Annotated in this window: 78 protein-coding genes (1 of these 78 cut by a window edge); 36 read left to right on the top strand and 42 right to left on the bottom strand. The window is 64.1% G+C overall.

Going from position 1 to position 109300, the window contains the following annotated elements:
• From Pla111_RS09635 to Pla111_RS09660, 6 genes are all read left to right on the top strand, one after another.
• Positions 1 to 333, top strand: partial view of a DNA gyrase subunit B gene (locus Pla111_RS09635; protein ID WP_146573718.1) — the 3' portion only. 2157 nt of this gene lie to the left of the window's left edge; only the last 333 of its 2490 coding nucleotides appear in the window; the start codon falls outside the window, past its left edge; the stop codon is at positions 331 to 333.
• Positions 334 to 458: 125 nt separating this feature from the next.
• Positions 459 to 1496 carry a formylglycine-generating enzyme family protein gene (locus Pla111_RS09640; RefSeq protein WP_197524904.1) on the top strand — a complete coding sequence of 346 codons (1038 nt, stop codon included), beginning with the start codon at positions 459 to 461 and terminating at the stop codon, positions 1494 to 1496.
• A gap of 145 nt (positions 1497 to 1641) precedes the next feature.
• Positions 1642 to 2979 (top strand): TolC family protein, encoded by a 1338-nt coding sequence (locus Pla111_RS09645; RefSeq protein WP_146573720.1) that lies wholly within the window; start codon positions 1642 to 1644, stop codon positions 2977 to 2979.
• A 105-nt stretch (positions 2980 to 3084) separates the two neighbouring features.
• A complete protein-coding gene (locus Pla111_RS09650) occupies positions 3085 to 3474 on the top strand; it encodes a hypothetical protein (RefSeq protein WP_146573722.1) in 390 nt (129 codons plus the stop codon).
• Between the two features lie 134 nt (positions 3475 to 3608).
• Positions 3609 to 5150 (top strand): efflux RND transporter periplasmic adaptor subunit, encoded by a 1542-nt coding sequence (locus Pla111_RS09655; protein WP_146573724.1) that lies wholly within the window; start codon positions 3609 to 3611, stop codon positions 5148 to 5150.
• A 97-nt stretch (positions 5151 to 5247) separates the two neighbouring features.
• Entirely contained in the window at positions 5248 to 8388 is a 3141-nt protein-coding gene (locus Pla111_RS09660) for an efflux RND transporter permease subunit (protein WP_146573726.1), read from the top strand.
• A gap of 4 nt (positions 8389 to 8392) precedes the next feature.
• Here the strand turns inward: Pla111_RS09660 and Pla111_RS09665 are convergent, their stop codons facing one another.
• The 9 genes from Pla111_RS09665 to Pla111_RS09705 form a co-directional block, all read right to left on the bottom strand.
• Positions 8393 to 10609, bottom strand: a complete 2217-nt coding sequence (locus Pla111_RS09665; RefSeq protein ID WP_146573728.1) for a polysaccharide lyase 6 family protein — start codon at positions 10607 to 10609, stop codon at positions 8393 to 8395.
• A gap of 3 nt (positions 10610 to 10612) precedes the next feature.
• Positions 10613 to 12199, bottom strand: coding sequence for a sialate O-acetylesterase (locus Pla111_RS09670; RefSeq protein WP_231930893.1), 1587 nt, complete (start codon positions 12197 to 12199; stop codon positions 10613 to 10615).
• On the bottom strand, positions 12196 to 13383 hold the full coding sequence (locus Pla111_RS09675) for an alginate lyase family protein (protein WP_197524905.1): 1188 nt from the start codon (positions 13381 to 13383) through the stop codon (positions 12196 to 12198). The genes Pla111_RS09670 and Pla111_RS09675 overlap by 4 nt, the downstream gene beginning before the upstream one ends.
• A gap of 116 nt (positions 13384 to 13499) precedes the next feature.
• Complete coding sequence (locus Pla111_RS09680) at positions 13500 to 14924, bottom strand: mandelate racemase/muconate lactonizing enzyme family protein (protein ID WP_146573732.1); 1425 nt, start codon at positions 14922 to 14924, stop codon at positions 13500 to 13502.
• A gap of 55 nt (positions 14925 to 14979) precedes the next feature.
• Complete coding sequence (locus Pla111_RS09685; RefSeq protein ID WP_146573734.1) at positions 14980 to 16353, bottom strand: Gfo/Idh/MocA family protein; 1374 nt, start codon at positions 16351 to 16353, stop codon at positions 14980 to 14982.
• A 65-nt stretch (positions 16354 to 16418) separates the two neighbouring features.
• A complete protein-coding gene (locus tag Pla111_RS09690) occupies positions 16419 to 16745 on the bottom strand; it encodes a hypothetical protein (protein WP_146573736.1) in 327 nt (108 codons plus the stop codon).
• Between the two features lie 152 nt (positions 16746 to 16897).
• Complete coding sequence (locus Pla111_RS09695; protein WP_146573738.1) at positions 16898 to 17935, bottom strand: DUF1559 domain-containing protein; 1038 nt, start codon at positions 17933 to 17935, stop codon at positions 16898 to 16900.
• 79 nt (positions 17936 to 18014) lie between these two features.
• Positions 18015 to 18911, bottom strand: a complete 897-nt coding sequence (locus Pla111_RS09700) for a PEP-CTERM sorting domain-containing protein (protein WP_146573739.1) — start codon at positions 18909 to 18911, stop codon at positions 18015 to 18017.
• 75 nt (positions 18912 to 18986) lie between these two features.
• Complete coding sequence (locus tag Pla111_RS09705; RefSeq protein ID WP_146573741.1) at positions 18987 to 20225, bottom strand: hypothetical protein; 1239 nt, start codon at positions 20223 to 20225, stop codon at positions 18987 to 18989.
• Between the two features lie 836 nt (positions 20226 to 21061).
• On the opposite strand from Pla111_RS09705, the gene Pla111_RS09710 reads away from it, so the two are divergent.
• From Pla111_RS09710 to Pla111_RS09730, 6 genes are all read left to right on the top strand, one after another.
• Positions 21062 to 21658 carry a sigma-70 family RNA polymerase sigma factor gene (locus Pla111_RS09710; RefSeq protein WP_146573743.1) on the top strand — a complete coding sequence of 199 codons (597 nt, stop codon included), beginning with the start codon at positions 21062 to 21064 and terminating at the stop codon, positions 21656 to 21658.
• On the top strand, positions 21655 to 23142 hold the full coding sequence (locus tag Pla111_RS09715; RefSeq protein ID WP_146573745.1) for a FecR domain-containing protein: 1488 nt from the start codon (positions 21655 to 21657) through the stop codon (positions 23140 to 23142). Before Pla111_RS09710 ends, Pla111_RS09715 begins: the two co-directional genes overlap by 4 nt.
• Positions 23143 to 23211: 69 nt before the next feature.
• On the top strand, positions 23212 to 25995 hold the full coding sequence (locus Pla111_RS17220) for a hypothetical protein (RefSeq protein ID WP_231930894.1): 2784 nt from the start codon (positions 23212 to 23214) through the stop codon (positions 25993 to 25995).
• Complete coding sequence (locus Pla111_RS09720) at positions 25992 to 26969, top strand: sugar phosphate isomerase/epimerase family protein (protein ID WP_197524907.1); 978 nt, start codon at positions 25992 to 25994, stop codon at positions 26967 to 26969. The genes Pla111_RS17220 and Pla111_RS09720 overlap by 4 nt, the downstream gene beginning before the upstream one ends.
• A gap of 496 nt (positions 26970 to 27465) precedes the next feature.
• Complete coding sequence (locus tag Pla111_RS09725; RefSeq protein ID WP_146573749.1) at positions 27466 to 29409, top strand: vanadium-dependent haloperoxidase; 1944 nt, start codon at positions 27466 to 27468, stop codon at positions 29407 to 29409.
• Complete coding sequence (locus tag Pla111_RS09730; protein WP_146573751.1) at positions 29406 to 31268, top strand: CRTAC1 family protein; 1863 nt, start codon at positions 29406 to 29408, stop codon at positions 31266 to 31268. Before Pla111_RS09725 ends, Pla111_RS09730 begins: the two co-directional genes overlap by 4 nt.
• A 470-nt stretch (positions 31269 to 31738) precedes the next feature.
• On the opposite strand, the gene Pla111_RS09735 is transcribed toward Pla111_RS09730, so the two are convergent.
• From Pla111_RS09735 to Pla111_RS09750, 4 genes are all read right to left on the bottom strand, one after another.
• Complete coding sequence (locus Pla111_RS09735; protein ID WP_146573753.1) at positions 31739 to 33169, bottom strand: FG-GAP-like repeat-containing protein; 1431 nt, start codon at positions 33167 to 33169, stop codon at positions 31739 to 31741.
• A gap of 486 nt (positions 33170 to 33655) precedes the next feature.
• Positions 33656 to 34774 carry a hypothetical protein gene (locus tag Pla111_RS09740; RefSeq protein ID WP_146573755.1) on the bottom strand — a complete coding sequence of 373 codons (1119 nt, stop codon included), beginning with the start codon at positions 34772 to 34774 and terminating at the stop codon, positions 33656 to 33658.
• Between the two features lie 258 nt (positions 34775 to 35032).
• On the bottom strand, positions 35033 to 35863 hold the full coding sequence (locus tag Pla111_RS09745; RefSeq protein ID WP_197524908.1) for a YHYH protein: 831 nt from the start codon (positions 35861 to 35863) through the stop codon (positions 35033 to 35035).
• Between the two features lie 471 nt (positions 35864 to 36334).
• The gene (locus Pla111_RS09750) at positions 36335 to 37594 is read right to left on the bottom strand and encodes an outer membrane protein assembly factor BamB family protein (RefSeq protein ID WP_146573760.1); all 1260 of its coding nucleotides are present in this window, start codon (positions 37592 to 37594) and stop codon (positions 36335 to 36337) included.
• Between the two features lie 140 nt (positions 37595 to 37734).
• Here Pla111_RS09750 and Pla111_RS17225 point away from each other — a divergent pair, with 140 nt between their 5' ends.
• Positions 37735 to 38136 carry a hypothetical protein gene (locus Pla111_RS17225; RefSeq protein ID WP_197524909.1) on the top strand — a complete coding sequence of 134 codons (402 nt, stop codon included), beginning with the start codon at positions 37735 to 37737 and terminating at the stop codon, positions 38134 to 38136.
• Positions 38137 to 38370: 234 nt separating this feature from the next.
• On the opposite strand, the gene Pla111_RS09760 is transcribed toward Pla111_RS17225, so the two are convergent.
• Entirely contained in the window at positions 38371 to 39750 is a 1380-nt protein-coding gene (locus tag Pla111_RS09760) for a YHYH protein (protein WP_146573925.1), read from the bottom strand.
• A gap of 591 nt (positions 39751 to 40341) precedes the next feature.
• On the opposite strand from Pla111_RS09760, the gene Pla111_RS09765 reads away from it, so the two are divergent.
• Positions 40342 to 41742 carry an IS4 family transposase gene (locus Pla111_RS09765; RefSeq protein ID WP_146573762.1) on the top strand — a complete coding sequence of 467 codons (1401 nt, stop codon included), beginning with the start codon at positions 40342 to 40344 and terminating at the stop codon, positions 41740 to 41742.
• A gap of 59 nt (positions 41743 to 41801) precedes the next feature.
• On the opposite strand, the gene thrS is transcribed toward Pla111_RS09765, so the two are convergent.
• Complete coding sequence (gene thrS / locus Pla111_RS09770; protein ID WP_146573764.1) at positions 41802 to 43982, bottom strand: threonine--tRNA ligase; 2181 nt, start codon at positions 43980 to 43982, stop codon at positions 41802 to 41804.
• A gap of 190 nt (positions 43983 to 44172) precedes the next feature.
• On the opposite strand from thrS, the gene Pla111_RS09775 reads away from it, so the two are divergent.
• Positions 44173 to 44862 (top strand): hypothetical protein, encoded by a 690-nt coding sequence (locus tag Pla111_RS09775; RefSeq protein WP_146573766.1) that lies wholly within the window; start codon positions 44173 to 44175, stop codon positions 44860 to 44862.
• Between the two features lie 22 nt (positions 44863 to 44884).
• Here Pla111_RS09775 and ribD read toward each other — a convergent pair whose 3' ends face one another.
• A complete protein-coding gene (gene ribD / locus Pla111_RS09780) occupies positions 44885 to 45967 on the bottom strand; it encodes a bifunctional diaminohydroxyphosphoribosylaminopyrimidine deaminase/5-amino-6-(5-phosphoribosylamino)uracil reductase RibD (RefSeq protein WP_231930895.1) in 1083 nt (360 codons plus the stop codon).
• Complete coding sequence (locus Pla111_RS09785; protein ID WP_146573767.1) at positions 45964 to 48090, bottom strand: SEC-C domain-containing protein; 2127 nt, start codon at positions 48088 to 48090, stop codon at positions 45964 to 45966. Before Pla111_RS09785 ends, ribD begins: the two co-directional genes overlap by 4 nt.
• 308 nt (positions 48091 to 48398) lie before the next feature.
• On the opposite strand from Pla111_RS09785, the gene Pla111_RS09790 reads away from it, so the two are divergent.
• The 3 genes from Pla111_RS09790 (at position 48399) to Pla111_RS09800 (ending at position 54618) form a co-directional block, all read left to right on the top strand.
• The gene (locus tag Pla111_RS09790) at positions 48399 to 49859 is read left to right on the top strand and encodes a BBP7 family outer membrane beta-barrel protein (protein WP_197524910.1); all 1461 of its coding nucleotides are present in this window, start codon (positions 48399 to 48401) and stop codon (positions 49857 to 49859) included.
• A gap of 170 nt (positions 49860 to 50029) precedes the next feature.
• Entirely contained in the window at positions 50030 to 53170 is a 3141-nt protein-coding gene (locus Pla111_RS17460) for an efflux RND transporter permease subunit (RefSeq protein ID WP_146573772.1), read from the top strand.
• Positions 53171 to 53280: 110 nt separating this feature from the next.
• The gene (locus Pla111_RS09800) at positions 53281 to 54618 is read left to right on the top strand and encodes a S41 family peptidase (RefSeq protein WP_197524911.1); all 1338 of its coding nucleotides are present in this window, start codon (positions 53281 to 53283) and stop codon (positions 54616 to 54618) included.
• Between the two features lie 162 nt (positions 54619 to 54780).
• Here Pla111_RS09800 and Pla111_RS09805 read toward each other — a convergent pair whose 3' ends face one another.
• A complete protein-coding gene (locus tag Pla111_RS09805; RefSeq protein WP_146573776.1) occupies positions 54781 to 55890 on the bottom strand; it encodes an aminopeptidase in 1110 nt (369 codons plus the stop codon).
• A 317-nt stretch (positions 55891 to 56207) separates the two neighbouring features.
• Here Pla111_RS09805 and Pla111_RS09810 point away from each other — a divergent pair, with 317 nt between their 5' ends.
• From Pla111_RS09810 to Pla111_RS09820, 3 genes are all read left to right on the top strand, one after another.
• The gene (locus Pla111_RS09810; RefSeq protein ID WP_146573778.1) at positions 56208 to 58193 is read left to right on the top strand and encodes an acyl-CoA dehydrogenase family protein; all 1986 of its coding nucleotides are present in this window, start codon (positions 56208 to 56210) and stop codon (positions 58191 to 58193) included.
• A gap of 197 nt (positions 58194 to 58390) precedes the next feature.
• Positions 58391 to 60079 (top strand): amidohydrolase, encoded by a 1689-nt coding sequence (locus Pla111_RS09815; RefSeq protein ID WP_146573780.1) that lies wholly within the window; start codon positions 58391 to 58393, stop codon positions 60077 to 60079.
• A 285-nt stretch (positions 60080 to 60364) separates the two neighbouring features.
• Positions 60365 to 61177 carry a carboxylesterase family protein gene (locus Pla111_RS09820; RefSeq protein WP_146573782.1) on the top strand — a complete coding sequence of 271 codons (813 nt, stop codon included), beginning with the start codon at positions 60365 to 60367 and terminating at the stop codon, positions 61175 to 61177.
• 4 nt (positions 61178 to 61181) lie between these two features.
• Here the strand turns inward: Pla111_RS09820 and Pla111_RS09825 are convergent, their stop codons facing one another.
• The 6 genes from Pla111_RS09825 to ychF all read right to left on the bottom strand — a co-directional run bounded on the left by Pla111_RS09825 (position 61182) and on the right by ychF (position 68263).
• Positions 61182 to 62345 (bottom strand): GNAT family N-acetyltransferase, encoded by a 1164-nt coding sequence (locus Pla111_RS09825; protein ID WP_146573784.1) that lies wholly within the window; start codon positions 62343 to 62345, stop codon positions 61182 to 61184.
• Positions 62346 to 62455: 110 nt separating this feature from the next.
• Entirely contained in the window at positions 62456 to 63439 is a 984-nt protein-coding gene (locus Pla111_RS09830; protein WP_146573786.1) for a cupin-like domain-containing protein, read from the bottom strand.
• Between the two features lie 199 nt (positions 63440 to 63638).
• Positions 63639 to 65648, bottom strand: coding sequence for a ferrous iron transport protein B (gene feoB, locus Pla111_RS09835; RefSeq protein ID WP_231930896.1), 2010 nt, complete (start codon positions 65646 to 65648; stop codon positions 63639 to 63641).
• A gap of 63 nt (positions 65649 to 65711) precedes the next feature.
• Complete coding sequence (locus Pla111_RS09840) at positions 65712 to 65981, bottom strand: FeoA family protein (RefSeq protein ID WP_146573790.1); 270 nt, start codon at positions 65979 to 65981, stop codon at positions 65712 to 65714.
• A 247-nt stretch (positions 65982 to 66228) separates the two neighbouring features.
• A complete protein-coding gene (locus Pla111_RS09845; protein ID WP_197524912.1) occupies positions 66229 to 67179 on the bottom strand; it encodes a DMT family transporter in 951 nt (316 codons plus the stop codon).
• The gene (gene ychF / locus Pla111_RS09850) at positions 67172 to 68263 is read right to left on the bottom strand and encodes a redox-regulated ATPase YchF (RefSeq protein ID WP_146573794.1); all 1092 of its coding nucleotides are present in this window, start codon (positions 68261 to 68263) and stop codon (positions 67172 to 67174) included. Before ychF ends, Pla111_RS09845 begins: the two co-directional genes overlap by 8 nt.
• Positions 68264 to 68497: 234 nt before the next feature.
• Between ychF and Pla111_RS09855 the strand changes: the two genes are divergently transcribed.
• On the top strand, positions 68498 to 70579 hold the full coding sequence (locus Pla111_RS09855; RefSeq protein ID WP_146573796.1) for a tetratricopeptide repeat protein: 2082 nt from the start codon (positions 68498 to 68500) through the stop codon (positions 70577 to 70579).
• Positions 70580 to 70584: 5 nt separating this feature from the next.
• Here the strand turns inward: Pla111_RS09855 and Pla111_RS09860 are convergent, their stop codons facing one another.
• Entirely contained in the window at positions 70585 to 71310 is a 726-nt protein-coding gene (locus Pla111_RS09860; protein WP_197524913.1) for an ATP-dependent Clp protease proteolytic subunit, read from the bottom strand.
• 161 nt (positions 71311 to 71471) lie between these two features.
• On the opposite strand from Pla111_RS09860, the gene Pla111_RS09865 reads away from it, so the two are divergent.
• Entirely contained in the window at positions 71472 to 72845 is a 1374-nt protein-coding gene (locus Pla111_RS09865; protein WP_197524914.1) for a bifunctional folylpolyglutamate synthase/dihydrofolate synthase, read from the top strand.
• Between the two features lie 54 nt (positions 72846 to 72899).
• Here the strand turns inward: Pla111_RS09865 and Pla111_RS09870 are convergent, their stop codons facing one another.
• From Pla111_RS09870 to Pla111_RS09880, 3 genes are all read right to left on the bottom strand, one after another.
• Positions 72900 to 73151, bottom strand: a complete 252-nt coding sequence (locus tag Pla111_RS09870; protein WP_146573802.1) for a hypothetical protein — start codon at positions 73149 to 73151, stop codon at positions 72900 to 72902.
• Positions 73152 to 73565: 414 nt separating this feature from the next.
• Positions 73566 to 74783, bottom strand: coding sequence for a DUF1570 domain-containing protein (locus tag Pla111_RS09875; protein WP_146573805.1), 1218 nt, complete (start codon positions 74781 to 74783; stop codon positions 73566 to 73568).
• Between the two features lie 120 nt (positions 74784 to 74903).
• The gene (locus Pla111_RS09880; protein ID WP_146573807.1) at positions 74904 to 76598 is read right to left on the bottom strand and encodes a hypothetical protein; all 1695 of its coding nucleotides are present in this window, start codon (positions 76596 to 76598) and stop codon (positions 74904 to 74906) included.
• Between the two features lie 360 nt (positions 76599 to 76958).
• On the opposite strand from Pla111_RS09880, the gene Pla111_RS09885 reads away from it, so the two are divergent.
• Entirely contained in the window at positions 76959 to 77843 is an 885-nt protein-coding gene (locus Pla111_RS09885) for a hypothetical protein (RefSeq protein WP_146573809.1), read from the top strand.
• Positions 77844 to 77935: 92 nt separating this feature from the next.
• Here Pla111_RS09885 and Pla111_RS09890 read toward each other — a convergent pair whose 3' ends face one another.
• The 4 genes from Pla111_RS09890 to Pla111_RS09905 all read right to left on the bottom strand — a co-directional run bounded on the left by Pla111_RS09890 (position 77936) and on the right by Pla111_RS09905 (position 83351).
• Entirely contained in the window at positions 77936 to 79132 is a 1197-nt protein-coding gene (locus Pla111_RS09890; protein ID WP_146573811.1) for a glycosyltransferase, read from the bottom strand.
• A gap of 219 nt (positions 79133 to 79351) precedes the next feature.
• Positions 79352 to 80017: a potassium channel family protein gene (locus Pla111_RS09895; protein WP_146573813.1), complete on the bottom strand. Its 666-nt coding sequence runs from the start codon at positions 80015 to 80017 to the stop codon at positions 79352 to 79354.
• Positions 80018 to 80148: 131 nt separating this feature from the next.
• On the bottom strand, positions 80149 to 81558 hold the full coding sequence (locus Pla111_RS09900) for a TrkH family potassium uptake protein (RefSeq protein ID WP_146573814.1): 1410 nt from the start codon (positions 81556 to 81558) through the stop codon (positions 80149 to 80151).
• Between the two features lie 206 nt (positions 81559 to 81764).
• A complete protein-coding gene (locus Pla111_RS09905; protein ID WP_146573816.1) occupies positions 81765 to 83351 on the bottom strand; it encodes a DUF7453 family protein in 1587 nt (528 codons plus the stop codon).
• A 103-nt stretch (positions 83352 to 83454) separates the two neighbouring features.
• Between Pla111_RS09905 and mfd the strand changes: the two genes are divergently transcribed.
• The 3 genes from mfd (at position 83455) to Pla111_RS09920 (ending at position 90212) form a co-directional block, all read left to right on the top strand.
• A complete protein-coding gene (gene mfd, locus Pla111_RS09910; RefSeq protein ID WP_146573818.1) occupies positions 83455 to 86739 on the top strand; it encodes a transcription-repair coupling factor in 3285 nt (1094 codons plus the stop codon).
• Between the two features lie 113 nt (positions 86740 to 86852).
• Positions 86853 to 87992, top strand: coding sequence for a peptidylprolyl isomerase (locus tag Pla111_RS09915; RefSeq protein ID WP_146573820.1), 1140 nt, complete (start codon positions 86853 to 86855; stop codon positions 87990 to 87992).
• Between the two features lie 168 nt (positions 87993 to 88160).
• Complete coding sequence (locus Pla111_RS09920; RefSeq protein WP_146573821.1) at positions 88161 to 90212, top strand: DCC1-like thiol-disulfide oxidoreductase family protein; 2052 nt, start codon at positions 88161 to 88163, stop codon at positions 90210 to 90212.
• Between the two features lie 100 nt (positions 90213 to 90312).
• Here the strand turns inward: Pla111_RS09920 and Pla111_RS09925 are convergent, their stop codons facing one another.
• The 3 genes from Pla111_RS09925 to prfB form a co-directional block, all read right to left on the bottom strand.
• Positions 90313 to 91713: an excinuclease ABC subunit UvrC gene (locus tag Pla111_RS09925; RefSeq protein WP_146573823.1), complete on the bottom strand. Its 1401-nt coding sequence runs from the start codon at positions 91711 to 91713 to the stop codon at positions 90313 to 90315.
• A gap of 131 nt (positions 91714 to 91844) precedes the next feature.
• On the bottom strand, positions 91845 to 92303 hold the full coding sequence (locus Pla111_RS09930) for a hypothetical protein (protein WP_146573826.1): 459 nt from the start codon (positions 92301 to 92303) through the stop codon (positions 91845 to 91847).
• 68 nt (positions 92304 to 92371) lie between these two features.
• Positions 92372 to 93494 (bottom strand): peptide chain release factor 2 gene (gene prfB / locus Pla111_RS09935; RefSeq protein WP_391581022.1). Its coding sequence is split into 2 segments (ribosomal slippage): positions 92372 to 93424 and positions 93426 to 93494, totalling 1122 coding nucleotides; the frame shifts between segments, so codons are not numbered across the junction.
• Positions 93495 to 93651: 157 nt separating this feature from the next.
• On the opposite strand from prfB, the gene mnmA reads away from it, so the two are divergent.
• Together mnmA and Pla111_RS09945 are read left to right on the top strand one after the other, a co-directional pair.
• Complete coding sequence (mnmA, locus tag Pla111_RS09940) at positions 93652 to 94776, top strand: tRNA 2-thiouridine(34) synthase MnmA (RefSeq protein ID WP_146573828.1); 1125 nt, start codon at positions 93652 to 93654, stop codon at positions 94774 to 94776.
• Positions 94777 to 94827: 51 nt separating this feature from the next.
• Complete coding sequence (locus Pla111_RS09945) at positions 94828 to 96891, top strand: thioredoxin domain-containing protein (protein WP_146573830.1); 2064 nt, start codon at positions 94828 to 94830, stop codon at positions 96889 to 96891.
• A 5-nt stretch (positions 96892 to 96896) separates the two neighbouring features.
• On the opposite strand, the gene Pla111_RS09950 is transcribed toward Pla111_RS09945, so the two are convergent.
• Entirely contained in the window at positions 96897 to 97283 is a 387-nt protein-coding gene (locus Pla111_RS09950; RefSeq protein WP_146573832.1) for a hypothetical protein, read from the bottom strand.
• A gap of 72 nt (positions 97284 to 97355) precedes the next feature.
• Positions 97356 to 98546, bottom strand: a complete 1191-nt coding sequence (larC, locus tag Pla111_RS09955; protein WP_146573834.1) for a nickel pincer cofactor biosynthesis protein LarC — start codon at positions 98544 to 98546, stop codon at positions 97356 to 97358.
• A 138-nt stretch (positions 98547 to 98684) separates the two neighbouring features.
• Between larC and Pla111_RS09960 the strand changes: the two genes are divergently transcribed.
• Genes Pla111_RS09960 through Pla111_RS09970 form a run of 3 tightly spaced genes read left to right on the top strand, consistent with a single transcriptional unit; the run spans position 98685 to position 100715 of the window.
• Entirely contained in the window at positions 98685 to 99095 is a 411-nt protein-coding gene (locus Pla111_RS09960; protein ID WP_146573836.1) for a nucleotide pyrophosphohydrolase, read from the top strand.
• Entirely contained in the window at positions 99085 to 100215 is a 1131-nt protein-coding gene (locus tag Pla111_RS09965) for an ATP-grasp domain-containing protein (protein WP_197524915.1), read from the top strand. The genes Pla111_RS09960 and Pla111_RS09965 overlap by 11 nt, the downstream gene beginning before the upstream one ends.
• A 17-nt stretch (positions 100216 to 100232) precedes the next feature.
• A complete protein-coding gene (locus Pla111_RS09970) occupies positions 100233 to 100715 on the top strand; it encodes a metallophosphoesterase family protein (protein ID WP_146573840.1) in 483 nt (160 codons plus the stop codon).
• Between the two features lie 9 nt (positions 100716 to 100724).
• Here Pla111_RS09970 and rimI read toward each other — a convergent pair whose 3' ends face one another.
• A complete protein-coding gene (gene rimI / locus Pla111_RS09975) occupies positions 100725 to 101249 on the bottom strand; it encodes a ribosomal protein S18-alanine N-acetyltransferase (RefSeq protein ID WP_231930897.1) in 525 nt (174 codons plus the stop codon).
• Between the two features lie 419 nt (positions 101250 to 101668).
• Here rimI and Pla111_RS09980 point away from each other — a divergent pair, with 419 nt between their 5' ends.
• Both Pla111_RS09980 and Pla111_RS09985 read left to right on the top strand, forming a co-directional pair.
• A complete protein-coding gene (locus Pla111_RS09980) occupies positions 101669 to 103498 on the top strand; it encodes a hypothetical protein (RefSeq protein WP_146573842.1) in 1830 nt (609 codons plus the stop codon).
• Between the two features lie 4 nt (positions 103499 to 103502).
• The gene (locus Pla111_RS09985) at positions 103503 to 104417 is read left to right on the top strand and encodes a glycosyltransferase family 2 protein (RefSeq protein ID WP_231930903.1); all 915 of its coding nucleotides are present in this window, start codon (positions 103503 to 103505) and stop codon (positions 104415 to 104417) included.
• 95 nt (positions 104418 to 104512) lie between these two features.
• Here the strand turns inward: Pla111_RS09985 and Pla111_RS09990 are convergent, their stop codons facing one another.
• The 4 genes from Pla111_RS09990 to purE all read right to left on the bottom strand — a co-directional run bounded on the left by Pla111_RS09990 (position 104513) and on the right by purE (position 107530).
• On the bottom strand, positions 104513 to 105055 hold the full coding sequence (locus tag Pla111_RS09990; protein WP_231930905.1) for a glutathione peroxidase: 543 nt from the start codon (positions 105053 to 105055) through the stop codon (positions 104513 to 104515).
• Positions 105056 to 105165: 110 nt separating this feature from the next.
• Complete coding sequence (locus tag Pla111_RS09995) at positions 105166 to 105777, bottom strand: hypothetical protein (RefSeq protein WP_146573844.1); 612 nt, start codon at positions 105775 to 105777, stop codon at positions 105166 to 105168.
• Between the two features lie 2 nt (positions 105778 to 105779).
• Positions 105780 to 107015: a 5-(carboxyamino)imidazole ribonucleotide synthase gene (locus tag Pla111_RS10000; RefSeq protein WP_231930907.1), complete on the bottom strand. Its 1236-nt coding sequence runs from the start codon at positions 107013 to 107015 to the stop codon at positions 105780 to 105782.
• On the bottom strand, positions 107012 to 107530 hold the full coding sequence (purE, locus tag Pla111_RS10005; protein WP_146573845.1) for a 5-(carboxyamino)imidazole ribonucleotide mutase: 519 nt from the start codon (positions 107528 to 107530) through the stop codon (positions 107012 to 107014). The genes Pla111_RS10000 and purE overlap by 4 nt, the downstream gene beginning before the upstream one ends.
• Before the next feature lie 354 nt (positions 107531 to 107884).
• On the opposite strand from purE, the gene Pla111_RS10010 reads away from it, so the two are divergent.
• Together Pla111_RS10010 and Pla111_RS10015 are read left to right on the top strand one after the other, a co-directional pair.
• Positions 107885 to 108736, top strand: a complete 852-nt coding sequence (locus Pla111_RS10010; protein ID WP_146573847.1) for a hypothetical protein — start codon at positions 107885 to 107887, stop codon at positions 108734 to 108736.
• A 246-nt stretch (positions 108737 to 108982) separates the two neighbouring features.
• Positions 108983 to 109300 (top strand): hypothetical protein (locus Pla111_RS10015; RefSeq protein ID WP_146573849.1); only part of this gene is annotated, 318 nt, incomplete at its 3' end.

The following is a 109300-nucleotide window of genomic DNA, read 5'->3' on the forward strand; positions in this document are numbered from 1 at the left end:
CAGGAACGCACCGGCGAAGAGATCAGTCGCTTCACGCTCCGCCGTGGCGAGAACGAGTCGAGCCTCGATGACCTCCGCGGCTTGCCCGCTGCGATCCGAGCGGCCGGTGAGCGGGGTCTGCAAATCATCCGCTTCAAGGGCCTGGGCGAAATGAACGCCGAAGAGCTCCGCGACACCACGCTCGATCCGGCCGCCCGCACGCTCATGCGGGTTACCATGGAAGACGCCGGTGCCGCGGACGAGTTGTTCCGCGTGCTCATGGGCGATCAAGTGGAACCCCGGCGCGAGTTCATCCAAAAGCACGCGTTGGATGTAAAGAACCTCGATGTTTGAGGTTTGCCCCCCGCCGCGCAGAGCGCGGCCTATAATGTGGGGAATGCCTGCCCACCAACCGAGCGAGCCCTTTACGCATGATTGCTCCGGCAACGATGAAATCGGCAACCCCGAGGTTCATCGCGATGGTTGTCGTGTTGTGCGCGACAACGGCTTGGTCAGATGCCGTGCCGTCACCGCCCGAGGCGGCGCAACCGGCTCCCCCTGCCCCCGGCATGGTGTGGATCGCAGGGGGCGAGTTCAGCATGGGGACCGACAGTCCCGATAGCTTTCCCAATGAGCGTCCGGCGCATCCGGTGCGCGTCTCGGGATTTTGGATGGATGCCACACCGGTGACCAACGCGGAGTTTGCCAATTTCGTCGAGGCGACCGGCTACAAGACCATCGCCGAGCGACCGGTCGATTGGGAGGAACTCAAGAAGCAGGTCCCTCCCGGAACGCCCAAGCCCCCGGCGGACGTTCTCCAGCCCGGCTCTTTGGTGTTTGTTCCGCCGGCGCATCCGGTGCCTTTGCAGGACATGAGCCGCTGGTGGTCGTGGACGACGGGCGCTGACTGGCGGCATCCCGAGGGGCCGGACAGCACCAATGAAGGCCGCGAGGCGTATCCGGTCACCCAGATCGCCTGGGATGACGCGGTTGCTTATGCCGAATGGGCCGGTAAACGCCTGCCCACCGAGGCGGAGTGGGAGTACGCGGCCCACGGCGGCTCGACAACTCGTTACCACTGGGGCGACGAGTTTATGCCGACGGGGAAGCACATGGCCAACACGTTCACGGGCAAGTTTCCCTACAAGAACACGATCGAGGACGGTTTTGAGCTGACCTCGCCCGTGCGAGCGTTCCCGCCCAACGGTTACGGGCTGTACGACATGGCGGGGAACACCTGGGAGTGGACCGGTGATCGATACCGCGAGGACCGCCACGTTCGTCTTCAGAAGCGCGGGCTGGTGATTGATCCGTCGAGCCCCGCCAAGACCTTTGATCCCACCGATCCACGGAGCGAGCGGCGAGTCATCAAAGGGGGTTCTTTCTTGTGCCATGTCGATTACTGCGAGAGCTATCGTCCCTCCGCGCGACGAGGGACGCCGCCCGACACGGGCTCGGCCCACGTAGGTTTTCGTTGCGTGATCTCCGCGACGCCTGCGGTGCCAGCAGCCGATTAAGAACGCTCTTGCGCGCTTTGTTGGTTTGGTGCAAATGCAGGGGGCGATGTCAAGCTGTGACGGCTGTAAAGCCGCAAACGGCCCGGCAAGCCGCTAGAACCGATACAACGGTTGTCAGCCGTTGTCTCCTGCGAGTCTGCCTCCCGTGCTACGAATCCGCCCTGGCTTGGTGTGCCTGTTGTCGCTTGGGTTGATGCTCGGCGAAGCTCGCTGTGTTGCGCAGCAAGCTTCCCCGGAACTTGCCGAGACAGCGCTGACCGCCCCGCTCGCTGCCGAGCCGGTGTTGCGGGAAGGCGACCTCTCGGGCGGTGCCCTGACGCTGACAACGGTCGAAGAGCTGGCGATCGGGGCGAGCGCCTCGCTGCAGGCGATCGAGGCGCGCGTGCGAGCGGCACGCTGGCACTGCTTGCAGGTGGGATTACGCCCCAACCCCTCGGTGGGCTACGTCGCCGCGGAAGTTGGCAACGAAGGCCTGGCGGGTCAGCAGGGCGCGTTTGTCAGCCAGCAGTTTGTCCGCGGGGGCAAACTCACGTACGCTCAAGCCGTGGCGAGCAAAGAGGCCCGTCGACTCGAACAAGAATTCGGCGTGGAACGGATGCGTCTGCTGACGGACGTCCGCACGGCCTACTACGATGCCTACCTTGCACAGCTCGAGGTCGAGCTTTCCGAGCGGCTGACCGAACTGAGTCGCCGCGCTTCGGAGGCATCGCGGCGGCTGCTTGAGGCCGGCGAGGGGAAGCGGACCGACGCTCTGCTCGCCGAGATCGAAGCGCAACGCGCCGACGCCTCGCGCCGCAGCGCGAACCAGCTGCTGCTTGCTAGCTGGCGGCGGCTTGCACCGCTCACTGGCTTGTCGGCAACTCCTCAGCCGCTTAATGCCGACCGAGACGCCCTGCTCCGCGAAACCGACTGGGCAACTACCCAGACACAGATCCTGGCAACCAGTCCCGAGCTGGCAGCGCGTCTTGCTGCGATCGATCGAGCCCGCTGCGAGGTTGCCTACCAGCGATCCGTCGCGGTGCCCGACGTGTCAACGCAGTTCTCGGTGCAGTACGACGACTCAACCAATTACACGGTTGCCGGCGTGCAGATTGGCGTGCCGCTACAGATCTGGAACCGCAACCAGGGCGCGATCGGGCGGGCTCAGGCCGAGCTTACGGCAGCCCAACGAGATCTGGAGGCAAAGGAGCAGACGCTCGAACGCGAGTTGGCTGCCGTCTACGGCCGATTCCAGGCGGCGCGTGAGCGGGCCGAGGCGCTGAGCAAAGAAGTTTTGCCCCGCGCGCAAGAGAATCTCGATCTCGCCGCCGAGGGCTACCAGGCGGGAGAGATTAATTTTCTCGACCTACTGACAGTCCAGCGGACCTTTTTCGAGGTGAATCTTGAGTCGCTGGCCGCCCTGCGCGAACTGAATACCACCGCCCAGTTGCTGCGGGGCGGGCTATTGGCCGGCAGCGGAGCTACAAGTTCGGAAGGCCTCTGAGGCCCATTGGCATCGGCCGCGGGGGAGGCGCTCTGCTGCGGAGCCGACCGGGCTACCGAGCGGTTGCTCTAGCCACAGCACGCTCGGCAGCGGATAATGCGAACCATGCGTCCCTCCCTGTTGCTCCGCACGACCAGCCTGCTGCTACTGGCGGCAAGCTTCTATCAGCTCGGCAGTTCGCCGTGCGGATGCTGGGAGCACAGCGGATGGCACCACGCGCTGCAGAACGCCCCGCATGACCACCTTCCTGTGGGGGGGGACGAGCCGGCTCGTGCGGTTGAGGCTGACGACTGCCAGCATGCCCTGCCGTTTGTGGCAATCCTCAGGGATCGTGCCGAGCCGTCGCATGGGCCGAACCTCGTCGGCAATCCTTGGGCTGCTGAGGCTCCGACAGCGCTGACCGCCGCTGCGCGGATGGCTTCGCTCCCGCTTCGGTCTGCGCAGCCGATTGCCGCGCGCAACCTGTGCGCGGCTCCGCGCGTTTTGCGCTGCTAAAGGGCGTCGGTTTTGGGCCACGATGGGCCCTCTCTCTAGGTTCGGTCCGCGCACAACTCTTGTGGGCGGCATGCTCCTGATGCCGCATGGGGGTGAACCTCCGCGCGGCTTCCTCTCTACGGACACTGGTCGCGATGAATCGTTCCCTTTCAGCAGCCCTGATCGCGTTGGCGGCGATCACCGGATTTTTCACACGCGGGTGGGTCGAGCCCGGCCTCTCCGAATGGATCGGCCTGACCGAGCATCACGATGATCATGATGATCACCCCGATGATCACGCCGACCCCGCCGAAGAGGAGCCGCATGTCGCGCTCTCGCGCCAAGCGTTCGATACGCTCCGCCTGCGCATGGGGCAGGTAACCCTCAGCGACTATCTGCGTACCACGGCCATCCCGGCGGAAGTCGCCGAGTTCCCGGGCGTGAGCGCCTACAAGCTAGCCGCCCCGGTGAACGGGGTGGTGAGGGCGGTGGCGGCCGAACCCGGGGCGACCGCCGAGCCCGGCGACGCGCTCTTCGAGGTACAGATTACCGACGAGCGGGTGCTTGACGCGCAGCTGCAACTCATCGAGGCGCTCACCCGCGCGCAGATTGTGGAAGAAGAGCTCGAACGACTCGAACCGCTTGCCCAGAGCGGTGTGGTCAACGGCCGCCAGCGAAGGGACCTGGGCTACGAACTGCGCGAGCTGCAGACCACAATCGGCTTACGGCGTGACGAACTGATTGTCCGCGGCTTGCCGGAGGATCAGGTCGAAGAGTTGTTCGGCAACCGACGCCTGTTAAGAAGCGTTGTTGTTCGAGCGCCCCAGCTGTCGACCGGGGTCGCCCTGCGTGAGGAGTCTTCTCCCGCGGTGCGGACCGTCGCGTGGGAAGAGCAGACCGCGATGCAGGATCTCAGCATCGAGCGGCTGCTGGTCGAGCCCGGACAGACCGTTGCGCGCGGCGAAGCGCTCTGTGATCTGGCTTCGCACTCGAAGCTGTACCTGCGCGTTAAGGCCTTCGAACGCGACGTGCCCTTGATGGCACGACTCGCAGAACGCGGTGAGCCTCTCACCGCGGAATTCGGTCACAGCCTCGAATCGCACCGCAACACTTCGAGCCTCGTAACCGATCTGCGCGTTCGCTATGTGGCCAATCACGTTGATCCGGGCACCCAGGCGTACTCCTGCTATGTGCCGCTCAGTAACGAGCTGTTGCACGAGAGCACGGGACCGCAGGGGCGCAAGTATCGCACCTGGCGTTTCTCGGTGGGCCAGCGGGCACACCTGTTGCTGCCCATCGAGCAGATCCGCGGGCAGATCCCGCTGCCGGCCGATGCCGTGGCGATCGAAGGCCCCAACGCCTTCGTGTTCCGACCCCACGTGCATGAGGACGACCACGAAGACTCGGACCACGACGACCCCCATCACCCCAACGCCCACCCCGATCACGACGACTCCGATCACGGTGACAACGCTCACGATGAGCTTGCTCATGATGACCACGAGGACGCCTTCATCGAGCTCGAACCGGTGCCCGTTACGGTGCTCTATCGGGACAACCAGCAAGTGGTGGTTGCCGTGGGCGGCGAGCTAAGCCCGGGGGATACGATCGCGATGAATGCGGCGTATCAACTGCATCTGGCGGTGGAAGCGCACAGCGGCGGCGGCGGGGGCCACGATCACCATCACGATCACTAAGCCCCCGTTCACTCCACAGTCTTGCCTCGCCCTGGCGACGGCCGATGCGGGTCGTTGATTTTTTCTTTGTACTTTAGGTCGGCCCTCTTCTTTCATCATGCTCAACGCGGTCATTCGATTCTCGCTTCACAATCGGCTTCTGGTGCTGTGCGCCTCGGTGGGGGTTCTGGTGCTGGGTGCCATGGCGGCTTTGTCGTTGCCGATCGACGTGTTGCCCGATCTAACCCGGCCGCGTGTGGCGATCCTCGTCGAGTGCCCCGGGATGGCCCCCGAAGAGGTTGAGCAACTCGTCACGTTCCCGATCGAGACGGCCGTCAACGGTGCCGGGGGTGTGGTGGCGGTACGCAGCCAGAGCGACATCGGGCTAGCGGTGATCAACGTTGAGTTCGACTGGGGTGCCGATATCTATACGGCGCGTCAGATCGTTCAGGAGCGGCTCGATGTAGCGCGGAGCCGTTTGCCGCCCGAAGTGCGGGCCCAGCTGGGGCCTGTTTCTTCGTTGCTCGGTCAGATCCAGTTGCTCGGCATGTGGAGCGAAAGGGGCGAGATCTCGCCGCTTGAGGTCCGCACGCTTGCCGACTGGCAGGTGCGACGCCGTTTGCTAACAATCCCCGGCATCTCCCAGGTGATCACCATGGGGGGAGGCCGCAAGCAGGTGCAGGTGCTCGCCGATTACCACCTGTTGCATCAATACGGTGTTTCGCTCGAGGAGCTTGAGCGCGCGCTGCAAGCGAGCAACCTGAACGTCACGGGAGGGTATCTCAACCGCGACGGCCGCGAGCTCTTGGTGCGGGGCATCGGACGGCTCCGCTCGCTGGATGATGTGCGCAGCGTGGTAGTGAAGTCAGGCGGGAGTCGACCGGTCCTGGTGCAGGATGTTGCGCGGGTGGTCGAGCGTGCTCAGGTCAAGCGGGGCGACTCGAGTGTCAACGGGCGCGAGGCGGTCGTGTTGACCATTCAGAAGCAGCCGGGTGCCGACACGCGCTGGTTGACGGCGGAAATCGAACGGGCCGTCGCCGAGCTCCGTCCCGCGATGCCCGCCGACGTGCGGATCGATCCCTCGCTGTACCGGCAGCGCGAGTTTATCGACTACGGCGTGTCGAACGTGATCGAAGCGCTCCGTGATGGATCGGTGCTCGTTTTCATCGTGCTGCTCATCTTCCTGGTGAATCTCCGTACCACGTTCATCACCCTGACCGCGATCCCCCTCTCGATCCTGGTCACGGCACTGGTGTTTCGGTGGATGGGACTCTCGATCAACGTGATGACGCTCGGCGGGATTGCCGTGGCGCTGGGCGAGTTGGTAGACGACGCGATTGTTGACGTTGAGAACATCTTCCGCCGGCTCCGCGAGAATCGGTTGGCCGCCGAGCCCCGTTCAGCGCTGGCCGTGGTGTTCGACGCCAGCAGCGAGGTCCGCGGCGCGATCATCACCAGCACCGTGCTCGTAATTCTGGTGTTTGCCCCGCTGTTTGCGCTGTCCGGCATGGAAGGCCGTTTGTTCACGCCACTCGGGGTGGCCTATGTGGTTTCGATCCTGGCCTCGACGGTGGTCTCGCTGACCGTGACCCCCGTGCTGTCTTACTATCTGCTCCCCCGCGCGCGGGCGATCGCGATGGAACAAGAGGGGTGGCTGCTTCGTCAGCTGAAGCGTGCGGCGACGCCGCTGATCCGATTCAGCACGGGGCCGCTAGGAATCGCTCTAGGTGCCCCAGCGGCGGGGCTCGCCGTGCTGCTGGCTTTGGGCACGCTGTTGGGACTGGGGCGCAACTTCTTGCCGCCGTTCAACGAAGGTGCTGCCCAGCTGAACCTGTTCGCCGCCCCAGGCACGTCGCTCGAAACCTCGCGCCGGATCAGCCAGATGGCTGACGAGCGGCTGAGTACGCTGCTCGCGACACCCGAACACCCCGACAACCCGCTGCTTAACTTCACCTGCCGAACCGGGCGCGCCGAGCAAGACGAGCACGTGATGGGTGTCAACGTCAGCGAGTACGTGATGTCGCTCAACCCCGACTCGCCGCTCTCACGGGCCGAGCTGATCGAAGAGCTAACCCACGCGGTCGAGGATCTTCCCGGGGTTGAGCACGAGGTCGAGCAGCCGATCGCCCACTTGATCAGCCATATGCTGTCGGGTGTCACCGCCCAGATTGCGATCAAGGTTTACGGCGAAGACCTGACAATGCTCCGCACGACCGCCGAGACGATCCGCGCGGCGATCGCTCCGATCGAGGGCATCGCCGAGCCGGTCGTCGAACAGCAACAGCAGATCCCTCAGCTCCGCGTCGAACTGCTACGCGATCAATTGGCGCTCTATGGCGTCTCGGCCCAACAGGTTCAAAGCTTTGTCGAGACCGCGATGAACGGGCGGGTTGTCTCGCAGATCTTGGAGGGCGACAAGGCGTTCGACTTGCTGCTGCGAATGGACGATCCCTATCGGGAGGCGATCGATCAGCTTGATCGGTTGGTGGTGGAGCTGCCCGATGGCCGCGAAGCCCCCCTCGCGGCGCTCGCCCGTGTTTACGAGGCCTCGGGCCCCAACACCATTACACGCGAGGACACGCAGCGCCGGATCGTGGTCCGGGTGAACACCGCTGGGCTCGACCTCGCCAGTGCTGTCGAAGCAATCCAGCAACGCATCGCGGCCGACGTTACGCTCCCCGAGGGATACTTTGTCACCTATGGTGGTCTGTTCGAAGCGCAGCGGGTCGCCACGCAACGGATTGTGGGGCTGGGCTTGCTCTCGATCGTCGTCGTGTTCTTTGTGCTCTACGCCGCTTACCCGTCGGTGAGCATTGTTTCGCAGATCTTGCTCTCTTTGCCGGCGGCGATGGTCGGGGGGGTTGCCGCCTTGGTCCTCACCGGGCAAGACCTGTCGGTGGCCGGCATGGTGGGATTTATCTCGCTCGGCGGGATCGCTGCCCGCAACGGTCTGCTGTTGGTTTCGACCTATCTCGACCGATCGCGCGAAATCGGCCAAGTGACTCGCGAAGCCATCTTGCAGGGCAGCCTCGATCGCCTTGCTCCCGTGCTGATGACCACGCTGACGACCGGCCTGGCGCTTGTTCCGCTGGTGCTTGGCGGCGATCAACCGGGCAAGGAGATCTTGATGCCTGTCGCGACCGTCATCGTCGGCGGCCTGGTCAGCAGCACACTGTGCGAGTTCTTGCTACGCCCGGGCTTATTCTGGAGCTTGCGCGAAGACACCCACCGGTTGCTCGCGCTGTCTGCCGAGGAGTAAGCGGCTAAGCACGTTGACGCAGAACGGTCCCACAGAGCGTCACTACAGAAACTAGCCAGAGCGCTGCGGGCTCGGGAATTGCCGCACTGCCTGCGCCCGCATAGGCGAGCGCCCAATAGAGCCGATCCCGGTCGTCGACAACGCCCGATCCATCGCCATCGGCGGGCAGCCCGACTCCCACTTGGCCGAGGGTGTCGCGCCACAGGGTGTAGTCGGCCACATCGACCAAACCGTCGGCGTTGTAATCGCCCGGCACGACGGTGAACAAGGCGTCGAGTTGAGTGGCGGTGAGCGTTGGATCGAGCGTGATCACCAGCGCGTCGATCTCGAGCAACTGCTCGCGCATCGCGAGGCGGAATTCGAGCGGCATGCCGACGTGTGCCGCACCAATCGCGAAGGTTACGGGCAGGGTTTCCCAGCGGAACGTGCCGTCGTTGGTCACCGTCTCGACCGTGCTCGGATCGGTATCGAACGCCGCGGGAGTGTAGAGGCTATCGCTCGAGCCCGAGAAACCCCGCGCCCGCAGATAAGCGGTGTAGACCCCCGCGGTTTCAAACATGACGTCGTACGTGGCGATCGTGTCGTGCGTCTCCGCGGGCAGATCGATCCGATCGCCGGCGGGAGCTTTCAGCACTTGCCCCCCGAGCGCCGTGCCGACCGGTTCAACGGTCCAGAAGGCCCCGTCCGCGTCGGGATCGAGGATCGAAGAGAACGCTTCCGCCTGCAGCACGCAGCCGGTGGGACCGCAGCCAACGGTTGGCACCGCGGCGCCGAGCCACGCGGGGCCGACATCGCTAGCCGACAGGGGCTTACGAACGATTGCTGCGATCGAGAGTTCGTCGGCACCGATATCGGGCAGCCCGATCCGTGCTTGGCCGTCGAAGTCGGTCGTCAGGATCGAGCTGTGGGCGTTTGTGCCGGCGTCGATCGCGGGGCTCGTGGGCGACAGTCGCCACAGTCCGTCGGGACCGATGGTCAGTTGGGGATCCGCCACCACGATGCCCGACTGCCCCGCGGCCGAACCGAGCGACTGGCCAAACGCCAGGTTGTTTTGCCAGGTCCAGCCGGTGCCTTGCGCTCCTTCAAACAGGGGGTCTTGCGTGCTCCAGATCAGATTGTTTGCGATCGTTACGTTCTCTGGCAGCAGCGTGCGGCCTGATGAGCCCAACCCGTCGTCGAACGTAATCGCTGCGGCGTTCACATCGACGATGGTGTTGTTGGCGATGAGGGCATCGCGGACCTGGACGTACTCGAACACTTGCGAGTTAGGCACCCCTGCCGAGAGGGAGATGGCCCCACCGGCCCGGCCATCAAGCCCCTGGAAGTAGTTGTTGATGATCGTCTGCCGTTCGCCGATGACCCGCACGCCTCCCGAGCCCGATTTGCCTTGGCCCAGAAAGAAGTTCCCCTCGACCGTGGCGTCATTCCCGTGCCGGAGTGTGAGTGTTCCCGACGACGCGCGAAACGTGTTGTAGCGCATCGTGTTCGAGCCCGACTTGTTTGAAACGATCTCGATCTCTCCATCCACCCGCTCAAACACGTTGTTCTCCACGGTCGTGTAAGAGTCGCTGATCGAGAAGTCGCTTGTGCCGATGCGAATGGTCTCGAACCCGTTGCCATTGCCCGGCAAGCGATCAGCAAAGTAGTTGTTATCGATCCGGTGGTAGTCGGCTTCGTTCGAGTCACGCACCACGGAGACGGTCACGCCCGAGTGGTTCTGCCCCGAGAAGTAGTTGTGGTCAACCCGATTGGAATTGCCCTCCAATGAGACCCAGAAGTAGCGGGTTGAGGTGCTCGCCGGGTTGTAGTTGATGATGGTCGAGTTGGTGAATCGCGAATTGGTTGCCTCGCCCAACGCACCCTGGAAGCGAACAATGTGCTCATTCTCGTTGAGTGCACCGTCCTCGAATCGCAGTCCCTCCACCACGAGCCAGTCGCCTGAGATCGTCAGCTTCGACGAGCCGGTGAGCTTAACGCCCCCGGGAGTCTCGGGGCGCAGTGTGATCGGCGCGACCGACGTTCCGATCCCCGCTAGCGCGATGCTCTGGTTCGTCCACACGCCATCGCGCATGACGAGCGTATCGCCCGGCTGGAGCGAACCGAGCGCCGCGGCGATCTCGCTGGCAGAGGTGACCAGCACATCGGCAGCGCGGGTTGGTGTCGTCATCAAGACGAGCGCCAAGCAAGCGGCTGAGCGATAAAGTGTGCGAACCGTGGTCATGCTTTACTGATTGTGGATCGTTTTGCCGGGCCAGTCGTCCGTGCGGAACGGCGTGACCGGCAGACCCGCGGTGGTGAACAGGTTGCACACAGGGTTGTCGGCCCAGGCGTAGCGGACGGCAACAGGATCAGTCACCTGGTCGCAGTGGACGCGAATCTGGTTCTTGCCGAGGATCTCCGCCGTGGCGTGACGCCACTTTCGATCCGCTCCTGCAACGGTGAAGCCGAGCACCTCGGGTTGGTCGACCGTTCTGAGCGGTTGGTCGCAGTCCTTTAGCGTAATCACAAGCGCGTCATCGACCCGCTCCAGGCGGTCAAAACGCGGGCTCTTATGGGCCGTTTTAAAGCCGTATTCGTTTGCCAGTGCTAGGCGGGCAAGGCGCCGCGCGACTTCCATTTTTTTACGGGGGTGGATGTCTGCTACTTCGCCCAGGTCGATAATCACGGCCTGGCCGGTGTGGGGCTCGCGGTCGAGGGTAAGCGTCTGGGCTTCGCGTAGTTCGGCCCAATCGCTTTCGCGCGGTTCGGCGTGCATCGGCTTAAAGTCAGCGAGCTGCACCCAATAGAACGGGAAGTCGCCCTGCCCCCACGCCTCGCGCCAGCTGCGGATCATCAGCGGAAACAGCTCACGGTACTGATAGGCCCGCCCGGCGTTGTTCTCACCCTGGTACCAGATCACACCGCGGATCGGCAAAGGCATGAGCGGCGTAAGACGACTGTTGTACAAGTTGGCCGGTCGGTGCTGACCAACGAGCGGGTTATCAAGCCGGGGGCGTTGCGGTGCCGGTCGGCCCGCGGCTTTAGCGGCGGCCTGTTCCTTTTTCCACTTAGCGACCCGCACTTCGTGCTTGGCTTGTTCGCCCGCCTCGTCGTACCCGGCAACGATCTTCTCCCAACGCTCGAGCAGCGGAGCGTAACGCGGATCCTTTTCGAGGCGATCGAGTGGGATCCATGCTTCGCAGGCCGAACCTCCCCACGCGTTGTGAATCAATCCCACGGGAACCTTCAGGCGCTCGTGCAGTTCTAATCCAAAGTAGTACCCCACTGCCGAAAAGCCGCCGACCGTTTGTGGCGTACAAGCGACCCAGGGGGCGTCGCAACGGGTCTGCGGCGTCTGGCTCCCCGGGCTGTTGAGTGTCAGGAGGCGGATCTCCCGATGATTCGCTTTGGGGATCTCCAGGTCGGCGTTCCAGGCGTCGCGGACGTACCAGCGCATGTTCGACTGACCGCTGCACACCCAGACCTCGCCGGCGAGCACGTCGCTGAGGGTGATTTTGTTAGAACCTGTCACAACCAGATCCCCAACAGCACCTGCCGACAACGCCTCGAGGGTCACTCTCCAGTTCCCTTGGCCATCGGCCACGGTGGACTTTTGCTGACCGGCAAGACGGACGGTCACTTGCTCGCCGGGCGCTGCCGTGCCACCGATCGGCAAGGGCATGTCACGCTGCAAGACCATGCCGTCGGAGAACACCTCGGGCAGTTTCACCTCGGCATGCGCGTGAGTGGCAACCAATAAAGCCACGCAGACGGCCAGCCTACGAGAGGGGCCGAACAGCGAGGCGGGGGGTGAGATCGAGGTGAGCATCATAGCGCGTCCTCTGTTGCGTAAGAAGGAAACATCAACGGCGCCAGATGTCGTTCTTGATAACGGCCCGGTGCTTTGTCGAGCAAACGCAGGTAGCGGGGGTTTTGCCACTTTTGGGCCGCCATGATGAACAAGGTGCTCTGTGCGTCGGAGACGCTGTAGCGGTCCAGCATCGGATATGACCACGCTTTTTGTTTAGCCGGGTAAGGCGACACCCAGTCGAACGCCTTGCGGAGCGAAGCACCGCTCGGTGCCGTGTAGTTCCACAGGTCAACGCCAACGCGATCGCCAACCCGAGCGAGAGAGAAAAAAGCCTCTAGGTTGAAGAAACAATAGTGAAGCGACTGGGTTCGAGTGAGCTCTTCCGGCTGGGTTCCCTCGGGCGTGATCGATCGCGGGAACCGCTTGTCGCGCGCCTGCTCAACGATCTTTCGAGCAAGCACGGCGTCTCCGTTGAACAGCGCGATATGGCCTTCTTGAGCGGCGAACCATGTGCCGTGGTTGTTGTCAGCCTGGCGTTCTTCGGCGGCGATCGGGCTCGTGGCGAGCCACTCGGCGTATTCTCGGAACCACTCACGCAGGGCGGCCTGCTCGTCGCGGCTGAAAGCGTCCATCGCTTCGAGCAGCGTGATCGAATCGATCACCCGGATAAAATTGCGGGCGTCGAGGACGCCGGCACCCCGCCCTTCCGACCGTCCGGGCACAGCTTGACCGAAGCGGATCCGCGGCCGCATGCGGGTCGCTTCGTCGAGAAACCACACGCGAACGAGATTGGCACCGTGCTCGGCATAGCGCGAGTCGGTGTGAACGTAGGCTCCCAGGGCGAGCGCCTCCAGGTCGTCGCAGAAGTCGGCTAAACGCACCCGATCTCCTGCGCTGAGCATCGCTCGGTTCACTTTGCCGTCGCGTCGCACATAAGGTAGTCCGTCATTCGTGTCGGGGTTGGGCCACCAGTATCGCCCGTAGCTGGCGTAGTCGTGCTTGTCGCCGCTGGGCGGGACCAGCGTCTTATCGACCACCGAGTAGGGGCCCCGCTTGAGTGCGCTGCGGGCTTTCTCGTGGACCTGTTCGAGCGATGCCGTTGTACGAGCATCCGCCTTGGGATCTCCTGCGCGCAGCCGCGCTAGATGCGCGCCGTCCCAATAGGTAGTGGCTGGAGATGCCGGCGTGGACGCGACCACTGCCACCCCGCAAATCGCGACCGCAATCGCAAGGCACCGCTGCCTTGCCGGGCGGAATTGTAGGCAAACTAAATCATTGTGGTGCATCGTTGTGCCTGATGGCTTGCGGGGCAGAGGTGGCGTTAGTCGCACTTGCCGAAAGAACTGACCGGATCGGGAAGTTCGCGCGCGGCCTCGGCCCCGGCGTAACCAAACCCCGGCCCCGTGAGCGACGACAGATCGATCTGCCCCGCACGACGGGTGTACAGACCCGGATGCACGACGGCTTCAGGGGCCGAGGCCTCGGGGTAGAACTGCATGCCGTTGGTCTCGACTCCCTTGAGCGTGGCAACGTGTGCGGCGAGCAGCACGTGCGACACCTGCGCGAGCATCGGGTTGGTCAGGTCTTGCACCATGAGTGCCATGTTGTGCTCTTGCGCCCATGCCGCGGAGAGCAGCGCGCCGGTGAGCGTCTTGCACGTCTTGAGCGCGACACCGGTCCAGCCGAGTTCGTGACCGTGGCGCACATGACGCCAATCGTGCGCGCTCTCGTCCAGTAGCAGGGGCTTGCGCCGCGCGACCTCGTGGACCTTGATCGCGTGTTTTTCCAGGTCGTACGGAAACGGTTGCTCCACATACAGCAAGCGCTCGTAAAGCGTAGGCTCTTGGGCCCGAAGGCGGTCGAGCACTTCCACCACATAGGCCGGATCGGTCACGGTGCAATTGAAGTCAGCTGTCAGATCGGTCACACCGCGTGGCTCGGCGACGCGCCACACATCAACCATCCGCTGGTAGTCCCATTCCGCGTCGGTCCCGCGGAGCTTGATCTTAAGGCACTTCAAACCGTCGCGTTCGATCCAGTCGCTCAGCAGAACGGGATAGCCATCGTCGGGCTCGGAGCCATCGAGGTCGGCTTCGCTGACCGGGTCGAGCCCCCCCACGAGGTGCCACGCCGGCAGACGATCGACTCGCTGGTGCCGCAGGAAATCTGCCGGACGCTTGCCCGCCAGCGCAGGCGATTCAAGCGGTGCTGCCAAGTCCGACGCCAGGTGCTCGCTCCCGAGCAGTTCAAACACGGGCCTGCCGTGCAGCCTGCCGAAGGCGTCGTACAGCGCGAGATCGAACGGGGCATTGCAAGCCAACGCGGCCAACAGAGGCGGTGCCTGGGGCGAGTCTTGTCGCACCGCTTCCAGCCGTTCTTCGATTAACGCGCTGCCGAGCTCAAACGGGTGTCCGGCCTCGGTGGGTTCTACCCATGCTGCCGCAAGCCGTTGGCAGAGTGTCTGGAGCGCGCTCAAGCGTTGATCGTATGGCGACGGGTCGGGCCACACCCACTGCACGCTCAGTGGTGTTTCGCCCCAGCCGACGGCTGTGCGGCCGTCGCGTCCCTCGACCCGCACCATCGCGCGGGCGCATGTGACCGAGGTGAGTGTCTCGGCACCAAACTTGAGCGGTACCCGCGTTTCGATCGGCAGCAGATAGAGCCGAGCACCGACAACGCGAATATCGGTAGGCAATGCCCGTCCGCGGCGCGCAGTGAGGCCCGGCGTTGTCGCTGCGCTCTTCATCGGTGCCTCTTCTGGCGGGGAGCATTCACTCCTTGGTTGCGTCGCCCGCTTGGTGTCAAACGGTCCACACGCCACGCTGCTTGACGGCGAGCATTTCGTTAGCGGTCTCGGCACGCGAGCCCGTGAAGCGCTGGGCGGTGGGGTCCCAGCCGAACTTGCCGCCGAGTCGGCTTGCGATATTGCCGAGATGGCAGAGTGTCGCGCTGCGGTGTCCGATCTCGACGGGAGCGTTGGGCTCCTTCCGCGAGCGGACGCAGTCCAGAAAGTTCTGATGGTGATCGGCGTTGCTGCGGTACTGCTCGGGTACGTCGGTCAATCCCGCTTCGACTTTGATCGAGCCGGGGATTGTCACAAAGTTCCGCGCCTGATTGTCGATCCGGATGACACCGTCTTCGCCTTCGAACAGGCAACGCACCGAGGGTTCGGCCGTCATGCTCTCGACCACCACGCCGCTGGCGTACTTGAGCCGGAAGTGCGTGTAGGTGGCCGCGTTAAAGAGGCTCCCTTCGGGCAAGAAATCGGCGTAGACCGATTCGACCTGCACGGGGCCCGTGTCGTCGGTCCCCAAACCCCACTGGGCGATATCCAGCGAATGGGCACCAAAATTAGCGACCTGTCCGCCTGCGTAGTCGTAGTTGAAACGGAAGTTGTACAGGCAGCGGTCCTTGTGATACGGCGCTTCGGGTGCCGGGCCGAGCCAGAGGTCGTAGTCCAGTGTGTCGGGCACGGGCATCGGTTCCCAGCCCGGGCCGGGACCCACTTTGTTATGCCGACCGACGTTGGTCACCACGCGATGCACCTTGCCGATTGCTCCGCTGCGCACCAGTTCGCAAGCGCTGCGGATCACCGGGTTCGAGCGCTCGTGGCTGCCGGTTTGCAAGATGCGGTTGTGCTTGCGGACGGACTCGGCCATGGCGATCTGCTCAGCGATCGTCAGCCCCAGCGGCTTCTCGCAGTAGATATCCTTGCCCGCTTCGGCCGCCTTGATGGTCATCACGCCGTGCCAATGGTCGGGCGTGGTGAGGACGACCGCGTCGATATCGTCACGCGAGAGGACTTCACGAAAGTCGGTGTAGGCGTCGCAGCCCTTGTAGGAGCCGCCCGGCGCTTTCTTCGCGTAGGCTTTCTCGACCATCTCGCGCGCTGGGTCGCGGCCGTAGAAGTCTTTGGGCTCTTTGTAGCCGTAGCTGCCGCGGTTGACGTCGCAAACGGCGAGCACGGTGCAGTCTTTGTTCTCGAGGAACAGCTTCAGGTTGAGCATTCCCTGATTGCCGAGGCCAACCATGCCGAGGTTTACCCGGTTGCTCGGTGCTGTGGCACCGAAGACGCTGGCCGGGACGAAGTAGGGTGCCGCGACCGCCGTGGCTGCCGTCTTGAGAAAGGTGCGCCGATGGGGCGTGCCATTAGGGGATGGTGTTTGCTGGTTCATGGCGGGTCGTGAGGTCAGAAGGGCGAGCGATCGGTTGAGAAGGCGAGTACGGTTACGAGGAAGCGCTACATGCGATCGATAAAGGGGCCCTTCTTCTTGCCCCAACTGAGTTCGATCTTGAGGTCTTCGGTCGGGCCATCGATCTGCGCGGTCAGCCCCGAGGTCGCGATGTCGGCGTACTGCTTCGGAGCGTGCCACCGAAACTTGTTGCCGCCCAGCGGTTCCGAGGCGATCACCGCGACGCGGTGCGTGCCGATAACGGCACCGTCACCCGGTTTGATGCAGGAGAGCGTGAAACGCCCTTCCTCATCGACTTGTCCGCCACACATGCGGCCGCTCTCGGGAAAGAACCGGATGATGGCGGTGGTAAGCGGTTGGCCATCGATCAGCACGACCCCCGAGGCCGGGACACGCCCGTCGGTAGGTGCACAACCGATTGAGCCGCCTAGCAGCAGGCCGCAAGCGAGTCCTGCGGATAAGCGATTCGCTAGCGATCGTAAGGCGAGAGCCTCGCATCGATTGGTTCTAGCTCGAAGCGATCGGCTCAATCCCATTTCCAGTCGGTGCCTCTTAGAGATTTGTTGCACTCGAGCGCGGTCCCTTCGCCATCACCGCAATTGGTGGTGGCGTAGGCGTTGTATGCGACCGAGTCGATCGAGTCGGTAAGAAATTCGACGTGAGCGTCACCGAAGGCGAAGACGCCGCCGCCGGTATGCTCGCTGCCGAACGCACCGTTTACGTCGTACTTCTTACCGTTATTGTCTTGAAAAATCGTCGCGGTGTACTGCGGCAACCCATTGCGCCAGCTGGAGTTGGGCGGCGTATTGAGCGGGTTCTCGGTGGAGCGCAGGCTGTCCAAGTGACGGAACCCGTGCGTCCAGATGTTTCTGTTGCCCGACAGATTGCCCTGCATCACTTCGCCCACGAAGGCAGTCTTCGACAGTCCGTCCGTGATCTGTCGGGTCTTACGACGCAACAGGTACAAGAACGGCCCGGTGTTAAAATGCTTCACGGGTGCCGAGCCCTCATAGCGGGGGCCGTTGATACCCGACACAAACGCATAAGAGCTCGTCCGGGGGATAAGCGTTTCGTCCGTGTACTCTTCGGCGAGGCCATCTCCGGAGTCGCTGGGGCAGATGAAGGCTTGCGGCCGCGCTTCGACAACCGCAACGCGTTCAGCACGATTGCGCCAGTTTCCGTTGTAGAGCCAGATCATGTCGGTCTGGCCGATGCCTGCCTGGTCGTACAGAACCTGTTCCTCAAGGTAAGGCAGGAGCAGAACGAAACCGCTCATCAGCCCCCGCTCGTCCGTTGAGTTGGGTACCTCGTCGCAGGGAGGTGCGTAAACCGAATCCATTTCACAGGTCAGTCGTCCTGGCGGTAACTCGTTGCGCACCGACTCGTAGTTGGCCAGCGCCAATCCGAGCTGCTTCATGTTGTTGATGCATTGCGAACGGCGCGCCGCCTCGCGGGCGGCCTGGACGGCGGGCAGCAGCAACGCCACCAGGATGCCGATGATCGCGATCACCACCAACAACTCGACGAGCGTAAAGGCCCCCCGAGGGTTTTTGCCGTTGCTCATGTCCGTTGAGTCCTGACGAAACAGGGAAAGAGGAGAAACTGACCGCCGCCACGAAGCTGCTAGTGAACGAAGCCGCTGGTCAACGACGCCGCGCGAGCAAGCCGGTCACGGCCATCGCCGCCAGCATCAGGGCCGTTGGCTCGGGGATCGCGATCGCTTCGATACTGAAGTTGTCGATGATCCAGTCGGTGTCGCTCGTGGTGACCGCCGCAAAGTAGTCCCACGAGACAACCGAAACGATCGTGTCGTTCGAGTCACTGCCGCCGAAGCTGTTCAGACCATCGACGTCGAGCGTCATCAGCAGGTCGTTCACGCCGGGACCGAGACGCTCGACGACAAACGTGACCGTGTGCTTCAGGTCGTCAGTGATGCCGGTGAAGGAACCGGCATCAGGCGAGGCGATAAAGTCGGCGTCGCCCGATCCCCCGAGGATATTGTTCACGTTTGCTTCATCATTGATGCGGGCGCTGTCGCCGTTGGCCGTCAGCGGCAGGCGAATGAAGATGCCCGTGTCGCCGATCGCGCCGGGGCTCTCGGCGTCGAAGTCGCCGTCGCTCGTGCCCCAGCCGCCGATGCCGAGTTGGTTGTCGGTATCTTGATAGCCGCCGAAACGCAATTCGCCCCCAAGGTTCGGTCCGTTGACGCGGAAGTCAAAGCTCATGACCAGCTTGTCACCCGTCTGGCTACCCAGTGAGACCGTCTGGCCGAAGACCGCGATCAACTCGCTGTTCGATCCGCGTCCCTCGACGCTCAGCGCGTCGCCCGAGCCGATGCCGGCGGTGTCATCAATGATTTCCAGGCCCGGCTTGGGAGAGCCGGTGCTGGTCGTGCCGTTGATGCCGTACCAGTTCAGGCCGTTGGGCGAGTTCTGGCGGTTGCCGTCGTCAAAGCCGTCGGTGATCGGGCTCGCAAAGGCGGTGGTCGCCATGAGTGCGAGACCCACCGACAGGGATCGAACCAGGGAGTGAATCGTCATGAGGTCAATCTCGTTAGAAGAGTCGCGGATGAGAGAAGCCAAGGTGTTTGTTGCGTAGAAATCTGGCCGCGGCTATTAGCGGCGGCGAGCAACCGTGCCCGCAGCGGCCAGCAACGCGAGCAGCGCGGCAGTCGGTTCGGGAACGGCGACACCAACCCCGAAGCCCCAGTTGCCCAAGAGCGCGTTCAGCTCGCCGTTGTCGACAGGCGTGTCGAAGCCGTTAATCCATGCGGCGGGCACCGTGGCCGAGCCCCAGCTGCCGAGCAGCAGGTTCAGGTCGCCGTTGTCCACCTTGCCGTCACCGTTGAAGTCACCCGAGACGGCGGGGGTAGAGGTGCTGAGCTCGACCTGGAAGTTATCAATCACGTAGTCGGCATCAGTGTTCACAAGGCCCACGAAGTAGTCGAAGCTCTCGCCGGCGACAATCGTATCGTTCTCACTGTCGTCCCCGTCGAGGCCGGTAAGCGTCCAAACAACGTTGTCCGAGTCGGTCATGATAAGCGTCTGCCGAACCGTAGCGCCGGTGATGCTCGGTGCCGAGCGTTCGAGGATGTATTGGAACGAGTGGCGGCCGACATCGTTGATCACTCCGAACTCGCCGGCACCGGCAATAATGACAAGGTCTCCGTCGCCTGCCCCCCCGAGGATGTTGTTCACGTTCGACTCTTCATTGAGACGTGTTTGGCTGCCGTCGAGCGTCGGCAGGCCGCCGAACTGCACGCGGACGAACGCCCCGACGTCTCCGATCGCGCCCGGATCCTCGGCGTCGAAATTGCCATCGCTGCCGCCCCACACGGTCGGCGACCCATCATCGTTGGTCGCGGCCGAGCCGAACTGGTTGTCGGTGTCACCGTAAAAGCCGAAGCGGAATTCGCCGCTCGCGGGCAAGAAGTCGTCTTGCAGCCAAAAGTCGAACGAAATGGTGATCTTCGAGCCAACCGCGGCTCCGAGGTCAACCGTGCTGGGCATAACGCCCATGAACTCGCCATTCGAACCGACTGCCTCTACAAACAGGGCGGCTCCGTCGCCCAACAGGGGCGAGCCATCGATGACCGTGAGGCCCGGCTTCTGGCTACGCGGATCGCCGGTGCTGGTCAAGCCGTTGATCGCGTACCACGCGATACCGTCGTTGGTCGTTACAGGCGTTGCGTTGCCATCGTCGCTCACTCCGTCGTTGTCGCGGTCGAAGTCACTGAAGTTGTCAGAGGCGACAATCTGGGCGTCGGCCTGTGATGGCACCGAGCCGATCAGCGAGAAGTTGATTAGCAAGCAGGCGGCCGTCAGGGCTCCCCCGCGCAGAGTCAAGCGAGACATAAGAAAGTACCTTCAGATGAGGGAGGCAGTGGTGTGGGGTCGAGAGAAGCGATTCGCCGAGCGGATCAAAAAGAGGGTTCAGGGGCAAGCTCTTTGCCCCCCGATGATCCCTTGTAGCGCAAATAATTTAGTTGAGAAAAGTGTTTCATTACGCAGCTTGGCACCCTGCCAAGCGGGGTGGCCTGATCGGCCGTGTGGATCAGGCAGCGATCGGGTCGATTCAGCACAAAGGAAAGCTATCTAAGGGGTCTTCGAGAAGCCTCGGCGGCTAGAACCCGTACGCCACCGCATGCCGAGCGAAAAAAACGCCTTAGTTTGAAGACTAATAACGGGAAAAGGAGATCGAAGAGTTTGAAAAGAACGCTCGGCGGGCAGACCGAGGCGTCTGTAGGGGTTTCCGGGCATGGCACCGCCAATTGACCATGAAAAATCTAAGATAATCCGAATCTTCCCGCTGGGGAGCACTGATCAACCGCGTGTTTCACCGAAATCCGCCAGCCGAATTGCTTTTTCGTGGTCAGTTTGGGGGCCGGGCCGTGGATATCTTGGAGACGGAGTCCCCACACCTCGTGGCTTCCGGCTGGTCTCAGCGCTGCCTGATCGATGGCGATTATCTTATCAACACGGTTTTGAGGGCCCGCCAAACACCAGTGCTCTTGTCGATAACGGTTCGGATCGCTGCGCCTAAGCGCTAACCAATGCGCTAAGCAATAACCCTCCGTTAAAACGAGGCTAGGGGGGGCGACCTGCAAGGCAGAAAAGTGGAAGCGGCGACACAGCTAGGCGACGAAACAGCTAAGCAAAACAGCTAAGCGAAACAGCAGGAAGGGGGCGGCTTGCAGGACAACACCAGCGATCGGCCTCCTGACTCCAGCTCCGCCCCGTTGGGCGACACGCAGAGCGGTACGCCGAGCAACGAGTCGGTCGATCAATTCGTACAGCTCTTCGCAAAACACCAACGCCGGGTGCATGCCTACATCGGGGCCGTGCTGCCGTCTCGCAACGACGCGGACGACGTCATGCAGGAAACCAGCATCGCGCTGTGGCGAAAATGGAGCAGCTTCGACCAGTCTCGCGAATTTCTTCCGTGGGCCTGCGGAGTGGCCCATATCGAGGTGCTTCGGCACCGCCGCAAGTACGCCACCCAGCGGGTTTACTTCAACGAAAACCTGATGCAGGACATTGCCGAAGAAGTGCTTGCCCAGTCGGAGATCGCCGAGTTGCGCAGCGAAGCGCTCGTCGCTTGCCTGCGCCGCCTTAACGAAGCCGACCGCCAGTTGGTCGAGCAGCGATATGGCGGCGGCGTGACCGCGCTGAAGGCGGCCGAGCAGCTCGGCCGTCCCCCCAGCACCGTATACAAAGCGCTCGCAAGGATCCGTCGAGGCCTTCTCGACTGCGTGCGTCGTCGAATTAGCCCCGAGCTACGCGGATGAACAAGCCGAAAGATTCAGCCGACCGTACGTTTCAACCGGCCGCCGATCGCGAGCTTGTACGGCTGGTGAACGCCTGTTGCGATGACCACGCTACCGACGGCGACATACGACGGCTCGAGGAGCGTTTGAGCAACGACCCCGAGGCACTGGCGTGGTACGTCGAGCAGATCGGCGTCCATACGTCACTTGACTGGTCGGTGACGGCTCAGGATGCCGCGCTCGCCGCCAGCGTTCTGAACCTAGAGACCCCTTTCTCGCAGCGGTCACGTCCGCGGGGCAGGGAGCGTCGATACGGTCGCGAAGCAATCGGCTACGCCTTGCTGGCGGTCTGCGCGAGCCTGGTCGGGATCGCTTTGACCGGCTGGGCGCTGCAGCAGCGCTCCGCGCCGAGCGAAGCACAGCTCGCGGCGCGCGTCCCTACCGCTAAGATCACGCATCCAACGGACGGCGCTCGGTGGGTGGTGCTCTGCTCCAACTCGCGTCCCGACGGCATGCGCACCGACGTTTTCCCGAACGAGACGGTTCACTTAACCTCGGGGCAGATGCGGATCGACTTCGAGCAAGGGGCCGAGGTAACGCTAACCGGACCGGCGGTGTTGCAAGTGCTCGCGCCCGACCGAGCGGTCGCGGTACGGGGCAAGCTGACCGCCGTTGTTTCAGAAGAAGCGATCGGTTTCGCGATCGATACGCCCCGCGCCCACGTAGTCGATCTGGGGACCCGCTTCGGAGTCGAGGTAGACGATCTTGGCCAGACCGACGTGGTGGTGTTCGAGGGAGAGGTGGATATCGCCTACGGACCGATCGAGCAACGGTCGAACGACTGGAGCCGTCGCGTTATGCGGATGGGCGAAGCGGTGCGGGTTGATGACCTGGGAGCCGCGCAGCGGATCGTGTCGATCCCCAGCGAGCGTTTCGCTGCCGCCGCCCCTTCCGACGCGCCGCTAGTGGAACCGGTGATCGCCGATATCCGTGACAATATTCGCGGCGATCAAAGCTGGAACTATTATGAGGTGGTGCGCGCCGGCCTCCGCGAAGACGCCCTGGCTTACGTCGATCGCGAGTCTCACGAGTGGAACGGTTTCGACGAGCGGGGCCTTCCCGCTTACCTGCTCGGAGCCGACTACGTGAAGATGTTCAACAACGACAAGGTCCAGAGCGACTACGAGCTGAGCGTGACCGTCGCTCGGCCCGCGCTGCTCTTTGTCTTGTTCGATGATCGTGTGCCCCCGCCCGAATGGTTGGTCAGAGACTTTACTGACACCGGGGACGACGTGGGCATGGACCGGGGGCGGTTCCGCAACCTGGGCGGGACCATGAACGAGAGCTTTGCCTCGGGGGTCGGCCCCGGCGTGAGCATCGAAGACCGGCTGTCGGTCTGGGTCCGCCGTGTCGAGAAGCCCTCCTCGGTCTTGCTTGGCGCAACGCAGACCCCGCACAATCGACTCAACATGTACGGCATCGCCGCCGTGCCGCTCCTCGATTAGCTCCTCCCGTGCACTCTCAAGGCGGCTTCTTTGCGACTCTTCTCTTTGCCTCTCTCCAGCCTCTGTCTCTTGCTCGCCGTTTCGACGGCGCTGGCGGTGGAGAGCCAATGGGTTACGACCGGCGCGACCGGTCGATTGATCTACACGCCGGACGCCGAGGGCGACCGCATCATGGACTTCTCGTCGGTGGGTTACCGCGGGCAAGGGGTCGAGGCGATCCCCAGCGACGTGCCAACCGTCTTAACCCTCTCACCGATCGCGGGTGACGACACCGCCCAGATCCAGGCGGCGCTGAACGCGGTGGGGAATCTGCCGATCGGCGCAAACGGGTACCGTGGAGCCGTGCTGCTCCAGGCCGGCTCGTATGACATCAACACTCAGTTGCTGATTAACAAAAGCGGCGTGGTGCTTCGCGGGACAGGACGCGACGCCGGGGGGACGGTGTTGCACGGACGCACAACCGGTCCCAACGGCACGAATCAGCGCCCGCTCATCGAGATCAAGGGCAGTGGCGGCCTCTCCAACAGCGGCTCGCAGCGGACGCTGATCGATAAGGTCGTGCCGGCCGGCGCTACCAGTTTTCGGGTCAACACCTCAAGCGGCTTTGCCGTGGGTGATTCGGTCCGCGTGATCCGCGGCACAAACGCCCAGTGGATTAGCGACCTGGGCATGGACATGATCCCGCCCCGTTCCGATGGCGGAACGGTCACTCAATGGACGCCGACCACGATCAACCAACGCTTCGACCGCGTTATCACGCGCATCGAGGGGGATCGCGTCTTTATCGACGCGCCGTTGCCGCACGCGATCGAACAGCACTACGGCGGCGGGACCATTCAGAGATACACCTGGAGCGGCGCTATCGACAACGTGGGCATCGAGAACCTGCGGGGCGAATCCGACTTCGACTCAGCGACCGACGAAGACCACGCCTGGGAGTTCATTTCCATCGGCGACAGCCACACCTCCGGCCGTGCCCAGAACGTGTGGGTACGCGACATCGCCGGTAAGTACTTTGGCGACTCGCTCGTCGTGGCCAATCCCGGCAGCAAGTGGGTCACGGTCGCCAACTCTTCGAACGAGGACCCCAAGAGCATCGTTACCGGCGGGCGGCGTTATTCCTACGATCTGAGCGGCGAGTTGGGACTCGTTACCAACGTCACGGCCGACAGCGGTCGGCATGACTTTGTGAACAACTCGACATCGCCCAAAGGCCCCAACGTCTTCCACAACTCGATCGCTACCAACGCCCAAGCAGATTCGGGCCCGCACCAGCGCTACGCCACCGGCACGCTGTTCGACAACATCACGGTCGTTGGCGATGAGATCAATGCCCGTAATCGCGGTAATGCCGGTTCTGGTCACGGTTGGTCGGGTGCCAATATGGTTATCTGGAACTCTACCGCCCAGGGCTACCGGGTACAGAATCCGCCCGGCGCGCAGAACTGGTTGGTCGGCTCCACGGGCACGATCGTTGAAGACACGCAGTTTGGGCCGCAGCCATCGGGCTACTACGACTCTCCCGGACAGGCTGTCACCACCGGCGGCGTAACGAGTCTTTATGATGCCCAAATGAATGATGCCCGTGACTTGCGCGCGTTCCGCTGGGCAGGGGGTGTCGGCGTGTGGAGCGACGATCTGGCTTGGACCGAGGGGGCCGAACCCGGTGTGTACGAGGTCTCTGCGCGCGACTATTTGGTTGGCGATATTGATGGCTTCACGCCCGACGGTTCGGCAAGTGTCGATAACGCCTACATCGATCCGCAATGGCAAGCGCTCATCAGCGGCTCATCGGGCTTGCCGTTAACAGGTTTCGACGACACCGCGGGCAACAAGAACGTTGCCTTCACGGTCCAGCACACGCTGGACGCTGGCGAACGGGTTATCCACGGCAGCTTGGCCCTCTCACTCAAGCAGTCGGGCGGTGTGATCGATAGCGATTTCCTTCGCCTGTTCAACAGTCAGCCCCAGAACCGATTAAGTTTTGTTGATCTGGGTTGGAGCAGTCAGATCAACGCCACAACGCCTTTTGTCGGCGTGGTCGATCTGGGCGGAGCGCTCGGCGAGCTGCAGCAAGGCAGCATCAACGTGCAAGTGAACGACGACGTGGCGGTGGACTGGGCGATGTTTGTGGCAACCGTCGCGACACCCAAGGCCGACCCCCTCGGAGCCGACGTGACCGTCGAAGCGGGCGGCATTCTTACCGTCGACCAAACGCCCGCACTGCTGCGTTCCCTGCGGCTGGGCGGTACGGCGATGTCGATTATGCAAGTTGCCTCCGATGCCGACCTGTTGGCGCTCGAGTACGAGCAGGCCGCTAACGGAGTGCTCGCGCTGTCGCTCGGCGGAACGGCGGCAGGGGCGTTTGCCTCGCTCAGCGCGGGTTCGGCCGATCTCGATGGCGTGCTGGCCGTATCGCTCGAGGGGGGGTTTGTGCCCCAGCTGGGCGATAGCTTTGCGGTCATCTCGGCTCCCTCGCTAACCGGACAGTTCGCCACGCTCACAACTCCCGCGCTCGCCGCGGGGCTTGCTTGGGATGCCAGCTATTCGCCGACCGGGCTCACCCTTTCGGTTGTCACGGCATCGCTGCCGGGTGACTACAACAACGACGGCCAAGTAGACGCCGCCGACTACACCGTGTGGCGTGACGCGTTAGGCTCACAAATGAATCTCGCCGCCGATGGCAGCGGCAACGGCATCGTTGATCAAGCCGACTACAACGTATGGGTCAACAACTTTGGTGCCACCTTCTCCATTGCGATAGCCGTCCCCGAGCCGTCGGCCGGCGTCGCGATGGCCGTACTTCTGCTGATGACCAGCCGCTGCTTTTCCCGCACCCTGAGCACCCGATGACCCACGACCCCGCCCACTCGGTTTCGCGTGATCCCCACTCATCAGCCAGCCGACACCCAGAAGACCCAGCGGTGAATCGCCCGCTGCTGGATCGGCGTGGCGTTCTGAAGGCGGCCGTGGGATCCGCGGGCTTGATGGCCTTTCCCGGGCTCGTCCGAGCGGCAGAAACTAAAGCGCCACCGCGTCGCTACTGTGCGTTTATCAAATTCGTGCAGCAGTATTCGTTTGACGAGCTGTCCGAGCGCATCGCCGCGGCCGGCTTCGACGGCGTGGAAGCAACGGTCCGCAAGGAGGGCTATATCCTTCCCGAAGAAGCGCCCGACCGCTTACCAGCGCTGGTGGAAGCGCTCACTAAGAATGGCTTAGAGCTGACCGTCTCGACGACCGATATTCTCCGCGCCGATCAGCCGCACGCCGAGGCCTTGCTGCGGACCGCTTCTCAGCTCGGTGCCCCGACCTATCGCCTTGGCTTCTATCGCTACGACAAGCACACCGACCTGCGTAAGCAGATCGCTAATGTGAACGCGGCGATGGTTGAACTGGCCGCGATGAACCACGAGCTGGGTCTCAATGGCGTGTACCAAAACCATTCGGGCCCCGACTATGTGGGGGCCCCGGTGTGGGACTTGCCGCTTATTCTAGAGGGTGTCTCACCGCGTGAAGTCGGCATCGCGTTCGACATCCGCCACGCGACGATCGAGGGGGGCCTCGCTTGGCCGTTGCATTATCGTGTAGCGAAACCTTGGTTGCGCGTCTTGTATGCGAAAGACTTTTTCTGGGACGGTCGCAAAGCGGAGCACGCCCCGATGGGGCAGGGACTTGTCGACCCGAAGTTCTACAAGCAGGTTGCCGCTTCGGGCTACGACGGGGCGGTTTCGGTACACGTCGAGTACCTCCGCAAGGAAGGTCCCGAGGCGAACATGCAAGCCCTCGCGACCGACCTCAAAGCGCTCAAGGGCTTGCTGGAAGCGTGAGGCAGAAGGTTAGACGGAGCGGCCTTCTATCTCATGCTACCCGGCGGATTGCGGCGGGGAGCCGGGTTTGCTGCTCCGGTGGAGATGCTTTCTGAATCGAAACCGTTGGGCTCCCGCAGCCTGACACGGGCGTAAAACGCATCGTTTAACGGCAGTTGTTAGACAAGCTCCGCTTGTGTTGTCGGAGCAAATACCACCACCGAGGGGTGAGCCTTGAGTGGCTTCCCCTTGTCCGCGATGCCATGGCTTTCGGCTACGCAGAGCGCTACCCCCTTCTGCTTGAACGTTCCAGGGGTCTGATTTAGAGTGAGAATGGTCCTCGTGGGGCCACTCTTCCCCGGCTCGACGGTTCTCGGTGGGACGGTCCTCGCCGCTTCGAGGGGTACTTTCCGCCCAAGCGGTGGGTAGTGCTTCGAAGAAGCGGAGTTCTCTACGTCACGGGTCTTTTCAGAAGATCGAAACAATTGGGTAGCGCGGCTTGGACCGCCAACTGACGATGCGCCTCTTCCGCTGCGCTCTGCTAAGCCTTCTCGCGTTGACGATTGCGCCGGTCGAAGACGTTCTTGCCGCTCCCAGTGTGGCACGTGTCTGGAACGAACAACTGCTGCACGCGATCAGCATCGACACGGCTCGTCCAACGGTCCATGCGCGAAACTTGTTTCACGTTTCGGCCGCCATGTACGACGCCTGGTCGGTGTACGACCAAGCCGCCTTGCCTTTTCTTGATCAAGAGCGGGTAACGGCCCTCGACATCGAGGCCGCTCGCGACGAGGCGATCAGCTACGCGGCCTACAATGTTTTGTTGCACCGGTTCGTCACGGGGCCGGGTGGCATAGGCCCCGGCCGCTCCGCCACGGTGGTGAACCTTCGTGATCAGATGTCCGCTCTTGGCTACGACCCCGACAACTTTACGCTTACCGGCGATGGTCCGGCGGCGGTCGGCAATCGGATCGCGGAGTCCATCATCGAGTACGGGCTGGGCGATGGCGCGAACGAAGCAAACCAGTACGCAAATCCCGCGGGGATGTATCTGCCGGTCAATGCGCCGCTGACCGTGGAAGACGCTGGCGTGACGGTGAACGACCCGAATCGCTGGCAGCCGCTCAATTTCAGGGGCGACCGAATCGACCAGTTTGGCTCGACGATCCTGCCCTCGACGCAGACCAACCTGACGCCCTACTGGGGAGACGTCACCCCTTTCGCTTTAGCCCCCGCCGACCGCGGCGCTAGTGGCGTGTATCTGGATCAAGGAACGCCCCCTCAGCTCGGCGGAGTTGGCGATGCGGCCTTCAAGGCCGGTGCGTTGACGATGATCCGCTACTCGTCGCAGCTCGATCCCAGCGACGGCGTGCTGATCGATATCTCCCCCGCCTCGCGCGGCAACGCGCGTCGCGCGCCGTTCACGGAGAGCTATGCGCAGACTGGTTATGCCGCCAATCCGGTGACGGGCCTGCCCTACGAGCCACAGCTCGTGCCGCGGGGTGACTTTACGCGCCTCATGGCCGAGTTCTGGGCCGACGGGCCCCAGTCGACGGCACCACCGGGCCACTGGAACGAGATCCGCAATGACGTCACCGAGGCAATGGAAGCGCTCGGGATTGCTAAGCAGATCGGCGGCAGCGGTCCGACCCTGAGCGACCTCGAGTGGGACGTGAAGAGTATGTTCGCGCTCAACGCGGGGCTGCACGACGCCGCGATCGCCGCGTGGAACCACAAGGGCCACTACGATACGTCGCGCCCTATTACCTTCCTCCGCCATATGGGACAACTCGGGCAATCGTCCGACCCCGCCGGGCCCTCCTACCATCCCGACGGCTTGCCGCTCGAGCCGGGCCTCGTCGAGGTGGTGACCGCCGCCACCACCGCCGTCGGCGAACGGCACGAGGGCCTCGCGGGCCATGAAGGCGAGATCGCGATCCGCGCCTGGCGCGGCCCGGTCGAGGGAACAGCGCCCTTCGAAGACCCGGCGCACTTCAGCGGTGTGGGCTGGATCCTGGCCGCGGAATGGCTTCCCTATCAGCTCAGCAGCTTTGTGACGCCGCCGTTTCCGGGATACGTGTCGGGCCACTCGACCTTCAGTCGCACGGGTGCCGAGATCATGACGCTGTTGACCGGTTCGCCTTACGCCCCCGGCGGGTTGTTTGAGTACCCGATCCCCCAGGGGAGCGGTCTGGGGTTTGAGTACGGTCCTACCGAGTCGCTCTCGATCCAGTTTGCCTCGTACTTCGACGCCGCCGACATGGCCGCGGAGTCGCGCATCTGGGGCGGTATCCATCCGCCCCAAGACGATTTTACCGGTCGGCGGATCGGCCAATTGGTCGGCGAAGCGGTGTGGCAGCGCTCCTTGAACTACTTTGGACGGGCCATCGTGCCGGAACCAACGAGCGCGGCGTTGATTGTGCTCGCCGGCTGCATCGGTTGCGGAGTAAGCCGAAGATGAACGGCCCCCCCACCGCGACCCTCCGATGTGGCGTAGCGTGGATCGCGGCGCTTGCCGTTGGCGTCGCCGGATCGACTACCGCCCGCGCCGTTACGTTCACGAATGTCACCGCTGCGGCGGGCATCAACCACACCCAAACCCTGCCGGCCTTGATTCAGGGCCTGCCGAGCGAGGCGTTCTTCTCGGGGGGCGTCGCGGCCGGCGACTTCGACGGAGACGGCCACGTCGATCTCGTCTTCACCCGCCTCAACGACAACGACATCCTCTACCGCAATCGGGGCGATGGAACGTTTGAAGCCCGCACCTCCACGGCCGGCTTCCGCTTCCCGACGTACACCAACGGCGTTGTCTCGGGCGATGTTGATAACGACGGCGACCTTGACCTCTATATGACCACGGTCGGGTACACCCGCAATTATCTCTATCTGAACGACGGCACCGGCCACTTCACCGACGCCGGCACGAGCCATCCCACGGCACTCGCCAGCTCCACCACGCGCAGCGGCCAGGGGGCCAGCTTCGGCGACTACGACGGCGACGGTTATCTGGACCTGGTCACGGGCGACTGGGGCAACACGGTCGCCAACTCTCAGTCGCGGCTCTTCCGCAACCTGGGTGCCACGCAGCCCGGTGGTTTCCAAGACGTGACCGTCGCGGCGGGCATCAACGTTTACCGCGGCGAGCGCACCTACCGCTTCGCCCCGCGCTTTGTCGATCTCGACCGCGATGGACACGCCGACCTGACTTTTGCAGCCGACTTCCACACAAGCCAGCTCTTCTGGAACAACGGCAACGGAACCTTCACCGATGGCACCCTGGCCGCCGGTGTCGGAACCGACTTCAACGGCATGGGCAGCACGTTCGGCGATTACGACGGCGACGGCGACCTCGACTGGTTCATCACCAACATCACCAACGATCCGCTCTACCCCGGGCCCTTCGGCGGCTTCAATCGGCTGTATCGCAACGACGGGGGCCGCCAGTTTACCGACGTCACGCTGGCCGCCGGCGTGAGAGACTCGCGCTGGTCGTGGGGGACCACCTTCTTTGACTACGACAACGATGGAGACGCCGACCTCTCTGCCACCAACGGCTACAACGGTCCCGGCTGGGCGAATGACCAGACCTACCTGTGGGAAAACACGGGGGGCGTCTTCCAGCATGTTTCCACGGCGTCGGGGATCACCGACACGCAGCAGGGGCGCGGCCTCGTCCACCTCGATTACGACAGCGACGGCGACCTCGACCTGCTCGTGGTCAACCACGCCGCCACGCCGATCCTCTATCGCAACGATGGCGGCAACGCCAACCACTACCTGCGCATCGAGACGCAGGGGGTCGAGTCCAATCGCGATGGCATTGGCACCTGGATCACGGTCACGCCCGACCTCTCCGCCCCCCACCAGCAGATGGTATGGGAGATCGATGGCGGCAGCAGCTTCGTTAGCCAAAGCGAGCGGACCGCGCACTTCGGCTTAGGCCAGTCCGCCGATCCGGTGGACCTGATCACCATCCAGTGGCCCAGCGGCATCGTGCAGCGACTGTACGACGTGGCGATCGATCAAACGCTGCCGGTGATCGAAACGGCGGTGGCCCTGCCGGGCGATTACAACGACGACGGCGTCGTCGATGTGGCGGACTACACCGTGTGGCGCGACCACCAAGGCGCGCCCGCCGGCGCCCTCCGCAACGACGCGCTCAACGAGCCGATCGGCCCGGCGCACTACGCGCAGTGGGCGGAGAACTATCTGGCCGCCAGCAGCGCGGCGTTCTCCTCACCAGCCGCCGTCCCCGAACCCGCAGCAGCGGTGCTGTTGCTACTGGCCGCGAGCGGGCACCAGCCCCGGCGTCGCGGGTAGCTGGGATAAAGGCCCAGAGGATTGGCAGGCGATCACGTCTTGTGTGCGCAGGCGTGTCGGGCCGACGCAGCTTCGAGTGGCAAGCCGAGGCGTCGGGAGCGCGATGACTTGAGATCGTACTCGGCCCGCCTGCGCCGTCAGATCGACTGCGGATGGCAACTACCGAGGTCTACCCGGCGACGAACCACCTCGGTGAGTTGGCTTGCCGCCGAATTGCGGTCGGGTGAGGCATCCGCGGCGAGTTGGGCGTAGGTGCCGATGCCGGCGCCTTCCCCCGTCCTTCTGCGGCTACTGGGAAGGGTTCAAGACCAAGCTTCTGTCCTTTCGACAGTAGCTGGATTGCTCGCCAACAACCGCTCGGCCAATGCATTCGGCGACGTACCGCAATCGGCTGCTACCGTGGCTTGTCACTGATCGGCATCTTCAGCCTGCGATAGTTCTGGCGGTCAATTCTCGTCTGGAACGCCCTATCAGGCGCGACGACGAGCTTGTCTGCAGACCAATCCGACAAGCACCAGCATGATTGCCGAGGGTTCGGGAACGGCCTGTGTTCTGAACTTCAATAACCAAACGGCTCCACCATCGACACCAGCGCCAGCCCCCACCGCCAACACTTGCGAACCGTCCCCGGCTAAGTCGCCGACGAATCCTAAAGCTCGGCCGAACCTTGCTCCGTCGGTCAGCTCGAGCGAATCGAACCCAAAATTATCAGCAGAGCTGATCTTTGCTTCCGACTTCACCGTGCCATCCGAATTCATGAGGAAGAAGAAGAGGGCGCCTCGGTCCTCCCCACCGTCATCGTCTTTGTTGCTTCCAACCGCGATGTCGGGAATGCCGTCGCCGTCGAGGTCGCCTAGCGGAGCGACCGTCATTCCAAACAAGTCGTCATCCGACAAGCTCGCGGTAAGCCCCCCCTCGAGTGCAGAGATCTTTTGCACGTCGCGGATCGTCAAATCATCGTTGAAGAACAGGGTGTAGAGGGCGCCGGCGTCGGCGCCTCCGTCGTCGTCAAGGTAGGCTCCCACGGCCAATTCATCGCGACCGTCGCCGTCCAAGTCTCCGATGTTCGCGACGTGCCGACCACCAAATTCGTCCCGGGAGCTCAGTGTTCCGAATGGCAAGTCTGGATCGCTGATCTTCGTGGTGGACGCGACGGCTCCCCCCTGTTCGAGAGATAGCAACCAAACGGCCCCCTGGTTCGTTCCGCCATCGTCGTCCCTCGGCGCCCCGATCGCGATATCGACGAACCCGTCGTTGTTGTAATCGCCGATCGCTCCGGCAGCCGTTCCGAAGAAATCGCCCTCCGAGAGCGGAGAGCCTTGGTTTCCCGGCGTCAGCCCACCGATGATGTTGCTGATCTTCTGGAAACTTTGCACTGCCCCAGTGCGGTCGAGGAAGAGGTTGTAGATCGCCCCCGCATCAACACTGCCATCGTCGTCATTGGGGGCGCCAACGGTGAGGTCTTGGATGCCGTCGTTATTCAGGTCGCCGGGCGATGCAAGCGAATAACCAAAGAAGTCGCCCGCGTCCAGCACGCCGGCCCCGAGCCCCCCGGTGGTTGCGGATATCTTGGTCGTCGATTTCACGGTTAGGTCGGGGTTCATGAACAAGATGTACGCGGCCCCGGCGTCTTCCCCTCCATCGTCGTCTGATCGCGCTCCTACGACCAAGTCTTTGACGCCATCTAGATCTAAGTCGCCAATCGAGATGACCGATCGCCCGAAGCGATCGCCGTTCTCCAAGAAACCCCCAGGAAAACCGCCTTCGTCGGAGTCGATCTTCTGGGTCGCCACTGCTTGGAAGGTATTCGCGAGAATCGTTGCTGCTTGTGAGATTTGCGTTCCTAGAATCGACTGACTGAGCGTGAGAACGAGAACGCCGTAATAGCTATCGCGAGGCATGAGCTGAATCCGTAAGAGTCGTGCGAATGATGTGCGTGTTCAGCATGGGCGTTGGCTCCCAGTTGGACCGCTACCAACGCCGTAACTAAGTACTCTGAACACCTCGGGACTGGGTACCGTTCCGGCTCTTCCTGGACTTTTACGAGTTTTCGCCGTCCCTCATGTCGATCCGTGGCCCGGGCAGGGACCGAACCCACTGATTCCACGGCACTTGTTGACTCTTACCCGCCAGGGAAGCACCTTCCTTGCGGCTTCGCAGCGGTGCTCGAGGCACCCAGGAAGTATTGACTGTCGTGCCCTCAATGAGCCGAGGGCGACCAACGGGAGCCCGGACCACGCAGCAGGAAACAAACTCCCCGAGGTGTATTCACCGCGCAACCATCAATACTTGGCGCCGTGCGGGTGGTCGCGTGTCTCATCGACCTTCGCGCTTATCCACCGCGAGGTGTGGCCGGCCCGATGGCCCCGCCCTCGATCAAGGGTCGCTCAGCGCGTTGGTCCGAGACGCTGCACGCGACTTGGTCGATCCCCGCCGCCGGAGCGTCTCCGTTGGCCTCGATTGAATCCGAACGTCCGAGAGTTCTTATCCTCTGGCTCCAGCGTTAGGGTGTAACGATGTGACTTCGCCTCGCACAAGGTAGCCGTGCAAGCGTAGTAGTGAAGCGTTACCACGATCTCGCTCGGAGGCTCTTCTGCGGCGATGTCGACCCAAAACTGGCGTGGCTCGGTGTCGCTGTCACCGGGGCCGCGTTTGGCCTCCGCACCCGCTGGGGTCGCCGCTACGCCCTCGGGAAGGGTGAGTTCGTACTTCATGGCCGGGGCCAGGTTGTTCCACTTTGCCCCATGAATCGGATCGGGGTAAAAGCCGAGAAACAGTCGGCCTTTACCCGTTTCCAAGAGCTTGGGCTCTCCCTCGGCACGAAGTTTCACGTAGTACGTGTCCGCGGGCTTCTCCGCGGTCGTGGACAGAATGACCATGCCCTCAGGACGTTCGACACGCACATCGCTCGGGGCGTTGACTAGCCGAACTCGTTGCAGCCGAGGCAGGTCTAGCTCATGCACCGACGTCGCGTTCTCGACTGGGCCGACATGCCGCGTCAGCGCACGACGCAGGCCGTCGTCGTTCATTCGGTCGGCCGCATAGACGATCTCACCAGATGGTGAGATCAAGAACACCGAGTTCGAGTTGGTTCGCATCGTGACACGAAAGGAGTCGTCAATCGCGTCGGCAATCCACGGCACGCGTGTGGCAAGTTTCTTCTTCGCTTCGGCGAGGTGCCTCAGCCGTTCGGTTGGATTCTGAGCTTGAACGTAGCCTTCGCGCTCTGGATGCCTGAGGCTTTGCATCACATAGTAGAAGTTGACTTCTTTGTCGGCGTAGTCGATTGATGCCGCTTCGACTTCGCCGTAGGCACGAAAAAACTCTGGGCAGGTCAAGCAGCCCGTCTTAAGGACTGTGTACCTGCCATCGATTAGGTCGCGGACCTTGATCGGTTGGCCCGTTTCCGTGAGCACGTCGATGTCTGGTAGCGGCCCTTCGCTGACGACGATAGGTCGCCGCCCGAAAGCTCTTTGAGCTAAGGCCGTGGTGGTGTCGAGGGACATCGCGATTAGAGTTGGGACGACAGCGATTCGAAGCAGGAGTCCTCGGTACGAATTGGCTGAGGGGGAAGCAGAATGCATGGGAGTGTGGCCTTGATAGGGCAGCGAGGTTTGCGTGCTTCGACCGACCTTGCTGTACGTACCGGCGAGTTGCATAAGCGACCCACAGCTACATAGTCGAGTGTTGCTCAGGCGCTTCAGACGGGTTGGCAAAGCGGACTGACGCCGGTTTGTCGATCCGGTCTGATTCACCTCTACGCCTTACCGGAGACGGACAGGCTTACCGCGGAAGTTCCGCGGCACGACAGGCCAGTCGGTTGTAAGAAAGTAGGCGTAAGTTCCGGCTGGAAAATCCGGAGTAAGGCAAGTTCGTCCGTTGCATTCGTCTAGCTTTCCGACACCCGGGACAAACTCGTAGTCCTGCACGAAAGTCCCGTCGTAGGCGCCGCCAGGTGCGTTCTCGCCACCGGGGCGATTACCGCTCTTGAGTCGATAGCTGGAATGCAGCTCGACGATCGCCGATTGAGCGTTGTCGTGTTCGGCGTATCCGTACTGCGCATAGATCGGAAAACCGTCGGCAGCCCATCCAACTAATGGCGAGTGCTTCTCCGGGCTGTGGCCCAGCTTTCTTAAGAGGCCGACGGGCAGGCCGTGGTAATGGTACTGCCCGCCCGGCTGGACATGGGCTACGTGCGCGTCCAACCCTAATTCGACAGCACCACTGAGCGCCTCGTAGTTCCAGTCGAGGGCACGCTCCCCCCGCCAGAATCCCGCTGTTCCCGGATCGAACAGTACGCCGTTGAGAGCCACACCAAACGGCATATTCGGCGGTCCCGGGCGTGTCGCGGAGTGTAGCGGCGTGGTCTCCTGCGCTGGCTGCGGATCCAGCGGCAAGTTGAAGCGGTAGTGCTGCGCGCGGATCGCGTTGGGGTTGCCATGGTTCGGGAAGCGTCCGACGAGGTGCTCCGGGATCGCGTTGGCATCGATACGGCGTGCGTCTTGCTCTTCGACAATCGTAATACGACTCTCGGTGGGTGGGGACTGATCGGCCGGTAGCAGCTGCAGCGGTTTGGCTTCTACCGCTGTCTGCATACGTGGTCCTCGGCGTCCCAGCCGAGGCCCTTGCGCAGACGCTAAGTCGGACGCCACGAGACAAAAGACGAGCGTGGCGATCAGCAACGAAGGTCGTCTGGAGCAGTCGAAGGTCTTCATCGCGCGATTCATCAGAAGAATAGGGTCGAGCCACGACGCAAAGTCGTCCCGCAACAAGCAAGCGAAACCACGGATCGCGCCTTCCATGTCAAATTCCAACCCCATTCGATCAAGAGAGTTCCGGTCCACCTGCGGTAGTCGCCCGAATCTTCCGGAAACCCTCACCCATCGGAAGCGGCGGTGCCGAGGGTTGTCGTCACTCCACGATCGGGGCGTAGTGGGACAGCCCAGATAAGGGCGGCCCGGGGGTTCTGGCCGCTGAGGTGGACCCCATCGCTGGACCACCAGCGCGGTAGAACAGTCGTTAGTACGGGAGCGACACGCTGCCTGCTGTCAGAGTCGCTCGTGGGATCAGCGAGACTCGGCTACGCAGTAGATCGATCGGTCGCTTCGGAGGTACAGCCGGTTGTCCGACACTGCCGGCGAGGCGTTGAAATCGGTCTCATCGCCAGCAAAGACGTTCCTCGCGTCGGGCTGGAACGCGTCGCCCGGCGGGTAGACAATCGTCCCACTCCGACGCGTGACGACGTAGATGTGCTGGCCGATCAGGACTGGCGAAGCATATACCGGCCTTCCGCTCTTGAGGTCACGCACGCGCTCGCGGTAGATGACCGAGCCGTCTGCGGCGGAAGTGCAGTAGGCGATGCCGCGATCGTCGATCCAGTAGAATCGCCCCTCGTGCAACAGCGGGGTCGCGACGTACGAGCTCGAACGGTTAGTCCAGCTGACATGGGAATCCGTGACGTCTCCTTCGCCGCCTGTTCGGACAGCCATACTGCCGGAGTCGCGGTAGCCGCCGAAACTGTAGATCGTTTGGCCGTCAACGATGACCGACGGGCTCACATTGCCGGTCATCGGCGATTGGCAATGCCAGGCGAGCTTTCCGGTGCCGGCGTTGAACGCCCAGATCTCACCGGGCACGCTGAGCACGATCTCTGCGTCGTCTTCGCCAGCGTTTACGAGCCTCGGCGTGCCGTAGGCGAGTTCCAGCATCCCGGCCTCCTGCTTCCAGAGCTCGTTGCCGGTCGCCTTGTCCAAGGCGATGAGCGACTGCGACTCTTCCGAGGCGTTCACAATCAGCCGGTCTCGGTAGAGGGTCAAACTGGCGGCTGAACCCCACTGCCGATCGCTCGACTCTTTGCCGACATCAATGCTCCAGTTGCGCTCCCCCTCTAAGCCAATTGAATGCACGCCCCCTTTTCCGAAGAAGACGTAGACGTTTTCTCCGTCGCTTGTGGGCGTATTGCTGGCGTAGCCATGCTCGGTGAGGTACCCCTGGAACCTGTCCTCGTTGTAGTCGATCGGGAAGTCGAGCGACCATACGCGATCGCCGGTGACTTTGTCGAAGCAGAGGACTTGCCGCTTCGCCGTAGGTTCGTCGGCGACGTAGCATGTCAAGATAAGCCTGTCGCCGACGACGATTGGGCTGGATGACCCGGTGCCCGGAAGATCGGCCTTCCAAAGGACGTTCTGCGATTCATCCCAGGCCTTAGGCGCCACGTCGGACGACCTCGCCGTGCCGCCCGGTCCCAAGAACTCCGGCCAGTCGTCCGCGAAGGTCAAGGGACTGCTCCCTGAGAGGCAGGCAACGGCGATCAAGCTGCGGATCATGCGATCAGAAGTCTCTCTACGGGACGGATAGAAATCGGACCACCGAGCCGCGCCGGCTCGCTCCGGGGCACGAACGGCCCAGAGCGAGTCGGCTTCTCCTAACCGCATCGATCGGTCGAAGCGTCAAGCGGCTCGGTATCGTGAGCGAGGACGACCTAAATGAAGCGACTCTACTCGGGGCGCTGAGCTCGTTTGGCGCGGCCCTCGCCGCCAGCGCCACGCTCGCCGCCCCGCGGGCCGTGTGGCGGGCGGGCGTTCCGCAATTGCGTTGCTTGTTCCTCGGTCAGAATCGCCGAAAGACGGCGATCTACCTCTGCCTGGAGTTCGACGAGTTGCGCCGTCTGCTGCTCGGTAAGTTGAAGGGACTCCGCGACCGGCTCGGGGAGCACCTGTCCCGGGCGCGGCGGGGGACCGCGACGCGGACGCCCCTCTGGCGAGCGTTCCGCTTGCCGATCTTCGCCGCTGCGTCGCTCCCCGCGAGACGAATCCCCACCTCGTTCGCGCCGATCGCGTTTGCCTTGTGCCTCAAGTGCGTCGGTTAGCTCCCCCTTCGTGACGCTCCCGTCTTGGTCCGCGTCGGCCCGCTCAAAGAGCTCCATGAGCCTCTCCGGCGCAGGGCCTCCTCGCCCGCCACTGGGAGGACCACCACGCTCGCCGGGTGGTTGGGCAAACAGGAGCCCGGGTGCCAGGAAGGTCAACGTGATGCACGCGAGTTGAAGTCTGGAGTAGGTCACTTCGCTTCTCCTACGGAAAACAATTCTAGTAATCGCCGATGCTCACTTCCTGCGACGCACTACTCCCAGCATGCCGATGGCGACCAACGCAAGCGATGTCGGCTCGGGAATGTACTGGAAGAAGTATTGGACATCGTTCGGCACGACGATCGGTGTCTGCGGATCGAAGGGCTCGACGACTCCGAAGTATTCCGGGCCCACGATGTACGGAAACGCGTACTCGTAGTCGATGTCCGTATCATTGCCGGACATCGCGTCGAGGACATCGAGCGTCAGGAAGTAGGCCCAGTCTCCATCTGGATCGGACGGATCGGCGAGAATCGCACGCCCGTCGTCGCCGAATTTGACGAAGGTCATGTTGTACTCGTTGAGCGTTCCCGAACCCTCGTAGTACACGAAGTCTTCAATGAACGAGCCGAGTTCGTAGTCGGCCGTCAAAGGGCCATTGGGCCCGCGTGGTTCATCGACGCCATTGTCCGCCAGCAATCCGTAACTGGACGTCATCTGAAGGACGATCTGCGAACCGTCATCCTGGATCTCGTAGGCATAGGGCCCGACTACCGGGTAGCCATCGGAGGCGAAGCCCACGATCGGCGAACCCTGGCTGCCTCCGTTGCCGGGGTCGATTTGCGGCATCAAGCCCGTAGGCGTTTGATGATAGTGGTATTGCCCCAAGACGCTCCCGTCGGGGTTGGTCGAGCCGCGGATGGGAGACGAGTGCCCGCCGCCCGGGTCTTCGGCGAGGAAGCCACCGCGAGACCAGAGAGCGTTGGTCGTCCAAACCTCGGCGCCAGGGCCACCGCGGCCACCGCCACCGAGTTCATTGGTCTGCGCGTCCCAAAACGTGCCGTCCGACTGATTGTAGAAGGCGACGCCGTTGACCATCACGCCGTTGGGCCCAAGCCCCGTCGCCGTTTTCTGGCCGAGCTCTTCGGTTGGATTCAGGCTGAAGCGGTAGGTCGCGTCGATGTCGCCTGCTGTGGCAGGATTGCGAGGTTCTCCAGGGATGATCGTGGCGATATCGTGCGACGGGATCCCGGTTGTCCTGATGTACACGTGGTCGGTGTCGTAGGCGACCGTGTTCACGTCGGCGAGGATGTTCGATATGTTGTTGTCGGTGTTGGGGTCCCCGGTGCTGAACCCGGTCGAGCCATCCGAAAGCTTCCAGTTCGAGAGATACTTCGAAGAAACCGCCGTGCTGAGCGCCGCGGGGCTCGCCGCGTCGTTGCTCGCCACCTCGCTGCTCGCGGTTGTCGGCGCCACCGACAAAGCGATGAGCCCGCCCGAGTCATCCGACGCTTCGTGGTCGGGCCAGACCCCGTTGGAACCAACGTGGTCGTGCCCTGGGTGAGCCATCGCGGCTCCGATCGACAGGGTCCATACGGTCGACAAAGCAACGAGTCTCGACACGTTAGATGCCATCAGAAGAAACTCCTGGAGTAGCGCCGGTAAGTGATGATCAGAAAAAAAATCGCACGGAGCAACGACCGGCAGGCCTTGTCCGTGGCGGGAACCGTCGCGGCTTGCAAGAACCCTTGCCGACGACCTTGCCTGATAAACACCGCTCTTCGCCCCGGGTTTCGCGAAAAGAGCAAGAAACGAAGATTGCCCCGCGACAACTCACCGGACGCGACCGCTGACAAGCCGTTAATGCTGAAGCTGTACCGGCACTGGCGCCACTGATCTAGTGGTATCAAGCCGCAGCGGTTGGACCAGCCGACTTGAGTTGCCCCCGACCCGAACTTGCAGAGGTAGTGATAACCTCGGTACTTGCGTCATCACAATGATGACACAATGAGCCGAATGCCGCCGGCCGTCCTCTTGGGGCCCACTTGGCGATCAGCAGACGCCATTTCCGCCATGCCGAACCTTGCTGACAACCTACGCAGGCCGTAAACGCGAATGGCACGTAGTTTTCCGCAAGTCGTTACCACGAAGTGACCTACGAAGAAGGGCCTCGCTTGTCTAGATGGGAGTTGTCACGCAACCCATCCAAGGCAAGGAGGCCCAACGATGCGGAGTGTTACCGATGGACGCTGTCGGAGCCAGATCAGCTTTCTGAGGCGGCAGTTCTTGCAGGATGGCGAGCTGCCATTCAGCGACGTGCTCTCGAAGGAACTCGTGTCGGAAGCGCTCGCGATCTCGGGCGTTGTTTGGAAGGAGCGGGTCTACTCGCCACTGGTGACGCTGTGGGTGTTCCTCGGTCAGGTGCTGAGCGCCGACCACTCGTGCCGTGCGGCCGTCGCTCGCTTGATCGCGCATCGGTTGGCCCGTGGTGAGAACGAGTGCTCGGCCGAGACGGGGGCCTACTGCCAAGCTCGGAAGCGACTCCCCGAGCAGTTCTTCTCGGCGATCGCCAGCCGAGTGGGTCGCGAGCTGGACGCCCAAGCTCCTTCCGAGTGGCTGTGGAAGGGACGCCGCGTCTACCTGTTCGACGGCTCCACCGTGTCGATGCCCGACACGCCGGCGAACCAAGAGGCTTACCCGCAGCACGACGCACAACGGCCGGGGCTCGGCTTCCCGATGGCCCGCATCGCGGCCATCTTCTCGCTCTCTTGCGGGGCGATCCTCGACCTGGGCGTCTGCCGCTATGCCGGCAAGGGGCAAGGCGAGCTGAGCGTGTTCCGTCGGCTGATGGGCTTCTTCCGGCCGGGAGACGTGGTGCTCACCGACCGCTTGTACTGTACGTGGCGGGAACTGCTCACGCTCCAGGAGCGTGGCGTCCACGCCGTGTCGCAGCTGCAGGTCATGCGGAAGGCCGACTTCCGCAAGGGCCAGCGCCTCGGCAAGGGCGATCACCTCGTCGAGTGGCCCAAGCCGAGCACGATCCGTTCGGTCGATTGGCCGACTTACCGTGACCTGCCCGACACGATCACGGTCCGCGAGTGCCGCGTGGTCATCGGCCAGGCGGGCTTCCGGAACAAGTCGATCGTCGTCGTGACGACGCTGCTCGATCCCGACGAATTCACGAGGGACGACCTGGCGGCGCTCTACCGAGCCCGATGGAACGCCGAGCTCGACCTGCGGTCGGTCAAGACGACCATGCAGATGGAGGTGCTGCGGTGCAAGACGCCCGAGCTGGTGCGCAAGGAGATCTGGACGCACGTGCTCGCCTACAACCTGATCCGCACCGTGATGGCCCAAGCGGCGAGCGAACACGCCCTCCAGCCGCGGTCGATCAGCTTCAAAGGCGCGATGCAGACGCTCGAAGCCTTCCGGCCCGTGATCGCTTGTTGCTCACGCCTCCGTCACGAGGCTTACGAACGACTGCTCGACTGCATCGCAGCCCACGCCGTTGGCGATCGACCTGGGCGATTCGAACCGAGACAGGTCAAGCGAAGGCCCAAGCGATTCCAGTGGATGATGCTCCCCAGGCACGAGACCAAACTCCAACTGCTCAAAGAGCTTCGGTAAAACTACGTGCCATTCGCCGTAAACGCCGAAGCTCCTCAGGCCTGACCGCGTCGTGGCGCTCAGTACTCATTACCAGCCGCTTTGGCGCTGAGGTCGGCGGTGTTGCTGGTGGCGACTTGCCGGACGCGGCGCTCCGCGACTTCCGTTTGCAAACGCTCGAGCGCCGCCGCCAGCGGCATCGCGCCCACGTCGCCGTCGAGGCGATCGCGGAGGGCGACCGTGCCGGCGTCGCGGTCCTTCTCGCCGATGATCACCAGATAGGGCACCAGCGCGAGCTGCCCCTCGCGGATCTTGGCGCCCAGCTTCGAGCCGCGATAGTCGCCCTCGACACGGAAGCCGGCGGCGCGGAGTTTTGCCTCCACCTCGCGGCCGTACGCCTCGGACTTCTCGCTGACCGTCACGATGCGCGCCTGTACCGGCGCCAGCCACAGCGGGAACGCGCCGGCGAAGTGTTCGATCAACACGCCCAGGAATCGCTCCATCGAACCGAACGGCGCGCGATGGATCATCACCGGGCGGTGCGGCTTGTTGTCGGCGCCGGTGTACTCCAGCGCAAAGCGGCTCTCGCTCGGCAGGTTGTAGTCGAGCTGCACCGTGCCCAGCTGCCACTCGCGGCCGATACAGTCGGTGACCACGAAGTCGGCCTTCGGCCCGTAGAAGGCGGCCTCGCCCGGCTCGATGGTCAGCCCGGGCAGGTTCATTGATTCGCAGACCGCCTTGAGTTCCGCTTCGGCGCGATCCCACAGGGCCTCTTCGCCGACGTACTTGCTGCTGTCGGGATCGCGGAAGCCGAGCCGCACGCGGTAGTCGGTCATGCCGAGCGACTCGAGCACCCACTGGGTCATCTCGAGGCAGCCGCGGAACTCGTCGGCCACCTGATCGTCGGTGCAGAAGAGGTGGGCGTCGTCCTGCGTGAAGCCGCGCACGCGGGTCATGCCCGAGAGCTCGCCCGACTGCTCGTAGCGATACACCGTGCCGAACTCGGCTAGGCGGACCGGCAGGTCGCGGTACGAGCGGGGCTTGGATTGATAGATCATGATGTGGTGCGGGCAGTTCATCGGCTTGAGCAGATAGCGCTCATGCTTGTGCGCCCACGCGTCGAGCGCGGCGGCCCGGTCGGCGGGCGTTGCCTGCGGATCGACCTTGCCATCGAAGCCGAGCAAGCGCGCCGCGTCGAGCAGCTTGGCCTCTTCTTCGTCGGTGATCTGCCCGGCGCGCAGTTTTTCAACGAGCCGATCGACGAGCGAGCCAGCGTCGTGCTCGCACAAGACGGGGAACTGGCTCTCGCGGTAGTAGGGGAAGTGCCCCGAGGTTTCGTACAACTCCACCCGGCCGACGTGCGGCGTGTAGACCGCCTCGTACCCCCGGCGGGTGAGCTCGGCCTTGAGCATGTCCTCGAGCGTTTGGCGGATGATGGCGCCCTTGGGCAGCCACAGGATCAGCCCCGAGCCGACCTTCTGATCGATCGTGAACAGCTCGAGCTGCTTGCCGAGCACGCGGTGATCGCGCTTCTTGGCCTCTTCGATGCGGGCCAGATGGTCGGTGAGTTCTTTCTTGTCGAAGAACGCGGTGGCGTAGAGGCGCTGGAGCTGATCGCGTGCGGCATCGCCCTTCCAGTACGCGCCGGCGACGCTGAGCAGCTTGAACGCCTTGCCGATGTGCGCGGTGCTGGGGATATGCACACCACGACAGAGATCGATGAACTCCCCCTGGCGATAGAACGACAGCGTGCTTTCTTCGCCCAGCCCCGTCTGGACGTGTTCGACTTTGAAGCGCTGGCTCAGCTCTTCGCAAAGCTGTAAGGATTCATCGCGCGGCATGTCGAGCCGCTCGAACGCCAAGTCCTCTTTGACGATCTTCTTCATCTCGGCTTCGATCTTCGGGAAGTCTTCTTCCGAGATCGGCTCGGGCAGCAACATGTCGTAGTAGAAGCCGCTGCCGGTGGTGGGGCCGAACGCCAGTTGCACCCCCTGGTAGAGCCGCATGACGGCCTGCGCCATCACGTGCGCGCAGCTGTGGCGCATGATGGCGAGAGCCCCTTCGTCGCGCTTGGTGAGGAAGCGGACCGTGGCCTCGCCGCTGGCGGGGAGCGTGTGACTCAGGTCGCGGGGGGTGCCATCGACCTCAGCGGCGAGGGCCGCTTTGGCCAGTCCCGGGCCGATCGCTTCAGCGACCTCCAAGCACGTGACCGAGGAAGAAAAATCGCGGCTGCTGCCGTCGGGAAGGCGGACCGTTAGCATCGTTGTCGGGACCCGGTTTGCGGGGTATCGGAGCGCCCACCCTTACGAGAGGCGAGCTAGGAACCCATCACTATACCGGGCAAAGTTGCCGAGCCCGACCCCGGGTCGGGGGCCCTGCTATCGCGGCCTTTGGCGGGTGGTGTTTACCCCCATCGCGCTTGCAACGCACTTCGTGGTATAAAAAGGTCCTATGGCCGAAAATCCCACGCTCAATACGCTGCTTCCGCCGCGGTACCTGTTCCAGTTTGCTGTGCCGGTCGCGCGGCGCGAACCGATCTGGAGCGCCGGCGGCACGAAGCTGGACGAAGCCTGCCAATTGCCCGACTTGGCAGCGCTCGACCGCGAGACCCCGTCTTCTGAGCGGCGTTTTGCCGATGTCCGCTTGGCGTGGGCCCCCGAGGGGGTCGCGATGACGGTGGTGGTCAAAGAGAAGCAGAAGCCGGTCTGGTGCCGCGAGACGCGCTTCGACGAGTCGGATGGCCTGCAGGTGTGGATCGACACCCGCGCGACGCACAGCTTGCATCGCGCCACGAAGTTTTGTCACCGCTTTGGCTTTACCCCAGCCGGCGGCGGACGCGGCGATGCCGAGCCGGTAGCGGATCAGTTGCTGATCAATCGGGCCCGCGAGAACGCCCGCCCTGTCAAGCCGCGTGAGCTGCAAGTGCGTAGCAAAGTCACCAAAGATGGTTACCAGATGGCGGTCTTCATGCCGGCCGTATCGCTCGGCGGCTATGACCCGGCCCAGTACCCCCGTCTGGGCTTCAATTACGCAGTGGTTGATCGAGAACTGGGCGTGCAGACGTTCGCCAGCGGCATCGGGATGCCTTTCGACGAGGACCCCAGTTGCTGGGCGACGCTGGAGCTAACCGCCAAAGCGTGACCGATCTCCTCCGTGCCAGCGGTTAGGCCGATGGCAGCCGGCCGCGTAGGCAGAGGTCGTCTCCGAGGCAGATCCAGCTCGGACTGACGAGTTTCAGCGCGTGCTCAATCGATTCGGCCCCGATGCCGCCGAGGGGGCCCGGTGCCGCGTGCCCGCCGATGATCTTCGGGGCGATGAAGACGAGCGCTTCATCGACCAGTCGTTCGTCAAACAGTTGGCCAAGCAGCTTGCCCCCCCCCTCAACCAGCACGTTGGTCAAACGGCGTCGGCCCAACTCGTCGAGCAAGGCGTCGGCCTCAGCCTGGATCACCTCCACGCCGCACGACTCCAACGCCGCGGCTTCATCTATCGGATAGCCCGCGCCGATCGCGACGAGCACGGGTCCGCCATCCGGCGTTTTCCACAACTTGCGATCCAGCGGCAGCGGGCGATCGCCAGCGATCACCACCCGCACCGGCTTACGCGGCCCCGGCGGCCGGGCGGTCAGCAGCGGATCGTCGGCCACGAGCGTGCCCGCTCCAACGACGATGGCATCCATTCGGCCGCGTATTTCATGGGCAAAGGCCCGCGATGCTTCGCCGCTGATCCACTTGCTGCTGCCCGTGCGTGTTGCGATTTTTCCGTCGAGCGTCATCGCCCATTTGCCGATAACCCACGGCCGCCCCGTCGTAACAAGCTTGAGATAGGGAGCCAAGAGCTGCGCGGCTTCTGCTTTCAGCACGCCCTCAACGCACTCTACTCCTGCGGCTTGCAGCGCGGCGACTCCCGCTCCGTCGACCTGCGGAAAGGGATCGTGGTGAGCGATCACCACCTGTTGAACGCCCGAGGCGATGACCGCTGAAACGCACGGGGGTGTTTTGCCGGTGTGGCAGCAGGGTTCGAGAGTGACGTAAAGCGTCGCGCCCTGTGCCAGTGCCCCGGCGGCCTGGAGGGCGTTCACCTCGGCATGCGGACCGCCAAACCGCTCGTGCCAGCCTTCGCCCACGACTTGGTCATCGCGGACCACAACGCATCCGACCAAAGGGTTGGGCTCAACGGAGCCCTCGCCCCGGCGCGCCAGTTGAATCGCGCGACCCATGAACGCTTCGTGTGCGGGTTGACTCACGAAGGGGTCCACAGTTTTTGGCCGGCACCGCTTCCCGGTGAATCGTCGTCGGGGGTCCAGATCTTCGATCCCGACGCCGCGGGGGATACCGGGGGGGGCGGGGGGCTGTCGATCGGTGCGGCCTGACCCGGCGCGGGAGCGGCCCCCAGCGCGTACAACATTTTGTAGAGCTGCTCCGCCACGCCCGGCTCGTTCAGGTGGTCGCTTCGCAGGTGTTGCACCAGACGGTTGGCCTCTTCCAGCTCGCCCGCGACAACACGGACCTCCAGCTCGGCGATGTCCCAGGCGGCGCTGCTCCGTCCGGCGGCCTCCGCCTCGCTGCGGGCCCGATCGATCCAGCCGATTGCCTCCGCCGGGTCGGGCACAAACGAGGCGAGTCGGTGGAACAGCTCCTCGCGCGGCAGCCGTGGATTCTCGGGCCGCTCGATGGCTGCGGTCGCGACGGCGATCACCACATCGTTGGCTCCGCACATCATTGCGCGACGATAGATGAGCACTAGGTCGTCGTCGGTGACCTGAGCCATGTCGATCCGATGCATCCGCGAGAGCGGGGTCATCTCAGCGTCGTAGGCGCTCGCGTCGAGCGGAGCCGGTGGTGTCAGTCCCACGCGCTCACGCAGCTCGGCAAAAGCACTCGTATCGATCCGCCCGGCGGAACCTTGTTCGAGATTTAGGACCGCCGCTTCCAGGGCGGTCCGCATCGCGGGATCGCCACCCGCCTCGACGGGAGTTTTCCCGCCAAAGACGGCCCGCGCCTTATTGGGCCAAACCTCGAGCAGCACACGGCGGCGTTCGGCTTCGATCAGCTCGCGACGCAGCGCCAGCGGCGTGTCCGCCGGGAACTGCCAGCGGATGCTCATGGCCGTCTCGACGGCGGGCGCTTCGCCGACCGACTCTTCTGAGCGCGAGGCACCGAGACCCTCACCAAGCACCTCTGCCAGCATCTGCTTGTTGATCTCGAAGCGGTCGTCTCGATCGAGGACGACTTCGAGTCGCTCTGGCCGATCCGTTTGGCGGCCGTAGTACGACACAAACCCCACGACCCGCGGTGTTTGTTCGGCAGTGATTGCCTCACCGGTTACAGGCAACGGGCGATCAAGCAGCGAAAGGGTGTGCCGTGGCGGGGGGCCTTCGATCGTGGCGAGCTCCGATTCTTCCAGCTGATAGGCCGAGAAATGGGGGTCGCGTGCAAACCGATCAAGGACCACGGTCTCGTCCGCAACGTCGTAGGTCAGCCGTACGACGTCGATCGCGGCATCTTGCCCGGTGGCGTCAAGCATCTGGGCGACCGCTTCGGCCTCGATCGCGTCGTCGGTGACACCAACGGTAGCGGCGGTCAGCTCGGCGAAGCGCCGCAGGCCCGAGACAAATTGGGCGTTGCGTCCTAGCCAGCCGGAGACGAGGCCGGCGTTGTACAGCAGGCCGGGCTCATCCGGGTGATCGTTTGCTAGCTGCTCGAAGAGGGCCGCCGCGCGCCGCCATTGGCCCCGGCTGGCAAGCAGCTGCGCGCGATCATGAGCCGCTTCCCAGGCGACCCCCAGCGGTGGTTCTTGCAGATACAGCTGATCGCGGAGCAGCAGCGGTAAGCCCGCCACTTGGTTGAGCTTGAGGAGCGTCTTCATGGCACCCAGATCTTCTTCGCCCGCCACGCCGTGGTAGAGCCACAGGTGCGCGCGCGCCGCGATCAACGACCCTTCCACCAGCAGGGCGTGGCCGACGGCACCGATGGCTTGGAGCACACGGCGGGGCATCGAGTCGGTAACGAGCTCGAGGGCGTCCTGCAGCGGCTCGACCGCGATCGTGCCCGCCTCAGCGGCGGCGAGCGTGGCCGCCAGAGCATGGGCGGCCGGGTTCTGCGGCTCGGCCTCAAGGTAGCGCTGAATCGTTTTGCCGGCCGCGTCGAGCTCGTCCAGCGAGAGCTCGATGGTTGCCTTAATGTCGAGCAAAGATCCCCGCCGGGGAGACTTTGCTAGCACCTGCTCCAGATGCGAGAGCGCAGCGCGGGGCTGATCCCCTTCGATCTTGCGATGGATCTTTTCGAGGTCAGCGGCCAGATCGCCGCAACAGAACTTCAGCTTTTTGCCGCTTCCGCAAGGACACGAAGCGTAGAGATCGATTGCCATAGTGTCAGCGGCTTGGAGCGGTGCTTCGTGAGTGGTAGGGAGTGGGTCGCGGGTGCCAGCGGCCCTAGGCCGACCTTTTCCTTCGGGAAGTCGGGGCCCCCGATTCTACCGGCCGATGCCACTAACTCCACCGGTGGGGGCAGATTGGCGGACTGGGTAGCTTTCGGGCGATGCTGCGGATTGCGGCCCTTTTACGGAATCTGGCGGTTTTTCCTGTGCTGACGGTTGTGAGGGGCCGATCTATTCACCAGGGCGACTTCACAGCCGCCCGCTCCATAGGAGGCCTGCGCGGCCTCGGGGGAAGGAACATGCGCCTTGAATGGCGCCGTGGTTCAAAGGGAGACGCTTCGGTGGTGAATCCGCTCCGTACTTGGTTAATCCGTTCCACGCTGCTCAGCGTGGGGGTCTTCGGCTTTACTGCGGCTCAGGCCGTGGCGCAAGAAGGCGTTCCGACGCCGGCTTACGAATTGCCGGACAACGCCTCGGCCTTCGTTCGGTCCGGTGTCGGCAACGAATCGTTGCCGGCGGGGACCGTCATTGAAGAGAGCGACACGCGCTATGCGCCGCTGTCCTCTTACTTCATGCCAGACGGTCCTCCGATCGATCCGCATACCGACTGCCTCGCGCTCACGGAGAGCAGCGGCACCTGGCTGCGGCGTGGTCTGTGGTACGCCGACCTCGATGCGGTCATTATGAACCGCACCTGGGATCGTCGTAACCTGGCGTTCGGCCAAGAGTTTGACCTCGTCAGCCAGCAAACCGTCGTTCAGTTCGTCGTTGACTTTGAGTCGGCCGTACAGGTCCAGAACGCGGAGCTGAATCGCAGTTCGCCCGGATCCGAAGGCATGCCACGGCTGGGCTTGGGACGATTTCTGTTCCGCGACGCAGCAAACCGAGATCACACGGCCGAAATGGTCGTGTTCGGCGGCGGAGAGTGGGTAGACCAGCAGGGAATCGACGCCCAGCTGCTTCCTCCAGACGGATTGTTCACGCCCGCCGGTGCCGGCACCGGATTGGTGGACCGCACCGGTCTGCACGTGCCTTCGCAGATCGATGGAACCGAGCCGACCAACATCGACGAATCGCTCGGCCTGCCGTCCTTCGATGGAGCCGACTCGATGGATATCGAATACCGCAGCCGCTTCAATAGCTGGGAGTTGAACTACTCGGTCGCGCAGCGGATGCGTAAGGATCGGATGGAACTCGACCCGAACGGCAGCTGGGTCCGGCGGGCCTCGCCTGGCCTGACCTGGGACTACCTCGCTGGCTTTCGGTACTTTGATCTCGAAGAGGATCTGGACTGGTCAGCCACAAACATCCGTTCACTCGACCCCACTGGCCGGGCGACCGATGGTGCCTACGCCGTCGGGGTTAGCAACAACCTGTTCGGCGGACAGCTTGGTCTGGGGATCACTTACGAAGCGGATCGGTGGAACCTGACCACCTTCACCAAGCACGGTCTCTACCTGAACGATGGCCGGGCGAAAACCAACGTCAGCTACACCGATCTGGCCGAGGGGGTCGACGATCCCGGTTTTACGCGTGACATGCACCAAAACGGTATCGCCTACATGCTCCAGGGCGGATTAACGGGTCGTTATCACCTGCGACCGAATCTCTCGCTGCGAGCTGGCTGGGAATTTATGTTCCTGACCAATGTGGCTCTGGCACCCGATCAGCTGGATTTCAACCCGGCGATGGGGCGGCTGAATCTCTCCGGTGACATCTTCTACCAAGGCTTTACCTGCGGTACGGAGTACTACTGGTAACGGCAGATCGCGGCAGCTGCCCCCTCACACGGGGGGTGGTTTGGCGTAGACTGACGTCTCGCTCCCGCATAACGTAACGGTCTTGTGCATCGCGTAGCGGGGGTTGATAGCCCCCGCTACGTTCGTTCTTTGCTCTCTCTGCTACCTTCCCCACAGCGGCACTTTCGTTGATGTCAGGCCCCGCGCCCGAAACGGACCGACCTGTCTCGCTGCTCGATCGGCGTTGGGGGGGGCTTTCGCTGTGGCTGTGGATCGCGATGGCTGCCGCCGTGGCGATGGGCATGATTCCCCGTGGCGCCCGGCGGGCGATCGAGAGCAATACCAACAAGGCCGAAGACTGGCTGCCAGCGAGCTACGCCGAGTCGGCCGATCTGAGCTGGTTCCGCGATCACTTTGCGAGCGAGGCGTTTGTCCTCATCAGCTGGGAAGGCTGCACGCTCGGCAAGGGAGAGCGACTCAGCCTGCTCGAACAGAAGCTGTCCGCGGTACGCGACGACTCGGGCTGGCGCTGGTACCCCAAGATTGTCAGCGGTCCCGGCACAATCCGCCAGCTGACCGGTGCCCCCTCAGGCCTGGATCGTTCGGCCGCGATCGAACGACTCGAGGGCGCTCTGGTAGGACCGCCCCAGACCGGTGCCGACGGTCAGCCGCTGGGCGACGAGACCCGTACGACCTGCTTGCTCGCGTTTCTGTCGCCCCGCTTGACTGACAACAACCAGGCGATGCGGGCCGCGGTGGAGCGCATTGAACGCATTGCGCACAAAGAATGTGGCGTCCCGCTCGACGCGATCCACATGGGCGGCCCGCCCGTGGACAATGTCACCATCGACAAAGAGGGCGAGCGGACACTCGTCCGTTTAGCGGGCCTTTCGGGGCTGGTGGGGATCGTGCTCTCGTACGTCTGCTTCCGCAGCTGGAAGCTCACGGCCATGGTCTTCTTTACCGCGGTTGTGAACGCGGGACTCAGCCTAGCGGTCGTTTTCTACTACGGCGTCTTTGAGGTCTTTGGTCTTGGTGCCTTGGAGCCCAAGTACGGCAAAGCCGACGCGATTCTGATGTCGATGCCGGCGGTTGTGTACGTGCTCGCGCTGTCGGGCGCGATCCACCTGATCAACTACTACCGCGATTCCCGTGCCGAGGGGGGGCTGTTTGGTGCCGTTGAAAGGGCGATCCGGGTGGCCTGGGGCCCCTGCGCTCTGGCGGCCTTCACAACCGCCGTTGGTCTGGGATCGCTGGCGGCGAGCGACATCCTGCCGATCCGTAAGTTCGGCATGTTCACGGCGATCGGCGTGATGGTTGCGGTGACGATGCTCTTCGCCTTGCTGCCGGTGATGCTGCACCTGTTCGCTCCCGGCGATGCCGTGCTCTATCGTCGCCGCCCCGCGACCGACAATGTCTCAAAGCCCTGGTACACAGGGCTGGCGTGGCTGGTGACCACGCGTCCGAATCTGACCGCCGTGGCGACCATCGCGTTGTCGTTGGTGCTGGCGTTGGGCATCCCTCAGATCCGCACCTCGGTACAGCTCCTGAAGCTGCTCGATTCCGAATGCGACCTGATCACCGACTACGCGTGGCTCGAAAAGCACTTGGGCAATCTGGTGCCGATGGAAGTCATCGTTGGGGTCGGGCCGGAGCGGCTTCGCGCTCCAGACGAGCCGGCGTTTGGTCCTGCTGCTGAGGGGCTCGCGCGGACGTATCGGATGACGATGCACGAACGGGCGACCCTCGTTCGCCGTGTTCAGGAACGGATCGAGTCGCTCGACCCCGTGAGCAAGGCCTTATCGTCGATCACCTTCTCGCCCGAACCAATTTCCGCCGGTGGATCCTCGGTCCTTCGTGCGAGCGCCGAGTACGCAACGAGCAACGCGCTGGAAGAAAGCCGCGAGAGTCTCGCCGATTATCTGCAGCGTGAACGCGGCGCGGACGACACGCCCACGGGACGCGAGCTGTGGCGCATCAGCGCCCGAGTCACCGCGCTGGGCGATGTTGATTACGGACAGTTTGTCGATGAGTTGCGCGAGCAGGTCCAGCCGGTGCTCGACGCGTACCGTGATCGCGACGCCCTACTCAGCGAGCTTGCTTCGGAAGACGATCGACCGCTCGACAAGAAAAGCATCTGCCTGCTCTTTCGCTCAGGTAATAACGCGGCCGACACCGCAGGACCCGACAGCGAATCTCCCGCGGGGCTGTTGGCGCAGCTCTTGAAGGAGTCGTCCATTTCGCTCGCCTCGGCCCGCGTGCTGGACACCGCCTCGCTCGACCAAGCCGACGAGAAAAAGCGGGCGCGGCTCATCAAGCTGCTGTCCAAACAAGACGCCGTTTTCGCATTGACCAAAGAGGCATCGGAGCCGCTCGTAGCGCTCCCCGGTGCTGAGGCGATCAAGCTGCACGTGCTGGACGCTCCTAAGAAAGCTCCCGACGGTGCGCTCGACGCCACCTACACGGGTGTTGTCCCGGTCGTTTACAAGACGCAGCGTGAACTGCTGGCGAGTCTGCGCGAGAGCATCGCGATGGCGACCGTGTTGATCGCCGGCGTGATGATGATTGTGCTCCGCAGCCCGCTCGCGGGGCTTGCCTCGATGATCCCCAACCTGTTCCCCATCTTGGTGGTCTTTGGAGCGATCGGTTGGCTGGGCATCAAGGTCGATATCGGCATCATGATGACGGCGAGCGTCGCGCTCGGCGTTGCCGTGGATGACACGCTCCACTTTGTTACATGGTTCAGCCGTGGCATCCGGGCGGGCATGGATCGTCAGACCGCGACGCTCCAGTCGTTTGAACGGTGCGCGACCGCCATGACCCAGACGACGCTCATCGCGGGGCTTGGTCTGGCGGTCTTCGCGGCCAGCACGTTCACGCCAACACAACAGTTTGGCACTCTGATGATCACGATGCTGGCGGTCGCGCTCGTGGGCGATCTCGTGCTGCTGCCGGCCCTGTTGTGCGGCCCGTTAGGAAAGTTCTTTGCCCCCAAAGCGGCGGCGAAGCCGGAGGCTGGCATCGCGTTAGTGAGCGGCGACGGCGGCTTTGGGCTGGCCGCTCTGGGCCTTGCCCCGAGCGACGATGGCTCGCCCAACGGAGTCACGCAGGGGCCGACCGACGAAGCCACAACGGAGGCGGTCGCACCGGCGATCGTTCCGTTCCGAACGTACGAAAAATCACCGGCAGAATCAGAGGGGACCACACTCCCCGCTCCGCATAACAGCCGTTTGGTCGCGGAGAGCGAGACGCTTGAGCCCGAGAACGCCGCTTTGCATGCCAAGCTTCGTGGCTTCCGCCGGCCGGCCTCACAGCGCGATCGCCAGGGCTGAGCCTTGCGTGGCTCCGCGCAAACCACTGCCCCTCGATCCACGGGCTGATACACTCGTTTGTACGGTAACGAGTTTCTTGGCCAGATGGCATGTCGCGACGCAATCTTCTCTTGATCCTCGCATCGCTGGCGATCGGCCTCGTGATGGCGTCACGCGTCGAGCACAACCCCAAGGGGCGGAGTGTCGCCCGCGGCTTTCAGCTGATCGACGAACTGGCGCTCGATCAGCCCCCCGACGATGAGCTGGTCGCTGCTGCCATGCGGGGCATGGTGGGCGTGCTCCGCCGTCGCGGCGACGCCCACTCGGATTACCTCGATCCGATCCGCGCAGAGCCCTTGCGCGACGAGATGCGTCAGCAATTCGGCGGGGTGGGGGTCATGATCAAGATCGTTGAGACGGGGCCCGGCGGCCTGCTGGTGGCGGAGCCCCCCGAGCCGGGCGGACCGGCACACGTCGCAGGGGTGCAAGACGGCGACCGCATCGTCGAGATCCAAGGCAGGTCAACGCAAGGCATCACGCTCGCCGAGGCGCTCGATCAGTTGCGGGGTAAGCCGGGGGATCCGGTCGAGTTGCTGATCGCCCGCCTTCCGAAGTCCGACTCGGCAGCGCAAGCTGCCGCGAACCTCCCTGCCGCCTATCAAGAACTGCTGATCACGATCACACGGCAGGTGATCCGTCTCCCCGCGTTCAAGGGGGATCGCCGCCGCGCGGAGGGCGCTTGGGAGTTTCGCTTGGCCCAGCGACCGGAGATTGCCCATGTGCGGTTCGCGATCTTCGGCAATCGGACCGTTGAGGAACTGCGTGATCTGCTCGATCGGTTGACACAGGCCGGCGTCAAACAAGTGGTGCTCGACCTGCGTGACAACGCGGGGGGAGCGCTCGACGCGGCGATCGGTGTGGCCGACATGCTGTTGCCTGCCGAGGCACCGATCGTTTCAACGCGTGGCCGCGACGGCGAGGTGCTGGACACCTATAAGTCGTCGTCGAGCGAGAATTTTCCGGAGCTCGACTTGGTCGTGCTCATCGATCGCGACACCGCGAGCGCTGCCGAGATTGTCGCCGCGGCGCTCGCCGATAACGGCCGCGCGATCTTGGTCGGCGAACGGTCGTTCGGCAAGGCGACCGTTCAGCAGCTCTTGCCGCTCTCGAGCGGTCAGGGATTGCTGAAGCTCACAACGCTCAGCTACTGGCGTCCGAGCGGGGCGAACATCCATCGGCATGTGGACGCTCCTGAGAGCGATCCGTGGGGCGTTTGGCCCGATCCGGCGGGGCGGGTCGAACTGACCGACGAGCAGCTCGCCAGCTTCCGCGAGTGGCGCCGCCGGCGCGACCTGCTGCCGATCGACGACGACGCGTTGCCGGAAGACGGCACCCCGCCCGAAGCCTCGCCCCTCACCGCCGACGCCGCCCTCGCCCGAGCAGTAGAGCTTCTGCAGAAGGCCGAGTAGACCGTGCGGTGCCGCGAATTCAACAGAGACATTGGCTCCAGCGCATTATTTGTGCTGGCGATTCTGATTTGTTTAGGCATTGGCTACACAACCAGCAAGAAGAGGCTGTAGCTAAGGCACATCAGATGCCCCGTATCACTTCGGCGGCTTAAGTCCGTCCCCCTACAGCCCCTCGTTCAGCCCCTGCAGGTCGCTTGGCACAAAGCGGCCGTCTTTGCGCAGCAGCTCGCCGTCGAAGTAGATCTCGCCGCCGCCGTAGTCGGCACGCTGGATGAGCACCAGGTCCCAGTGAATGCGGCTGCGGTTGCCGTTATCCGCTTCTTCGTAGGCGTTGCCCGGCGTTAGGTGGAACGAGCCGCCGATCTTTTCGTCGAACAGCGTGTCGAGCATCGGGTGCCGCACGCGGTTGTTCGTGCCCAGCGACCACTCGCCGCAGTAGCGGGCCCCCTCGTCCGAGTCGAGCAGCGTGGTGAGCCGCTCGGTTTCGGTTGAGGTCGCTTCGATAATCTGTCCGTTCTTGAACGTGAAGCAGATGTCGTTGTGAACCACGCCCTGGTAGCGGCTGGGCGTGTTGAAGCGGATCGTGCCGTTGATGCTGTCGCGCACGGGGGCGGTGAACACCTCGCCATCGGGGATGTTGCGCTCGCCGCTGCACGGGATCACCGGGATGCCCTTGATCGAGAATTCCAGCTCGGTGCCCGGTGCCGTGATGCGGACCTGTTCGGCGGCTTGCATGCGGGCCACGAGGGGCGCTTGCGCGACACGCATCGCGGCGTAGTCGGCGGTGCAGACATCGAAGAAGAAATCCTCGAACTCGTGCGTCGGCATATCCGCCGCCTGCGCGAACGAGTCGGTCGGATATCGGAGCACGACCCACTTGGTCTTCGGCACGCGGTATTCGTTCACATGCCGCAGCCAGTGTTCCTGGTAGAGATCCATCCGGTCGGCGGGGACCCCTTTCAGTTGGCTGGCGTTGGCGGCACCTCGGATGCCGATATAGGCCTGCACCTGTTCCATGCGGTTGCGCTCAAGAACGCCGGAGAGCTTCATGCTCGTTTCGGTGGCGTTGGCGAGCAGGCTCCGCTGGACCCGCTGATTCTTGGTTTCGACGAGCGGTGTCACGCCTCGCGCCGCGGCACCCTCGACCAACGCGCAGACCAGATCGGGCTCGGGCAGATCGATCGCCTCGATGAGGAGGGTTTCGCCCTGTTTCAGCTCGCAACTATGGTCTAACAACACCGTGGCGAGTCGATCGATGCGGGGGTCGTGCATGGCTGTGGCCGGCCGAAGGATTCAGGAGGGGGAGCAAGCTATAAACCAACGAGCTCACACCCCCGCACACCGACGATTGGCCGGCAGCGGGCGACCCGCAGAGGGGCACCACTTGGGCGAGCTGGCCCTGTTTATCGGTCCGATTAGGGATTGGTAGAAGGGGCGCAGGCTGAAAACCGGCATAATCCTCACCCCGACAGGGGACCTAAGAGTGCCTAATCAGCGAACTTCGTCGGCCCGCAGCACGTAAATTAGGGTACCGCGGCACTCTGGCCGAGCGGTCCCCCCTCACCAGAAAATCTTCGGGAGGCGCGACCATGGCGACCGACTTGAACACCACAGACCCGCTCCCGACCCACCCCGTCACGCCGCCCCCGCCGACGGTTGCCGAGCACGATGCCCAAGCGGTCTCGTTCGCCGAGACCGCTCTGAAGCTCGGCGGCAAGAGCGACGACGAGGCCCGCCGCACCGGTGCCATCGACCGGGCCGATGACGAGGTCGAAGCCCTCTTCGCGCCGCGTTATCAAACCACCCACAGCCCCGCCCACCGCGCGGTGTGGGAACGCACCGTGCCGGCGGAAGAGTTCATCGCGCACCCGGCCGAAACGTCGCCCGTCATGCGCCGCGTGATCGACGCCTCGCTGGAAACAGTGCGGCGGCACCTGCGTGCCCAGACACTCTACGGCGACGATGACCGCATTCGCGAAGAGGTGCTCGCCGAGCTCGGCGTTGCCGGCTACTGGGGTTTGCTGGTGGATCGCGAACACGGCGGCGTCGGCGCTTCGTTCACGAGCGTCGCCCAGTTCCTCACGCAGATGGCCACGCTCGACGGTACGATCGCCGGGTTGGCCTCCATCCACGGCTGCATCGGTGCGGTCGATCCGGTCAAAACCTTTGGTGATGAAGCACAGCGCCGCCGCTGGCTGCCGCGTCTGGCATCGGGCGAGCGCCTTAGCGCCTTTGCCCTTACCGAGCCGGGGGCCGGCAGCGACCTGACCGCGCTACGCACCACGGCCGTGCTCGACGGAGACCACTACGTGGTCAACGGCGAAAAGCTGTTCATCTCGAACGTCCGCCCGGGCCGCACCATCGGTCTGGTCTGTCTTGTGGAAGGCAAGCCGGCCGTGCTGATCGTCGATCTGCCCGACGAAGAGGATGAGCACTTCCAGCTCAAGAAGTACGACATCTACGCGCTGCGGCATCTGTACAACCGGGGGATCGTCTTCCGTAACTTCCGCGTTCCTAAGGGCAACCTGCTCACGCCCCCCAAGGGGGACGGCCTGACGATCGCCTATCACGGCCTGAACCTGGGCCGTGTGTCGCTGTGCGCGAACGCCGCCGGCAGCATGCGTGCCATGCTCGCCGGCATGCTGCCCTGGGCCGAGTACCGTGTGACCTACAGCGAACCGATCGCGCACCGCGAACTGGTCCGCCGCCGGATGGGAGAGATGGCGGGGCTTATCGTCGCGTGCGATGCGCTCGTGGCGTGGTGCGGCAGCCTGCTCGACCGCGGTTATCGGGGCGAGATGGAGTGCATCATCGCCAAGATCTTCGGCTCCGAGGCGCTCAAGCACGCGGCGATCGAACTCTATATGAAGACGCACGGGGGGCGTTCGTTCCTCAAAGGCCATCCGCTGGGCGACAACGTGCACGACTTCCTCGCCCCCTGCATCTACGAGGGGGAAGGCGAGATGCTCGGCATGGCCTTCTTCAAGTCGCTCGTGAAGGATCACGGCAAGCGCTACTACGAACCGGTCGGCAAGGCGCTTGCGGCGGCGGGCATTCGGCAGCCGAACCCGCTCAACCCGCGGCACGCGCTCCTGCTCGCCCGACCGGCGGCCCCGTACCTCAAGTGGCTCGTGGGGCGCAAGCTGCGGGGGGTCGGCACCGCGCGCCTGCCGAGCGATCTGCCCGCCGCGCTGCGCGCCCACGCGGCTTACGCCTGTGCGGAGTTGCCACGGATGGCGCTGGCGATCGACGCCGCCATGCAGAAGCACCAGTTACGGCTCGCCGATCGGCAATGCCGTATGGCCGAGCTGAGCCAGCGGACGCAGGACCTTATCACGGTGCTGGTGACCGCCCTTTACGCCGGTCGCCACGCCGATCCGCTGGTGCGCGACGCGGGCGATCTGTTGTGCGAGCAACTCCGCCAAAAGCTCACGGGCGCCCGGCCGACCGATCGGTACTACAAGCGGATCACCGCGCTCGGCGAGCGGATCGCCAAGGGGGAAGCGGCGGCCGCCGAGTCGCTCGGTCTGGCGACGATCGAGCCCCCGCCGATCCTCGAGCGCTACGACCGCTGAGCAGAATCGCTCGTAAGCGCCAACTACAGCCACGCAATCAGCCGCACAGCGCTAGCCGCGGGACCTCCCCCGTATCGAACCGGGGCTAGCGCCCAGCGGCTGATGCGGGGCAAGCGCGGAAGAGGGCGTCTTGGTTTATCTTGGGGGGGTAATGGTTAGAGGTTTTTCTTTGCCTGCTCCCTTTTGAGCGCCTCCACATGCTGAGACTCAAGCAAACCCAGAGACTCAAGCAACTGGCGCTGCTTAGCGTGGCGGCGTGCTTCTTGCTCGCCATTGCGACGCTCAGTGCCGCAGAAAATCCTTCGCTGCTCGTGACCGGCCGGGTGTGGACGGGCGATCCCCAGCGGCCGTGGGCCGACGCGGTCCTCTGCGCCGGCGAGCGGGTGCTGGCCGTTGGCGAACGGGATGAGCTCCAGCAGCAGTACGATTTGCAGGGGGTCGAGCGTATCGACGCGCGCGGCGGGCTCGTGACCCCCGGCTGGATCGATTCGCACGTCCATCTGCTCGATGGCGGGCGGAACCTGTCCGGCGTGCAGCTGCGCGACGCGGCGACGCGCGACGAGTTCGTCCGGCGACTCGCGGCCTATGCCGCCACGTGCGCGAAGGGCGAATGGATCCGCGGTGGCGACTGGGATCACACACGGTGGGGGGGCACGCTCCCCACGCGCGCATGGATCGATTCCGTGACGCCCGACAACCCGGTCTGGATCCAGCGGTTGGATGGCCACATGGCGTTGGCGAATAGCGCAGCGCTGCGGCTGGCCGGAGTCGATGATCAGACGGTCGTTCCGGAGGGGGGCGCCATCGAGCGCGACGCCGCCGGCATGCCAACCGGCCTGTTGCGCGACAACGCCATGGCATTTGTCGACGCTGTGGTTCCCGAACCGACGCCCCGTGAGCGGCTTGCGGCGCTAGCCGCCGCGACCGACTATCTGCACGCTTGCGGTGTAACGAGTGTGGTGCATATGGGCGCGCTCGACGAACTGGCAACGCTCCGAGCCGCGCGGCAGAGCGGTGCGCTGCGCTTGCGCGTCCACGCGGCGACCCCCCTGCCCCGCTGGCGACAATTGCAGCAAGAGATCCAGCGCAACGGCCCCGGCGACGAGTGGCTGCGGGGGGGGATGCTCAAGGGGTTTGTCGATGGTTCGCTCGGCTCGCACACGGCGGCATTCCTCGCGCCGTACGACGATCAGCCGCTCGATCGTGGGCTGCTGGTCAATACGCCCGAGGACCTGCTCGACTGGACACGTGGTGCCGACGCCGCGGGCTTGCAAGTGGCGGTTCATGCTATTGGCGATCGGGCGATTCGCCGGCAACTCGACGTGTTCGAGCAAGTCGCCGCCGAGAACGGCCCGCGCGATCGTCGCTTCCGTATCGAGCACGCGCAGCACATCGCCCCGGACGACGTCGCGCGGTTCGGCAAGCTCGGCGTGATCGCCAGCATGCAGCCGTACCACGCGATCGACGATGGCCGGTGGGCCGAGGGACTGATCGGGGCGGAGCGCTGCCAAACGACCTACGCCTTCCGCACGCTGCTCGACACGGGGGCGAAGCTCGCGCTGGGGAGCGATTGGTTCGTCGCGCCGCCGACGCCGCTAGAGGGGATCGACGCGGCGGTCACGCGACGCACGCTCGACGGTAAGCACCCCGGCGGCTGGGTGCCGGCGCAAAAGATCACGGTCGAGGAGGCGCTCCGCGGTTACACATCCGACGCGGCGTACGCCGTCTTCGCCGAACAGGAGAAGGGCCAACTGCGCCGCGGCATGCTCGCCGATATGACCCTCGTCGATCGCGACCTGACAGCGATTCCCGCTACCGAGCTGCCGCAGGTGAAGGTCCGGGCTACGATCCTCGGCGGAAAGGTGGTGTACCGTGCCGAGCCGTGAGCCGTAGGTTCGATTAGCAACCCGAGAAGCGTGATGCTGAACTCGAAGTGCCTATAGCGGGAACACTAAGTGTCGCTCATTATCACTAAGCGGATGTGTAACGCACCTTAGAGGTGTTTAGCTCTCTTGCGTGAGGGGGCTGGCGATCGCCCACGAACGTGGCTACCTGAATGCTTCTGAGGGTTTGCAGCGACAACGGCGTGGGATCTGTCTATATTGTGTGCGACCCACAACTTTTCATCGCACCGCTCTTTTCAGCATGTTTGCTCTGCTTGGATCCTCTCGATGATTCGCCCTCTGTTCGTAGCCGCTGTGATGCTGACCCCCCTTTCCGCGATCGCCGAAGAATCGCTCGACCAGCGGATCACGCCCGACGTGCTCGCGGCGTTCGACAAAGCGGAGTTTGAGCACGAGGGTTTCACGTTGCCTTTCCGACTCGCGACGCCCGAGGAAGTGGAGGGGGAAAAACGCCCGCTGCTGCTCTTCTTGCACGGCTACGGCGAGCGCGGCAGCGAGAACCAGCGGCAACTGATCCACGGCGGGAGGCTGTTTGCATCGCCCGAGTTTCAGGCCCGTTATCGCGCTTATGTTTTGGCCCCGCAGTGCCCCGACGGCGTTGAGCCGGGCGGCGAGGAGCAGCGTGTGTGGACCCGCTTAGTGCGGACCGAGTCGCCCACGCTTTCGGAGGAAGAGGCCCTCACGCCTCAGCTTGCCGCCGCGCGGGCGCTGGTTGAACACCTGATCGCGACACAACCGGTTGACCCCGACCGTATCTACGTGGGCGGGCTCTCGATGGGGGGCTACGCGACCTGGACTCTCATCACACAGGATCCTTCGCGGTGGGCGGCGGCTTTGCCGATCTGTGGGGCCGGCGACCCGAGCCAAGCCGCCCGGATCGCGCGGATCCCGCTGTGGGATTTCCACGGCGACGAAGATGGTGCCATTCCTGTGGAACGCTCACGCGAGATGATCGCCGCGCTCGAGGCGGCCGGCGGGCGGCCGATCTACACCGAGTACCCCGGAGTGGGGCACGATAGCTGGACCCCCACGTTCGCGAGCCGTCATGTGTGGGATTGGCTGTTCGCCCAGCGCCGCTAGCGAGTTATTCGTCAGCGGGGACCGTTTCGGCCGCCTGCGCAGCGGCAAGGGCCGCGTGGCGCCGATCGCGCCACTGGCGGTAAGCGCGCGTCGTGAAGCTTTCGAGCTTGCCCGCCGCGTCGCGCGGGCGGGCGTGCAACGTGCGCGTGCTGCGGCGGACGGCACCCCAGCTGAGCTTGTAGGGTTCATCGCCGCGGAGCAGATCGAACCGCTCGCGGCCGCTTGCCAGGGCGTGATCGAAGAGCGCGAGTAGCGATAGGTGTCCCGCGTCGAGTTCGAGCGCTGCTGTGCTGATTCCCCCCTGATAAGCGTAAACACATTGTGCGTCTTGCAGGGCGTATTCGATCGCCGCGGGGATGCCGTCGATCTCCAGCAGGGCGAAGTACAGCTCTCCGCGCTGCAGCAAGCGACGGCTGGCGAGTTGGTGGAACTGATCGAACTCGGGCAGATCGAACACGCCGTGCTCGCCCATCGCTTCGCGTCTTTCGCGGTGGAGGCGGACCAGCACGGGCCACAGCTCGCGGCGCTCGTCTTCATCATGAACCATACGCACCGTGGCGCGGCCCGAATCGAGCCCGTCACGCCGCCAGCGGCGGAGTTTCTTGCGACGATTCTTTGAGAGCGTTTCCAGGTAAGCTTCCCACAGCGCCGCGGGATCGATTCCTGGCGTTGCGGGGAAGGTGACCAGGAAAGAATCGATCGAGGCGACCCATTCCGTCTCGATGCCGTACTGTTCGAGTAGCCGACAAAACTCGGCGGAGGCCCGATCGTCGGCGTCGAGGTTCTCCAGACGCAGCCGCCGCCAAACGCGCCCCGCTCCCTGGGCGACCCAACGGGCAGCGGCGCTCACCACGGCGGGTTCGTCTTCGGGCGAACGGCACAGGAGGGTCGTGTGGTCGCTCGCCGCGCGACCGTCGCCCAGCCAGCGGAGCGTTGCCCCGGCGAACGGCCGAGATTGCAGCCACCACGGCACCAGACCGATCAGCACGCCCGTCTCGTTGCGGATGGCGAGAACGGCGAGCGTGGCGTGCGGATTGCTTTCTCCGTAGGCCTCCCACCACGACACCAGCCACTCGGGCGATTGCATCGGCGTGGGGAGCCGAAGCGCTCGCCACTCGTCGCTCAAGGCGTGTAGCGCGGCAAGGTTATCAATAACGTGAAGCGACATCGCGAATCAATCCTGTCCAGCGCTCGGAGACTTCACCGCACCGTAAGCGCCGTGAGGGGGCTCGTAGGGTGCGCTGGGCAGCAAGTTACAGCAGCCAAGAGCGGAGTACATCAAACGCCGGCGAGCTCTTCTTCGTGCGCGGCGAGCGTGACGCTCTCCGACACGTCCAGCAGGCGGAAGCCGTCTGGATTGTTCGGATCCAGCACGAAGGTGATGGGGTAAGTCCACTGGTGCTTCTCACGACCAACGAACTTGCCAGCGTAACGGTCGAGACGGGCGAGAAGCTGCTTGGCGTGCGCGAGAAACCCCTCGGCTTCGATGCTGCTGCAGACCTTGCCGAGGCGCTTGCGGAGCACGTAATTGCCCGAATGGACATTGAGCCGCCGCCGAGCGCGGGCGTTCTTGTGCTCGGTCGAGAGCGATACGTTGAGTCCTTCCAGGTTCTCAACGCGGTGCGGTGCCAGCTGCGGCCAGGTGATCATCTGCCCGGGCTCGGCGTCGAACACCAGGGCATACTTGTCCCAGTCTTGGTCATAAGGAACGTCCTCGGACCACTCTCCCGAGCAGACCTTCTCCAGACAAAGGGGCGAAGCGAAACGCTTGTCGAAGTGGGGATAGACCCATACCCGTTTGCGGCCGCGGATATGCCAGAGCATGTTGACGGGCATATCAACGTGGTAAGGAACCCAGGCTCCGGGCGAGCTGATCAGCAGGTTGGCGGTGCGGTCCTCGGCAGAGAAGTGGGCGGCACCGGTTTCGAGTTCGCCGAACAAGCGGTGAATCACCTCGGCGTAGGCCGGCTGGTGATCAAGCATCTTGCGACAGTTGATCCACAGATGACCCTCGCGAACCATCTGCACGAGGTCTTTGCCCGGCACGCCGTTGCGGTCCCCTTCACGCCAGTCGAACTTATCCTTGGTCTTGCCCATCGTGTTGACAGACAGATGCTGGGCCGGATGCGAGTCGAGGATTTCGGCCAGCGCGTCGTCGGTGAACAGGCCGGTCTCAGCCAAGCGATGATTGGCGACCAGCACCCCCTGCTCGAGAATCTCGAAGTCTTGGGGCTGCCAGTCAGCGAGCAAGGGATTAGCCATAGCGGACAATGTCTCGAAGAAAAATTGGGGGCGGTGAGCCAGAGCGATAGCAAGACAACCTGCTCGAGCCGGTTACCGAAACCTATCTCGGCTTCGGTCCCATCGCGGGAAACACGCCGCGCTAAGCCCGAATCCGTGGGCCGGAAGAATCGGTACAACCGGTGCCGCTGCGGCCACCGATCGGGGGAGCAGCTGCGTCCTACGCGTACAGCGACGCCACGGCGTGGGTCGCCCACGCGGCCACATAGGCCAACAGGCTCATGTAGCCCAACTGAAAGAGGGGCCACTTCCAGCCGCCGGTCTCGCGCCGAGTGACGGCTTGCGTAGGCAGGCACTGCATGGCCAGCACATAGAAAACCAGCAAGCTCAGGCACGTGGCGGTTGTGAAGACCGGCTTGCCGGCGGGGTCGGTAGCGGTCGAGAGCGCGTCAAGAAGCGACGCCTCGTCCCCCTCCTCTCCCAAGCCGTACAAGATCGAGAGCGTTGAAACGATCACCTCGCGTGCGGCGAACGAAGTGACCACGCCCACCGTCATCTTCCAGTCGAATCCCAACGGCTCGAAGACGGGCTGCATCAGCCCTCCCAACCTTCCTACCAGTGACCGCTCGAGCGACCGCTGCGCTAGCAGGGCTTCGGCCTGGTCGGTTTGGCCCGCTGCTTCGAGCGTTGCTACCGCCTGTTGATCGGTAGCCGGAAGATCCGCCAGATCGGTCTTCGGGTAGGTCGCAAGCACCCACAGGACGATCGAGATCACAAGGATCGTGGTCCCGGCATTCTGCACAAACTGCCAAGCGCGATCGACGGTCTCCAACAGCGCGTTGCGGATCGAAGGGAGCCGATAGTTCGGCAGCTCGATCACCAGCGGTCGGCTTTCGCCCGGCAGGATGGTGCGTTTCAGCGCCCAGGCCACCGCGAGTGCCGCGACGACGCCCAACGCGTAAGCGCCGGTGAAGGTCAGTGCCGCCGCCACGGGACGGTTGGGCAGCAGCATGGCGACCACCATCGCATACACCGGCACGCGGGCCGAGCAACTCATCAGCGGTGCCACGAGGATTGTCACGAGCCGATCGCGGCGGTCATCAATGACGCGTGTTGACATGATCGCCGGAATGGCACAAGCGTGGGCCGAGAGCAGCGGCACAAAGGCCTGCCCGGGCAGCCCAACGCGTTGCATGAGTCGGTCCATCACGAGCGCCGCCCGCGCCAGGTAGCCCGACTCCTCGAGCAGCGCCAGTAAAAAGAAGAGCAAACAGATCTGTGGCAAGAAGACGAGCATCCCGCCGACACCGGCGATGACGCCATCGACCACCAAACTTTTTAGGTCTCCCTCGGGGAGCCAAGCCCCCACCGACTCGCCCGCCCAACCGAACAGCCCGTCGATCAGGTCCATCGGAACGGTTGCGATCGAGAAGATCGCCATAAAGACGCCGAACATCAGCAACGCAAAGGCGATAAGCCCGCCCACGCGGTGTGTCAGCACCCGATCGAGCGCGTCGGTCACGCGGCTCGACGCGTTCAGATCGCCCGAAAGCGTGTCAGCCCGAACCGACTCGGCCCAGTTGAAACGCGAGGCGTAGCCGCACCCGCTGCAACTGATGCACGCACAAGCCGCGTCGTCCAGCATCGGCAAGCGCTGTTCGTCGGCAAGCGACTGGATCGCGATCACCAGATCATCGATCCCGTCTCCCGTGCGTGCCGAGACCCTCACCACAGGACACCCTAGCCGGCCGCTGAGTTTCTCCAGATCGAGCCGCAGACCGAGCCGCTCGGTCAAGTCGCTCATGTTGAGCGCCACCAGTGTCGGCTTGCCCAAGGCGATGGCCTCGAACGCCAGCGGCAGGTTGCGCTCAAGATTGGTAGCATCGACGACAATCACGATCGCCTGGGGCCGGGCCTCTCCCGGGTGCTCTCCGAGGAGCACGTTGCGCGCGATCGCCTCTTCGGGCGTAGTGGTTTCGAAGCTGTAGAGGCCCGGCAGGTCGATCACCTGCAGCGGCGTCTTGCGCAGCGGCCGGCGTGTCGAGGGCTTCAGTTGACCGCGGCGATGCTCAACCGTGGTGCCGGCAAAGTTGGCCGTGTGCGCCCGGAGTCCGGTGAGGCGGTTGAAAAGCGACGTCTTGCCGGCGTTCGGATTGCCAACCAGCGCGATGGTCGCCCCGTCGGTCGCCGACGCCGGGGTAGCTAGGCCAACCGTCGCGGTCTTCGGCAAGTCGGGATTCGATTGGCCGACACTCACGCTGCGCTACCCGGCCGTATGGCCACTTGGGAATACCTACGCCGCGAACAGTCGCACCGAGTCGATGAGGCGGCGAGAAACACCGATCCGCGAGCCCAGCACGCGGAGCACCCAGGCGTCTCCTTGGCGGAGCACCTCGACCCAGCGACCCTCGCAAACACCCAACGCCTTGAGCCGGACAACGTCCTGCGAATCGCCCACGATCCGCGCGACCCGGGCCCGGGAGCCAACGCCAAGCTGCGACATGCAGACTTCGGCGGTGCTGACCGTGCTACGGACTTCAGCGGGGACAACGGAGGCAGGCATCTGCTCGCTCGCAAACGTCGGGGGGATTCGTGCTATCTGCTCGGGGATATCGGCTTATTTCGCCGTGTTTCAGGAGACTAAGTCCACTACTTGAGAACCAGTCTCATGCCCTTGCAAGGTTACCTTAGCCCTGTCGGCAAAGCTCTACAAGGCGGCCAAATGCCGCAGAGGAACCGTTTTAGCAAATTTCCGCTACTTGTTCTGCGGAAATTGTTTCGATCCCGCCAGACGAGAGCAGCCCACCGGCCTAGTCGGCTCCGCCCGGCTTGGCTGCTGCGCGCTCAGGCCATACCGCGATCAGGCCAGCCGCCAGCACGCAGGCTGCCGCAGGAGCGATCGCCGCCGGGGGAACTTCGTCGAGCATGAGCCATGCAAACACGGCGGCGAACAGGAATTGGGTCATGTTAAGCACCGACACAACCTGCCCCCGTAAATGACGTATCGCCGCCAGAAGGGCCGAGTGGCCGATCAGTGTTGGCACCACGGTGAGCAGAACGACCCACAGCCACTCGCGGCTCCAATCGATCGGCTCCCCCGCGGTCAGGGGGGTGCAACCCAACGCCGTCAACGCCGCCGCCCCGTACAGAGGGGTGATAAACAGCAGGTGAGTCGGATGGTGCCGAAAGCGGCGCCCGAGTGTCAGATAGACAGCAAACAGCAGCATCGAGCCAAAGCAGATCCAGTCTCCTAGAAAGGTCTCGGCCGAGGCGTGGTAGTCGGAAACGAAGAGGATTGCCAACCCCATCAGCGCGATCGCGGTGGCGAGGATCTCGCGCCGAGTTACGTGTTCGCGAGAGAGCACGGCCAGCAGAAACGGAGTCGCCAGCGGCGTGAGATTGACGATCAGCGTGCCGTTGCTCGCCAGCGTCATGCGGGCTCCGAAGATCCAGCTGATGAAATGAGCGGCGAGAACCGCCCCCGGAATACACGCGTCGCGCAGATGGGTCCAATTCAGCACGGACCAATGCTTGCGAGCGTCGCGCAGGGCGAACGGGGTCAGCAGCGCCGCCGCCAAGCCTAACCGCAGGGCGGTCAGCAAGACGGGATCGATCGCCGAGAGCTTGATCCAGAGCACCGAGGTGGAGCACGCCATGACGCCCGCCAAGACCAGCATCAGCGGAGCGATCTGAGACGGGGCCGGCGTCGCCATGGCGAGTGGCTCGCCGGAGACGGCGATCGAAGCGGAGGGCTCAGACATTGAAGAGGAAGTGACAGATATCACCGTCTCGCATGCGGTACTCTTTTCCCTCGACACGCAGCTTGCCCGCGTCGCGGATCGCCTTCTCTGATTTGTGCTCAACGAGGTCATCCAAGGCGTAGACCTCGGCCCGGATAAAACCGCGTTCAAAGTCGGTGTGGATCACCCCCGCCGCCTGCGGGGCGGTAGCGCCGATGGCCACGGGCCACGCCCGCACCTCTTTTTCACCGGCGGTGAAGTAACTCTGGTAGCCGAGCAGCTTGTAGATCGCGCGGGCAAGGACCGCCAACGCCGGCTCCTCGAGTCCGACGCTCTGGAGCATTTCGGCACGGTCTTCAGAGTCGAGTTCGGCCAACTCGGATTCGAGTCGTGCGCAGACGGCAACGACCTCTCCCCCTTCCGCCGCGGCGCGCTCGCGCACGCGTGTCACATGCTCGCCCGTGCCGGCGAGGTCGTCTTCATCGATATTCGCGATATAGAGCACACGCTTGCTGGTGAGTAGTTGCAACTCGCGGAGCGCCTTGGCGGCACCCGGGTCGTCGTAAGAGAGTCCGCGCACCGGTTCGCCAGCGGCGAGGCGTTGCTCGCAGGCGGCCAGGATCTCGAGCTTGCGGGCAGCCTCTTTGTCGCCCGTCCGGGCCGTCTTCTTTGCCTTGACGACTTGTGACTCGACCGACTGCAGGTCTGCCAGCATCAGCTCGGTGTCGATCGTCTCGATATCGCGGATCGGGTCCACGGACCCTTCGACGTGCGTAATGTCCGGGTCCTCAAAGCACCGGACCACGTGCGTAATCGCGTCGACATTGCGGATATGGCTGAGGAATTGGTTGCCAAGGCCCTCTCCTTCGCTGGCTCCCCGGACGATGCCGGCGATATCCACCAGCTTCAGAACGGCCGGGATGACCTTTTGGGTGGCGATGTACGACTGGATGGTTTCCAGCCGCGGATCGGGGACCGCGACGGCACCAACGTTGGGCTCGATCGTGCAGAACGGGTAGTTCTCACTCGCGATGCCCGCCGCGGTTAGCGCGTTGAAGAGGGTGCTCTTGCCGACGTTCGGCAGACCAACGATGCCTGCTTCCATGTGCCTGTTACGCCTTGACCGTGGGGGTTTGGTGCCCTGCGGGGCACCGAATTGCCCGATTCTAGGCGACCACCCCCCCCTGCGACAGCGACTCCCGGGCGACCACCCCCCCGGTGGAATTACCCGCGTGGCCGCCGGACGATCCAACCGCCATAATAGGCGTAGCTAAGGGCGAGCCCCCGACCGCTGTTTTCACCTTGCTCAGCCCCTCTCCGACCTTGCCTGATAATCGCTATGACCTCTTTTGGAATGCTCGCCCGCCTGCCCCTTCGCGGGCGTTACGTGTCGAATCTGCTGGGGAGTGTCGTGGCCAGCCTCGCCATCCTCGGCGGTTTGCCGGCCACAACGGTCTATGCGGAGCCCGCCGCCGCCGCGGAAGCGCCGGCAGGCAAGGCTCCCGTCGATGAGGCACCCGCGGAACCTGCCCCGTCCGACATTGCCCCGCTGACGGAAGATGATGTGCCGTTGGTGGAGGAAGACGTTCTGACGGAAGAGGACCCGCTCAGCGTTGCGCCGATCGAGGTCGGAGACGCGGTCCCGTTGGACGACGAGACCGACGGCGGGGTGATCGCCCCCAAGCCGTTGCCGGGTGCGCCCCCCAAGCCCGACGCCGAGGACGCCGGCCAGGCGATGCTCGATCAGGCGCTCGAGATCAAACTCACAGCCGACAGCCTTGAGGATCTGAACGAGGTCGTGGACTTGCTCGACGAGGCGCTCGAAGCAGGCCTCGATGACGACAACGTTGACTTTGCCGAGCAGGTGCTCGTGGCCACCCTCGTTCAGAGAGCAAATCTTTATGCGCGGTTGGTGCTGCAACAGCAGGTTGCCGATCCCCGCCGCGACCCGCGGTGGCTGAAGGTGCGACAAGACGCGCTCACGGACCTGATGCGAGCGGTCAGCCTTGATGAAGATCAAGTCGAGGCCTGGATGCTCATCGGCCGGTTGCAGTCCGTGAAGCCGGGCAACGCCAGCGAGGCTCGCCGCGCGCTCGGCAAGGTGATCCGCTATGCCGAGGCGGCCGCGGACGATCCCACGGTGGAATCGGTTTCGGAAGATCGATTGGCGCAAGCGTATGCGCTGCGCGGCGAATCGCAAAAGAACGCTGCGGATCAGCTCGCGGACTTTACAAAGGCTCTCGAATTAGCCCCCGATCGGGTCGAGTACCGGCTGCTGCGTGCTCGGTTGTACCAGGCGACCGGTCGCCCCGAGGATTGCTTGGTCGATATCGAAGAGGCGATCAAGATCGCCCCGGATGATCCCCGCGCACACGAGCTCCGTGCGCTCGCGCTGTTGATGCAGGACAATCTGGACGACGCGCTGAAGAGCTTCGATCGGGCATCGGAACTGGCTCCTGATGCGGTGAGCCCCTACCACTACCGCGGGGAAATCTACAGCCGCAAGGGCGACCTGCCCGCGGCGATCGAGCAGCTCGACAAGGCGCTCGAGATCTCGCCCAACAATCTGGCTTCGCTGCTCATCCGGGCGGAGCTGTTGACGCTGGCGGAGGAACACGAACGCGCGCTGGCGGATATCGACTCGGCCCTCGCCCAGCAGCCGGGCTTGGTCCGCGCGCACCTCATGCGGGTCAGGGCGCTCGACGCACTCGACCGCGGTGACGAGGCGATTGCGGTTCTAGAACGTCTGGCAAAACTTGCCCCCGACCGAGCTGATTTACAGCTTCAGCTTGCGGCTTATTACGTTGATCAAGAGATGATCGAGCCCGCCATCGCGACCCTCACGCGCGTGATCGAGCTCGAACCCGAGAGCGTGATGGCGCTCCGCCTGCGGGGCGATATGTACTTGTTGCTGGGCAAGCACGCCGAGGCACTGGTCGATTTCGCCGCCGCGCTCGAGATTGCTCCGGCTGACTCGGGGCTCCTCAACAATATGGCGTGGACGCTCGCGACCAGCCCCTTCGAAGACGTACGCGATGGCGCGCGGGCCCTGGAGCTCGCCGAGCAAGCCTGTGCCGTGACCAACCACGAGCAGGCACACATTCTGAGCACGCTGGCCGCCTCGCACGCCGAAGCCGGAGACTTTGAGGGGGCGATTCGCTGGAGCACCGAAGCGGTCAAGAAAGCCAGCGAGGCGAGCGAGGCGGACCGCTACGACGGTCAGCTTGAACGCGAACTGGAGGCTTATCGCCAGGGGCAGCCGTGGCGCGAACTCCAAAAACCCGGCGATGCCGGATTCTCGGGCCCCGCTAACGACCCGCGTGCGCAGGGTCCCTCAGAGGTGGAGTTTCCCGCCGCCCCGCCCGAGCCGGCAGACGCCCAAGAGCAGCCCGCTTCGCCCGGACGCACGATTGATTTCTAACCGGCTCAGGCCGCCGGCACGCGGCTGTTTTTGTCCGTGTCCGCCGGTACGCCAGCCGGTAGATTGACGGAGTCGATGGCCTCGATCAGCTCCAGCTCCAGCGCCTGCAGCGCGTCGAGATAGTAGTGGTTGTCGCCCGGTTCATCGAACCACGCCTGGGGGATCGCCGTCTGCTCGGCGTAGATCGCGCGGAAGCGCGCTAGCTCGCGATCGTCGGCGCTGAAGTTTCCTTCGGGCAGATAGTCGTTCACATGCACCGAGAGCAGCGTGTTGGGCGTGGCGCTGCGGCGGCCCGTCGCGCCCGCCAAGATCACCGTTCCGGCCGAGTAGCAGCCTCCTGTGGCGACCACATTCACGCGCGGCGAGATCGAGCGCATGGTGTCAACGATCGCGAATGCCGCGTCGAGCCATCCGCCGGGTGTCGAAAGATACAAGGTGATTGGGGCGTCCGGATTGGCGGCGGCAAGATACCGAAGTTCGCGGATCACCCGCGCGGCAACGCGTTCGTTCATGCCTTCGGTAACAATAATCATACGATCCGCGAGCAGCGGATCGCTGGTGTTGAGCGGGGGAGCTCCGTAGCCGGATTCGTTGAACCGATCGAAGAGCTGATCGACGAGGGGCTCCGCCAGGTACTCGGGTCCGCCCGCCACGTCGATTGCCTCGATAACGCGCATCAGAAGCCGACCGGCGTTAACGCCGACAAACCCCACGACCAAGGTGAGGGTCACGAGGCAAATTTTTGTCACGGTACGCATCACCACAGGATACGGGGGTGTCAAGAAAAGGGGGAGGAGAACGGCAGAGTGGTTCAACGGATCAACTTGCACGGTGACCTGCCCGGGCCACGACACTCGTGGCCCGCGCAATGCCTTCGTACTATCATCAGGCCGTGAAACTTCCACCCTACGCCAGCCGTCGCGACGAGGCCATTGCCTGGCTCTACAGCCGGATCAATTATGAGACGAGCACGCCGATCCCCTACAGCGAGCAGGGGCTGAAGCTTGAGCGGATGCGGGAGCTCGCCGCGCGGCTCGGTAACCCCCAGGACCGACTGCGGATCGTCCACGTGGCCGGCACCAAGGGTAAGGGATCGACCGGGGCGATGATCGCCGCCGCCTTACGGGCCAGCGGCCAGCGTGTCGGAGTGTATAGCTCGCCGCACTTTGATCGCCTTGAAGAGCGTTTCGCGATCGACGGTCAGCCCTGCTGTGCCGAAGCCCTTGTGCGGCTTGTCTCTGGCGTACGCGAAGCGGCCGAAGCCATGGACGCCAGCGCGGCGGGCCCGACTTTCTTTGATCTGACGACCGCAATGGCGCTGCAGCACTTTGCTGATCACGCGGTCGACTGGGCCGTCATTGAAGTGGGGCTGGGCGGCCGGCTCGACTCGACGAACATCGTGACGCCCGAGGTGGCGGTCATCACGAGCATCAGTTTCGATCACACGCGGCAGCTTGGTAATACGCTCGCGCTGATTGCCGCAGAGAAAGCCGGCATCATCAAGCCAACGATCCCGATCGTCAGCGGTGTGGTTCAAGCCGAACCGGCGGCGGTCATTCGGCAGATTGCCGGTGAGCGTTCCGCGCCGCTCTTGCAGCGGAACCGCGACTTTCACCTTGAGCGCCGTGGCGACGCCTGGTCCTACAGGGGATTAACCGGTACGGGCGACATCGAGCTTATCGAACCCGTACGCCCCTTGCTGCCGGGTTTCGCCCAGGCCGAGAACGCCGCCACGGCGCTGGCAACGCTGGGGCTGCTCGCCGAGCACGACTCGCGGATTACGCCCGCTGCCCGCAGCGCGGGGGTGGCCACGGCCCGGTTGCCAGGCCGACTCGAGCGCTTCCCCGGCGAGCCGCTGGTGGTGATCGACGGGGCCCACAACGACGCTTCGGTTGCCGCTTTGGTTGACGCGCTTGACGCGTTGTGCGCGGGGATTCCTGCGGAGCGCAGGGTTTTGATGATCGCGATCGCCGCCGACAAAGATGTCGGGGCGGTGCTCGCCCCGCTTGTGCAACGATTTAGTCAGATCGTCGCGACGAGGTTCGTCGATAATCCGCGAGCGCTCGCGCCGGGAGCGTTGGAGAACAAGGTGCGTGAAATCGCCGGCGACGGAGTCGCTTGCCAGACCGCCGCTGATCCAGCGGCTGCCTACAAGTTGGCCACCCGGCTAGCCGGGCGTGCGGGAGCTGTGGTGGGCACGGGGTCGTTGCTGTTTGCTGCTGAAGCGCGGCGCCTGGTTGTTGCCGAACGAGGCGCGCCCCCTTAGGCCGCTTCAGGGCACCGCTGCAGCGGTGCCTCAACGAGTGGAAGTCGACGCGAATCAGATGCCCGAGTCTGCCAGCAAGGCCTGACCCAACGGCGTGTGGGCGTGCGAACTCAGATCGATCGCGGTTCCGGCGTTCTGCTCTTGCCTAACCTCGTCTTGAAGCTGCTCGATCAGCGAACGGATGTGTGGATCGGCCCAAGGAAGCAGGTCGCTGGGGCGGAAGCGTGTTGTCGAGCGCTCGGGCATGCCTTCCAATTCGGCGGAGGCGACCATAACAACGCAGCGAATCTTGCTAGCAGTAACCATCGTAAAGTTCCTTCTCGTTCCGGATGGAGCAGATAGCGGGATAAGGTGCCGGGTGGGACGTGCCGCTCAAGCCGTGGTGGATGATGCGGGCGTTGGCCCCGTGGGCGTTGGTTGATGACCTTCCCTGTAACGAGAGACGAGTAAAGCACGCCTCGTGCCAAACCCGTTCGTCGGCTCTGAGAGGTGTCGGTTGGTATTCCCTAAGTAACTATAAATTAATGGCTTAAGTTGCTTTTAGAGGTCCTTCTGCTACCGCTGCTGGCCCGTTCCACACCGACACGGCTGGTGTAAACCTTGCAACCACGACTGAACAAACGATAACTAGCCGGGAGCTTTAGGAATCACGGGGGCTTCAGGAAAGACCGGGAAAGCCTCAGAAGCGAGCCAGGCCCGACGAGGCACTGCTGCCGGTGGCTATTTGAGCCGGGACATGGTCCGCAAGAACTCTTGCTCCAGCTCGGGCAGCGGCCCGAAGTGGGTGACAAACTCGGCCAAGCGGTCGCGCGCGATCTCGCTGGCCGACGCGTTGGCCTCGGGTCCTTCGAGCGGCTTCTTGTCCGCCATCGTTTTGACGTACGCCACGTACTGTTCTTCGCGGCGCTGGATGAGGAAGTAGTTCAGAGCCCAGGCGTCGGCGTAGGCGTCGGCTGCCGTGCGCGCGTCGCGCAAGCGGAGGTCCGAGCCGATGAGGCTCGTGAGCGAATTGCGATTCCATTTGGGCAGATTGCGACGAAAACTGACGAGTCGTTGCCGATTCACTTTGCCGATGCCACGCCATCCGCGCGAGCTGCCCGCGTTGGGGGCCTCAAAGTAGACCGCCATGCCTTCGACCAGCCACAGCGGCAGATCCGCGAAGCGTTGCATCACGCCGGTGTTGAACGCCACTTGGTGCGTCGCTTCGTGAACGATCGTGGCGACCAGCGGTTCGGCGGCGGGCACGCTGAGCATCTGGGTGATCTCGCGGCGTGACCCACTGCGCGGGCCCCGCGCCCCGCCCCGCACTTCGTCGCTGCCCGTCAGGTCAAACATCCGAACGCGGTTGGTCCGCATGCTGTAATAGCCGACGGCCCCCGCCGTGCCGATTTCTGCGCGGGCGATACGTTGGTAGTCTTCCGCCGATCGGTGGATCACCACGCCCAGCGGAAAACGGGGGGCGTGCAGCTCCAGCCCCTGACGGGTCCAGTAGCGGACCAGCGCCTCTTGGAGACTCTCCAGCAGCGAACTGGCCCACTCGGCATACTCGCGGCTCGTGTCGTACGCGATAACGTAGTGCTCGGTCGTGTGCACACGGAAGCCGGGCGGCAGCTCTTCGAGCAGGCGTTCGCCCAAGCCCTCCGCGGTGACGGGGGTGAAGGGGGCGTCGTCGGCGAAGCGACTAACCACATCGTCGCCGGAGATCAAATACCGACCACCATCAACCGAATCGAGCAGCACACCGCCGGTCGAGTCGCTGAGTAAAACTTGCCCGACGACGGTGCGCGCTGCTACGGCACCGCCACCAAACGGCTGTTCGCGGAAGACGAACGTCTCCACAGCGAGCACGTCGATCAGGGGTATTCCTAGGCCACCAACCACAGTTGCCGCCATCAGCAGCAATTCCCTCGTGCGTCGATGGCGTCTTGTGGAGGGCATCCGCCTATCTTACACCGAAGCCGCGTGTTTTCCTCAGCGGCTCGCGCGCCCCGGCTCGGCAATCGCACTAATCGCTATAAAGCAAACCGATGGCCCGCGACGTGCCTCAGGCCTCGGGCCTCAGGCCATCAGGGCTGCGAGTTTCTCGCGGAGCACCTGCACCTGCCGTTCGAGTGCTTGCTGATCGATCCGCACGCGTTCGAGGATCGTTTCGCTCGAAGAGCGAATGGTCTCGGCGGGCTTGCGGATCTTGTCGAGATTCGCGGCCCGTTTCTCGATCTCGTTGATCGCCCGATCGATGGCCTCGTGGTCGATCGAGTCGTCTGTTTGTTCCCGATGGAACTCGACCACACAGGCCCGCGCGATCTCGATCGCAGCGAGCAAGTAGGTGTCGGTCGTGGGGTCCTCGGCGTCCCAGAGAACGACGAGATCATTGCGATAGCGGGCGAGGGGGCGTGTTCCTTCGGGTGCCGCGGCCCGGGCCCATATAAACACGCCGAAACTCGCCGCGCGGTTTTTGCGGGCCTGATCGAGTTCTTCCAGCGCGCTGCGGACCGAATAGTTGCGGGCGTCTTTGGCCTCAAAAACGATCCGCGCGCCAGCGGCCGGTGAGTCGGGTCCTATTGTGACCAGCGCATCGCCGATCTTGCAGCTCCGCACGGTGCCGGTCGTAGCGCCCGTGTTCTCGCACAGGTCACCACGCTGCTGAGCGTCGTTCAGCAGAAACGAGAAGACCGCCTCTTCGAAGACGGCACCGTGCTCGGGGCTCGCGGCCGCGGATTCGCGTTTTTGGATCAATCGGGCGAGGGTTTCGGTGACCCGCTCTTGGAACTGCGCGTTGGCCTCGGATTGGGCACCGAGGATGGTCAGCAGTTCGTTCTTGAGCCGCGACAAGCCCGACTCGTTGTTGTCTAGCGAAAACTCGCTGCTGATTTTTCGTTGGGCGCTATCGACGTTGCGGACGAGTCGGCTGAGTGCCGAGTTCTCTTCGTTGAGCGAAAATTCTTTGACAACCTCATCGATCCGCCCGCCAAGTTCCTTGGTGAGGTCGCCGTGCTTTCCGGTGAGTTCTGTGACGAGTCGCCGGAGCGCGCTCCCCTCATGATCTAGCGAGAACTCACGCAGCACGTGTTCCCGCTGTGTGGTGAGCTGCCGCTCGACCATCTGTTGCAACCGAGCGACCACACCACTGGCGTGCTCGGGATCAAGCTGCCGCATGAGCGGGCTCTCGCGTCCCAGCTGGGTGGAGAGCATCTTGGCCAGGGGCGACGCCTCGCCGTGGAGCTGTTCGCGGAGCAGCGCCGAGAGCTCGCCGTCGTTGCTGACCAGTTGCCTAACGCGCTCGGCGAACCGGCCGTCTTGCGGATCGAAGTATTCTTTGAGCACGCTGGCGGTGCGTTCTTGGGTGCTGCAGGCGTACTCGTCGAGGCGTTGCTTCATCTGGGTGAGAAGCCGCTCACCCGCGCTTTCGAGCCGCTCGGTATCAAGTCGGCTGGCGGCGTCACGCAACGCGGCAACGCCGATCCGCAGGGCGTCGTTGGCATAGGCTTGGCGGGCAGGGCCGGCCTTGAGGGCGTGCAAAGCCCCGATCACGCCAGGATCACTGATGAGCAGTTCGAGCGTCATCCGTGGTGGGAGTGGCGTTGGCTCCGCCGGATCGTGGTCGGTCGGTTGCGTTTTGCTGCTAGCAACAACCGACGCCCAGTCGGTCGCGCCATCGTCGAGCGTGGTGTCGTCGTCGCTGGGGGTGTCGTGGTTCGTCTCTGCGAGCGGCTGATTATCGAACAGCAGGCCAGGGACAGCGTCGTGCGACATGCGGAGCTCCATCACGCAGAAGATTGGTTCACGCGGCGGGGAATTTGCCGGGACAGTTTGTTTGTACACTAAACCGAGCCGCGAGGGCACGTCTTGCTCGGGGCGCTGCTCGCGGGGGCGATCCGCCTGGCAAGAAGCGACGTATCCGTAAGATCTGCGGCCGGTGGACCGCGGCCCGAGACCCCTCTAGCAAGGGGGGCAGAACCTCAGGATTCGGCATAGAGCCGCTCCGAGGTCCTTGCTACGCTCCGCCGCCCGACGTGCTGCGTACCCCTTGCCAAGTTCCGTCTTCGCGACGTGTTGCGGTGCTGTTGTCTGTCGCTGCCGATTGATTCCCCCTCTAGCAGGAAGTGTTTCGCGATGCCCGATCGCCTTCGCCAAGCCGCTCTGCTAGCAGCGTTGCTGCTGGCTCCTTTAGTCTCGGCGCAGCAGCCGATGCCGCCGGCGGGCATGGCGCCGCAGGCGCCGCAGGGTTTTGCGCTCAGTCCGGCAGAAGAGGCCTACCTGGATCAGGTGCTCACGGCTTGGGAGCTGGAGAGTAAAAAGATCCAAACCTTCTCGTGCGGCTTCACACGGATTGTGTATGACCACGTCTTCGGGCCGGCACCCGATCCGGAGACCGGCGTGCGGATCCACGTGCGTGAAGAGGACGGAGAGCTGAGCTATCAACGCCCCGATAAGGGACGGTTTGAGATCACCAAGGTGCGGGCCTGGGACGCCGCCCAACAGCAGCATGTCGAGAATGCCAACATCATCGGCGAGAAGTGGGTCTGCGACGGAGAGGCGGTTTACGAGTACGCAACCGAGCAGAAGCAGCTCAAGGTTCGCCCCATCCCCAAGGAGATGCAGGGCGAGAGCATTGTCGATGGGCCGCTTCCCTTCTTATTTGGTGCCGAGGCGGAGAAGCTCAAACGCCGCTACTGGCTGAAGCTAGACCCGCGGGCACCGGCCGGTCAGCTCTGGCTGGTCGCGTTGCCGAAATACCATCAGGATGCCGCCAACTACAGCCAGGTGGAACTGATGCTCGACCGTCAACGACTGCTACCGACCGCCATGCGCGTGCAGGCACCGGATGGCAGCCAAACCGTCTACACCTTTGCCGCCGACAAAGCGGAAATCAACGCGACCATGGCCCGCCTGTGGGGCCAACTCTTCAGCGCCCCGCGGACTCCGTTCGGCTGGAAGAGGGTGGTCGAGCAAGCCGAGCCCGAACAAGCCGCCAACCCGAGTGCCGCGATCCGCTAGGGCACGTTTCAGAGAGCCCTAGCTTACTTTCTTTTTACGGTACAGCTGGTGATGCTCACCGCCGCTGACGCGACAAGTCCGTGCGACACGCACTAAGCGGGCTTGAGGATCGTGTCATAGACCGCGGCGACCTGTCGCGCCATAGCGCGAGCGCTGAAGCGATCGGCGTGCCGTTCGCGAGCGGCGATCGACATGTCTTCGTACTCGATCCGGCCGGCGATAATTTCTTCCAGTGCGCTGGTCATCTGGCTAACGCTACCCGGCTCAACAAGCAGCCCGGTCTCGCGGTGCAGGATCGCCTCGGCGGTCCCTTCGCAGCGGGTGGCGACGACCGGCAGGCCGGCGGCCATGGCCTCGAGGACCACCATCGGCAGCCCTTCCCCAAACAGGCTGGGGAGCGCGAGCGTGTCGATCCGCGCCAGCGCGGCATGCACGTCGTCCGTGAACCCCGCCCAGTGAACTAGGTCGGTCAGCGCGAGCTTATCGACCAGCTCGTGAAGCTTGGCCTCGTACTCCGGCGTCTCGAACGGACCGATCGCCTCGAGTCGCACCTCGTGCCCATGTGAGCGGAGCGTGGCGAGGGCTTCCAGCAGCACTTCCGCACCCTTGCGGGGACGGAACAGGGCGACCATGCCGATCACCAGTGGACCGACCGGCTTGCGGCGCCGCCGAGCACCGGGCGAGTTTTCTTCCAGCCCCGGCACGCCGTTCATCACACACCGCAAGCGGTCCGCGGAGAAACCCCGACCCAGCATGTGGTCCGTGAGCGTCGGTGATACCGTAATCAGTTGTTTGGCCGATCGGCCAAACCAGCGCTCGATGCCGTCGTTAACCAAGTTGGTAAACCGCCGTGTCGAGTCGCGACTGGCGGGGCTGTGGACGTGATACACCAGCGGTTTGCCGGTGCGGTGCGCGGCGGTCGCGGCGATCACAAGCGATCGGGGCGTGTGCGCATGAATCAGGTCGTAGTCCTCTTCACGGATCTGTCGCGCGATCGCACGGGATGGACGCAGGTCGAACCGACCCCGCATGGAGTGTTCGACCAGTGGTGCTTGCACAGCCTCGCGGCAATCTCCAAATCGACCCGGCTTGAGGGCTGCAAAGCCAACCTCATAGCCGAACTCGGGCAGCCATGCGGCGAGCAGATCTTGCACCCGCTCGGCACCGGAATAGTGCTCGCCGTTGATGACATGCAGCACGCGCACGGGGCGTGCGGGAGCTTCGGCCACCGGAGCCGGAGCAAGGGGCTTCGGGCCCGCGGTAAGCGGGGCGGGGGGCGAGAGAGGCATAACTCGCCTCGGGGGTGAGTAAAGAAGAGACCGCTCAGCGTGAGGAGCAACGCGGGGAATCTTCACCAAGCAAGCGAGAGACTCCAGCAGAAGCCTAGCTCACCCCCCGCCTCCACAACGGACAAACCGTGCGCGAACCTCCCCCACCAGGGGGGCCGATCGTGCCGATCAGACGGAGTGGGGGGCTGTCGGGCGCTCGTTCGTGCCGTTAACGGCGGTTCAGCGCAGGTCGCTGAGCTTGTTGATATCAACCTGTTTGCCGACGATCAGCAGCACCTGGTCGGCCGACAGCTTGTACTCGCCGCCGGGGAACATCTCGAGCTTGCCGGTCATCGCGTCCTTCACACCGATCACCCAGATGTTGTATTTGCGGCGCAGATCCAGCTCTTGAAGCAGCTTGCCCGCGTACGAATCAGGCGTCGCTACTTCGAGGAAGCTGTACTCTGGATCAATCGGCAGGAAGTCGAGCACGTTGGGCCACGTCATCCGGTCCGCGAGCTGTCGCGCGATCTCGGTCTCGGGGAAAATCACCCGATCGACCCCCAGGCACTTGAGGATCCGCGCGTGCTCACTGGTCACGCCTTTGACAATCACCTGCTTGGCACCCAGCTCCTTGGCGTGAAGCGTCGCGAGCAGCGATTGGGTGATGTCTTCGCCCATGCTGATGATGACCGCACTAGCGGTGGAAACCGGCAAGTGGGCGATCGAGTCGCGATCGCGTGCGTCGCCGATAACCGCTTCGTAAAGCACGTCTTTGAGGGATTCGACGCGATCTTTACTGCTATCGAGGCCGGTGATCCGGCAGCCGTTCTCCGAGAGCCGCTCGGCGAGCGCGCCCCCGAAGGAACCGAGGCCGATGACGACAAAGTGTTTTTGTTCGGCCACAGCGAGGCGACGAGGTTGAGGGACAGGCGGAATACGCTAGGTGAGTAATACGCCCCGCCGGGCGGGTTGCGGGTCATTATCAACTACCGGTCCGCCTAGCGGTAGCCGCTCCCGCGATGCAGGCGCACCGTTCAGCCGACCAGCGGCTCATCGGTGGGGAACTCGACCGGCTCGGAGCGCTGGCTGTGCGAGAGCGCGACAAAGGTGGTGATCGGACCCAGCCGACCGAGCAGCATCAGCAGCACAACCACCAGCCGACTGGCGTCGCTGAGCTGGGTGGTGATTCCCGTGCTGAGTCCAACAGTTCCCAATGCCGAGATCACCTCAAACAGCACGTCCAGGAAGAGTCCTTGTTCTGAGCGGAGGCCGAAGGTCGCTTGTTCGATCACGAGCAACGTGGTGACCGCCATCCCGGCTAACACCAGGAAGAGCATCGCGGTCGCGACGGCGCGTTCAATCGAGGTTGGCGAGAGGGTGCGGCGGAACAGGTTCACACGTGTGTACCCTTGGAACGTAGCCCACGCGCGGAGCCCGATGATCGCGGCGGTGGTCACCTTGAAGCCGCCGCCCGTTGAGCACGGCCCGGCACCGATCATCATCAGCAAGATCGTGACAAACAGCGTTGCACTGCTAAGATCGCGCATCTCGACCGAGTTGAAGCCGGCCGTTCGGCACGAAGCGCTGTGCATCGCGGCTTTGACGATCCGCTCGCCGATCGGCGCGCCGCCGAGCACCCCGTCGCGTTCCAGCAGCAGGAAGCTGAAAAATCCCACCAAGAGCAAAACCCCAGTTCCGATCAGCATGATCTTGCTGTGCAGCTGGAGCCCGCTCCAGCGGTCCTGCTTGTGGCGTTTACGGGCCCGCCACAGATCGAGCACCACAGGAAAGCCCAGCCCGCCAATCACGATCAGCAGACTGATCGTGCCGTTAACGATCCAGCTATCGGCGAAAGGGGTCAGGCTGGCGTCGTGCAGTGCAAAACCCGCGTTGCAAAAGGCCGAGACGCTGTGGAAGAGCGCGTGCCAAATTGCCTCGAGCCGGCTCTGCCAGACGCCGAGTTCCATGAACCGGTGGTAATTCGCGAGGTTGTAGCCGGTTAGGATCAAGAAGCCGACCGCCTCGCAAACCGCGGTCATCGTAAGCACGCTAGTAAGAATGCGGCGCATGTCCCCCTGGCCATCGCCGCCCAGCGTATCGGCGATCGCCTTGCGTTGCCGAAGGCTCCCTCGTTTATCGAATTGGACCACGATAAACGTGGTGACGGTCATGATCCCGACCCCACCCAGCTGAATCAGCAGCAGGATGACCGCCTGTCCGATGGTGGAGAAGTCTGCCACCGTTGAACGGACGACGAGCCCCGTCACACAAGAGGCACTCGTGGAGGTGAACAGCGCGTCCAGGGGAGAGATCGGTCGGTCGGGATCGGCCGCGCAGGCGGGCATGAAATACAGCAGCAAGAAGCCCAACGCAATCAGACCGCCGTACCAGGAGAGCGACGCCCGGCCGGGATAGCGATTGATCGATCCAACAAACTGGGGCATGGGGGCCGACGGGGCCGGGGGCGAGGCGAGCGGAGTGGCCGTAGTGTATCGCCGCGCGTGCAGCGCGATGAGGGGGAGCAGCGACCGCGGTTATGGGCCCCCACGGCGGCGCGCACCATGGTCCCGCTTCGGGTCGTCACCGCCGGGACCCCCCGCTCCAGGCCGCTTCCTCTGACCGCTATCCGCGGGGGAGAACCTCCGGCCTATTACGCCCTCGTTCTTCTATGAAATCGCCAAGCCATCGCGGTCAGGACCGTGATCCAAGCCGTACTGTTGGGCTCGGGGATCGCAATCGCGTCGGAGACGAACAGCCCGAAATGCCCGTTGGTTAAGGAGGAAAAGAACACCACATGGCCCAGGGGGCCAATGCCATAGTTCTGATCGAGTCGGGGTGAACGAAGTTGGGTCACCTCGCCCGAGGGCAAGCGAACGCCGTCGCCGGTTTTGGCAATCAGTTTTAGCGATCCATCAACGTGCTCGCCCCAAATGCCGGTGTCATCGGTCCCCACGAGCCGGGCAGCGAAAACCCCTCTGCCATCGGCGGTGACTCCGCCATTCTGCAAGAGCGATCTGAACCGTTCGCCGGGCACACCCGGCGCTGGATCCCCCTTGCGCATCACGAGCCGCAGTTCAAACGGATTGACTCCCACCCAGAATCCGCTGTTGTTCTCGTTGGTGACGTTCGGACCGGCCAGGCCCAGCGTCACGGCCAAGCCGACGGTGTTCCCGAAAGTTTCCGGATACGTCCATAAGTTGAAGCCGGCAAACACGCTACCATCGTCCACACCGGGTGCCGGATCGCCTTCGCGGAGCACCTTCTGCAACGGGCTTCCCAGCCCGTTAGTTTCGGACCAAATGCCGAAGTCGTTGTTGGCATCGACACCACTCCCGGTTAGTTGAGCGGTGAAGATCGCAGAGCCGGCGCTGTTGGACAGGTTTAAGAAGCGATCAAAGATCGCTCCCTCGGCACCGTTGGCCGATTCGCCCATCGTAACCAGGGTGGTGGAGCGTCTGCGATTTCGGTTCCCCACCACCAACGAATCAACGACACCAAATCGACGCCGGTACAGCACATCGCCCTGTTCGTTGATGACAGGCGTTGCCCCGTTGCCGATGAGGCTGAGTCCCGCCTGATCGTCGAACACATAAATCGATCCCGAACCGCTGCCGGTGCGCACGACGATTTGCTGCTGTTCATTGACATCCAGGGGGAAGGCAAAGGAGTCATTCGTGCCTCCCGCTGCGGGAACCAACGTGTTGGTGGGGCCCGACGTGGCCAACAACCGCGCGCCGGTTTCTTGCTCGAAGCGGAAGAGACCGCTCGTCGCGGCAGACTGACCCGCCGGGACCTGCCCCCCCGAGTAGAACGACTCATGCAGCATGCCCGTAGCGAAGAAGAGATCGCCAGCCGCCGAAGTGGAGATGGTGAACGCTCCCTCGTGACGATAATCGCTGTCGGCAATTAGGGCCCCCTCGCGGGCGACGAGGTTGGCTTGGCCGGGTTGTGATTCTTTCCAGATCGCCCCGTCGTTCTCGAAGGTGACGCCGCCGATGAAGGGGCGGAGCTGAGCGCTGAAGCTGACGATCCCTCGTCGGTCGATTTGCGGCGAGCCAAATTGCTCCGCCCGGGCCTCAGAAGGAAGACCGGGCAGAGGCGTATTGTTGAGAGCCACCGTGCGGAACGCCCGCGGCAGCAGATCGACGACCGCGCTAAATGACGTTGGGGCCCCGAAACAGAAGAAAGCGCCGCCGATCACGACCTTTGAGGCTAAAGAACGAGGATAAATCGACATGGACTCTCTCGATTCAATAGCTGAGGGGTAAGGGGGCGTCCGCTGGCGTGGTTTCCAAAAGACTCCATGGCGGTTCGCTGCGGACCGCCTTATTATTGCCGGCGTGAGCACCGAGGCCCCTGCGCCCGCGGAAACTGCCCCCAGCGTCCTAACGCGGCTCGCGGAACAACTTCTCCAACACGACGACTTCACCCGCGTCACCAGCAGCCTCGCCGCCGGACATGGTGGCACGCTGGGCGGAGTGTGGGGATCGTCGCGCGCGCTGGTGGCTGCCTCCTTGGCCCGCAGTTCCCGCGGGCCGGTGATCATCGTGCTTCCGCACCTGAGCGACGTCGCCGGCTTTACGGACGACCTCGCCAACTTTCTTCCCTCCCCATCGCGGTTGATGCCCTCCACGGTGGCGTTTCCGGCCTGGCAGTCGGAGCGTACGGATCGGGTGGTACACGATGCCGCTTTTGGCGCACGGTTGCGGACCCTCAAGCGCTTGCGATCGCCCGATACGCCCGCGCTGATCGTCACGTGCATTCAGGCGCTGCTGCAGCCGGTTGCTTCGCCCGACACGCTCGCCGCCGCGACACGCCGACTGTCGGTCGGTGATCAGATCGTTGCCGACGAGTTACTGCGCTGGCTGGTCGATCACGGCTGTCACCGCACGAGCGGTGTCGAGTTGCCGGGCGAGGTGGCCGTCCGGGGCGGATTGATCGACCTGTACGCTCCCGATGCCGAGTTGCCGGTTCGCCTCGAACTGTTCGGCGACGAGATCGAGTCGATCCGCGCGTTCGATCCGGCGACTCAGCGCAGCATCGGCAAGCTGGACGCCACCGATGTCACGATGCTCGATCCGAAAGCGGCCCACCGAGCGCACTTCACAACTCACCTGAGCGACAAACTGCCGGGATCGCCCTGGTTTGCGCTGGTTGAACCCGCCGACCTGGAGGAAGAGGGCCGCTTTTATCACGAACGCTCTGACGACGCGAAGTCGTTGCACAACGTTCGATCCACCCTGGCGGAGATCTATCGCTACCCGTCGGTTACGCTCGCCGGCGTCCCCCAGGGGTCGCTAGAAGAGACGGGCCACTTGGGCTTCGAATCGGTCGAACGATTCAGCGGAGCGCTCGAAAAAGTGCGCGGCGAGCTCGAGGTCATCGGCCGCGGCCAGCACGCCGCGATCGTGTGCCCCACCACCGCCGAGGTCGAGCGTCTTACCGAGTTGCTCGGCAGGACCGAGATGGCGGCCGAGGGCCGGCTGAGCCTGATCGAAGGGCGGCTCGCGAGCGGTTTCCGCTTTGTCGGTGCCAAGACGCTGGTACTCAGCTCGGCCGAGCTATTCAACCGTCGCGACGTGGCGCGTGGCCGAGGGCGGGCGATCTCGGGCCGAGCGATTGATTCGTTCCTCGAATTGCGCGAGGGCGACTTGATCGTTCACCTCGCCCACGGCATCGGCCGCTATCGCGGCATGAAGCTGATCGAAAGAGAGGGCCGAACCGAAGAACACCTCGAGCTAGAGTACGACGGCGGTACACGGATCTTCGTCCCGTGCTCAAAGATCGAGCTGGTTCAGAAGTACGTCGGTGGCAAGAAGCTCAAGCCGCCACTCGCGAAGATCGGCGGCAAGAGCTGGGTTCGTCAGAAGCAGGCCGCCGAGCGCGCGGTGACGGACCTTGCCGCCGAGATGCTCGAGGTGCAGGCCCGCCGCGATGCCCGCCCCGGCATCCGCTTTCCCGACGACTCGGAGTGGCAACGAGAATTCGACGCGGCGTTTCCCTATGAAGAGACCCCCGACCAGCTCAAAGCGATCACCGCCATCAAGGCGGATATGACCACCGGCAAGCCGATGGACCGTTTGCTGTGCGGCGACGTTGGTTTCGGCAAGACCGAGGTCGCGTTGCGTGCCGCGTTCAAGGCGATCGACGCCGGCTATCAGGTAGCCGTGCTTGCGCCCACGACGGTGCTCGCTGAGCAGCACCTGCGGACCTTTCGCGACCGCATGGCTGAGTTCCCGTTCACAATCGAGGGGCTCAGCCGATTTGTTTCGGCCGGCAAACAGAGCAAGATCGTCAAAGCGTGCCGCGAGGGGAAAGTTGATGTGCTCATCGGCACCCACCGCTTGGCCTCGCCCGATATCGAGTTCGCCAATCTCGGTCTGCTGATTATCGACGAGGAGCAGCGCTTCGGCGTCGCGGTCAAGGAACGCCTCAAGGCGATCCGTTCGATGGTCGACGTGCTGACCATGACCGCCACGCCGATCCCCCGCACGCTGCACATGGCGCTGCTGGGCGTGCGCAGCATCTCGAATCTTGAAACGCCTCCGGCCGACCGGCTGGCCGTCGAAACGCGCGTTACCCGGTTTCAAGAAGAGATGGTTCGGCACGCGCTTGTGCGCGAGCTCAATCGCGAGGGCCAAGCCTACTTCGTCCATAACCGTGTGCACGACATCAAGAAGATCGCCGCGCGGCTCGCGCAGATCGTTCCCGAGGCGCGGATCGGCATCGGGCACGGCCAGATGTCCGGCACGGACCTGGAAGAGGTGATGACCCGTTTCGTACGGCACGAGTACGACATCTTGCTCGCGACAACGATCATCGAGTCGGGCCTCGATATCCCCAACGCCAACACCATGATCATCGACGACGCCGACCAGTACGGGCTTGCCGACCTGCACCAGCTGCGCGGGCGCGTTGGCCGCAGCGAACGCCGCTCTTATTGCTATCTGCTCGTTGACGAGAACAAGCATCTCTCGCCCGAGGCGGCGCGACGCTTGCGCGCGATCGAGGAGTTCAGCCAGCTCGGCGCAGGCTTTGCCCTGTCGATGCGCGACCTGGAGATCCGCGGAGCCGGCTCGTTGCTGGGGTCGGAGCAGAGCGGCCACATCGCCTCGGTCGGCTATGAGATGTACTGCTCGCTGCTGGAGAATGCGGTCCGCAAAACCCAGAATCTTCCGCCGCGGGCTTCGATCGAGGTGAACATCGATCTGCCGGTCGAGGCGTACCTGTCCGCCGGCTATGTCGGACACCAGCGCGATCGGATCGATCTGTACCGCCGGCTGGCACGGGTAGCGATCGACGAGGAGCTGCTCGATTTCCGCACCGAGCTGGAGGATCGTTTCGGGCCGTTGCCGCCGCCAGCCGATCGGCTGATGGAGCTGACGCGGCTACGGATCGCGGCCCACCAGTGGGGCGTTCAGTCGCTCAGGCGAGAGGATCGGTTTCTTGTGCTGGCGTACACGGACCGTTCGGCCATCCGGAGCCTGGCCCAGGTATCGGAGGGGCGGCTGCGGATCGCCGACGATCGCGAGGCGTATCTGCTCATCCCGCCCGAGGCGGATTCTCCCACGGGGCTGCTATCGCTCGCGGAAACGCTCTTGCGGGCGGATTCGGCTGCCGCCTAGACTCCGCCGCCCTCTGGGGTCGCTCTCCGCTGTTAGCGGTGCCGCTTCCGCCCGGACGTTGGCTTCGCCGGAGTGCCCGCGCTCGCTGTTTTCACGCCGACCCGAATCGCGCCGTGCCCAATTACCTAACGAAACGCTCGATTGAGGTGCTCCCAGCGGTGCTGGTAGTCGCCGGCGTGCTCGCCGCCGCGGGGGTTGCGCATGCGGGCGAGGCCAAGCCGCTTGCCGAGGCCGAGGTCTTGGCCCGGGTGAACGGCGAGGTGATTGTCGCCGGCGACCTGCTCTGGGAGGTCGAGCTGGTCCTTCAGGAACGGCTTGCCGGGGTTCCCCCCGAGCAGCGCGACATGATCCCCGCCGAGCAGATCGCGGCGATCAAGCGTCAGCTGATGCAAGAGCTGCTCATGAGTCGGCTCGACATGACGCTGTTCTACGCCGACTTCCGCAGCACGGTCCCCAACTCAAATCTCAAAGCGATTCACGAAAGCCTCGAAAAGCAGTTCAACCTGACCGAGCTCCCCCGGCTTGGAAAGCAACTAGGGGTCGAGGACCGCGACGAGCTCATTGCTAAGCTCAACACGTTGGGCACCTCGCTCGAAGAACGACGGCAAGACTACTACCGCAAGATGATCTCGCGGAGTTGGCTCACCGAGACGGTCGAGTACGACCAAGAGGTGACGCACGACCAGATGCTGGATTATTACAACGACCACCGCGACGAATACGCCTACGAGGCACGCACGCGGTGGGAAGAATTGATGGTGCGCTTCGACAAGTTCAGCAGCAAGCAAGACGCTTGGCGTGCCATCTGCGAGATGGGCAACCAAGCCCACGCGATCGCCGCCGAAACCCCCGCCGGCAAAGCCGCCTTCGCGCCCATCGCCAAACAGCTCTCGCACGGGCTGACTGCCAACAAGGGGGGCCTGCACGGCTGGACCACCGCCGGAGCGCTGATGGCCGAGGAGGTTGATGCGGCCATCTTCGCCCTGCCGCCCGGCGAGCTGAGCACCATCTTAGAAGGCCCCACCGGCTTTCACATTGTTCGGGTGGTGGAGCGACGCCCCGCGGGCCACAAAGAATTTCGCGACGTCCAGGGCGCGATCCGTAACGGGATCAAGAACGATCGCTTCAACGCCGCCGTCAACCAGCGGGTGACCGATCTGAAGCGGAATGCGCGGCTCTGGACCGCGTTCACCGGTGATATCGATACCTCGCGGATCGCCAAAGATGCCAAGAACATGAAGACGCTGCGCTGACCCTTGCGTCGCGCGGCAGGGATCTCGGGAGACGGGGATCTTGGGCGGCAGGGTCTCGGGCGGTGGGGAACCGCCGGGGTAAGCGTTTGATCGGGGCCAACTCCCGAGTACGCTAGGGGAGCAAGCCAAATCCGGCTGACGCCCCCGCCTTTGTGTTCCCTCCACGTTATGCCCGCCCCCGCGTTGTCGCCCTGGCGACGAAACACGCTTCTGGCTCTTCTTGCTCTGTGGCTGGTTGTTGTTGTTGGCAGCCAGTTTGTCATTCCCCCGCTCATCGCCGGGGCGTTCGACGGCGAGTCATCGATCACGTGGCTCAATAAGAAGATCGCCAATCACCGCGCCTATCGGGTGGGGGCGGGGCTGGATGGCAGCCGAGAGTGGTACGTCGACTGGGCCCAGTCGTATGCCCTTAAAGCGTCCGCGCTGACCACGCTTGGCGTGCTGACAGCCGGTGCCCTGATTGCGTCGCGTCGCGCGCGACGGCGCGTCAAGCGGTTCCTCTTCGCCTCCGCGGCCCCGCTCAATCTTGCGGTGCTACGCATCGCGGCGTTTGGCATGCTGCTGTATCTGCTGAGGACCGAGCCGATCATGACCTATGCGGCGTGGCCGCCGGAGATGTACGAGTGGCCACTCATCGCGGGGCTGTTCAAGAACGTGCTCCCCGTCACGCCCGCGGTGGTCGGGCCGACGCTCGCGGTTGCTACCGTCACCACCACCTGCGCGCTCGTGGGCTTCTTGACCCGCTTGACCGCGCCGGTGAGTGTGCTTTTGGGGTGGTACCTGATCGGTGTCCCGCAACTGTCGGGCAAGGTCAACCACCTGCACCACGTGATGCTCATCGGGCTCGTGGTGGCGCTCGCGCGCTGTGCTGACACGCTGTCGATCGACAGCCTGTGGCGCGCCGTCCGGCGGGCCGACACGGGGATCGTGGCACCGCCGCGCCGTGCGGTGCGCTACGGCCTACCGATCCGTGTGGCGATGCTCGTCCTCGCGACGGTCTATTTCTTCCCGGGCTTCTGGAAGCTCGCGACCAACGGCCCGAAGTGGGTTTTTAGCAACAACCTCGAAAACCACATGCTGCAGAAGTGGTTCGAGCTGGAGCACTATCGCCCGCCGGTGCCCCTGCATGAGATGCCCTTCTCGGGGCAGATGGGCTCGCTCTTTGCGCTGGTGTTTGAGCTGGGCATCCCGCTTGCGCTCTTGTGGAAGCCAACCCGCGCGCTGTGGGGCCTCATGGGCATCACGTTCCACAACCTCACGAACCTGCTGATGAAGATCAGCTTCATCACGCTGCAGGTGATGTACGTGATGTTCGTCGATTGGCAACGGCTCTTCCGCGGGCTTGGCCGCCGCGTTTTCGGCGCGCCAATGCGGGTGCTGTACGACGGCAACTGCGGGCTGTGCCGTCGTACTATGGCGGTGCTCGGCGTGTGCGATTGGCTGGAGCAACTCAAACCAATCAACGCACTCGATCGGGCCGCGGTCGAGGCCGAGGGGCTCGAATTTCTTGAGGACGCCGATCTGGTGACCGACATGCATGCAGCCTGGCCCGACGAAACCACCGAATGGGGTGTCGAACGCGGCTACGCGGCCTATCAGGCGATCGCTTGGCGCGTGCCGCTCTTATGGCCGACGCTGCTCGTGGTCTATCTGCCCCCGGTGGCGGCGATCGGTCGGGCCGTTTATCGCCGTGTGGCTGACAGCCGTGCGTGCCGTCTGCCGAGCACGCCGCCAGGCGGTGCCGCGCGGCCGCTGCGTAGCAACCCGCGCTGGTCGTGGCGACCGTTCGCCCTCATCACCGGTGCCATGCTGGCCGGCCAGTGCCTGTTGGGCGTGGGTCGGCTGCACAAGTCGTGGCCGCTGGCGTGTTACCCGCTGTTCGATCAGATGGCCGAACGGACCATCGTGTGGCCCGAGTTCGAGGCGCTCGAACCGACGGGCGAAACCGTTCCGTTGGACGACGACCCCCTGCGCGATCGGTTGGGCAATGGTCGGTATGTGGCGTCGATGCAGCGGTTCATCGTCACGCCGCTGGATGAGCAGGCCGCCGGCGCGATGATCTCCGAGTTCGCCAGCATCTGGCGCGAAGCGGGCCTCTACCCGGAGGAGCCCCCCACGGCGATCCGTGTTTTCCTTGCTAAGTACGAATTGACCGGCCCCGAGCGCCCCGCGGCTCCCGTCGAACGCACCAAGCTGATCGATCTGGCCGTGCACGAGTGAGCGGTGGGCCTTCGTTCTAACGTGCTGCAAAGCTAGGACGTTCTATGGCATCGCGAGCGATCGCCACCGATCGCTCGCAGTCATGCCCCCAGGCAGCTACTCACTCGCCCAGCGTGCGTTTGCGGCGTAGCAGGTGGTGGTAGTGCTGGGCGAACCGGTGCGATTCGTCGCGGACGTACTGCAACAGCCGCAGCGCGTACGCGTGGCGGCTGAGCCGCAGCGGTTCGCTCTCGCCGGGCCGATAGATGAGCTCCTCTTTCTTCGCGAGCGAGATCACCGTCGGCGGCTGGATCGCGAGCGCTGCGAACGCCTCCATCGCCCGGCCGAGCTGTCCCTTGCCGCCATCCACAAGCAGGATGTCGGGGAACGAGGCCCCCTCGGCTTCGAGTTTCTTGAACCGTCGGGCCACCACCTCACGGATGCTGGCGAAGTCGTCGATCCCCTGCACCTCGCGGATCTGAAAGCGTCGATAGCCCGGTTTGAACGGCAGGCCATCGATAAACTGCACGAGCGAGGCGACCGTTTCGGTTCCGCCCAGGTGGGCGATATCGACCCCCTCGATCACACGCGGCGGCTGCTTCAGGCCGAGCACCTTTTGCAGGCCGGCGAGCCCCTTCTTCGGGTCAACGTAAAAAACCTCGGGCTGAACGTCTTCTTCCAGTTCGCCCCGTTCGTCGAGGCGTTCCAGCAGGCGGATCTCGTCGCGCAGGCGGGCCGCCTTCTCGAAGCGGAGGCTGCCGGCCGCCTCTTCCATCTCGGCATTCATCTCACGGAGCAGCTTGGTGCGGCCCCCTTCCAGAAAGGTCCGCAGCCGCGCGATATCCTTGCGGTACTCGTCTTTGCCGATACGCAGATTGCACGGCGCGGTACACTGGTCGATCGACGCCAGCAGGCATGGTCGAAACCAGCGCCAGCGTTCGTCCCCCTCGTCGATATCGAGCGAGCACGTGCGGAACTTGAACACGCGCTGCAGCACCTGCACGGCACCGCGCAGTGCGCCCATGCTAGTGAACGGGCCGTAGAGCTTGGCCGCGGTTGCCTTGGGTTCGCGTGTGATCTCGACTCGCGGAAAATCCTCGTGCGTGGTGATCTGCAGATAGGGGAACGACTTGTCGTCGCGCAACTCGCGATTGAAGCGGGGCTGGATGTCCTTCACGAGGCGCGCTTCGAGCAGCAGGGCGTCGACCTCGCTCTCGGCGTCGAGGAAGTCGATGTCGTATGCCTCGGTCACGAGCTGAGCGGTGCGCTGTTCCTCGGCGGCGGCCCGCAGGAAGTAGCTGCCCGCGCGGGCCCGCAGGTTTTTCGCTTTGCCGACATAGATGACCCGCCCCTTGCTGTCTTGGAAGAGGTAGACGCCGGGGGTGGTGGGAAACTTGCTGCGGACCTTTTCGGCGGCGCGTTCGAAGAACTCGGCCTGCGTTTTGGGCAGCGACGGCGCAGGGAGCCCGTCGTCGCCGTCGGGCGCGGTCTCGCGGGTCGTCGTGTTCGAATTGTCCGCCATGCTACCTCAGAAGCCGTGTGAAGCTTACGCCCAGGGGCGCGCGCTTGTCTTTACCAAGGGTAGGCGCTTCGCGGCCCGTGAGAAGCGTGATGGCACCACGCCGCTGACGCTGAACGTTCGTGCGGCACGCACTAGGCACTGATTTGGTAGCGAAGGCGGAGCGTCAACGGCGGCGCCGGCAGCGGTCCGAGCGGCGATATCGTCTGACGTTCTCCGACCGTTTCGACCGTGACCGGTGCCCGATCGTCTGCCAGGGTGACGGCACGGGCCCCGTTCCCCCGATAAATCACGCCGATCCCGTCGGCCGCGGACTTGGTTCGACACGCCAGATCGAAGACCAGCCCCGCGGCGGTGGGCTCGACGCTCGCCGACCAGTGCCGATCGCCCGACATGCCCGAGACGAACAGCAACTCACCCTGCTGGTGCAGATCGGTGTAGACCGGGGTCTCAGCGTCCGCTTCGTCGGCGAGCGCCCTCAGGCATCCGGTGCTTGAGACGATCTGGTGCGTGTACCGGTCGGCCTGCCAGATGAACGTGATCTGCAAGCCGCCGCAGCGGATCGTGCCGCCGATGTCACCGTCTTTCGGCATCGCTAGCGAGTGGTAAAAAAGCGAAAGGGGGGCGAAGCCGGGCCGGTTGTCCTGGCGGCGCGACGCGATCAATCGTCGTCGCCATCGTCTTCAACAGGTTGGCCGGCACGCCAGCGGAGCACCGCGTCGAGGAAGCCCTGGATGTCGCCGTCCAAGGCGGCGTGGAAGTTCCCCTGCTGGTACTTCGTGCGGGTGTCTTTGACGCGCTGGTCAGGATGCAGGAAGTAGTTGCGGATCTGGCTGCCGAAGCCGGTTTTGGCTTGCGTGTTGTGCTTGGCGGCTTCTTCTTGCTCGCGCTTCTCTTCTTCCAAGCGGGCGATGCGGGCCCGGAGCATCTTCCACGCGCTCGCGCGGTTCTTGTGCTGGGACCGCTCGTTTTGGCAAGTGACCACAATGCCGGTCGGCTCGTGCGTGAGGCGCACCGCCGAATCGGTTTTGTTGACGTGCTGGCCGCCGGCACCGCTCGCGCGGTAGGTGTCGGTGCGGACGTCCGCTTCGTCGATCTCGACTTCGACCGAGTCAGCGATCTCGGGCGAGACGTCAACCGCCGCGAAGCTGGTTTGCCGCTTCCCCTCAGAGTTGAACGGGCTGATGCGCACCAGGCGGTGGATGCCCGTTTCGCCCCGCAGATAGCCATAGGCCATGGGGCCGCGGATGACGACCGTGGCGTTGTTGATGCCCGCCTCTTCGTTGTCGGAGCGGTCGAGCAGCTCCGCCGTGTACTCGTTCTTGCCGGCCCATTGCAGGTACATGCGGAGCAGCATCTCGGCCCAGTCGTTGGCGTCGGTGCCACCGTCGCGGGCGTTGATCGTGATGATGGCCCCCGCGGCGTCGTTGGGGCCGTTGAGCAGCGCGGAGAGCTTCAGCCCGTCGAGCCGCCCCTCGATCCGCGCGATCTCGACCTGCGCCTCGGCCGCAAAGGCCTCGTCCTCTTCGGCCATTTCCAGCAGGGCGTCCAGGTCGCCAGCCGCCTTGAGCGCGCTATCGAGCGGCCCAACAACGGTGTTAAGCCCCTTCAGCTCGGCGATGACGGCCTGGGCCTGTTCCTGGTCGTTCCAGAAATCTACCGCGGATTGCCGATCTTCGAGCGCGGCGATGCGCTGCTTCTTGCCAGCGTAGTCAAAGAGAGTCCCTGAGCTGTACCAGGGCCTCGCGGATCGCCTCGGCGCGATCGTACCATTCTTTATCCATCGTTGCTCTCGCGGCAAACGTCTTGTGGGACCCGAGGTTATATCGGCTGGCGGGCGGCGTAGGATAGTGGGCAGCCGCCTGTCTCCCCCCCGGTTTACGTTCGGCGGTCCCGTTGCCCGCCACCCTGTCCAACCCCCTTCCCCTGCCCGACCGCCAAATGTCTCGCGTAGTACTCGCCATGTCGGGCGGCGTCGATTCGAGCGTCGCCGCGTATCTGCTGCTCCAGGCCGGGCACGAGGTGATCGGCGTATTTATGCGGCACGGAGAAAAGTCGCCCGCTGCCTGTCACCTCGAAACACCTAGCGCCAGCCGGGCCTCGCTGCCCGTGATTTCGCGGCTGGACCACAAGCAGGGCTGCTGCACCGCCGCCGACGCCGAAGACGCCCGCCGGGTTTCCGATCGGCTCGGCATGCCGTTCTATGCGCTCGACCTGAACGAGGAGTTCGGGCGGATCATGGACTACTTCGTCGCCGAGTACGCCCGCGGCCGCACGCCCAACCCCTGTGTGCAGTGCAACAACTGGCTGAAGTTCGGCAAGCTGTTCGACTACGCCGACTCGGTGGACGCACGCTATGTGGCGACGGGGCATTATGCCCGCCTCGCGCAGCTTGCTGACGGGCCGGCGCTGTTGCGGGGCGTCGATGCCTCAAAGGATCAGTCGTACGTGCTCGCGGGGATCGGTCGCCAGCTGCTGCCGCGCATGCTGCTACCGGTGGGCGGCTTCCAGAAAGCTGAAATCCGCCAGATGGCGGAGCGGATCGGGCTGCGCGTTGCGCAGAAGAAAGACAGCCAAGAAATCTGCTTCGTCACACAGGGGCGCTACGACGAGTTCGTCAAACGCCGTCTGGGCGACGAGGACCGTAGCGGTGAAATCGTCACCACCGACGGCAGTGTGGTTGGCGAGCACGCGGGGATCGACGGTTTCACAATCGGTCAGCGGAAGGGGCTTGGTGTGGCGCTCGGGAAACCGGCGTTCGTTGTGCGAATCGAGCCCGACACTCGGCGTGTCGTGCTGGGGGAGCGGGCCGATCTCGATCGGACGGAACTTACCGCCGAGAAGGCGAACTGGCTGGTAGACCTGCCGAGCGAGGTGCCGCTGCGCTGTCTTGCGCAGATCCGCTACAACGCACCGGCGACGCCGGCGACGCTCGAACTCGGTACCGAAGGGCGTTTCCGGGTGGTTTTTGACACTCCGGCTCAGGGGGTTACTCCGGGCCAAGCCGTCGTCTGTTACGCTGAGGCAGAACCCGACCGCGTTCTCGGCGGCGGATGGATCGAATAAGAGAACACCGCGGGCTTCCGCCAGCGGACCAGGAACGCAACGGGAAGAGAGATGCCCAACGCCCTCGCCGACGAAACCTCGCCTTATCTCTTGCAGCATAAGGACAATCCGGTCGATTGGCGGCCCTGGGGAGAGGAGGCGCTCGCCTTGGCCAAGAGCCATAGCAAGCCGATCTTTCTCTCGATCGGTTACTCGGCGTGCCACTGGTGCCACGTGATGGAGCACGAGAGCTTCGAAGACGCGGGCATCGCCGCGGTGCTAAACGAAAACTTCGTGCCGATCAAAGTCGATCGCGAGGAGCGGCCCGATCTGGATCAGATCTACATGCAGGCGGTTCAGCAGATGACCGGCCGCGGGGGCTGGCCGATGAGCGTCTTTTTGACGCCCGATCTCAAGCCGTTCTACGGCGGTACCTACTGGCCCGCCCACGCGGGGCGCGGCATGCCGGGGTTCGATCAGGTGCTCGAAGCGGTGCACGACGCCTGGACCAATCGCCGCGAGCAAGCGCTACAAACCGCGGACCAGCTCACCGCTCGGCTCGGGAACACGTTGCCGGGGGAAACTGGCGAACTGAATCACGGCCTGATCGAAGCGGCTGGCCAGCAGCTGGAACGCTCCTTCGACGCCACCCACGGCGGGTTTGGCGCTGCGCCCAAGTTTCCGCACACCATGGACCTGGCGGTGCTCATGCGGCTGGCCTCGTCGAGTGGCCGATCGGCGTGGCTCGATATGGTTCGGCTGACGCTCGACCGGATGGCGGCGGGCGGCATCTACGATCATCTGGGGGGCGGCTTCGCGCGGTACAGCGTCGATGAGCGTTGGATCGTGCCGCACTTCGAGAAGATGCTCTACGACAACGCCCTGCTTGCCGGGGTGTATACCGAAGCGTTTGTCGCAACCGGCGAAGTCGCTTACGGGCGCATTGCCCGCGAGACGCTCGACTACGTGCTCAAAGAGATGACCGGTCCGGAAGGGGCTTTCTACAGCACCGAAGACGCCGACAGCGCTCCGCACAACGACTCGCAAGGGCATAAGGAAGAGGGCCTCTATTACACCTGGAAACCCGAGGAGATCCGTAAGGTTCTGGGGGAAGATGCCGCGGACCTGTTCTGTAGGGTGTACGACGTGACGCCGATCGGCAACTTCGAGCGACGCAACATCCTGTGTATCTCCAAGTCAATCTCGACGCAGGCCAAAGTGATGGGCCTGAACGCCGCCGACCTCGGGCGCGAGCTGGCCAAGTCACGCGCGAAGCTCCTTGCCGCCCGTGCCAAACGGCCCCGCCCCGGGTTGGACGACAAGGTGCTCACTTCCTGGAACGGGCTGATGATCGAGGCGCTGGCCCGCGCGGGCGCGGCGCTAGGCGAGCCGCGTTATGTGGCTGCCGCGGGCCGGGCCGCCGACTTTGTCTTCACCCAACTGCGCGATGCTGAGGGCCGTCTGCTTCACACTTGGCGCAAGGGGCGGGCCACTCTCAACGCCTATCTGGACGACTATGCCGCGCTAGCCTGCGGTCTGATCGCCCTGTACGAAGCCAGCTTTGACGAACGGCGTATCGATCAAGCCGCTGAGCTGCTCGACGTGGTGCTCACCCGCTTTGCCGATCCCGCCGCGGGAGGCTTTTTCTTTACCGCCGACGACCACGAGGCGCTGATCGTGCGGCAGAAGGATTTTATGGACAACGCCACACCGTGCGGCAACTCGCTCGCCGCCACGGCACTGGTGAAGCTTGGCAAGCTGACAGGCGACGCCCAATGGCTCGATGCGGCCCGATCGACGCTCGTGGCTGCCACGCCGGTCATGCGGCACGCCCCGACCGCCGCGGGGCAGATGCTCGCGGCCCTTGATCTGCTGCTCGGGCCGAGCAGTGAGCGGGTGCTGCTGGGCCAGGGCCCCGCGACCGAAGTCGTCGCCACCCAACTCCGCCAGCGTTACGCCCCGCGGACCGTGCTCGCCGGCCGAGTCGGCTCGGGCTATCGGTCGCCGCGGCTCGAAGCGGTCTTTGCCGGTAAAACGTCGGTCGAGGGACAGCCCACCCTGTACGTCTGCCAGGACCATGCCTGTGCGGCACCGCTCGTTGGCGCAACGGCGATCAGCGCCGCAATCAGCGATTGATTGCCTCAGCGCTTCAGGCGCTCGGCTCTGTCGAGAAGCGTCTGTAACCGCTCGATCTGTTGGTGGCTCTGTTGCACCAGTTCGTTGAGCAAGATCATCTTGCTATCGAGTTGGCCGATCAGATCCCGCGCTAGCTCGTGTAGCTCGACCTTCTCGCGACCAAGCCGTGCGGCGGCGTCGCGCTTGGCACCATCCCAGGCGTCGGCGGGCCGGGGTTGCGAGGCGATCGGGGGGCCCGACCCGCCGCGGGTCCGCTTGCCAAAATACCGATAGCTCCGTCGCAGCAGGATCGCCGTCAGGATGCCGCACCCCAGGGCGAACGCCAGCGGCGCGAAGGGCGACGGCTCTTTCGCAGCTGTCTGGGCCAGCAGAGTGAGGTCGGCAAACACCATCACGGCGACCTAGCGGCGAAGTATCGGGCGGGTAACGCGCAGCGAAAACGGGTCGGATCGCTTCCTAACCGGTTAGCCTCGGTTGAATGCCGCGGCTGCGGCCAGATAAACCTCGCGGACCGTCACACCTGCCGCATCTGCTACAGCCCGGCAGGCGTCGTGCTCTGGCGTAAAACGTTCTCCCCCGTCAGGCAGCGTGGCGACGATTCCAGCGACGTCACCCCACCGGGTGGCAATCGTTTCTTTCCGCCGTGGCAGCACGATCCGCGCGACGGTTTGCCGCCGCATGCCCAACGCGGTGGTGTGCCGAAAGATGAGCGCTGCCAAGCGCTCAGCGTCGGCGGGGGTCGCTTGCACACTTAACTGCACGCCGGGGCGGTGTTTCTTCATCTGCAGCGGGGTCAACGCGACATCGAGCGCACCGGCTTCCCAGAGCCGCTCGACACAGTCGCCGACCGCCTCGCCAGGGGTGTCGTCGAGGTTCGTTTCCAAGAGGACGATCGTCGTTGACGGTCCTGTTGACGCGGCGCTGGCGGCGGTCGTCTCGCCGACGATGAGCCGCAGCAGGTTCGGATGGTCGAAGTCCTTCTGCCCGGCACCGTAGCCAATCCGCTCGATCGTCATCGCCGGCAGAGCGCCGAAACCTTTGACGAGCGTTTTGACGATCGCCGCGCCGGTGGGGGTGGTTAATTCGCCTTTCACGGGCTGGTCGGCAGGAAACTCGGCGAGCGGGACCCCTTTTAGCAGCTCCGCGGTTGCCGGTGCGGGGATCGCGCACCGACCGTGTGCGATCTGCACGAAGCCGCTGCCGGTGGGGATCGGCGAAGCGTAAACCTCCGCAACGCCCAGCAGGTCCCAGCCGATCGCGGAGCCGACGATATCGGCGATCGAATCGACCGCTCCCACCTCGTGAAAGTGGACCTTCTCGATCGTCGTGCCGTGTGCGAGTGCCTCGGCTTCGCCCAGCCGCGTGAAGATCGCCGTGGCCAGCTCCTGCTGACGAGGTGTTAACGTGCTGCCATCGATCATCTTGGTGATGTGGTGCAGATGCCGATGCGCGTGCTCGGGTTCGTGCTCGACAACCACCTGTGTGGCGCGGAACCCCTTCTTCTTTACTTGCGTGGCGACCAGCCGGCAGCTCGGCAGGCCGAGCGAATCGATCCCCGCCTGAATCGCTGCCAGATCGACGCCCGCATCGACTAAAGCACCAAGGGTCATGTCGCCGCTGATGCCGCTGGCGCAGTCGAGATACGCAATTTTCATAGAGGGCTCCTCATTGTCAGGCGGGGGAACCTCGATTCTAGCTTCGTAGGTGAACCTGACAGAAGGTGCGGACGGCCCCGCAGGCCGGTGTTCGGACACGAGTTCCGCCGACTCGGTGTCCCGGGTATGCTTGCGCGCATGAGCCAGCAACAAGAGTCACCAACGGGCGACGCCCACACCACCATCGCCGAGCTGCGCGACCTAGTCCAGCAATTCGTTGATGAACGCGAGTGGTCGGTCTATCACTCACCGAAGAATCTGGCGATGTCGATTGCCATCGAGGCAGCTGAGCTGATGGAGCACTTCCAGTGGATCGACGCCGAGGCCGCTTCCGCCGTGGCCGATGATCCGCAGAAGCGTGCCGCCGCGGGCGAAGAGCTAGCCGACGTGGTCGGCTACTGCTTGGCGATGGCCGGTGCGCTGAAGCTCGATCTGGCCGAGACGGTCCGCGCGAAGATGCTCCGCAACCACGCCAAGTACCCCGCCCGGGCTTATCGCGGCAAACCGAGCTACGAGCGCCCCGCCGAGCTTAATGGCGATGAGTCGTAAGCCCCGCCTAGCGATCATGGGGGCCAGTGTTCGAGCCGCTGCGCAGTCCGCGGTTCGAGCCGGCTATGAAGTAGTAGCCGCGGATTTGTTCGCTGACGAAGACCTCCCAGCGCTCTGTCACGTAACACGCATCGATCCGTACCCCGCGGGTTTTATCGAGTGGCTCGCGCAGCAACGGTTCGATGCGTGGCTCTATACGGGAGCGCTGGAAAACTACCCCGAGCTTGTTGATCGGCTGGCGACGATTGGCCCTCTGTGGGGGGTCGCGGGCGAAACGCTGCAGCAAACGCGCGACCCCGCTTGGCTCGCAGCGCTGTGCGAGCGGGCCGCGATCCGCTTCCCGGATACACGCAAACTAGAGCAAATACCCCGCGATGTGTCGGGCTGGCTCGCCAAGACGTATCGTCATAGCAGCGGTGCCGGTGTTTGGCCCCTAACCGACGAGGAGAGTCGCCGCCGCGCCGTTGCCGCGGGCGCGTACGCACAGCGGCCTATCCGCGGGCTACCGATGGCGGCGATCTACGTTGTTGGCACCAACCAGGCGCAGCTCGCCGGAGTGGTGGAACACCTGCCGCCGAGCCCTTCATGCGCAGCGCACCGGTTTGGTTTCCATGGAGCGCTGGGGCCCGCTGCGTTGCCGAGCGCTGCACACGCTGCGCTCCAGCGCTTGGCTGTCGCGCTGCCCGCAACCGGCCTGTGCGGGCTAATCGGCGTCGATCTGATCCTCTCAGAAGACGAGCCCGTGCTGCTGGAGATCAACCCCCGCTACACGGCGTCGGTCGAAGTGGTCGAACGCATGACCGGTGCCGCACTGCTCGCGGCGCACGCCGCCGCGGTGGGGGGGGAGCCCCTCCCTGTGCGGTCGTTGCCCACGGCCTTCGCCGGCAAGCGAATTGTTTATGCTTCGGGCGCTGGCGTCGTGTCCCTGACGCTGGCGACGTGGGCCCTAGAAATGAGTCACGCGGGGGGCGTCGCCGATGTGCCAGCGGCGGGGGTGCGTTTCGCCGCGGGCGACCCACTCTGCACGCTCCTCGCCGCGGCTGCATCCAAGCAAGCGGTGCTGAGCGAGTTGCAAGCGCTAGAGGCCACTTGTCGAGCGCTGCTCACGGTAAAGAACTGAATTCTTGAGGAATGCTCATGCGACTTGGCGTGATCAGCGATACCCACGGCGCGGTTGAAAACACGCGCGCTGCCGTGCGAATGCTGGAGAGCCTCGAGATCGACGCGCTCGTCCACTGCGGCGACATCGGCACGCCCGAGGTGATCGCGCTGCTCGCCGGCTGGCCCACGCACTACGTGGGGGGCAACTGCGACAACGATCCGGCCCCCTTACGGCGGGCCATCGCCGCGGCCGGTCAGACGTGGCATGGCGAATTCGGCGAGATCGAGTTAGCAGGTGTCCGCGTCGCACTCGCCCACGGGCACGATTCGCGACGCCTCGCGGACGCGATCAAGAGCGGTAGCTACCAGCTGGTCTGCACGGGGCACACCCATCAGAAGCGTATCGAACAGGTAGGGCAGACGCTCGTGCTAAACCCCGGGGCTCTGTACCGGGCGAACCCCCACAGCCTGGCGCTGGTAGATCTCCCCGAGCTGAGTGCGATGCACATCAATCTGTGACGAGCCGGCTCAGCCCGCCATGCGGTGGATCGGGCTCGACTCGACGGCGAATGCCGCTTCGTCCGAGCGGTGGCAGTACTGCATCAGGTAGGCGTCTTCGGTCGAGTCGTCGTAGAAGTCCCGCAGCACCGAGGTGGCGCGGAAGCCGATCTGGCGGAAGAACAGCTGGGCCGCGAGGTTTGTCTCGCGGACCTCGAGCGAGATCCTCGTCCGCCGACCACTCGAGAGCTTGCCGACAAGTTTATCGGCCATCTGTTTGCCGATCCCGCTGCGGCGACACAAGGGATCGACCGAGAAGTTCATGATGTGCAGTCGCGTCTTGTGCAGCTCGTAGATCATGAAGCCCACGATCGCTTCGCCCCGCTCGGCAACCATGCCGATGCAGTTGCGTTTGCGGAGGCACTGGAGGAAGTCGTTCTCCGACCACGGGAACTCGAAGCTCCGGCGTTCGATGCCAAGCACCTGTTCCATATCGCGGCGGATCATCCAGCGGATGTGGGCCCGCGTTTGCGTGGATTCGCCAGGCGTCATCATACGAGGTTCCTTTATCGCAGCCGTTCGATCGGGGGGGAGAGAGCCCCCAATCGCCGGAACATTTTTTGCTTCAACAAGCGGCATGGCAATCAAACCCTCTGACTTCAGAAGATCGCTTCACCGCGAGGTGGCGGGAAACTAACAGAAGGCTGAAGCGCCGCCAAGGCGAACGCGGTGCGAGGTAGCAAGATAAAAACGGGGCCCAACAGCTGCTCTTGACGTCGTTGCGGCCCCCCGATCCACGGGCCGCTAGATCTGCTTGCACGGGCTGCCGCGACTTTTCCGGATGCGCCGCTCCGGTGGATCGCGCATTCCGCCATGCCCAAGCCCTTGGAGCCGCTCCCGGGGGGTACGTTTACAAGCCGCGTTTCGCGCGGCGAGCTCTGCCCCCGCTCCGCCCTCATAACGGTTCCTCGCTCGTGTCTGCTGCCGTGTCGCTAGCCGCTGATGCCGACTCGCCCGGTGGCCTTTCCAAGCTTGATCGGGCCCGGCGTGACTACCGCCGGCTCCGCCGGCTGCTGATCGCCCTGCTGATTGTAGCGTGTGCCGGTCCTTTATCGCTCAACTTGGTCGATCCGGACCTGTGGGGCCACGTCCGATACGGACAGGATTGGATTGCCGACGGTGTGCTCCCCCGCACGGCGTCGCACACCTACACTGCCGAGGGCTACCCGTGGATCAACCACGAGAACCTCGCCGAGCTGCTTTTTGCACGGGGCTTCGCCACGATCGGCACGCCCGGCATGCTGATCGCGAAGTGTCTGTTGGGTCTCGCCATGCTTGGCATGATGTGGCTGGCAGCCCAGCGCCAGGGGGTTCGGCCCCTCGCGACATGGGCGCTACTGCTGCTGGTGGCGCACAATCTTCACGCCTTTTTTCCGATGCGGCCGCAGCTGCTCAGCTTTCTCTGGTGCGCGGCCATGCTGTTGATCTTCGATGTGGCGTTTGCGGGCTGGCGGAACCGTCGTACGGACTTCGTCAACGTCCGCCGTCGCGAGGATCCCAGCCCGATCGATTGGCGCGCACTCGCGCTGCTTCCGCCGCTCATGGTCGTCTGGGCTAACTCGCACGGCGGGATTGTCGCAGGCCTGGCGATTGGCGTCACGCTGCTGCTGGGCCGGGCGTTCGAATTGCTGGTGCGCTGCCGCCGCGATGCCTTGCCGGATGCTGCGGGTCTGATCACCGTTGCGATTCTGTGCCTGGCGGCCACTTTTGCGACACCCTACGGAGTCGATCTGCCACGTTGGCTGCTGCATTCGCTCGGCACGGCCCGCCCCGAAATAACCGAATGGGGCCCCCCCCTGCCGGGCAACCCGGTGTTTGCCCCCTTCGTGGCGTTGGTGGTCTTGGCGATCGGGACTTTGCTCTTTACGAAGCGTCGCCGCGACCCGGTTCAGATTGCGATCATGCTGCTTGTCGGCTGGCAGGCGGTGAGCCATCTGCGGCACATCGCGTTCTTCGCCCTGTTGTGCGGGTTCTGGCTCCCGCCGCATCTGCAATCCATTGCGGGTCGGCTCCGCCAGCAAGCCGCGGCGGGCCTGCCGCTGGCGACCCTCACGCCCCGTTCGCGGATGATCTTTTCGCTCGCGCTCACGCTCGCGATTGCGTTGCAAGGTGGCGTGGTGGCTTCGCGGTTGCTATCGCTCCCCGTGCCGCGCGATCACTATCCGGTGGATGCCATCCAATGGATGGCCGATCAGGAGACCGCGGGCAAGCTGATCGTTTCGTTCAACTGGGCTCAGTACGCCATTGCCGCGTTGGCCCCCGATGTACGGGTCTCGTTCGACGGCCGATTCCGCACTTGTTATCCGCAGGCAGTGATCGACCGCCACTTTGACTTCCTGTTGGGAGACACGTGGCCTCGTTGCCGCTGCGCGGCATCGGGGCCGATTGATCCCGCCCGAACGCTCGAGGTGGATCGCCCCGATTACGTGCTGGTCGATCGTCGCTACGACATCGCGGTGGGCGTGATGCAAGCCGCTGCCAAACCTTCCGCTCCGGATCAGTCCGCCCCGTGGACGCTGCTCTATCAAGACGCGATTGCCCAGGTTTGGGGGAGAAGCGATTGGGTCAATGACCCGCGCTCGCCTCAGCATGTCGCGGACGAGTGGCGGCTGGTTTCCGATTACTGTTCGCCCACGGCCGCGCCGTGGCCCGCGTTGCCCCGCGATCTGGGGCCGCTCCCGTCGCGCGCGACACCCGGCAAGGTCGCCGCGGCGAACCCCTCCAATCCTCAAGACGCAGGCTGAGCTCATGCCTCCCACAATCGACCCGGTCTCGGCCGAGACCAAGACCCCTTTTGAAGTGGAAGACGCCACGCCGCTCGCGAGCGTGCCAACGCGCGAAGCGCCGCTCAGCACGCGTGTCGAGCAGACGCTCGCCGAGGCCGAGGCCGCGTTGGCCGAAGCGCGGGCGCACGGCGATCTGGACGACACGCCGCGTCGCGCCGCATCGCGGCCTCGAATCGAGGACAAGCTGCGGCTGAAGGTGTCGGTGCTGATGCCGGTCTACAACGAGCGCGAGACGATCCGCGAGATCGTAGCCCGTGTTCGTGCCGAGCAACAGCACGACGAATTGCTGATCGTCGATGATTGCAGCACCGACGGAACCCGCGACCTGCTGATCGAACTCGAAGCCGAGTGCGAAGACGTCCACCTGATCCTGCACGGCTACAATCGAGGCAAGGGCGCAGCACTACGCACCGCGCTCGAAGCGGCCCGCGGTGATATCGTCCTGGTTCAGGATGCCGACCTCGAGTACAGCCCGAGCGATTACGCCAAGCTGATCGAGCCGATCCAGCGGGGCGAGGCCGACGTGGTCTACGGGTCGCGCTTCCGCGAGAATGCCGAGCAAGACCCTTCGCGGCTGCACCGCCTGGGAAACCGCGCCCTGACCTGGTTCAGCAACCTCACCACCGGGCTGCGGCTGACCGACATGGAGACCTGCTATAAGGCCATCCGGCGTGGTTCGTTGCGGGGCGTTACGCTCCGCGAAGACCGCTTCGGCTTTGAGCCCGAGATCACCGCCAAGCTCGCCCGGCGTGGGTGTCGCTTCGTGGAAACCTCGGTTGCTTACGACAGCCGAGGCTGGGACGAAGGCAAGAAGATTGGCGTCCGCGACGGGCTACGAGCCCTGTGGTGCATCGTGCGCTACGCCTGGTTCGATTGACCGTCGCTTTTCCGGCAGCTCCTTAAGCGGGAGCTGTCTGTACTCAGGCGTGTTGCCAACGGGTGGACTCACGCGAGCCTCTCACGCCTGAGGCTTTACTTGGCGAGTTCGGTTTCGATCACGGTGGTCAGCTCCGTGCTCATCGGGTCGACGCTCGACTTGTAGCGGCCAACGATTTTGCCATCGCGTCCGATGAGGAACTTTTCAAAGTTCCAGCCGATCTTGCCATCGTACGGCGGTGTGCCGGTCAGTTCTTCGTACAGCGCGCACTGTTCGGGCGGATTGACGTTTGCCTTAGCGAGCATGTCGAACCCGACACCGTAATTGGTCTGGCAGAAGTCGGCGATCTCTGCGGCGGTGCCCGGCTCTTGAGCGCCGAACTGATTGCACGGCACGCCGACGATCGCGAGCCCCTGCTCCGCATACTTCTCGTGCAGTGCTTGCAGCGGCGCGTACTGCTTGGTGTAGCCGCAGCGGCTGGCGACATTCACCACCAGCACCACCTTGCCGGCATACTCCTGGGCGAGGTTCACCTCGCCACCGCTGAGCTTCGGCATGGTGTAATTGAGAACTGACTCCGCGGAAGAAGGGGCCGTCATCGCAAGCAAACCGAGAAAGGCAAGTGAGCGGGGGAACATGGCGCGGCTTTTTAGAGGGGGGCGTCACGAGGGCCGAACTTGGGGCACTTCCCATCATAGGCACCGCCGAGCGGGCGACCAGCGGCGCTTCTCTGGCGTTGCGGGGGGGGCTAGGCCGTGTAGGCCTGCGTTCCCCGCCCCAGTTTCTCGAAGGTCGCCATGAATTCGCCCGGATCGGCGTCGAGCGGTTCGACCTGCGCGGCCGACACGATCGCGACGCGTCCGCTCCACGGGTCCGGGGCACCGGGCAAATAGACGATGACCTCTCCCGCCGCGGTCCGCTCAACCTCCATGCCGAGCTGGCTGTAGGGGCCCAGGTCGATGCGGATTGGCTTCAGCACGCCTCCCGCTTTGACGCCCCCCAGGTTTCCGGTGAGCTGCTCTTTGAACACGGCGTAACGCGGAAAGAGCATCAGCAGGTAACGCTCCGCGCGGTCGCTGAACCATCGGCCCAGCGACCGGCGGGCGAGCAGCCCGCACAAGAAGCACAGCGCGATCACCGCCGCCAAGCCAACGGCCGTTGCCACCGCATAGCCGATTGCCGTGTCGGGCAAGAGTGCCTGCGCGTGATCGTTTCCTTGCACCGCCTGGACTAGCGACCACACGAGCTGGCCCGCCTGGGCCAGCAACGCACCGACGACCACCAGCGGCAGCAAGAAGACGATCCCGCCGATGGCGGTCGTTTTGAGAAAGCCGATTCTTTGATTCGCTTCCAGCCGCATGATCAAGCTTCCTGCGGATCCGAGTACAGCGCCGCGCGCGCGGCCAGAGCGCCGTCATGAGCCGCTTGCGAAGTCGTGCCCAGGTACGTCAGGTGCCCCATCTTCCGCCCCGCGCGCGGGGCGTCTTTGCCGTACAGGTGCAGATGGGCTCCCGCCATCAGCGCGGCCTCCCACCGGGGCTCGCCCCGTTGCCAGACGTCGCCCAGCAGGTTCGCCATCGCCGCCGGCGCGAGCGACTCGGAGGAACCTAGCGGCAGCCCACAAACGGCGCGCACCTGTTGCTCAAATTGCGAGGTCTGACAGCCCTCGATCGTCAGGTGACCCGAGTTGTGCGGCCGCGGCGCGATCTCGTTCACCAGTAGCCCGCCATCGGGCAGCACAAACAGCTCTACGCACAGCAGTCCGACCGCGTCGAGGCCTTCGGCCACGGTCGTGGCGATCTGTCGGGCCGCGGCTGAGGTTGCGCTCGTAAGCCCGCGTGCCGGTAGCACCGAGACATCGAGAATATGTTGCGCATGCGCGTTCTCGATCGGGCCGTACAGGGCGGTTTGGCCATCCAGACCGCGGGCCACGAGCACCGAGACTTCGCGCTCAAAGGGGATAAACGCTTCCAGGATGCCGTCGCCAGGACCCAGGGTCTGCCACGCGTCGGCGAGTTCGCCCGCGTCGCGCAGCACGAGTTGGCCCTTGCCGTCGTAACCCATCTGCGCGGTTTTCAACACGGCCGGCAGCCCGATGGTCGCGGCCGCTGCGCGAAGCTCGGCCAACGAGTGAACCGCGGCGAACGCCCCAACCGGCACGCCGACCCGTTTGAGAAAAGTCTTCTCGCGCACGCGGTGCTGGGTGGTGTGCAGCACGTGGCTGCCGGGCCGGATCGGCGTGTGTTGCTCGGCGATGGCGATCGACTCGGTTGGCACGTTCTCGAATTCGAGCGTTGCCGCGTCGCAGCCCAGCGCGAAGCTGGCGATGCTGCGCGTGTCGGTCAGGGCGCCCACGTGCTCCGCATCAGCCGCTTGGCCGGCCGGCGAGTTGTGGTGGGTGCTGAAGACGTGAACGCGGTAGCCCATCCGCTGGGCCGCGTGGACAAACATCCGGCCGAGCTGCCCCCCGCCAAAAACGCCCAGCGTTGAGCCCGGTGGCAGCGGCACTTGTCCCGCAGCGTTGGGTTGCGCGCCCCGCGCGCTGGCGTCTTGCCCCTGACCGATCGGGCGCGCCGATCCGTCTTGAGCACGGCTCACGGTAGCTCCTGCTGCGTGACGCGCTGGCGTTCCGACTCGCGGAGGGCGTCCAGCCGCTGCCGCAGCTCGGGACGCGAGGTGGCGAGGATCCGCGTGGCTAGCAGCCCCGCGTTCTTGGCCCCGCCAATGGCGAGTGTCCCCACCGGCACGCCGCCGGGCATCTGCACGATCGACAACAGCGAATCGAGTCCCTGCAACGCTTTGGATTGCACCGGCACACCCAGCACGGGCAGCGAAGTCAGCGCGGCGATCATGCCGGGCAGATGCGCCGCCCCCCCCGCGCCAGCGATGATCACTTCCAGCCCGCGTTCGGACGCCGTCTTGGCGTAGGCGACCATCTCTTCGGGGGTACGATGGGCCGACACGACGCGCCGCTCATGCGGCACGTCGAACGCTTCGAGGGCGTCGCAGGCGGCCTGCATCGTTGGCCAGTCGCTTTCCGAGCCCATGACGACCCCCACCAGGGGTCCGGCACCCGCCGACACGGTGTCGCCAAAGGGGGGCGGTTTGGGCATAGCGATACGAACGGGGTCCGGGCTGGCGCGAGACGGTCGTCGAAACCAAGATTGTGCGCTGCCTGCCGGGGTTACGCCAAGCCTGCCCCGCCAATCGAGCTGGGGGGCAGGGACAGTCGGCCGCGGGCGGGATTGGCTGCCGGCGCAGTGTGGCCCGGCCGATTGTCCGTGGGCGTCAGCCCAAGAGGTTGAACGTTTGACTTTAAGGAGTTCAACATACTCATTGCGAGAAGAGAGACCCTGATTACCTCCTGTCGCAAGCGACACCGATAATCGGCCGAAGCCGTCCGGGCGCAGGCGGAATTGAGCGCGGCCGACTGTCGGTGCTACCCACTACCGTAGGAAAGCTGAAAAATGCGGTCGTACTATGAATTCCGTATTAAAGAGAAATACGCGTCAATGCTCTTTGCTGACGACGAAGGCGAGCGGCTCGGGACATCGGTACGCAAAATCGTGCTTAGGGGCGACGACCCAAGACTACCCGAGGTCAACCGACTCGATCGAGAGCTTAAACAAGGGCAGAACAAACCACGATACTTCTACGCCGGTTGGAGTATCCAGTACAAATACACACATCGCGAGATCGAGGCGGCTGAGGCGTTCAAGCTGAAAGTGACGTCGGTCTTCGAGCCGGCGGGCGAAGAGCGTGGGACCGAGTACGACGAGTCGAGGGCGTGCCCTGCCTGCGGAACCGGTGCGCCGCAGGTGACGCCGCTACGACTTCCCGCGGGCCGTATCCCGAAGACGAAAGACTTCAGCCGCACCATTGCCGACGAGGTGGTGGTGTCACAGCGCGTGAAGGACGCCTTCGAAGAGTGCGGCGTCTCCGGAGCCAACTTCGCGACCGTCGTCTCGACGAGCCGTTCCAAGGGGTTTGTCGAGGGGCGCTACCAGTTTGAAGCGACCGAGGCGGCCGCGGAGGTGGCGCCTCCGACCGTGAGCGGGAACAAACCGTCTGACCTGGACACGGAGGGGGAGTACCGGTGCGCTCGGTGCGACCTGCTGGGGCTTAACTTGTTATCGGAGCTGTCGGTCGCTCGCGCGTCGGTGCTAGATCTAGATGTCCAAGCAACGCGGGCCTACGTCGGCCTCCGCTCGGGTCTGCTGCGGCCGAGACAGGTCGTGCTGGTGTCGCCGAAAGTCTATCGCCTTGCGAAGGAAATGAAGCTCAAGGGGGTTGCGTTCGAGATCGCCTACCTCGTGTAGTTGTCCGCTCAAAACCCTGACCCGAGATTGCTTTGGGACTTGGTCGAATCGTGATCGCGACGTTCCACCATCAGTCGGTTCTGACGTACAACTTCGCGGTGGAGCCCGCAGCCCGTAGGATGGGTGGTTCTGTCGGCGAGATGCTGTTTTCCCTGGTGGGCTTGCCACCGACAGGTTCACCCATCCTACGAGCTAAGCGGTGAACACCACCCCACCCCGCTGTCTACTTGCGTTAGGGTCCCCATCATGCGACCAGCCCTCTCGATCTTCCTACTCTTCGCCGGCGTTGCGTGCCTCTGGCGTGGTTTAAGCGTCACGGCGCCGGCTCTCGAGCCTGTGCAGGCCCGCGCGACGCGGGTGTCGCTCTCGGCGCCGGCGGCGCCGATGGTTCGCGAGCAGCGGATCGAGACGATCCGCGTTGGTCAGCGGGTGTGGATCGGGGAGAACCCCTCGGCGGAGCGGGACCACCGGCTAGGCGTCGATATCGCCGATCCGTCGCAGTGGCGGAAGATGACGCTCCGCTGCCCGAAGCGGGACGGCACGATCGCCAGCGTGCAGATGCTC

The organism is Botrimarina hoheduenensis (assembly GCF_007859815.1).
GTDB lineage: Bacteria > Planctomycetota > Planctomycetia > Pirellulales > Lacipirellulaceae > Botrimarina > Botrimarina hoheduenensis.

Coding starts and splice junctions, on each gene's coding strand:
- Pla111_RS09875 (WP_146573805.1), bottom strand. CDS start 74,783: ATGCCCTCCACAAGACGCCATCGACGCACGAGGGAATTGCTGCTGATG.
- Pla111_RS09810 (WP_146573778.1), top strand. CDS start 56,208: ATGGCGACCGACTTGAACACCACAGACCCGCTCCCGACCCACCCCGTC.
- Pla111_RS09655 (WP_146573724.1), top strand. CDS start 3,609: ATGAATCGTTCCCTTTCAGCAGCCCTGATCGCGTTGGCGGCGATCACC.
- Pla111_RS09750 (WP_146573760.1), bottom strand. CDS start 37,594: ATGATCCGCAGCTTGATCGCCGTTGCCTGCCTCTCAGGGAGCAGTCCC.
- Pla111_RS09790 (WP_197524910.1), top strand. CDS start 48,399: ATGCGCCTTGAATGGCGCCGTGGTTCAAAGGGAGACGCTTCGGTGGTG.
- Pla111_RS09665 (WP_146573728.1), bottom strand. CDS start 10,609: ATGACCACGGTTCGCACACTTTATCGCTCAGCCGCTTGCTTGGCGCTC.
- Pla111_RS09985 (WP_231930903.1), top strand. CDS start 103,503: ATGCCTCCCACAATCGACCCGGTCTCGGCCGAGACCAAGACCCCTTTT.
- Pla111_RS09725 (WP_146573749.1), top strand. CDS start 27,466: ATGCGCCTCTTCCGCTGCGCTCTGCTAAGCCTTCTCGCGTTGACGATT.
- Pla111_RS09830 (WP_146573786.1), bottom strand. CDS start 63,439: ATGGCTAATCCCTTGCTCGCTGACTGGCAGCCCCAAGACTTCGAGATT.
- Pla111_RS09970 (WP_146573840.1), top strand. CDS start 100,233: ATGCGACTTGGCGTGATCAGCGATACCCACGGCGCGGTTGAAAACACG.
- Pla111_RS09840 (WP_146573790.1), bottom strand. CDS start 65,981: ATGCCTGCCTCCGTTGTCCCCGCTGAAGTCCGTAGCACGGTCAGCACC.
- Pla111_RS09900 (WP_146573814.1), bottom strand. CDS start 81,558: ATGCCCCAGTTTGTTGGATCGATCAATCGCTATCCCGGCCGGGCGTCG.
- rimI (WP_231930897.1), bottom strand. CDS start 101,249: ATGATGACGCCTGGCGAATCCACGCAAACGCGGGCCCACATCCGCTGG.
- Pla111_RS09880 (WP_146573807.1), bottom strand. CDS start 76,598: ATGTCGCACGACGCTGTCCCTGGCCTGCTGTTCGATAATCAGCCGCTC.
- Pla111_RS09685 (WP_146573734.1), bottom strand. CDS start 16,353: ATGAACCAGCAAACACCATCCCCTAATGGCACGCCCCATCGGCGCACC.
- Pla111_RS09960 (WP_146573836.1), top strand. CDS start 98,685: ATGAGCCAGCAACAAGAGTCACCAACGGGCGACGCCCACACCACCATC.
- Pla111_RS09925 (WP_146573823.1), bottom strand. CDS start 91,713: ATGGCGGACAATTCGAACACGACGACCCGCGAGACCGCGCCCGACGGC.
- Pla111_RS09855 (WP_146573796.1), top strand. CDS start 68,498: ATGACCTCTTTTGGAATGCTCGCCCGCCTGCCCCTTCGCGGGCGTTAC.
- Pla111_RS09805 (WP_146573776.1), bottom strand. CDS start 55,890: ATGCACGACCCCCGCATCGATCGACTCGCCACGGTGTTGTTAGACCAT.
- Pla111_RS09735 (WP_146573753.1), bottom strand. CDS start 33,169: ATGCCTCGCGATAGCTATTACGGCGTTCTCGTTCTCACGCTCAGTCAG.
- Pla111_RS09815 (WP_146573780.1), top strand. CDS start 58,391: ATGCTGAGACTCAAGCAAACCCAGAGACTCAAGCAACTGGCGCTGCTT.
- larC (WP_146573834.1), bottom strand. CDS start 98,546: ATGAAAATTGCGTATCTCGACTGCGCCAGCGGCATCAGCGGCGACATG.
- Pla111_RS09660 (WP_146573726.1), top strand. CDS start 5,248: ATGCTCAACGCGGTCATTCGATTCTCGCTTCACAATCGGCTTCTGGTG.
- Pla111_RS10010 (WP_146573847.1), top strand. CDS start 107,885: ATGCGGTCGTACTATGAATTCCGTATTAAAGAGAAATACGCGTCAATG.
- Pla111_RS09695 (WP_146573738.1), bottom strand. CDS start 17,935: ATGAGCAACGGCAAAAACCCTCGGGGGGCCTTTACGCTCGTCGAGTTG.
- Pla111_RS09870 (WP_146573802.1), bottom strand. CDS start 73,151: ATGGTTACTGCTAGCAAGATTCGCTGCGTTGTTATGGTCGCCTCCGCC.
- Pla111_RS09845 (WP_197524912.1), bottom strand. CDS start 67,179: ATGTCTGAGCCCTCCGCTTCGATCGCCGTCTCCGGCGAGCCACTCGCC.
- thrS (WP_146573764.1), bottom strand. CDS start 43,982: ATGCTAACGGTCCGCCTTCCCGACGGCAGCAGCCGCGATTTTTCTTCC.
- Pla111_RS09965 (WP_197524915.1), top strand. CDS start 99,085: ATGAGTCGTAAGCCCCGCCTAGCGATCATGGGGGCCAGTGTTCGAGCC.
- Pla111_RS09995 (WP_146573844.1), bottom strand. CDS start 105,777: ATGCGGCTGGAAGCGAATCAAAGAATCGGCTTTCTCAAAACGACCGCC.
- Pla111_RS09745 (WP_197524908.1), bottom strand. CDS start 35,863: ATGCAGACAGCGGTAGAAGCCAAACCGCTGCAGCTGCTACCGGCCGAT.
- Pla111_RS09705 (WP_146573741.1), bottom strand. CDS start 20,225: ATGTCTCGCTTGACTCTGCGCGGGGGAGCCCTGACGGCCGCCTGCTTG.
- Pla111_RS09825 (WP_146573784.1), bottom strand. CDS start 62,345: ATGTCGCTTCACGTTATTGATAACCTTGCCGCGCTACACGCCTTGAGC.
- Pla111_RS09945 (WP_146573830.1), top strand. CDS start 94,828: ATGCCCAACGCCCTCGCCGACGAAACCTCGCCTTATCTCTTGCAGCAT.
- Pla111_RS09775 (WP_146573766.1), top strand. CDS start 44,173: ATGGCCGAAAATCCCACGCTCAATACGCTGCTTCCGCCGCGGTACCTG.
- Pla111_RS09765 (WP_146573762.1), top strand. CDS start 40,342: ATGCGGAGTGTTACCGATGGACGCTGTCGGAGCCAGATCAGCTTTCTG.
- Pla111_RS09670 (WP_231930893.1), bottom strand. CDS start 12,199: ATGATGCTCACCTCGATCTCACCCCCCGCCTCGCTGTTCGGCCCCTCT.
- Pla111_RS09700 (WP_146573739.1), bottom strand. CDS start 18,911: ATGACGATTCACTCCCTGGTTCGATCCCTGTCGGTGGGTCTCGCACTC.
- Pla111_RS09920 (WP_146573821.1), top strand. CDS start 88,161: ATGCCCGCCCCCGCGTTGTCGCCCTGGCGACGAAACACGCTTCTGGCT.
- Pla111_RS09680 (WP_146573732.1), bottom strand. CDS start 14,924: ATGAAGAGCGCAGCGACAACGCCGGGCCTCACTGCGCGCCGCGGACGG.
- mnmA (WP_146573828.1), top strand. CDS start 93,652: ATGTCTCGCGTAGTACTCGCCATGTCGGGCGGCGTCGATTCGAGCGTC.
- Pla111_RS09930 (WP_146573826.1), bottom strand. CDS start 92,303: ATGCCGAAAGACGGTGACATCGGCGGCACGATCCGCTGCGGCGGCTTG.
- Pla111_RS09885 (WP_146573809.1), top strand. CDS start 76,959: ATGCCCGATCGCCTTCGCCAAGCCGCTCTGCTAGCAGCGTTGCTGCTG.
- Pla111_RS09990 (WP_231930905.1), bottom strand. CDS start 105,055: ATGTTCCCCCGCTCACTTGCCTTTCTCGGTTTGCTTGCGATGACGGCC.
- Pla111_RS09650 (WP_146573722.1), top strand. CDS start 3,085: ATGCGTCCCTCCCTGTTGCTCCGCACGACCAGCCTGCTGCTACTGGCG.
- Pla111_RS09715 (WP_146573745.1), top strand. CDS start 21,655: ATGAACAAGCCGAAAGATTCAGCCGACCGTACGTTTCAACCGGCCGCC.
- Pla111_RS09730 (WP_146573751.1), top strand. CDS start 29,406: ATGAACGGCCCCCCCACCGCGACCCTCCGATGTGGCGTAGCGTGGATC.
- Pla111_RS09740 (WP_146573755.1), bottom strand. CDS start 34,774: ATGTCCCTCGACACCACCACGGCCTTAGCTCAAAGAGCTTTCGGGCGG.
- Pla111_RS09950 (WP_146573832.1), bottom strand. CDS start 97,283: ATGGTGTTTGCCGACCTCACTCTGCTGGCCCAGACAGCTGCGAAAGAG.
- Pla111_RS17460 (WP_146573772.1), top strand. CDS start 50,030: ATGTCAGGCCCCGCGCCCGAAACGGACCGACCTGTCTCGCTGCTCGAT.
- Pla111_RS09720 (WP_197524907.1), top strand. CDS start 25,992: ATGACCCACGACCCCGCCCACTCGGTTTCGCGTGATCCCCACTCATCA.
- Pla111_RS09890 (WP_146573811.1), bottom strand. CDS start 79,132: ATGCCTCTCTCGCCCCCCGCCCCGCTTACCGCGGGCCCGAAGCCCCTT.
- purE (WP_146573845.1), bottom strand. CDS start 107,530: ATGCCCAAACCGCCCCCCTTTGGCGACACCGTGTCGGCGGGTGCCGGA.
- Pla111_RS09760 (WP_146573925.1), bottom strand. CDS start 39,750: ATGGCATCTAACGTGTCGAGACTCGTTGCTTTGTCGACCGTATGGACC.
- Pla111_RS09820 (WP_146573782.1), top strand. CDS start 60,365: ATGATTCGCCCTCTGTTCGTAGCCGCTGTGATGCTGACCCCCCTTTCC.
- ychF (WP_146573794.1), bottom strand. CDS start 68,263: ATGGAAGCAGGCATCGTTGGTCTGCCGAACGTCGGCAAGAGCACCCTC.
- Pla111_RS09785 (WP_146573767.1), bottom strand. CDS start 48,090: ATGGCAATCGATCTCTACGCTTCGTGTCCTTGCGGAAGCGGCAAAAAG.
- Pla111_RS09905 (WP_146573816.1), bottom strand. CDS start 83,351: ATGTCGATTTATCCTCGTTCTTTAGCCTCAAAGGTCGTGATCGGCGGC.
- Pla111_RS09640 (WP_197524904.1), top strand. CDS start 459: ATGGTTGTCGTGTTGTGCGCGACAACGGCTTGGTCAGATGCCGTGCCG.